98 protein-coding genes and 3 tRNA genes (1 of these 101 running past the window's edge) are annotated in these 115,343 nt (G+C 69.3%); 42 read left to right on the forward strand and 59 right to left on the reverse strand.

The features are described 5' to 3' along the window. From ACO0LV_RS07200 to ACO0LV_RS07240, 9 genes are all read right to left on the reverse strand, one after another. Nucleotides 1-703: the 5' portion of a 2,3-bisphosphoglycerate-dependent phosphoglycerate mutase gene (locus tag ACO0LV_RS07200; RefSeq protein ID WP_424787200.1), read on the reverse strand. The gene continues 224 nt to the left of window position 1, outside the view; the window shows 703 of its 927 coding nt (coding positions 1-703); it begins with the start codon at nt 701-703; the stop codon falls past the left edge of the window. Between the two features lie 51 nt (nt 704-754). Then, nucleotides 755-2,437: an FAD-binding oxidoreductase gene (locus ACO0LV_RS07205; protein WP_424787201.1), complete on the reverse strand. Its 1,683-nt coding sequence runs from the start codon at nt 2,435-2,437 to the stop codon at nt 755-757. Continuing rightward, entirely contained in the window at nt 2,434-3,444 is a 1,011-nt protein-coding gene (locus ACO0LV_RS07210; RefSeq protein ID WP_424787202.1) for a lysophospholipid acyltransferase family protein, read from the reverse strand. Before ACO0LV_RS07210 ends, ACO0LV_RS07205 begins: the two co-directional genes overlap by 4 nt. Further along, nucleotides 3,441-4,241 (reverse strand): SDR family NAD(P)-dependent oxidoreductase, encoded by an 801-nt coding sequence (locus ACO0LV_RS07215; RefSeq protein ID WP_424787203.1) that lies wholly within the window; start codon nt 4,239-4,241, stop codon nt 3,441-3,443. The genes ACO0LV_RS07210 and ACO0LV_RS07215 overlap by 4 nt, the downstream gene beginning before the upstream one ends. Then, nucleotides 4,241-6,532: an HAD-IB family hydrolase gene (locus ACO0LV_RS07220; RefSeq protein WP_424787204.1), complete on the reverse strand. Its 2,292-nt coding sequence runs from the start codon at nt 6,530-6,532 to the stop codon at nt 4,241-4,243. The genes ACO0LV_RS07215 and ACO0LV_RS07220 overlap by 1 nt, the downstream gene beginning before the upstream one ends. 5 nt (nt 6,533-6,537) lie before the next feature. Continuing rightward, on the reverse strand, nt 6,538-7,401 hold the full coding sequence (locus ACO0LV_RS07225; protein ID WP_424787205.1) for a hypothetical protein: 864 nt from the start codon (nt 7,399-7,401) through the stop codon (nt 6,538-6,540). Beyond that, nucleotides 7,398-8,192 (reverse strand): ferritin-like domain-containing protein, encoded by a 795-nt coding sequence (locus ACO0LV_RS07230; RefSeq protein WP_424787206.1) that lies wholly within the window; start codon nt 8,190-8,192, stop codon nt 7,398-7,400. The genes ACO0LV_RS07225 and ACO0LV_RS07230 overlap by 4 nt, the downstream gene beginning before the upstream one ends. A gap of 13 nt (nt 8,193-8,205) precedes the next feature. Continuing rightward, nucleotides 8,206-8,481: an HPr family phosphocarrier protein gene (locus tag ACO0LV_RS07235; protein ID WP_424787207.1), complete on the reverse strand. Its 276-nt coding sequence runs from the start codon at nt 8,479-8,481 to the stop codon at nt 8,206-8,208. Between the two features lie 137 nt (nt 8,482-8,618). Next, nucleotides 8,619-10,274 carry a threonine/serine ThrE exporter family protein gene (locus ACO0LV_RS07240; protein WP_424787208.1) on the reverse strand — a complete coding sequence of 552 codons (1,656 nt, stop codon included), beginning with the start codon at nt 10,272-10,274 and terminating at the stop codon, nt 8,619-8,621. Nucleotides 10,275-10,532: 258 nt separating this feature from the next. Here ACO0LV_RS07240 and ACO0LV_RS07245 point away from each other — a divergent pair, with 258 nt between their 5' ends. Beyond that, nucleotides 10,533-11,003: a hypothetical protein gene (locus tag ACO0LV_RS07245; RefSeq protein ID WP_424787209.1), complete on the forward strand. Its 471-nt coding sequence runs from the start codon at nt 10,533-10,535 to the stop codon at nt 11,001-11,003. Between the two features lie 52 nt (nt 11,004-11,055). Here ACO0LV_RS07245 and ACO0LV_RS07250 read toward each other — a convergent pair whose 3' ends face one another. Continuing rightward, the gene (locus ACO0LV_RS07250; protein WP_424787312.1) at nt 11,056-12,261 is read right to left on the reverse strand and encodes a cobalamin-independent methionine synthase II family protein; all 1,206 of its coding nucleotides are present in this window, start codon (nt 12,259-12,261) and stop codon (nt 11,056-11,058) included. 223 nt (nt 12,262-12,484) lie between these two features. On the opposite strand from ACO0LV_RS07250, the gene ACO0LV_RS07255 reads away from it, so the two are divergent. Then, nucleotides 12,485-13,282 carry an IclR family transcriptional regulator gene (locus tag ACO0LV_RS07255; RefSeq protein ID WP_424787210.1) on the forward strand — a complete coding sequence of 266 codons (798 nt, stop codon included), beginning with the start codon at nt 12,485-12,487 and terminating at the stop codon, nt 13,280-13,282. Between the two features lie 207 nt (nt 13,283-13,489). Here the strand turns inward: ACO0LV_RS07255 and ACO0LV_RS07260 are convergent, their stop codons facing one another. The 8 genes from ACO0LV_RS07260 to ACO0LV_RS07295 form a co-directional block, all read right to left on the reverse strand. Then, nucleotides 13,490-15,640: a malate synthase G gene (locus ACO0LV_RS07260; RefSeq protein WP_424787211.1), complete on the reverse strand. Its 2,151-nt coding sequence runs from the start codon at nt 15,638-15,640 to the stop codon at nt 13,490-13,492. Then, nucleotides 15,637-17,040, reverse strand: coding sequence for an FAD-binding oxidoreductase (locus ACO0LV_RS07265; protein ID WP_424787212.1), 1,404 nt, complete (start codon nt 17,038-17,040; stop codon nt 15,637-15,639). The genes ACO0LV_RS07260 and ACO0LV_RS07265 overlap by 4 nt, the downstream gene beginning before the upstream one ends. Before the next feature lie 410 nt (nt 17,041-17,450). Then, nucleotides 17,451-19,745 carry a dipeptide ABC transporter ATP-binding protein gene (locus ACO0LV_RS07270; RefSeq protein ID WP_424787213.1) on the reverse strand — a complete coding sequence of 765 codons (2,295 nt, stop codon included), beginning with the start codon at nt 19,743-19,745 and terminating at the stop codon, nt 17,451-17,453. Nucleotides 19,746-19,769: 24 nt separating this feature from the next. Further along, a complete protein-coding gene (locus tag ACO0LV_RS07275; RefSeq protein ID WP_424787214.1) occupies nt 19,770-20,936 on the reverse strand; it encodes an ABC transporter permease in 1,167 nt (388 codons plus the stop codon). A gap of 18 nt (nt 20,937-20,954) precedes the next feature. Next, nucleotides 20,955-21,947: an ABC transporter permease gene (locus ACO0LV_RS07280; protein ID WP_424787215.1), complete on the reverse strand. Its 993-nt coding sequence runs from the start codon at nt 21,945-21,947 to the stop codon at nt 20,955-20,957. 54 nt (nt 21,948-22,001) lie between these two features. Continuing rightward, nucleotides 22,002-24,029: an ABC transporter substrate-binding protein gene (locus tag ACO0LV_RS07285; protein ID WP_424787216.1), complete on the reverse strand. Its 2,028-nt coding sequence runs from the start codon at nt 24,027-24,029 to the stop codon at nt 22,002-22,004. Nucleotides 24,030-24,260: 231 nt separating this feature from the next. Then, nucleotides 24,261-25,328 carry a substrate-binding domain-containing protein gene (locus ACO0LV_RS07290; RefSeq protein ID WP_424787217.1) on the reverse strand — a complete coding sequence of 356 codons (1,068 nt, stop codon included), beginning with the start codon at nt 25,326-25,328 and terminating at the stop codon, nt 24,261-24,263. Between the two features lie 187 nt (nt 25,329-25,515). Continuing rightward, entirely contained in the window at nt 25,516-26,520 is a 1,005-nt protein-coding gene (locus ACO0LV_RS07295; protein ID WP_424787218.1) for a hydroxyacid dehydrogenase, read from the reverse strand. Nucleotides 26,521-26,679: 159 nt separating this feature from the next. On the opposite strand from ACO0LV_RS07295, the gene ACO0LV_RS07300 reads away from it, so the two are divergent. Beyond that, nucleotides 26,680-28,617 carry a heparinase II/III domain-containing protein gene (locus tag ACO0LV_RS07300; protein WP_424787219.1) on the forward strand — a complete coding sequence of 646 codons (1,938 nt, stop codon included), beginning with the start codon at nt 26,680-26,682 and terminating at the stop codon, nt 28,615-28,617. A 22-nt stretch (nt 28,618-28,639) separates the two neighbouring features. Here the strand turns inward: ACO0LV_RS07300 and ACO0LV_RS07305 are convergent, their stop codons facing one another. From ACO0LV_RS07305 to ACO0LV_RS07315, 3 genes are all read right to left on the reverse strand, one after another. Next, entirely contained in the window at nt 28,640-29,356 is a 717-nt protein-coding gene (locus tag ACO0LV_RS07305; protein WP_424787220.1) for an endonuclease III domain-containing protein, read from the reverse strand. Between the two features lie 9 nt (nt 29,357-29,365). After that, nucleotides 29,366-30,025, reverse strand: a complete 660-nt coding sequence (locus ACO0LV_RS07310; protein WP_424787221.1) for a response regulator transcription factor — start codon at nt 30,023-30,025, stop codon at nt 29,366-29,368. A gap of 132 nt (nt 30,026-30,157) precedes the next feature. Then, nucleotides 30,158-31,540 (reverse strand): sensor histidine kinase, encoded by a 1,383-nt coding sequence (locus tag ACO0LV_RS07315; protein WP_424787222.1) that lies wholly within the window; start codon nt 31,538-31,540, stop codon nt 30,158-30,160. A gap of 178 nt (nt 31,541-31,718) precedes the next feature. Here ACO0LV_RS07315 and ACO0LV_RS07320 point away from each other — a divergent pair, with 178 nt between their 5' ends. Beyond that, nucleotides 31,719-32,408, forward strand: coding sequence for a DUF4352 domain-containing protein (locus ACO0LV_RS07320; RefSeq protein ID WP_424787223.1), 690 nt, complete (start codon nt 31,719-31,721; stop codon nt 32,406-32,408). A gap of 120 nt (nt 32,409-32,528) precedes the next feature. Here ACO0LV_RS07320 and ACO0LV_RS07325 read toward each other — a convergent pair whose 3' ends face one another. From ACO0LV_RS07325 to ACO0LV_RS07335, 3 genes are all read right to left on the reverse strand, one after another. Beyond that, the gene (locus tag ACO0LV_RS07325; RefSeq protein WP_424787224.1) at nt 32,529-33,914 is read right to left on the reverse strand and encodes an MFS transporter; all 1,386 of its coding nucleotides are present in this window, start codon (nt 33,912-33,914) and stop codon (nt 32,529-32,531) included. 18 nt (nt 33,915-33,932) lie between these two features. Continuing rightward, a complete protein-coding gene (locus tag ACO0LV_RS07330) occupies nt 33,933-34,409 on the reverse strand; it encodes a nucleoside deaminase (RefSeq protein ID WP_424787225.1) in 477 nt (158 codons plus the stop codon). A gap of 97 nt (nt 34,410-34,506) precedes the next feature. Next, complete coding sequence (locus ACO0LV_RS07335; protein WP_424787226.1) at nt 34,507-35,760, reverse strand: trans-sulfuration enzyme family protein; 1,254 nt, start codon at nt 35,758-35,760, stop codon at nt 34,507-34,509. A 122-nt stretch (nt 35,761-35,882) separates the two neighbouring features. Here ACO0LV_RS07335 and ACO0LV_RS07340 point away from each other — a divergent pair, with 122 nt between their 5' ends. The 3 genes from ACO0LV_RS07340 to ACO0LV_RS07350 are packed head-to-tail and all read left to right on the forward strand — an operon-like array spanning nt 35,883 to nt 37,912. Further along, nucleotides 35,883-36,587 (forward strand): MSMEG_4193 family putative phosphomutase, encoded by a 705-nt coding sequence (locus ACO0LV_RS07340; protein ID WP_424787227.1) that lies wholly within the window; start codon nt 35,883-35,885, stop codon nt 36,585-36,587. Between the two features lie 9 nt (nt 36,588-36,596). Further along, nucleotides 36,597-37,148, forward strand: coding sequence for a DUF3090 domain-containing protein (locus tag ACO0LV_RS07345; protein WP_424787228.1), 552 nt, complete (start codon nt 36,597-36,599; stop codon nt 37,146-37,148). Beyond that, nucleotides 37,145-37,912, forward strand: a complete 768-nt coding sequence (locus tag ACO0LV_RS07350) for an SCO1664 family protein (RefSeq protein ID WP_424787229.1) — start codon at nt 37,145-37,147, stop codon at nt 37,910-37,912. Before ACO0LV_RS07345 ends, ACO0LV_RS07350 begins: the two co-directional genes overlap by 4 nt. 122 nt (nt 37,913-38,034) lie before the next feature. Here the strand turns inward: ACO0LV_RS07350 and ACO0LV_RS07355 are convergent, their stop codons facing one another. Together ACO0LV_RS07355 and ACO0LV_RS07360 are read right to left on the reverse strand one after the other, a co-directional pair. Further along, entirely contained in the window at nt 38,035-38,556 is a 522-nt protein-coding gene (locus ACO0LV_RS07355) for a CarD family transcriptional regulator (protein WP_424787230.1), read from the reverse strand. 483 nt (nt 38,557-39,039) lie between these two features. After that, a complete protein-coding gene (locus ACO0LV_RS07360; RefSeq protein ID WP_424787231.1) occupies nt 39,040-39,828 on the reverse strand; it encodes an LLM class flavin-dependent oxidoreductase in 789 nt (262 codons plus the stop codon). Nucleotides 39,829-40,057: 229 nt separating this feature from the next. Here ACO0LV_RS07360 and ACO0LV_RS07365 point away from each other — a divergent pair, with 229 nt between their 5' ends. Beyond that, on the forward strand, nt 40,058-40,951 hold the full coding sequence (locus ACO0LV_RS07365) for an ATP-binding protein (RefSeq protein WP_424787232.1): 894 nt from the start codon (nt 40,058-40,060) through the stop codon (nt 40,949-40,951). Between the two features lie 54 nt (nt 40,952-41,005). Here the strand turns inward: ACO0LV_RS07365 and ACO0LV_RS07370 are convergent, their stop codons facing one another. Then, nucleotides 41,006-41,590, reverse strand: coding sequence for a hypothetical protein (locus ACO0LV_RS07370; protein ID WP_424787233.1), 585 nt, complete (start codon nt 41,588-41,590; stop codon nt 41,006-41,008). A gap of 35 nt (nt 41,591-41,625) precedes the next feature. After that, a complete protein-coding gene (locus ACO0LV_RS07375; protein ID WP_424787234.1) occupies nt 41,626-42,231 on the reverse strand; it encodes a hypothetical protein in 606 nt (201 codons plus the stop codon). A 509-nt stretch (nt 42,232-42,740) separates the two neighbouring features. Here ACO0LV_RS07375 and ACO0LV_RS07380 point away from each other — a divergent pair. Beyond that, nucleotides 42,741-45,257 (forward strand): response regulator transcription factor, encoded by a 2,517-nt coding sequence (locus tag ACO0LV_RS07380; RefSeq protein WP_424787235.1) that lies wholly within the window; start codon nt 42,741-42,743, stop codon nt 45,255-45,257. An 86-nt stretch (nt 45,258-45,343) separates the two neighbouring features. Here ACO0LV_RS07380 and ACO0LV_RS07385 read toward each other — a convergent pair whose 3' ends face one another. Beyond that, nucleotides 45,344-45,976: a TetR/AcrR family transcriptional regulator gene (locus ACO0LV_RS07385; protein ID WP_424787236.1), complete on the reverse strand. Its 633-nt coding sequence runs from the start codon at nt 45,974-45,976 to the stop codon at nt 45,344-45,346. Nucleotides 45,977-46,057: 81 nt separating this feature from the next. Here ACO0LV_RS07385 and wrbA point away from each other — a divergent pair, with 81 nt between their 5' ends. Next, complete coding sequence (wrbA, locus tag ACO0LV_RS07390; RefSeq protein ID WP_424787237.1) at nt 46,058-46,672, forward strand: NAD(P)H:quinone oxidoreductase; 615 nt, start codon at nt 46,058-46,060, stop codon at nt 46,670-46,672. Then, on the forward strand, nt 46,669-48,144 hold the full coding sequence (locus ACO0LV_RS07395) for an MFS transporter (RefSeq protein WP_424787238.1): 1,476 nt from the start codon (nt 46,669-46,671) through the stop codon (nt 48,142-48,144). Before wrbA ends, ACO0LV_RS07395 begins: the two co-directional genes overlap by 4 nt. 215 nt (nt 48,145-48,359) lie before the next feature. On the opposite strand, the gene ACO0LV_RS07400 is transcribed toward ACO0LV_RS07395, so the two are convergent. Beyond that, nucleotides 48,360-48,443: transfer RNA gene (locus ACO0LV_RS07400), tRNA-Leu, on the reverse strand. Between the two features lie 279 nt (nt 48,444-48,722). On the opposite strand from ACO0LV_RS07400, the gene ACO0LV_RS07405 reads away from it, so the two are divergent. Genes ACO0LV_RS07405 through pknB form a run of 7 tightly spaced genes read left to right on the forward strand, consistent with a single transcriptional unit; the run spans nt 48,723 to nt 57,715 of the window. Next, entirely contained in the window at nt 48,723-49,424 is a 702-nt protein-coding gene (locus tag ACO0LV_RS07405) for an FhaA domain-containing protein (protein WP_424787239.1), read from the forward strand. A 10-nt stretch (nt 49,425-49,434) separates the two neighbouring features. Next, nucleotides 49,435-49,914: an FHA domain-containing protein FhaB/FipA gene (locus ACO0LV_RS07410; RefSeq protein WP_424787240.1), complete on the forward strand. Its 480-nt coding sequence runs from the start codon at nt 49,435-49,437 to the stop codon at nt 49,912-49,914. A 7-nt stretch (nt 49,915-49,921) separates the two neighbouring features. After that, a complete protein-coding gene (locus ACO0LV_RS07415) occupies nt 49,922-51,277 on the forward strand; it encodes a PP2C family protein-serine/threonine phosphatase (protein ID WP_424787241.1) in 1,356 nt (451 codons plus the stop codon). After that, entirely contained in the window at nt 51,277-52,773 is a 1,497-nt protein-coding gene (locus tag ACO0LV_RS07420; RefSeq protein WP_424787242.1) for an FtsW/RodA/SpoVE family cell cycle protein, read from the forward strand. Before ACO0LV_RS07415 ends, ACO0LV_RS07420 begins: the two co-directional genes overlap by 1 nt. Continuing rightward, nucleotides 52,770-54,221 (forward strand): peptidoglycan D,D-transpeptidase FtsI family protein, encoded by a 1,452-nt coding sequence (locus ACO0LV_RS07425; RefSeq protein ID WP_424787243.1) that lies wholly within the window; start codon nt 52,770-52,772, stop codon nt 54,219-54,221. Before ACO0LV_RS07420 ends, ACO0LV_RS07425 begins: the two co-directional genes overlap by 4 nt. After that, entirely contained in the window at nt 54,218-55,687 is a 1,470-nt protein-coding gene (locus ACO0LV_RS07430) for a serine/threonine-protein kinase (RefSeq protein ID WP_424787244.1), read from the forward strand. Before ACO0LV_RS07425 ends, ACO0LV_RS07430 begins: the two co-directional genes overlap by 4 nt. 3 nt (nt 55,688-55,690) lie before the next feature. Further along, complete coding sequence (pknB, locus tag ACO0LV_RS07435) at nt 55,691-57,715, forward strand: Stk1 family PASTA domain-containing Ser/Thr kinase (RefSeq protein WP_424787245.1); 2,025 nt, start codon at nt 55,691-55,693, stop codon at nt 57,713-57,715. Between the two features lie 76 nt (nt 57,716-57,791). Here the strand turns inward: pknB and ACO0LV_RS07440 are convergent, their stop codons facing one another. After that, the gene (locus ACO0LV_RS07440) at nt 57,792-58,445 is read right to left on the reverse strand and encodes a glutamine amidotransferase-related protein (protein WP_424787246.1); all 654 of its coding nucleotides are present in this window, start codon (nt 58,443-58,445) and stop codon (nt 57,792-57,794) included. Between the two features lie 64 nt (nt 58,446-58,509). Then, nucleotides 58,510-59,295, reverse strand: coding sequence for a DUF881 domain-containing protein (locus ACO0LV_RS07445; protein ID WP_424787247.1), 786 nt, complete (start codon nt 59,293-59,295; stop codon nt 58,510-58,512). Between the two features lie 67 nt (nt 59,296-59,362). Between ACO0LV_RS07445 and ACO0LV_RS07450 the strand changes: the two genes are divergently transcribed. After that, nucleotides 59,363-59,608: a cell division protein CrgA gene (locus tag ACO0LV_RS07450; protein ID WP_424787248.1), complete on the forward strand. Its 246-nt coding sequence runs from the start codon at nt 59,363-59,365 to the stop codon at nt 59,606-59,608. Between the two features lie 178 nt (nt 59,609-59,786). Here the strand turns inward: ACO0LV_RS07450 and ACO0LV_RS07455 are convergent, their stop codons facing one another. Both ACO0LV_RS07455 and ACO0LV_RS07460 read right to left on the reverse strand, forming a co-directional pair. Next, nucleotides 59,787-60,428: a rhomboid family intramembrane serine protease gene (locus tag ACO0LV_RS07455; protein ID WP_424787249.1), complete on the reverse strand. Its 642-nt coding sequence runs from the start codon at nt 60,426-60,428 to the stop codon at nt 59,787-59,789. 312 nt (nt 60,429-60,740) lie between these two features. After that, on the reverse strand, nt 60,741-61,265 hold the full coding sequence (locus tag ACO0LV_RS07460) for a peptidylprolyl isomerase (RefSeq protein ID WP_424787250.1): 525 nt from the start codon (nt 61,263-61,265) through the stop codon (nt 60,741-60,743). 143 nt (nt 61,266-61,408) lie between these two features. Here ACO0LV_RS07460 and ACO0LV_RS07465 point away from each other — a divergent pair, with 143 nt between their 5' ends. Then, entirely contained in the window at nt 61,409-62,092 is a 684-nt protein-coding gene (locus tag ACO0LV_RS07465; RefSeq protein WP_424787251.1) for a hypothetical protein, read from the forward strand. Between the two features lie 123 nt (nt 62,093-62,215). Further along, nucleotides 62,216-64,051 carry an arginine--tRNA ligase gene (argS, locus tag ACO0LV_RS07470; protein WP_424787252.1) on the forward strand — a complete coding sequence of 612 codons (1,836 nt, stop codon included), beginning with the start codon at nt 62,216-62,218 and terminating at the stop codon, nt 64,049-64,051. A 39-nt stretch (nt 64,052-64,090) separates the two neighbouring features. Here argS and ACO0LV_RS07475 read toward each other — a convergent pair whose 3' ends face one another. After that, nucleotides 64,091-64,369 carry a DUF2277 domain-containing protein gene (locus ACO0LV_RS07475; RefSeq protein WP_424787253.1) on the reverse strand — a complete coding sequence of 93 codons (279 nt, stop codon included), beginning with the start codon at nt 64,367-64,369 and terminating at the stop codon, nt 64,091-64,093. Between the two features lie 116 nt (nt 64,370-64,485). Here ACO0LV_RS07475 and ACO0LV_RS07480 point away from each other — a divergent pair, with 116 nt between their 5' ends. Then, nucleotides 64,486-65,466 (forward strand): aldo/keto reductase, encoded by a 981-nt coding sequence (locus tag ACO0LV_RS07480; RefSeq protein WP_424787254.1) that lies wholly within the window; start codon nt 64,486-64,488, stop codon nt 65,464-65,466. Nucleotides 65,467-65,520: 54 nt separating this feature from the next. Here the strand turns inward: ACO0LV_RS07480 and ACO0LV_RS07485 are convergent, their stop codons facing one another. Continuing rightward, nucleotides 65,521-66,741, reverse strand: a complete 1,221-nt coding sequence (locus ACO0LV_RS07485) for an RNA polymerase sigma factor (RefSeq protein ID WP_424787255.1) — start codon at nt 66,739-66,741, stop codon at nt 65,521-65,523. Between the two features lie 7 nt (nt 66,742-66,748). Continuing rightward, the gene (locus ACO0LV_RS07490; protein ID WP_424787256.1) at nt 66,749-66,880 is read right to left on the reverse strand and encodes a hypothetical protein; all 132 of its coding nucleotides are present in this window, start codon (nt 66,878-66,880) and stop codon (nt 66,749-66,751) included. A 198-nt stretch (nt 66,881-67,078) separates the two neighbouring features. Between ACO0LV_RS07490 and ACO0LV_RS07495 the strand changes: the two genes are divergently transcribed. The 3 genes from ACO0LV_RS07495 (at nt 67,079) to ACO0LV_RS07505 (ending at nt 69,479) form a co-directional block, all read left to right on the forward strand. Beyond that, nucleotides 67,079-68,044, forward strand: coding sequence for a phosphotransferase enzyme family protein (locus ACO0LV_RS07495; protein ID WP_424787257.1), 966 nt, complete (start codon nt 67,079-67,081; stop codon nt 68,042-68,044). A 21-nt stretch (nt 68,045-68,065) separates the two neighbouring features. Further along, a complete protein-coding gene (locus ACO0LV_RS07500) occupies nt 68,066-68,437 on the forward strand; it encodes a TraR/DksA family transcriptional regulator (protein WP_424787258.1) in 372 nt (123 codons plus the stop codon). A gap of 268 nt (nt 68,438-68,705) precedes the next feature. Then, nucleotides 68,706-69,479, forward strand: a complete 774-nt coding sequence (locus ACO0LV_RS07505; protein WP_424787259.1) for an SDR family NAD(P)-dependent oxidoreductase — start codon at nt 68,706-68,708, stop codon at nt 69,477-69,479. A gap of 221 nt (nt 69,480-69,700) precedes the next feature. Here the strand turns inward: ACO0LV_RS07505 and ACO0LV_RS07510 are convergent. The 10 genes from ACO0LV_RS07510 to dnaA form a co-directional block, all read right to left on the reverse strand. Next, nucleotides 69,701-69,776, reverse strand: a tRNA-Ala gene (locus ACO0LV_RS07510). 18 nt (nt 69,777-69,794) lie between these two features. Beyond that, entirely contained in the window at nt 69,795-69,926 is a 132-nt protein-coding gene (locus tag ACO0LV_RS07515) for a DLW-39 family protein (protein ID WP_424787260.1), read from the reverse strand. Between the two features lie 25 nt (nt 69,927-69,951). Continuing rightward, a tRNA-Ile gene (locus ACO0LV_RS07520) sits at nt 69,952-70,028 on the reverse strand. Nucleotides 70,029-70,179: 151 nt separating this feature from the next. Further along, nucleotides 70,180-70,737, reverse strand: coding sequence for a DUF3566 domain-containing protein (locus ACO0LV_RS07525; protein WP_424787261.1), 558 nt, complete (start codon nt 70,735-70,737; stop codon nt 70,180-70,182). Further along, nucleotides 70,737-73,337: a DNA gyrase subunit A gene (gene gyrA, locus ACO0LV_RS07530; RefSeq protein ID WP_424787313.1), complete on the reverse strand. Its 2,601-nt coding sequence runs from the start codon at nt 73,335-73,337 to the stop codon at nt 70,737-70,739. The genes ACO0LV_RS07525 and gyrA overlap by 1 nt, the downstream gene beginning before the upstream one ends. A gap of 108 nt (nt 73,338-73,445) precedes the next feature. Next, on the reverse strand, nt 73,446-75,482 hold the full coding sequence (gene gyrB, locus ACO0LV_RS07535; RefSeq protein WP_424787314.1) for a DNA topoisomerase (ATP-hydrolyzing) subunit B: 2,037 nt from the start codon (nt 75,480-75,482) through the stop codon (nt 73,446-73,448). Between the two features lie 270 nt (nt 75,483-75,752). After that, nucleotides 75,753-76,340, reverse strand: coding sequence for a DUF721 domain-containing protein (locus ACO0LV_RS07540; protein ID WP_424787262.1), 588 nt, complete (start codon nt 76,338-76,340; stop codon nt 75,753-75,755). Then, nucleotides 76,330-77,517: a DNA replication/repair protein RecF gene (gene recF, locus ACO0LV_RS07545; RefSeq protein WP_424787263.1), complete on the reverse strand. Its 1,188-nt coding sequence runs from the start codon at nt 77,515-77,517 to the stop codon at nt 76,330-76,332. Before recF ends, ACO0LV_RS07540 begins: the two co-directional genes overlap by 11 nt. A gap of 78 nt (nt 77,518-77,595) precedes the next feature. Next, nucleotides 77,596-78,723 (reverse strand): DNA polymerase III subunit beta, encoded by a 1,128-nt coding sequence (gene dnaN / locus ACO0LV_RS07550; RefSeq protein WP_424787264.1) that lies wholly within the window; start codon nt 78,721-78,723, stop codon nt 77,596-77,598. 630 nt (nt 78,724-79,353) lie between these two features. Next, nucleotides 79,354-80,802 (reverse strand): chromosomal replication initiator protein DnaA, encoded by a 1,449-nt coding sequence (gene dnaA, locus ACO0LV_RS07555; RefSeq protein WP_424787265.1) that lies wholly within the window; start codon nt 80,800-80,802, stop codon nt 79,354-79,356. Nucleotides 80,803-81,293: 491 nt separating this feature from the next. Here dnaA and rpmH point away from each other — a divergent pair, with 491 nt between their 5' ends. From rpmH to ACO0LV_RS07595, 8 genes are all read left to right on the forward strand, one after another. Beyond that, nucleotides 81,294-81,431: a 50S ribosomal protein L34 gene (gene rpmH / locus ACO0LV_RS07560; protein WP_424787266.1), complete on the forward strand. Its 138-nt coding sequence runs from the start codon at nt 81,294-81,296 to the stop codon at nt 81,429-81,431. A gap of 27 nt (nt 81,432-81,458) precedes the next feature. Continuing rightward, the gene (gene rnpA / locus ACO0LV_RS07565; protein WP_424787267.1) at nt 81,459-81,806 is read left to right on the forward strand and encodes a ribonuclease P protein component; all 348 of its coding nucleotides are present in this window, start codon (nt 81,459-81,461) and stop codon (nt 81,804-81,806) included. Then, nucleotides 81,803-82,126, forward strand: a complete 324-nt coding sequence (gene yidD, locus ACO0LV_RS07570) for a membrane protein insertion efficiency factor YidD (protein WP_424787268.1) — start codon at nt 81,803-81,805, stop codon at nt 82,124-82,126. Before rnpA ends, yidD begins: the two co-directional genes overlap by 4 nt. A gap of 17 nt (nt 82,127-82,143) precedes the next feature. Continuing rightward, nucleotides 82,144-83,406 carry a membrane protein insertase YidC gene (gene yidC, locus ACO0LV_RS07575; RefSeq protein WP_424787269.1) on the forward strand — a complete coding sequence of 421 codons (1,263 nt, stop codon included), beginning with the start codon at nt 82,144-82,146 and terminating at the stop codon, nt 83,404-83,406. A gap of 20 nt (nt 83,407-83,426) precedes the next feature. After that, on the forward strand, nt 83,427-83,972 hold the full coding sequence (locus tag ACO0LV_RS07580) for a protein jag (RefSeq protein ID WP_424787270.1): 546 nt from the start codon (nt 83,427-83,429) through the stop codon (nt 83,970-83,972). Nucleotides 83,973-84,018: 46 nt separating this feature from the next. Beyond that, complete coding sequence (gene rsmG / locus ACO0LV_RS07585) at nt 84,019-84,654, forward strand: 16S rRNA (guanine(527)-N(7))-methyltransferase RsmG (protein WP_424787271.1); 636 nt, start codon at nt 84,019-84,021, stop codon at nt 84,652-84,654. Between the two features lie 1,611 nt (nt 84,655-86,265). Next, a complete protein-coding gene (locus ACO0LV_RS07590) occupies nt 86,266-87,366 on the forward strand; it encodes a ParA family protein (RefSeq protein WP_424787272.1) in 1,101 nt (366 codons plus the stop codon). Further along, on the forward strand, nt 87,363-88,607 hold the full coding sequence (locus ACO0LV_RS07595; protein ID WP_424787273.1) for a ParB/RepB/Spo0J family partition protein: 1,245 nt from the start codon (nt 87,363-87,365) through the stop codon (nt 88,605-88,607). The genes ACO0LV_RS07590 and ACO0LV_RS07595 overlap by 4 nt, the downstream gene beginning before the upstream one ends. Before the next feature lie 70 nt (nt 88,608-88,677). Here ACO0LV_RS07595 and ACO0LV_RS07600 read toward each other — a convergent pair whose 3' ends face one another. The 7 genes from ACO0LV_RS07600 to ACO0LV_RS07630 form a co-directional block, all read right to left on the reverse strand. Continuing rightward, on the reverse strand, nt 88,678-89,646 hold the full coding sequence (locus ACO0LV_RS07600; protein WP_424787274.1) for a D-alanine--D-alanine ligase family protein: 969 nt from the start codon (nt 89,644-89,646) through the stop codon (nt 88,678-88,680). 26 nt (nt 89,647-89,672) lie between these two features. Continuing rightward, nucleotides 89,673-91,031 (reverse strand): PLP-dependent aminotransferase family protein, encoded by a 1,359-nt coding sequence (locus tag ACO0LV_RS07605; protein ID WP_424787275.1) that lies wholly within the window; start codon nt 91,029-91,031, stop codon nt 89,673-89,675. A 23-nt stretch (nt 91,032-91,054) separates the two neighbouring features. Next, entirely contained in the window at nt 91,055-91,381 is a 327-nt protein-coding gene (gene trxA / locus ACO0LV_RS07610; protein WP_424787276.1) for a thioredoxin, read from the reverse strand. 162 nt (nt 91,382-91,543) lie between these two features. After that, entirely contained in the window at nt 91,544-92,545 is a 1,002-nt protein-coding gene (gene trxB, locus ACO0LV_RS07615) for a thioredoxin-disulfide reductase (protein ID WP_424787277.1), read from the reverse strand. Between the two features lie 68 nt (nt 92,546-92,613). Beyond that, a complete protein-coding gene (murJ, locus tag ACO0LV_RS07620; RefSeq protein ID WP_424787278.1) occupies nt 92,614-96,864 on the reverse strand; it encodes a murein biosynthesis integral membrane protein MurJ in 4,251 nt (1,416 codons plus the stop codon). Next, on the reverse strand, nt 96,861-99,326 hold the full coding sequence (locus tag ACO0LV_RS07625) for a DUF6049 family protein (RefSeq protein WP_424787279.1): 2,466 nt from the start codon (nt 99,324-99,326) through the stop codon (nt 96,861-96,863). The genes murJ and ACO0LV_RS07625 overlap by 4 nt, the downstream gene beginning before the upstream one ends. Before the next feature lie 28 nt (nt 99,327-99,354). Further along, nucleotides 99,355-99,879, reverse strand: coding sequence for an NUDIX hydrolase (locus tag ACO0LV_RS07630; RefSeq protein WP_424787280.1), 525 nt, complete (start codon nt 99,877-99,879; stop codon nt 99,355-99,357). 205 nt (nt 99,880-100,084) lie between these two features. On the opposite strand from ACO0LV_RS07630, the gene ACO0LV_RS07635 reads away from it, so the two are divergent. Further along, the gene (locus ACO0LV_RS07635) at nt 100,085-101,545 is read left to right on the forward strand and encodes a CCA tRNA nucleotidyltransferase (protein WP_424787281.1); all 1,461 of its coding nucleotides are present in this window, start codon (nt 100,085-100,087) and stop codon (nt 101,543-101,545) included. A 123-nt stretch (nt 101,546-101,668) separates the two neighbouring features. Here ACO0LV_RS07635 and ACO0LV_RS07640 read toward each other — a convergent pair whose 3' ends face one another. Next, nucleotides 101,669-103,225, reverse strand: a complete 1,557-nt coding sequence (locus ACO0LV_RS07640; RefSeq protein WP_424787282.1) for an MFS transporter — start codon at nt 103,223-103,225, stop codon at nt 101,669-101,671. 123 nt (nt 103,226-103,348) lie between these two features. Here ACO0LV_RS07640 and ACO0LV_RS07645 point away from each other — a divergent pair, with 123 nt between their 5' ends. Beyond that, nucleotides 103,349-103,921 carry a TetR/AcrR family transcriptional regulator gene (locus tag ACO0LV_RS07645; protein WP_424787283.1) on the forward strand — a complete coding sequence of 191 codons (573 nt, stop codon included), beginning with the start codon at nt 103,349-103,351 and terminating at the stop codon, nt 103,919-103,921. Here the strand turns inward: ACO0LV_RS07645 and ACO0LV_RS07650 are convergent. Continuing rightward, entirely contained in the window at nt 103,918-105,231 is a 1,314-nt protein-coding gene (locus tag ACO0LV_RS07650) for an MFS transporter (RefSeq protein WP_424787284.1), read from the reverse strand. The genes ACO0LV_RS07645 and ACO0LV_RS07650 overlap by 4 nt on opposite strands. Nucleotides 105,232-105,316: 85 nt before the next feature. On the opposite strand from ACO0LV_RS07650, the gene ACO0LV_RS07655 reads away from it, so the two are divergent. Continuing rightward, entirely contained in the window at nt 105,317-106,981 is a 1,665-nt protein-coding gene (locus ACO0LV_RS07655; RefSeq protein WP_424787285.1) for a DUF885 domain-containing protein, read from the forward strand. A gap of 48 nt (nt 106,982-107,029) precedes the next feature. On the opposite strand, the gene ACO0LV_RS07660 is transcribed toward ACO0LV_RS07655, so the two are convergent. Continuing rightward, on the reverse strand, nt 107,030-107,725 hold the full coding sequence (locus tag ACO0LV_RS07660) for a winged helix-turn-helix transcriptional regulator (RefSeq protein WP_424787286.1): 696 nt from the start codon (nt 107,723-107,725) through the stop codon (nt 107,030-107,032). A gap of 92 nt (nt 107,726-107,817) precedes the next feature. On the opposite strand from ACO0LV_RS07660, the gene ACO0LV_RS07665 reads away from it, so the two are divergent. Beyond that, nucleotides 107,818-108,621 carry an alpha/beta fold hydrolase gene (locus tag ACO0LV_RS07665; protein ID WP_424787287.1) on the forward strand — a complete coding sequence of 268 codons (804 nt, stop codon included), beginning with the start codon at nt 107,818-107,820 and terminating at the stop codon, nt 108,619-108,621. Nucleotides 108,622-108,727: 106 nt separating this feature from the next. Here the strand turns inward: ACO0LV_RS07665 and ACO0LV_RS07670 are convergent, their stop codons facing one another. Together ACO0LV_RS07670 and ACO0LV_RS07675 are read right to left on the reverse strand one after the other, a co-directional pair. Continuing rightward, nucleotides 108,728-109,279, reverse strand: coding sequence for an rRNA adenine N-6-methyltransferase family protein (locus tag ACO0LV_RS07670; protein ID WP_424787288.1), 552 nt, complete (start codon nt 109,277-109,279; stop codon nt 108,728-108,730). Between the two features lie 106 nt (nt 109,280-109,385). After that, complete coding sequence (locus tag ACO0LV_RS07675) at nt 109,386-110,465, reverse strand: inositol-3-phosphate synthase (RefSeq protein ID WP_424787289.1); 1,080 nt, start codon at nt 110,463-110,465, stop codon at nt 109,386-109,388. Nucleotides 110,466-110,695: 230 nt separating this feature from the next. On the opposite strand from ACO0LV_RS07675, the gene ACO0LV_RS07680 reads away from it, so the two are divergent. The 5 genes from ACO0LV_RS07680 (at nt 110,696) to rplI (ending at nt 115,223) form a co-directional block, all read left to right on the forward strand. Further along, the gene (locus ACO0LV_RS07680) at nt 110,696-113,356 is read left to right on the forward strand and encodes a transglycosylase domain-containing protein (RefSeq protein ID WP_424787290.1); all 2,661 of its coding nucleotides are present in this window, start codon (nt 110,696-110,698) and stop codon (nt 113,354-113,356) included. Nucleotides 113,357-113,607: 251 nt separating this feature from the next. After that, the gene (rpsF, locus tag ACO0LV_RS07685; RefSeq protein WP_424787291.1) at nt 113,608-113,916 is read left to right on the forward strand and encodes a 30S ribosomal protein S6; all 309 of its coding nucleotides are present in this window, start codon (nt 113,608-113,610) and stop codon (nt 113,914-113,916) included. Nucleotides 113,917-113,926: 10 nt separating this feature from the next. Further along, nucleotides 113,927-114,439, forward strand: coding sequence for a single-stranded DNA-binding protein (locus ACO0LV_RS07690; RefSeq protein ID WP_424787292.1), 513 nt, complete (start codon nt 113,927-113,929; stop codon nt 114,437-114,439). Nucleotides 114,440-114,499: 60 nt separating this feature from the next. Then, complete coding sequence (rpsR, locus tag ACO0LV_RS07695; protein WP_424787293.1) at nt 114,500-114,748, forward strand: 30S ribosomal protein S18; 249 nt, start codon at nt 114,500-114,502, stop codon at nt 114,746-114,748. Between the two features lie 19 nt (nt 114,749-114,767). After that, nucleotides 114,768-115,223: a 50S ribosomal protein L9 gene (gene rplI / locus ACO0LV_RS07700; protein ID WP_424787294.1), complete on the forward strand. Its 456-nt coding sequence runs from the start codon at nt 114,768-114,770 to the stop codon at nt 115,221-115,223. Nucleotides 115,224-115,343: the final 120 nt, after the last annotated feature.

The following is a 115,343-nucleotide window of genomic DNA, read 5'->3' on the forward strand; positions in this document are numbered from 1 at the left end:
AGCGCAGCGGTCGCGCATTGGGCAGGTTCAGCGCGGACAGTTCCTCATCGTCCAGATCGCCGATCACCGCGCAGAGCGCACGCAGGGAGTTTCCGTGCCCGACGACCAGCACGTCCTCTCCATCGATCAGACGCGGCGTCAGCATTTGGTACCACCAAGGCCGAATGCGCTCAACCACGTCCTGCAGCGACTCGGTGGCGGTGAGTGCCTCCGGCGGCAACCGGTCGAACGGGGAGAGCGTGCGCCACAGCGCCAGGGTGCGCTCGGGGAGGGGCGGTGGCCGTCCGGCATAGGAGCGGCGCCAGAGGCGGAAGCGTTCCGCACCGTGCTCGATGCGCACCTGCGCCTTGCTCAGGCCGGACAGTGCCCCGTAGTTGCGTTCGTTCAGGTGCCAGTCCCGCTCGATCGTGCCGGGGAAGCCGATCTCCTCGCAGATCAGCTCGGCGGTACGCCACCCGCGCACCAGTTCGGAGGTGATGAGCGCGTCCGGGCGAAAGCCCACGCGGCGCAACCGGGAACCGGCCAGGCTGCAGTCGCGGATCCCCGAGGGGGTCAGGCCCACATCCAACACACCGGTGAACAGCGACCGTGCGTTGGCCACCGACTCCCCGTGCCGGACCAGCATCAGCGTCCCCACCATCCCCCCAGCCTCCCACGGCCCGGCCGGCCCGGCCTGGTCCCCGGGCCGGACGCCGGGGGTCAACGCCCGGGTGCCAGGCTACGCACGCCGGGCTGCAGGCTCAGGGACCGGGGGTCACCACTCGCGTTCCGGCGGGATCAGGGTGCCGGGGTTGAGGTTACGGCTGGGGTCGTTGGCGCGCAGCAGGCCGACCAGCATGTCGGTGCCGGCCTCCCCGATGTCCTGCTCCAGCCACGGCTGGTGGTCGATACCCACGCCGTGGTGGTGGGACAAGGTGCCGTGGTAGTCCACGAAGGACTGCTGGATCGCCGACTTGACCAGGTCGTACTGGATGAGCGGGTCCAGGCCCTCCTTCGGCCGGAACGCGAACGTGAAGTACAGGCATGCCCCGGAGTGGTAGGAGTGCGACAGGTGGCACATGACGTACCCCTTCACACCCAGCTCCTCGTACGCGGTGTAGGCGTTGCGCATCGTGTTGACGTACAACTCCCCCAGCTTCGACCACGGTGCCGCCGTGTCGGAGACGTCCCCGAGGGCGCCCCGGTCCAGCAGGAAGTCCCGCAGGTACGGGGTGTCGAACTTCTTGGCGTCATACATCGCGCCCGGGCCCTTGCCCAGTTTGATCGCACCGTGCTTGCCGACGATCTTCCCGACGATGCCCTTGGTGTAGCGCATGTGAGCGGTGGTGCCCTCATACCCGATGTAACTGATGCAGACCTTGTCCAGGTCCCAGCCGCGCCGGCGCAGCACCTCGAACAGCCCCTCGCCGATCTTGGACGACAGTGAGGTCGAGGCCTTGCGGGTCTGCAACGAGAACGCCGTCTCCGGGGCATCGGAGACCCGGGTGATCGTGGGTTCGGCGTCAGAGTTCGCGATCTCCTCCATGGCGGCCAGGCCGGCGGAGAAGTTCGGGAACAGGTAGGCGATCACGTCCCGGTTCTCCGGGAGCCGGTGCACGTGCACCCAGGCCTCGGTGATCACACCCAGGCGCCCCTCCGAGCCCAGGATCATCTCCCGCACGCTCGGTCCGGTGGATGTCGAGGGGAGGGGACGCACCACCACCACCTTGCCCGGCTGGACCATCCGCAGCCCGCGGGTGATGTCGGCGATGTCACCGTACTTGTCCGACTGCATCCCCGAGGAGCGGGTGGCGATCCACCCACCCAGGGTGGAGTGCCGGAAGGAGTCCGGCTGGTGGCCCATGGTCCAGCCGGTCCGGCCGAGTTGTTCCTCCAGGTCCGGACCGAGCGCGCCGGCCTGGACCCGTGCGAGTCCGGCCTGCTCGTCGATCTCCAGCACCCGGTTCAGCCTGCCCAGGTCCAGGGAGATGATCGGGCGGCCCTCCTGGGCCTGCGGGGTCAGGCTGCCGGAGATGTTCGAACCGCCGCCGAACGGGATGAGCACGGCGTCCGCGGTCACGGCGAGGTCGACGACCGCTTGCACCTCGGCCTCGTTCGCCGGATAGACGACGACGTCGGGCACGCGGGGCAGGATCCCGGCCCGGATCATCACCAGGTCGCGCAGGCCCTTGCCGTAGGTGTGCAGCACCCTGTCGTAGTCGGTGGTGTTGACATGGTGATCTCCGAGGATCTCGTGCAGGGCCTGACCCACGTCCTCCGGCAACCGGCTGGCGGGGACGTCCAGGTCCTCGAACTTGGGCACCTCCGCAGCAGGTTCGGACAGATCCAAACCGATCTTGTCCTTGACGAACGGGGCGAAACCGGGCTTGTCCGTGTGGTTGAAGGCGATCCCTTCCACGCCCCAGCCCCACCACTTCTGGTGCTGCACTTCGTTCATCGGTGTCCTCCTGCTTCTTCTCCGCCGTCGTCGGGGCCGCCAGTGGCCGCCTCGGAAGTCGTGTGATCCTTGGTTCGGTTCTTCCGGCGCCAACGACGCCAGCGGCCGCCGGAGGCGTCCTTGGTGCCGCCCCCGTCGGTCCCGGGCGCCTCAGCCGGGTCATCCCCGCGTGCCTCCCCCGTCTTGCCGGACCGGGCCGCGTCGTCGTCGGCCGTGCCGCCCGGGTCCCCCGCGCCCGCGGTGGGTTCGTCGCCGCCCCGGGCTGCGTCGTCGTCGGCCTGGTCCTCGCCATGACCGCTGCTGGCGCTGGGAGCGCTCTCGGGCACCACCACGTACGGGGTCTGGTTGGTGAGCATGTGCCGCACCTGGGTGGTGAGGCGTTCGTTCAGGTCCGGCAGGTTCTCCCCCCGGCGGGCCTCGATCGGTTTGCCGATGATCACCTTCACCGGCAGCCGGCCCGGCTTGGGCCAGCTGGCACCCGGGGGCATCGCGTCGTGGGCACCGACCAGGGCCAGCGGCACCAGCGGCACCCGCAGCGCCCGCGCCAGCGCCGCCGCGCCGGGGGTGAACGGGGCCATCTCACCGGTGCGGGAGCGGGTGCCCTCGGGGAAGATCGCCAGCGGGATGTTCTCGCGCAACAGCGTCACCGACAGGCCGGCCTCACGCTTCTTGCCGCGGCCGCGTTCCACGGGATAGGAGTTGAAGAAGAACGAGGTGAGGGTACGGCGCCAGGCCTGCCGGTAGAAGTAGTCGGCCGCCACTGCGGTGGCCAGGTGACGGGTGACGCGCCACGGCAGGGCGGTGATGACGAGCGGGGCGTCCAGGTGGGAGGAGTGGTTGGCCACTACCACGAACGGGGGCCGTAGGCCCTCCAGGTTGCCCTCACCGGTCACGGTGACCCGGGTGGTGGAGAACACGATCGGGCGCAGGATGAGGCGCTGTGCCACATACCGGGCCCATCGGTGCCAGGCCCAGTGGTAGCGGTCGGTGCGGCGCGCAGTCCTCATCCACGACCGCGTTTCGACATGAGTTTGCCGGCGACGGCGCGCACCAGCGGGCGGGGCAGGCGGCGCAGGAAGAAGCAGATCAGCCAGAACCGCTTGGAGGGGATGGACTCGACCTTGCCCTTGTCCACGTCGGCCAGGCAGTCGTTGACCAGCCGGGTCGAATCCAGCCACAACGCGTTCGGGATCGATCCGGTGCCGATGCCGGCCCGGTCGTGGAACTCGGTGCGTACCCACCCGGGCACCAGCGTGGTCACCTGCACGCCCGTGTCCTTCAGTTCCAGCGCGAGGGCCTCGGAATAGGTGTTCACCCAGGCCTTGATCGCCGAGTAGCCCCCCAGCGGGATCAACCCGGCCACCGACCCGACGTTGACGATCACGCCCGAGGCGCGCCGCCGCATCGCCCGCCCGGCCCGGCCCCCGAGCACCAGCACCGAGTTGACCATGAGTTCCACGGCGGAGGTGTGCTCGCCGATCTCCGCGGTGGTCAGCGGGGTGTGGATGCCGTGCCCGGCGTTGGAGATGAGCACCTGCACGGGGTTCTCATCGTCCTCCAGCCGCTCGGCCACCGCTTCCATGCCGGCCTCGGTGGCCAGGTCGGCGGTGATGGTGTCCACCGCCACGCCGTAGTCGCGGTGCAGTTCCTGCGCGGTGGCGGTCAGTCGCTCGGCGTTGCGGGCCACCAGGATCAGGTCGCAGCCGCGCCCGGCCAGGGCACGGGCGAAGGACAGCCCGATTCCGGAGGTTCCCCCGGTCACCAGCGCGATCCCACCGATCGGTGAGGTCTGGATGTCCACCATTACCGGCCTCCAGCCCGGATCGAGCGCAACACCGGGGAGAACCGTCCCTCCGCCGTCGTCGTCCAGGCCCGTACGGGCCAGCGTTTGGTGCGCGCGTACCGGTACAGGGCCGCGTCGGGGTTCACCGCGCTGGGGTTGCCCACCACGTCCAGCCAGGGCCGGTCGGCGTAGGTGTCGCCGTAGGCGTAGGACTCCTCCAGGTTCAGGTTCTGCTCGCGGGCGTAACGCAGCAGCCAGGTGGCGCGGGCCTCATCCACCAGCGGGGAGGTGAGCAGGTGCCCGGTCCAACGTCCGGCCGGGTCGGTCTCCATCTTCCCGGCCACGATCTCATCGAACATGTCCGCCAGCGGCTCCACGAACACGTCGATCTGCCCGGTCACCAGCACGGTGCGGTGCCCGGCGGCACGGTGTTCGGCGATGCGCTCCACGGCCTCGGCGTGCAGCCGCGAGCGCAACGAGGTGGCCACGCGTTCGGCGATCACCTTACGCAGTTTCTCCTCGTGCACGCCGGCGTAGCGGCGCATGAAGGAACGGATGAAGTCACCGCGATCGCGCCGTTCGGCCTGCAGGTAGGACGGGGAGGTGGCCACCATCCCGCCCAGGTGCTGCAGCGACTTGCGCGCCCCCTTGGCGGCCAGTTCCACCCAGATGTAGTGCTCCAGCAGGTTCGCCGCGGCCACGGTGCCGTGCAGGTCGAACACGGCCAGCACATCGGTGCGCTCGGGCAGGGTGGCACCCGTGGCCGACCGGGCAGGCCCGCGCTTGTCCCGGGAACGCATCAGACCCGGGACGGTGGGGATGTGCACTTCCTGCAGGTAGTGCGCCCAGTCGATCTCGGTGACGTCGAAGCCGTGCTCGGCGCGGCGTTCCGGCGGCAACGCCTCGTGCAGCGCACGGGTGTTGGCGTCGTCGAAGATCACCTCGGTCTGGGTGTAGGGCTGGTACAGGTCGGTGAACTTGCGCAGTGTGCCGAGGTCCCGCTTGGCCTTGTACAGGGTGGAGATCCACTTGCGGGTGGTGTCGTTGCCGGGCAGCCGGCCCACCGCGTTGTCCGCGGTGCGCACCGCCCACTCCCGGCGCCGCAGCCCGCGCTCCACCACCGGGGCGTTGGGGAAGGACCAGTTCGGCACATGCACCACCGAACCCTCCTCGTCCAGCAGCGGGTTGGCCCGGAAGTACTCCCGGATCAGGCGCAGGATCTGCCCGAAGCGCACCGGGTTGCGGATCCCGGAGGAAACCTGGAAGTACTGCGGCTCCCCTTCCGGGGGCGGCTCGGCGGCAGCGGCCAGGGTGGCGTTGACGACGTGGTCCACCGGGATGACGTCCAGGATGGCGTCGGCCAGGGCCGGGAACTCCGGAAGCAGGCCCCGCCCGTAGGCCGCGATGAGGGGATCGGCCACCTTGAACCCGTCGATCCAGCCCGGGTAGGGGTGCTTCAGGGAGGACTCGATGATCGTGGGCCGCACCACCGACAACCGGCGCGCTCCCCACAGGTCCTCGGCCGCACGCTCCCCCAGCGCCTTGGTGAGGGTGTACACATCGGGCCAGCCCAGCGACTGCGCGCGCGTGCGGGCCGCGCGCACCAGTTGGTCGTTGACCCACTCCAGCCGGGCTGCCTCGGCGGCCTCGGCCACCGCCTGCGCGCCGGCGCGGCGGTGCTCGCTCCGGGCCTGCTTGGTCAGCGAGCCGAGCACAGCCGGGGCCCGCGAGGCCGACTCGGCCTTCTCCCGGAAGGCCAGGGCCATCCGCGTCTCGGTGGCCCGGTCGATGTTGTGCTCCAGGCTCCGTTCTTCGGCCACGCCCTTGCGCAGACCGGCCACGTAGCAGGTGGAGACGTGCACCACGTGCGGGTTCGAGCCGGAGGCGGTCAGGGCGGTGTACAGAGCCTCCGGACCGCCGACGTTGGCGGCGAAGGCCTCATCGATGGGCAGATCGAAGGAGACCGAGGACGCCGAGTGGATCACTACGTCCAGATCTCCGGGTAACTCCGGCACCGAATCCAGGTCACCCTCCAGCACGGTGACCCGGCGCTGTGCCTCGGCGTCGGCCTGCTCGGCCCCGATCTCCTCACGCCACGGCTTGAACACCGCCTTGCGGAGCAGCTTGTTGACGCGCATCCGCCCGGTGAGGGTGCCCCGTGGGCGCACCAGCACGGTGATGCGGGTGGAGGGATAGGCGCTGAGCAGTTTCTCCAGGACCGCCTGACCGACGAAGCCGGTGGCACCGGTCAGCAGCACATGGGCACCCTCGAGGGGCCGGGCGGCAGCACGTGAAGGTTCAGAGACGGACACCTCGGCTACTGTACGCGCAGTTGCCAGCGGTTGGTTCCATGTACAACGAATCTGGCGAACTCTGTGCGCAACACCGCGCGCCGGGGTCCGCCGGGCAGCGCGGACAGGGCGGTATCGGCCTGTGCCAGGAGCGGACGTGCCTCCGGGTGGCCGAGCACGTACCGCAGGATCGCCCCGATCCTGCGGGGTTCGGCGTACCGCGAACCCGGCCAGCGCCAGCCGCGCAGGGCCCGGTGCAGCGACCGGCGGGCGGGGGCGTTCGTGCCGGCCCGCCGGTGGATCTGTTCGGTGTAGAAGGCCACGTGCCGCTCGGTGCTGTGCAGCACCGAGCGGGTGAGGTCATCCAACGCCGGCACCAGTTCGGCCAGCCGGATCGTCATCACCCGCAGCGCGAAGGTGTCCGCCAGCCCGGTGGCCAACTGGCCGGCGATCACCCGTGGTCCCTGGAGGTTCGTCCCGATCGCGGCCAGAGTCGGGAAGAGCCGTTCGTGTGCCTGCTCGGCGAGCCGCGCCCGCAGGCCGGGCCCAGGTGCCTCCGGCGGCGGGTGGTCGGCGAGGACCCGGCCCAGCAGGTCGGCGAGCCAGTACTTCTCATACGCCCAGGTGGTCAGGAACGCGGTCACCTCGGCGTCGGCGTGGGTGGGGGTGATCAGCAGGTCCCGCAACCAGTCCAGGGCCGCCTGCTCGACGTCCCGGATGAGTTCCAGTGCCTGCAGCACGCCCGCGGGCAGGTCGGCCTGCGCGAGCGCGGCCTGCCCACCGGCGGCCAGGGTGATCGGGCGCGGGTTGTTGATGAAGTCGGCCATATCGAAGTCACCGGCGGGACCGACGACGACGAAAGCCCGGCTCGCATGGGGCCGAGGGCTCATCCGGTGATCCCCCGGGCGTCCATCGCATCACCCACGATGGTCAGACCCTCCATGCCGGGCAGTTTCGCGATGTGGGTGTCGATCGCGTCGATCTCCCTGCGTCCTTCGGGGCCGGAGAACAGGTGCGACATCACGTGCTGCACCTCGCCATCGTCCATGATCGAGGAGCCCACCGGCTCCCAGGCCTTGCGCAGGGCGAGCCGGGCGAAGGTGCGGGCACGCTCGGAGCCGGTCAGGCGGGTGCGCGCCTGCGTGGCGTAGAACGCGACGTGACGCGCCTCCTGGGCGGCGATCCGCTTGAGCAGCACCGCCAGGCCCGGGTGGGGTTCCATCGCCGCGAGACGTTTGTAGGCGGCGCCGGCGGACCACTCGTTGACCGCGCCCCAGATCATGTGCACCGCGATGAAGTCCCGGCCGAGCACATTGCCCAGCATCGACTGCTTCACCGGCACCAGGCGCTCGCGCCAGCCGAGTTTGATGCGCTTGGCCTTGAGGTAGTCATACGTGACGCTCACCCCGTGGAGCCCGAGCACGTGCGCGAGCGCCTCCCCGTGCCAGAACTCCTCGCGGTTCCACATGGTCATGAATGCACCCACGTCGGCCGATCGCCGGGAGGGGGTGACCAGTTGGTCCCGCAGGTAGCAGACGGTGTGGTACTCCACCTCGCACATGTACCGCAGGGTTCGCAGCGACTCCGCGCCGAGCGGCTCGTCGACGAAGGAGTCGAAGTCCAGATCCTGCCACCGCACTCGATCGGATGAGCGAGTGAACCTGTCGACATCGAAGACCACCGTCGTCCCCTCGCTACTCGGCGGTCGCCTCGAGGTCCCTGCTGAGCAGGGCGGCCAGGTCGTCCAGGACCTTGTCCGCGCGCGGCCCGTCGGCGTAGAGCGTGACGGTGTCGCCACCCTTGACCCCCAGTGTCATCACACCCAGGATCGAGGACGCGTCCTGGGGGGCCGCTCCACTCTTGGTGATCCGCACCGGGATCCCGGAATCCTCAGCCGCACGGGTGAAGATCGCCGCGGGTCGCGCATGCAACCCCACGGCGGACTTGACCGTGACGGTGCGCTCGGCCATGAGCTCGCCTTTCACTGATCACGGATGGAGATCTCATCCTAACGGGCTGGTCCCACCGCGCGGGGGGTTCGGCGGGGGCAGGTGATGAGCATCACCTGCGGCCGTGCGGCCCCGGACGCGGGGTCCCACCCGCAGGTTCAGTTGCGAGCGCCGCGGGCACGCACGCCGACCATCTCGTTGAACCGGTCGATCCGGCGCCGCAGCGGTGTCGCCAGGTAGCCACCGAGGGTCACTCCGGCGGCCAGCGCCAACCCGATCATGAACGCCCCGATCAGTTCGGAACTGCCCGCCAGCACGTGGTCACCCTCCACCAGCGCGAACATGCCCCGGTAGATCGCCAGCCCGGGCAGCAGTGGTGTCAGACCCGCGATGGACAGCACGAGGGAGGGTGTGCGGGTGCGCTCCCCCACCGCCACGGCGGCCAGCCCCACGACCATCGCGGCGACGAAAGCCGAGGCCTCGAAGCCCATGCCCAGGTCGATCGCGCCCCAGCGCACCGCGGTCGAGCCGGCGCCGATGGCCAGCATCAACATCACCGTGCGCAAGCGCCCGTAGGAGGCCACCCCCCACGCGGCTGCGGCCACCCCGCCGCACGCGGCCTGCACCCACACCGACGTCTGCGAGGCCATCGACTCGTTGAGTACCAGGGGGATCCCGATCGCCCGCGCGAGGTTGAGCATCACACCGATGCCGGCCACGAGCCCGATGGTGTTGAGCACCACCTCGAAACTCCGGGCCGCTGCGGTGAGCGGATATCCCTGGATCGCATCGCCGGCCGCACCCACGAGGGAGAGCCCGGCCAACAGCACCACCATGCCGGCACCGACCACCACCGAGGGCGGGAGCAGGTGCGCCGGCCAGCCCAGCATGTCCCGGCCCACCATCAACAGCATCGCCACCAGCGTGGCCATTCCCGCGCCGATCACCTGCTGGAACAGGTAGGGCAGGTTCCGGCGTCGGAAGAACCGCAGCACCCGGTCGATCGCGGCCGAGGTCAGCCCGGCCACGAGTGCCACCAGGATCCCGCCGCCGAGCAGGCCCGCGATCGAGGCGCCCATCACACCCAGCGCCACGGTGACGATCCAGCGCCGGTAGGAGTGCGGGGAGGTGACGATCTGGTCGAATCGGGACTGGGCATCGAGCAGCGTGAGTTTGCCGGTGGCGACGTCGTCGATCATCCGGTGCAGGTCGGTCAGGCGCGAGTAGTCGGCGGTGCGCACCGAGATGATCCGCACCTTGGTGAGCGGGTCGTCGCTGCGGTCGATGGTGGCGGTGATGGAGATGAAGGTGATGTCGATATGGCAGTTGGTCACGCCGAACCCGGCGGCCATCCGCAGCAGATCCACGGTGGTGTCGGCAACCGCTGCTCCGGTGCCGATCAGCGCCTCGCCCATCCGCACCACCAGGTCCAGCACGTCCCGCTCCACCGGCAACGGGAGGCTGGAGGTACGGCGGGGGGCACTGAACTGCTCGGTGGGCGGGGAGGTCGCGGCCATGGCTGCCCGGGCCCGGTGCCGCAGCGGACGGCGCAGCGGAGCCGGTGCGGACGGGGACTCTCCGGCCGATGGCAGGAACGTGGGTGGCCGGCTGGTGGCCGGTGGGGTGGGCATCACCGGGGTGTTGGCCGAGGGCGTGAAGGAGGGCGGAGGCGGCGACGTCGTCTCGGAGGGTGCGGCCCCGGCCGGTTCCGCACCGGAACCGGGCGTGACGGCACGGCGACCGACCGGCACGCCGGGGAGGCGGCGCCCCGGGCCGCGCCGGTTGCCCTGGTCTGCCGAGCCGGAATCGTTCACGCTTAGCACCGTAGAACACCCCGGGCCCGGTTGCCGAGGGGGATTTCGTTCCGTGCCTGGTGATGGCCACCACACGTCGGGCCGGCACCGGCATTGCAGGACGCTTCGGGGCGCCCTGCCGGCGCCCCACGCCTCTCACGCAGGCCTCCCCCACCGCCCTCCACGCTGCCTGCGCCGCCCCGAGGACGGGTTCGACCGCCGCGACCATCCGGCCTCCTCGCTTGACCGCACCGTCCCGGTAGACGAGCCTGTGCGTCCATGGACGACGGCGAACTCCGGCGCGCACGAGGCGCCCACCTACGCAGGGTGCTGGCCTGGGCGGGGGCTGCCGTCGTCGTCGTCGGCGGTTGTGCACAGCCGCCCGAGCCGCTACCCGCGCAGATCGAGTGCACCCACCAGTTCCGGCCCGACGCCGACCGTGACGCCGGCGCCACCCAGGACACACTGGTCATCGAGCAGGGCGAGAGCGCCGAAGCCGAGTTCGATGCGATGGCCCTGCAGGTCACCTACACAGTGGGGCAGCCGGACGGGAACGGGGTGCGCGTGGTGGTCACCGGCGATGCCGGAGAACCGCTCAACGAGTACCTGTACCAGGCCGGTACCGCCGCGCAGACGCTGCACACCGAGTTCGCCGGTGGGCACGGTTTCACCGGCCTGCTCACGACCTACGACGACGACGCCCGGCTCCAGTTCTGGTGCTCGGCGAACCGGGCGGCGGAAACCGCCTAGCGGTGGCGCGTGGTTGCCACCGTAGTGATCCCGACTGACCGGCGCGGCCGCCTCAGCGCCACAGGCGACGGGTGGCCAGCTCGGCGCCCTTGGCCAGGGTGTCGAGCTTGGCCCAGGCGATCTGGGCGTGCACCCGCCCACCGAGCCCGCAGTCGGTGGAGGCGATCACGTTCTCCCGGCCGACCCGGGTGGCGAACCGTTCGATGCGCTGGGCGACCAGTTCGGGATGCTCCACCACGTTCGTGGCGTGGGAGACCACACCGGGCAGGATCAGTTTGCCCTCGGGCAGTTTCACCTCGTCCCACACGGTGTACTCGTGCTCGTGCCGCACGTTGCCGGCCTCGAAGGTGTAGGCGCCGGCGTTGACGCCCAGCACGGTGTCGATGATGTCGCGCATCGGCAGGTCGGTGGTGTGCGGGCCGTGCCAGGATCCCCAGCACAGGTGGTAGCGGATCCTGTCGGTGGGCAGCCCGCGCAGGGCATGGTTGAGTGCCTCCACCCGAACCCGGGTGAACGCCAGGTAGTCCTCCAGTGCGGGCTCGGGCTCGATCTGGTCGAAGTTCTCCGCGATGGAGGGGTCATCGATCTGCAGGATCAGGCCGGCGTCGATGATCGCCTGGTATTCCGGCCGCAGCACCTCGGCCCACGCCTCCAGGAGCTCGTCGTCGCTTCCGTAGTACTCGTTCGCGATCCGTGAGGCCGAACCCGGAGCCAGGGAGGTGATGAAGGCATCGGACACCCCGGCAGCGTCCGCGGCCGCCTTCAGGTGCGCGGCGTCGGCGGCGATCGCTTCTGCCCCGGTGTAGGACAGCGGGCCGGTGACCTTGGGGAATGCCGGCGCCTCCCCCACCATCACCCCGGAGGTGGGGTCGGTGTAGGCCTCCCGGAAGGCCTGTTGATCCCGCCGGAAGGCGAAGCCGGTGAGTTTGGTGCTGCCCGGTTCGGAGATGTGCCGCTCGGTGACCCACTTGGCGGACTCATCCAGTTCCAGACCCGCGGTGCGCTGGAAGATGTAGGACCACCACGCCCCGAAGTCCATCGGCGAGGTCATCGCCTTGCCGTACTCGCCGTCGCCCACCACCGTGATGCCGGTGTCGACCTGGCGCTGCACCAGGTCACGGACCTGCTCGCCCAGGAAGTCGTCGAAACCCGCCACCTCCTCGCCGCCGACCCGGGCGGCGTTGGCCTCGATGAGTTCGGGGGTGCGCGGCAGGGAGCCGGCGTGACTGGTCTGGATCTTCTCGGCGCTGTTCAGCATGGTGGCATCGTGGCACAGCCGGCCACCGGGCTCATCCCGGGTCGGCAGGCCGGGCACGCCCCCTTGGTATGTAGGCCGGGCTCATCCCGGGTCCGTAGGCCGGGCACGCGTCACGTCCACGGGCCCGGCACGCCCCCTTGGTACGTTCGGTGCCCGGGCACCGACACGTTCGGCGCCCCGCGGTAACGAAGGTCCGGGCGGACGGGAGCAGGAGGTGGCGCACATGGCGGCACACGACGACGCCGGTGACGTGCACACACCGGCGCACCGGACCGCCGGTGGGGTGCAGTCGGTGAGCCGGGCGCTGGAGCTGCTGGACCTGATGGCCGGTGCCGGTACGGACATGTCGCTGTCCGAACTGGCCGAGGGCACCGGGATGGCCGCAGCGACCACGCACCGGCTGATGCGCACCCTGCTCGCCCATGGCTACGTCCGGCAACTCCCCTCGCGCCGCTACGGGCTCGGTCCGGCGCTGATCCGCCTCGGTGAGCAGGCCGGCCTGCACCTCGGCGCCGCGGCGCGTCCACACCTGGACGACCTGGCGGCGCAGGCCGGGGAGACGGTGAACCTGGCGATGCTGGACCAGGACATGGTGGTCTACGTGGCCCAGGCCGCCTCGCGGCACTCGATGCGGATGTTCACCGAGGTGGGCCGGCGGGTGCACGCCCACTCCACCGGGGTCGGCAAGGCCGTGTTGGCCGAACTGCCCGACGCCGCGGTGCTGCGGATCCTCGAGCGTGCCGGCATGCCCCCGGCCACCGAGCACACCATCACCGGGCCCGAGGAGTTCCTGACCGAACTGGGCACCATCCGTAGCCGTGGCTATGCCATCGACGACGGTGAGCAGGAGGTAGGGGTGCGGTGCGTGGCCATGGCTGTGCCCGAGGCGCCCACCCCCACCGCGGTCTCGGTCTCGGGCCCGGCCGCCCGGCTCGACCTGGCCGGCCTGGAGGCACTGCTGCCCGCACTGCGCCGCACCGCGGGCGTGCTGGCCGGGTTGTACGCCACCGAGGGCCCCTGACCGCCACCCGCACCCGAGGCCGACGGCCACCGCCACGCCACCCTGAGCCCGGCACCGCGGCCGCTGACCGCCACCCCGCATCGGGCGCCGCAGACCACCAACGCCACGCCACCCGAGGCCGAGGGCGAGGGTTACTGCCGAGGGCGAGCGGCCCAACACTCGTCCTCGGCGCGCAGGGTCGTCCTCGGCGGCTGTGGGGTGGGGCCGTTAGCGGGCTGCGGCCTTGGCCTCGCGGCGGCGCCGGTGCAGGATCGGTTCGGTGTAACCACTGGGCTGGGTGGCGCCGGCGAAGATCAGTTCCTCCGCGCTCGCGAAGGCCACCCCGTCGAAGTCCGGGGCCATCGGCCGGTAGTGCGGATCGCCGTCGTTCTGGGCATCGACCACCTGCGCCATCCGCCGCAGGCTGTCCCGCACCTGCTCGGGGCTGACCACGCCGTGGCCCAGCCAGTTGGCCAGCAGCTGGCTGGAGATGCGCAGGGTGGCGCGGTCCTCCATCAGGGCCACGTCGTGGATGTCGGGCACCTTGGACACGCCCACGCCCTGGTCCACCCAGCGCACCACGTAACCCAGCAGCGACTGCACGTTCAGGTCCACCTCCTCGGCGCGCTCGTCCTCAGACCACTGCCGATCACCCAGCGGGATGGTGAGCAGGTCCGTCAGCGTGGCGGGCTCCCGGCCGGCCAGGTCGCGCTGCCGGGCGGCCACATCCACCCGGTGGTAGTGCAGTGCGTGCAGGGTGGCGGCGGTGGGTGAGGGCACCCACGCGGTGCTCGCCCCGGCCTCGGGGTGACCGATCTTCTGGTCGAGCATGTCCGCCATCAGATCCGGCATCGCCCACATGCCCTTGCCGATCTGACCGTGTCCGGGCAGGCCCACCTGCAGGCCCACGTCGACGTTGTGGTCCTCGTAGGCGAGGATCCAGGGCTGGGTCTTCATGTCCGCCTTGCGCACCATCGGCCCGGCGGCGGAGGACGTGTGGATCTCATCGCCGGAGCGGTCCAGGAACCCGGTGTTGATGAACACCAGCCGGTCGCTGGCCTCGGCGATGCAAGCCCTGAGGTTGACCGTGGTGCGGCGCTCCTCATCCATCAGCCCCAGTTTCAGCGTCCGTTCGGGCAGGCCCAGCAACTGCTCCACCCGGGCGAACAGATCCACGGCCAGGGCCACCTCCTGGGGGCCGTGCATCTTGGGTTTGACGATGTAGACCGACCCGTGCCGTCCGTTGCGCCACGGATTGTCCGGATCGAGGCTGGGGAGGGCGGCCAGGGTGGTGAACACCGCGTCCATGATCCCCTCACCGATCTCGGCGCCCGATGCGTCGAGCACCGCGTCGGTGGTCATCAGGTGCCCCACGTTCCGCACGAACAGCACCGCCCGTCCGCTGAGCACCAGGTCCGAGCCATCCGGGGCGGTGTACTGGCGGTCCTCCGCCAGGGTGCGCATCATGCTGCGCCCGCCCTTGTCGAAGGTCGCGGACAGGTCCCCGCGGTTGATCCCCCACCAGTTGCGGTAGGCGGCGACCTTGTCCGTCGCGTCGACGGTGGCCACCGAGTCCTCGAAGTCGATGATGGAGGTCAGGGCCGATTCGATCTGCACGTCGGCGATGCCGGCGGGGTCGGCCCTGCCCACCTCGGTACCCGGGTCGAAGAGGATGTCGATGTGCAGGCCGTGATGGCGCAGCAGCACCGACCAGGGCTGGTCGGGCGGGCCGCCGTACCCGGCGAAGGCACCCGGATCGGCCAAGGAGGTCACGCCGTCGTCGGTGGTGACCTGCAGGTGCCCCTCGGCAACGCGGTACGCCCGGGCCCGGGCGTGCGAGCCGCGGGCGAGCGGCACGAACTCATCGAGCAGGCTGCGCACCAGTTCCACGACCTTGGTGCCCCGCGCTGTGTCGTACCCGGCGGTGGGGATCAGGCCGGGCAACGCGTCGGTGCCGTAGAAGGCGTCATAGAGGGACCCCCACCTGGCATTGGCCGCGTTCAGGGCGTAACGGGCGTTGGTCACCGGGACCACCAACTGCGGGCCGGCGAGGTCAGCGATCTCCGGATCGACGTCGGTGGTGCTCACGCGCACCGGTCCGGGTTCGGGCACCAGGTAGCCGATCTCGGTGAGGAAACGCTGGTAGGCCCCGGAATCGACGGGGGCGGGGTGCTCGCGGTGCCAGGCGTCGATCGCGCTCTGCATCCGGGTGCGCTCGGCGAGCAGGTCGGCGTTCCGCGGACCCAGGTCACGCACGATGGCGGCGAAGCCGGACCAGAAGTCCTCGGGGGCGATCCCGGTTCCGTCCAGGATCTCGGTGGTGAAGGCGTCCAGTTCGGGGTGCACCTGCAGGCCGGCGCGCTGAATCCGGTCGGTCATCGGGGAGTCTCCTTGGTGGTGGGGGTCGGTGGGGTCGCGTCGGCAGCGAGGATGACGCCGGGGTTGAGGATCTGGTCCGGGTCCAGCGCGGCCTTGATCCGCGCCGAGACCTCCAGCACGTCGGCGCCGACCTGGGCGGCCAGCCAGGGCTGCTTGAGGCGTCCCACGCCGTGCTCACCGGTGATGGTGCCACCCAGGTCGATGGCCAGGTCCATGATCTCGCCGTAGGCGGTCTCGGCACGGGCGCGCTGGGCGGGGTCGGTGGGGTCGACGACGACCAACGGGTGGGTGTTGCCGTCGCCGGCGTGGGCGATGAAGGCGATCGGCACGTCCCGGTCCCGAGCGATCTGCTGCACGCCCTCGATCAACTCACCCAGCCTGGGCAGGGCAACACCTACGTCCTCCAGGAGCAGGTGGCCCAGGCGCTCCACCGCGGGGATGGCGAGGCGCCGGGCGTGCACGAAGTTCTCCGCCATCTCTCCGACGGCCTCGTGCGCGTCGGTGGCCCCGTGCTCGGTGAGGGCGGTCAGCAGCGCGGTCACCTCGGGTCCGTCCGGGTGCTGGTCGTCGGTGCCGGCGATCACCAGCGCGGCCGCGGAACGGTCCAGCCCGAGGCCGAGTTCGTCCTCGACGCAGTTGACCGCCAGTTGGTCCATGTACTCCAGCATCGAGGGGCGGATGCTTCGCGCGGCGGCATGCACGGCGGCGGCCGCCGCGCCGGAGTCGTCGAACCAGCCGACGACGATGCGCGCCCGGGGAGGTTGCGGCAGCAGGCGCAGGGTCGCCTCGGTGATGATGCCCAGCGTGCCCTCGGACCCCACGAACAGGCCGACCAGGTCCAGGCCCGCCACGTCCTTGATCCGGGGGCCACCGACCGTGATGGCACGACCATCGGCCAGCACCACTTCCAGGCCGAGCACGTAATCCCCGGTGACGCCGTACTTCACGCAGCACAGGCCACCGGCGTTGGTGGCGATGTTGCCCCCGATGGAGCAGAAGGTGAACGATGCCGGGTCCGGGGGGTACCACAGGCCGTGCTCGGCGGCCGCGCCCTTGAGGTCGGCGTTGATCACGCCGGGCTGGACCACGGCGGTAGCGGTGCCGGGGTCGATCCGGACGGCGCGCATCCGTTCGGTGGAGACGACCAGGCCCCCGTCGAGTGCTGTGGCCCCTCCGGACAGTCCACTGCCCAACCCTCGCGGCACGATCGGGACCCGGTGCTTCCCGGCCCAGCGCACCGCCGTCTGAACGTGTTCGGTGGACTCGGCGAGGACGACGGCGATTGCCGTGCCGGCTGCCGGGTCCAGCGCGCGGTCGCGGCGGTGGGCCTGCAGAACCTCCGGATCGGTCTGCACGATCGACTCCGGCAGGTCGCGGCGCAGCTCGGTGAGCGCATCCATCACATGCGATTCCACAATACGGAACACAAATATCGCATAGTTGAATCTATGCTCGAGGATCGCTGCACGTCAAGGGCGTTCGGGGCGGGCCATACCCCGGTGCGGAGTTCATCGAAGGCATGTTCCACCGTGACATCGCAGGCCTGTGTGCACCACCCCGGGGCGCACCCGCTCCGCGCCCGCGGTCCAGGCGGCCCCGCGGCGGGTGCTGGGGCCGAGGCGGGACCGGCCGGTGCGCCGGGGCCGAGACGAGGTGGGCTGGCCGAGGCGACTCCGGCCGCCGGGCAGGGCCGGGACGATGTGGACCGGACCGAGGCGCTGCAGGACGGGTGGCGCCCGGGCCGCCGCCCCGGGGAGAACTGAGAGGTGCTCCCGGTGCCGACGACAGGGTGCCGGCGCTGGGGAGCGGCTCAGACCTGGTCGGCCTCGCGGGTGGTGGGGGTAGCGACGCCGCTCAGGGCCAGCTTCTCGGCGTAGTGGCAGGCGACCCGACCATCACCCAGGGTGCGCAGCGCCGGACGGTCGGTGGGACACAACTCGGTCTGCACGTGGGGGCAGCGGGTGTGGAACAGGCAGCCGTCCGGTTGGTTGGCCGGGTCGGGCAGATCGTCGGTCCCGGCGCGCTTGAGCCGTGCCTCCCGGCGGGAGGGGTCCGGGATCGGCACCGAGTGCAGCAGCGTCTCGGTGTAGGGGTGCCGGGGCCGGCGATAGAGTTCGCCGGTCTCCGCCTCCTCGGCGATCTTGCCCAGGTACATCACCGCCACCCGGTCGCTGACGTGCTCGACCACGGACAGGTCGTGGGAGATGAACAGGTAGGTGAGCCCGAACTCTTCCTGCACGTCCACGAGCAGGTTGAGGATCTGGGCCCGGATGGACACATCCAGCGCCGAGACGGGTTCATCGGCGATGACCAGGCGTGGGTTGGTGATCAGCGCCCGGGCGATGTTCAGCCGCTGGCGCTCCCCGCCGGAGAAGGCGTGCGGGTAGCGGGGCATGTACTCGGGCCGGATACCCACCCGGCGCAACATCTCCGCCACCCGGTCCTGGCGTTCGCTGCCCGAGGCCATCTTGTTCACGAGCAGCGGTTCGCCGACGATCTGCTCCACGGTCATCCGCGGGTTCAGGGAGGAGAACGGGTCCTGGAAGATCACCCGCACCTGGGTGCGGTACTTGCCCAGGGCACGACCGCTCAGCGTGGCCAGGTCCACCTGGTCACCACCGGCCTCGCGGTACAGGATCTGCCCGGAGGTGGCATCGATCAGCCGAGCGATCGCCCGGCCCATCGTCGTCTTGCCACAGCCGGACTCCCCGACCAGGCCCATCGTCTGGCCCGGCGCGATGCTCAGGTCCACCCCGTCCACGGCTCGCACGTTGCCGGTGGGGCGGCGGAACATCCCCCCGCCGATCGGGTAGTGCTTGGTCAGGCCCTTGACCTGCAACAACGGCTCGACCGAGGTGGCCGGCTCCTCCTCCGGCCGGCGCGGCTCGACGACGGCGACCGGTCCCACCGTGGGGCGGTCACCCTGGGCCGGGGGACCGGACTCGACCGGCTCGGACGCACCTGCCGGCTCGGACTCCTCTGCTCCGGGGGCCTCGGGCACCGAGCCGGGGGCATCGGGGTGGCTGTAGAGATAGCAGAAGGTGCGGTGGTCCTGGTCGAAGTCGGTGGCCGGTGGCATCTCCTGGTCGCAGATCCCGGGCATGGCGAAATCGCACCGGCTACGGAACGGGCAACCACTGGGCCTGTTCTGCGGGTGCGGCACCATCCCGCGCACGGTGCGCAGACGCTGGCGCTCCCCGCCGTCGCGCACATCGGGGATCGAGCGCAGCAGGGCCTGGGTGTAGGGGTGCTTGGGTTCGGAGAAGATCTGCTCCACCGTGCCGCGCTCGGCCACCTTGCCCAGGTACATCACGGTGACCTCATCGGCGATCTCGGCCACCACACCGAGGTCGTGGGTGATGAAGAGCATCCCCATCCCGTTCTCGGCCTGCAGGTCCTTGAGCAGATCCAGGATCCTGGCCTGGGTGGTCACATCCAAGGCGGTCGTGGGCTCATCGGCGATCAGCAGTCTCGGGTCACAGGACAGCGCGATCGCGATCATCACCCGCTGACACATACCCCCGGAGAGCTGGAAGGGGAAGACGTCCATGCGCCGCTCCGGGTGCGGGATCCCCACCCGGCGCAGCAACTCCACACCCACCTCCCGCGCTGCTTCCTTGCTGATCTCCCGGTGCAGGCGGATCGTCTCGATCAGTTGCGCGCCCACGGTGTACATCGGGGACAGCGACGACATCGGCTCCTGGAAGACCATCCCGATCTGTCCCCCGCGGACCTGCCGGATCTCCTCCCCGTCGGTGTCCAACGCGGCCAGGTCCACCGGTTCGCCCCCGTCGGGGCTCCACAGCACCTTGCCGTCGACGACCTCCCCGGGTGGCTCGATCAACTGCAGCACCGAACGGGCGGTCATCGACTTACCGCACCCCGACTCCCCCACCACACACATCGTGGTACCCGGGCGCACCGCGAAGTCGACCCCGTCCACCGCCTTGACCACACCGTCGGGGGTGGTGAAGTGCGTACGCAGACCCTCGATGCTCAACAGGGCCCGATCAGCGGCCACCGCCTCACCCCGGGCCTCGGGGTCCATCGTGGTGGCCCCACCGTGGTCCGTGCCCATGGTCACCTCACCGGTTCGTCGCTTCATAGGATCAGCAGATCTTCCCAAAGGTCAGTTCTTGTAGGGGTCGGCCGCATCGCGCAGCCCGTCCCCGAAGAAGTTCATTGCCAGCACGGTGATCACCACCGGGATACCGGGCAGCAGGATCCACGGCGCGGTGGAGACCGCCCGGATGTTCTGCGCCTCCTGCAGCAACACACCCCAGCTCACCGTGGGCGGTTGCAGGCCGAGGCCGATGAACGACAACGCCGTCTCGGCCAGGATGATCGTCGGGATGGACAGTGACAGGTTGGCGATGATGTGGGAGGTGAAGGAGGGCAGCATGTGCCGGAACATCACCCGGGACTGACTGGCCCCGTCAGCCACGGCGGCGGTGACGTACTCATCACTGCGCACGGCGAAGAACTTGCCCCGCACCTCCCGGGCCATCCCCACCCAGCCGACCAGGGAGATCACCACCGTCAGGGCCAGATACCGTTGCACCGGTGACCACGACGACGGCACGGCGGCGAACAGGGCCATCCACAGCGGGATCGTGGGGATGGACATGATCAGTTCGATGGCTCGCTGGATGAGGTTGTCCACCCGGCCCCCGACGTACCCGGAGATGCCGCCGATGATCACCCCCAGGAACAACGACAGCAGCACCCCGATCAGACCGATCGACATCGAGATGGTGGTTCCGTGGATGATCCGGGACATGATGTCGCGGCCGTTGGCGTCGGCCCCGAGGAGATACATCGGTGGACCGTTGATGTCCACCGGCCCGATCAGGCTGCGGTCCCAGGGGATGAAGCCGAACAGGTTGTACTCCTGCCCGCGCACGAAGAACCCGATCGGGATGACCTCCTCCTCATCCAGGGTGAAGGTCAGCGCCAGGGTGTCCGGATCCTGCTCGAAGGTGTAACCGTTCACATGGGGGCGGAAGGAGCCCTCGTGGAAGAGGTTGATCTGCTGGGGCGGTGCGTAGGGGTATTCGGAGTTGTGCGCGGTCTGGGAATAAGGGGCCAGGAACGGGGCGAAGATCGCGATGCCGTAGATCAGCACCGTGATCACCCCGCACACCAGGGCGACCTTGTGCCGTTTGAAGCCCCACCACACCAACTTGGACTGCGAGGCCAGCGCCAGGTCGTGCCCACCCTCACGCTGGGCTTCGGGTTCCTCGGTCTCCGGGGTCTCCAACTCGGTGCCGGTGCGTGGCATGAACGGTTCGGTCATGGTGAGCCCTCCCTCCTGTCAGTACCTGAGCCGCACACGCGGATCGAGCCACGCCAGCGCCAGGTCGGAGATCAATGTCCCGATCACCACCAGCACAGCGCTGATCAGCAACACCGACCCGGCCAGGTACATGTCCTGGGCCATCAGGGCCCGCAGCAGCAGTGGACCGGTGGTGTTGAGGTTCAGCACCTGGGAGGTGATCGCGTCGGCGGCGATCAGGCCGGGCAGGATCCACCCGATGGTGGAGAAGAACGGGTTCAGTGCCACCCGCACCGGGTACTTGATCAGCATCTTCGTGCGCGGCACCCCCCGTGCCCGGGCTGCGACCACATAGGGCTTGCGGAGTTCGTCGAGCAGGTTCGCGCGCAGGATCCGGATGTTCGCGGCGGTGCCCGCGGTCCCCCAGATCACCAGCGGGATCCACAAGTGCGCCAACAGATCACCCAACCGCGCCAGCGACCACGGAGCGTCCCGGAACTCCGGGGAGAACAACCCGCCAACACTCTGGCCGAAAAAGGTCAGGCTCAACCACATCAACACCAGCGCGATCAGGAAGTTCGGCACCGCCAGGCCCAGGTAGCCCAGGAACGTGAAGACGTAGTCCCCGGCGGAGTACTGCCGGATCGCCGAGTACACCCCGATCGGGAAGGACACCGCCCAGATGAACAGCAACGTCAGCACCGAGAGCATGATCGTCAGCGGCAACCGCTCGGCGAGCAGGGAACTGACCGTGCGCCCGTAGTCGAAGGAGTCCCCGAAGTCGCCGCGGAAGATGATGTTGGAGAACCACGTCCAGTACTGCACGTACCAGGGCTGGTCCAGCCCGTAGCGCTGGGTGAGCCGCTCCAGTTGGGCCGCCCCCAGGCTCCCGTCCCCCTGGGCGGCCAACTGGGCCTGCAGGGTGGTCAGGTAGTCCCCCGGGGGCAACTGGATGATGACGAAGGTGATCACGGAGATGATCCAGACCGTGGGGATCAGGATCAACACGCGCCGCATGATGTACTGCAGCATTCAGCACACCACCTCACCTGGTGACAAGGAGTTGGGCATGAACCGGACCCCGGCTCAGTCCTCGGAGAAGAACCAGGCGGGGATGTCCGTCGGTCCCGGCGTCAGGTACAGCCAACTGTCCGGGAAGGACTCGACGACGTTGCGCAGGTGGTTCTTCTTGATGCCGTAGCCATCGGTGGGGAGCACGATTCCGATGGCGTAGAACTGCTCCTTGGCGATCTCCAGGATCCTCCGGAACATCGCCTTCTGCTCCTCCGGATCCGCCTCCAGCGGGATCTGCCAGTTCAGTTCCATCTGCTCCAGCGTCTCCGCGGGCGGCTCCTCGGCGTCCTCGCCCTCGCCCAGGCTGGCGTAGTAGGCGGACCACTTCACTGCGTAGAGCGATTCGTCGCTGGTGGGGAACCACCAACGAGTTTCGTTCATCTCCACCCGGAAGCCACCGTCCCCGGCCCACACGCCGGCGTCGAACTGGTTCGCACTGGGATTCTTACGGTCGTAGAACAGGGTCCGTTCGATCGTGTTCACCCGTGCTTCCACACCGACCTCGCCCCAGTACTGGGTCACCATGTTGGCGGCGTTGGGCCACTCGGGAAACAGCGGGGTCAGGTCGATGTCGAACCGCAACCGGTCACCGCTGGGAAGCAACCGGTACCCGGAGCCGTCCTTCTCGGTAAGGCCGGCGGCATCCAGGTGCTGATTGGCCAGATCCACGTCGTACTCGGTGTACTGCTTGGCGAACTCCTCGTCGTAGAACTCCGACTCGGCATGGGGCGCGGCCTGCCAGGGTTCTCCCTGGCGCTGGAACACCGTGTCGATGATCTCCTGGCGGTCGATGGCGTGGGAGAGCCCGATCCGGAAGTCCTTGTTCTGGAAGATCTCCCGCAACTCCGGATCCTCGTGGTTCAGGTTCAGCGCTATAATCATCCGGTTCATCGACGTGGTCTCGACCGTGACGAAATCGAAGTCACCGCTCTCCCGGGCATCGGCGAGGACCGGCCGGTTCGCGTCCTGGTTGAAGTGTCGGGCGTGGAAGTCCAACTCCCCGTTGACCGCTTTGAGGAGCATCACCTCCTCCTCCTGGATGATCTCGAACTCGAGGTTGTCGATGAAGGGGAGTTGGGCGCCGTCGCTGTCGGTCTTCCAGTAGTACGGGTTGCGCTCGGCGGTGGCGACGTTGCCCGAGTTCAGCGGGCTGGTCATCTTCCAGGCGTACAGCACCGGCTTGTCGATGTTGTTCCACCACTGGATGCGGTCCTCCCAGTACGCCGTCCAGTCGGCGGACCCGGCCTCATCGGCCAGTTCCTCGGCCTCGGGGTTCAGGTGCGGGAGGAAGTCCTGCAGGTAGTGCTTGGGATAGAACAGGAAGTTGGTGGCCCACCAGGTGGCGTTCTGCGCCGCCTGCTGGAGGAAGTCGCCCTTTGTCTGCGGGTAGGTCAGGCGCACGGTGTAGTCGTCGATCCGCTCGACCTGCGCGGGCTCGTTGTCCACGGCAAGGAAGCCCGGGGGGTTGGCGTTCAGTTCCTCGTTGAAGAACACGTCCTCGATCGCGAACATCACGTCGTCGGCGGTCACCGGCTCACCATCGGACCAGCGCATGCCCTCGCGCATGTGCATGGTGAACTCCGTAGCGTCGTCATTGATGTCGACGGACTTGAAGGTGCCCGGGAGGCCCACCTCGGCGAGCGAGTGGTCGGCGCGCATCATCGGTTCATAGGCGATGATGCGCTCCAACCAGGGGTCATCGCCCTGGCCCAGCGCAGCACCCTGGTAGGTGCCGCCGTAGACGCCGAACTCCTGGGTCTCCACGACCAGTCGGTCGGACTCGATCGGCAGGCGCTCCTCCAGCGGGGGCAGTTCCCCGGCCTCGACCTGCTCGGTCAGCAGCGGGGACTCCTTCGGCCGGTCCGGGTCCGGGGCGGCCTCGGCGCCATCGCCCTCGCCGTCGGCATCCGGGTCGGCGGTGCCTCCGCCGCCGCAGGCGGCCAGGGACACGGTCGCCAGTGCACCGCCGCCGGCGTAGAGCATGGTGCGACGGGAGAGCAGACTCGGGTCGGGTGTGGCTGAACTGGTTCTCACGTTCATTCCTGGGTCCTCCTTGACTCCGTATCCCGGCACCTGCGCGCGGGATGAAAAACCTTGTGTGTGGATGCCGTGTGTGCTCTGAGGGTGTGCGTACGGGACCTCCACCTGCCAGTGACTATAGGAAGGCCCGCGCACGGAGCAGAACTAAAGCGACATATTCGATCATGATCTGTGGCGCTTCGGGCACCCAGAACGGACCGCGCCCCGGGTCGACCCGTGCGCACCACCCCGTCAGTACTCGACCACCGCCCCGCAGGACTCGCGCACCGTCAGCCGGGGGAGCAACTGGGAATGCCTGGGCGCCTCCTGCTCGGCCTCGGTGCGCAACCGCCGATCGATCAGCCGCAGGGCCTCCCGGCCCAGTTCCCGACGCGGTGGTGCGATCGCCGTCAACGGAACCGCGCCGTGCCCGGCCACCACGTCGTCGTAGGAGATCACCGCCAGGTCCTCGGGGATTCTCAGGCCGCGCAGTTGGGCGACCTCCACGATCCGGATCGCGTGCCGGTCCGAATGCGCGAGCACGGCCCGGGCGCCCAGGCCGTGCCGGTGCTCGATGAACTTCTCGATCGCTGCGGTCAATTCGTCCGGGTCGTCGTGATCGCTCGGCAGCGTCACCGCCGGCACCGGATCCAGCCCGAGTTGGGCCACCGCCTGGTGGTATCCCTCCCGGATCGCCGGCGCGGTAGGAGTCGCCTCGGTCGCCGCGAGCACCACGCTGCGGTGACCCAGGCGGGCGAAGTGGTCCACCGCGAGCAGACCACCGTGGCGGTGGTCAGTGCGCACGCTGTCCAGTTCCCGTACCGCCCGGCTGGCTCCCACGTCGCGTTCCAGCACCACCACCGGCACCGGGATCGACTCCAGCCAGGCCGCGATGTCGGCAGGCACTTGCTCGTGCAGGGTGGGGGTCAGCACCAGGCCCTTGACGCCCAGGGCCAGCAGCCGCTCCACCTGGGTCCGTTCGGCCTCCGGTCGGTAGTCGGAGATGCCCAGCACGATCCGAACACCCAGTTCGGCGGCCACCGACTCCATCCCCGCGATCACGTCCGGGTAGTAGAACGTCGATGAGGGCACCACCACACCGATCAGGGTGCGCGCCGGGCGTGGTTTGGCGGACTTGCGTTGTGCGGCCACCGCGCCGCCGTGCACGCGCTGGACCAGACCGTCGGCCTCCAGTTGACTGATGTCCCGGCGGATCGTCACCTGGGTCACGCCCAGTTCGGCGGCGGCCTCGCTGGCCCGCACGGTTCCGTAGAGGGTGATCTGCCGGAGCAGGTACTCCTGGCGGGCACGCGCCAGCATCAGCGGGCCCCGGGGGAGCAGCCGACGACGTCGGTGCGCGGTCCCCCGAGGGGACGGCCGGTGCGGGCCCGGCCGCCCAGTGGGGACGGGCCGGCGAAGCGCGGCCGGCCGGGGCGGCGCGCGCTGCCGGTCCGGGCAGGTGCGGGGCGGATCATGGTCCTCGTCTTCTCTGGCGGGATCCTCGGGCTCAAGCGGTCAGCGACGCGGCGTCGGGCAGGTGCTGGCTGCGCAACGGTGCTCCGCTGAGCCATCGCTGAAGCTCGTTGATGGCGTGATCACTCATCCGACGCGCCTCGTTGCCCAGGGAACCGGCGATATGGGGTGTGATGAGCACATTATCCATCGCGCGCAGGGGGTGGTCCGGCGCCAGCGGCTCGGGGTCGGTCACGTCCAGGATCGCGTACAGGCGTCCGGTGCCACACTCCCGCGTCAGTGCCTCCTGGTCGATCACCACGCCGCGGGCGGTGTTGATCACCGTTGCCCCGTCCGGCAGCAGGGCCAGTTCCTGGGCCCCGATCATGCCCCGAGTCTCGGGCAGGGCGGGAGCGTGCAGGCTGAGGATCTCGGAGGTGGCCATCGTCTCGTCCAGGCCGGTCAGCTCCCCGCCGAGCGCAGCGACCTGCTCCGGATCGGCGTAGGGGTCGTAGACCCGCAGCGCACCCAGTTCGAGCATGGACAGCAACTCCATCACGCGGCGGCCGATCCGGGAGAAACCGACGATGCCCACCGCCCGGCCCCGGTTGGTCAGGTTCGAACGGCCCATACCTGCCTGCCAGCCCTGCACCGAGGTGCGGGCGATGAACGGAACCCGCTTGCCGGCCATGATGATCGCGGCCAGGGTGTACTCGGCCACCGGGATCGCGTTGACATCGGCGGCGGTACTGACCACGATCCCGCGTTCGTGCACCTCCTCGGTGATCATGTGTCGCACGCTGCCGGCGGCGTGCAGCACCGCCCGCAGCCGGGGTGCCGCGGCCAGGACCTCCGGGGTCAGCGCCGGCGCCCCCCAGGAGGTGAGGAGCACCTCGGCCTCGGCCAGCCGCGCACGGGCGCCCGCGGAGGTCAGTTCATGCACTACGGCTGGTTCCTCCATCGAGACCAGCGTGTCCAACTTGTCGAGTTGGTCCCGCCCGAACTGCAGGGCGAAGGACTCGGGGTTCATCACCAGCAGGGCTCGGGGGGGCGCGGACAACGTTGCTCCCACAGGCACCTCAGTTCTCGTGACCGGTTTTGTCTAGTTCGATCGCCAATGATCGGCAATTGGTCGTCGCAATCCTAGAGTGGAGAATCCGCAAATCGGCCATGGCGGCCTAGAACCCGGACAGAAACGAACATTTCGGATGGAGGCGGCGTGCAGGACTCCACCACTCCGATGCGCGCATTGTGGGGGGATCGGGCCGAGGCGCCGGCGCTGCGGCACGTGCTGCGCACCCCTGACGAGGCACTGCCGGTGGCCCCGGCCACCGACCGCGGGGTCTGGGACCTCGGGGCCGGCCGGCTGCACCACCCCACCGTGACCGACCTGATCGAGACCGCGCAGCGCGACCGCGAGCAACCCTGGCCGCACACGCTCGCCACGCTGCTGGCCGATTACGTCCGCGCCGACAACCGGGTGGGCTACGAGGAGCAGATCTTCACCCGGCAGGGCCGGTTGTCCCGAGCGGTCATCGCCGCGGCCGCGACCGGCGAGGCGCACTGGCTCGATGATGTGGCCGACGGCCTGATCCAGCTGTGCGAGCAGACCACCTGGTGCTGGCCCGCCCATGAGGAGTCCTTCAGCAAGCGCGGCTGGCTGCTACCCGACCCGGACGCCCCGGTGCTGGACCTGGGCGCCGGTGAGGTCGTCGCCCAGATCGCTTGGACCGACCACCTGCTCGGCGCGTCCCTGGACGAGCACTTCCCCGGCCTGCGCACCAGGCTGCGCCGCGAGGCCCGGCTGCGGGTGCTGGACCCCTACCTGCAGCGGCGGGACTGGTGGTGGATCGGCACCGAGCGCCGGGTGAACAACTGGAACCCGTGGATCTGCGGCAACGTCGCACTGGCCGCCCTCCGGTTGCTCGACGGACCCGAAGAGGCGGACCTGCGCGCCCGGATCGTGGCCCAGACCATCGCCGACGCCGACAACTTCGTGGACTCGCTGCCGGCCGATGGCGCCGTCGATGAGGGCGCCTCGTACTGGTGGGAGGGCGTCGGCCGGCTGCTGGAGATGCTCGACGTGCTGCACCACGCCACCGGAGGCGAGCTCGACGCCGGCGCGATCCCGGCCGTCGGAGCCGCACTGGCCTACCTGCACCGGATGCACCTAGGGAAGGGCTGGTACGTCGGGGTGGCCGACAGCGCGGCCCGCGCCTACCCCGGGGTCCCCTGGAACGTGCCCTACCGCTGGGCGGTGCGCCTCAGCGACGAGCGGGCCCGGGACCATGCCGCCGCCCAGGTCCGCCCCGGGGAGCCGCTGATCACCGTGCACCGGCGCCCGACCAGTTCACTGGGCCGGATCCTGCACACGATCACCGACACCGCCTTCGCCGCCGCCGCCGGGGGTGCTGAACCTGCCCCGGAACCCGCGGTGTGGCTGCCCTCGGTCCAGATGCTGGTGCGTCATGGCCCCGCCCAGCGGGAGCCGCGCCTGAGCCTGGCGATCAAGGGCGGGCACAACGGGGAGAACCACAACCACAACGACATCGGCGCCGTGACGGTGGCCCTGAACGGGGTGCCCGTGGTGGTCGATGCCGGACGGCCCACCTACACCCGGCAGACGTTCGGACCGGACCGGTACCAGTTGTGGCCCATGCAGAGCCAGTGGCACAGCGTGCCGCTGATCCGCGGCAGTGGACAACGGGACGGGGAGCAGTACCGGGCGCGGAGCGTCTCGGTGCTGCCCGACGACGACGCGCCCCGGGGCATGGAACTGGACCTGGCCGCGGCCTACCCGCGCGCGGATGTGCGCACCTGGGTGCGCCGGGCGGAACTGGGCGACGGCGAGGTGCGGGTGAGCGATTCCTGGCACCTGGACGCCCCGGACGGTGAGACCGGACCCACCCGGGTGCACTGGATCCTGGCCGGGTCGGTGCGGCTCGTCGAACCCGGGCGCGCCACGGTGACGCCCGTGCAGGGCGAGGATGCTCTCGAACTCACCTGGGATCCGGACCTGCCCGCCGGCCTGGAGGTGCAGGAACTCGATGACCCGATGCTGACCGAGGTCTGGGGGGACCGACTGACCCGGTTGTTCATCGAAGTGGACACCAGCACCACCGGCTCCACCGGCTCCACGACCATGGTGATCCGCTGACTGGCAGCCGCTGCGCGTGAGTTCAGCGGCCGCGCTTGGCCGCAGCCGGCACGACGTCGACGGGTGCGGGTGTGGTCTTGCGGCGCCCGGCGCGGGCCTTGGCCTCGGACTGCATCTGCTTCTTGGTGGCCGCGAAGGAACAGATCGGGCAAATGGCCAGATCGTGGCGCTGCGCCGGGCAGTACTCCCGGCCGAAGTAGATGATCTGCAGGTGACGGCGGTTCCAGGTGTCCTTGCGGAAGGCGCGCTTGAGGTCGGCCTCCACCTTCTCCACCGTGGTGCCGGTGGACAGCCCCCAGCGGCGGGCCAGGCGGAAGATGTGGGTGTCGACCGGGAAGGCCGGGATGTCGAACCCCTGGGCCATCACCACACTCGCGGTCTTGTGCCCCACCCCGGCCAGGGACTCCAGGAACTCCCAGTCCGGGACCACCTCGCCCCCGGCGTCCATGATCTGCCCGGCCGCGGTCCAGAGGTTGCGCGCCTTGGTGGGTGCCAGGCCGATCTCACGGATCAGTTCCCGGATCCGTTCCGCACCAAGGGCATGCATCTGCTCCGGTGTCGAAGCCTCCGCGAACAGAACCGGGGTGACCTCATTGACCTTCTTGTCGGTGGTCTGGGCGGACAGGGCCACCGCCACCAGCAGGGTGTAGGCGTCGGTGTGGTCCAACGCCGGCACCGGTTCCGGGTAGAGGTCCTCGAGGATCTCGCTGATCCGCTCCACTTTCTCCGCTCGTCGCACCCGACCAACCTACCCGTGCGAGCGCCCACTGGCGGCGCGGTCGATCACCAACGCCACCTGCACCCGGTTGGCTGCGTCGAGCTTGGTCATCGCGTTCGTCAGGTGCGTCTTGACGGTGGCCTCACTGAGGTAGTTCTGGCGAGCGATCTGGGCGTTGGTCAGACCGGCGGCAACCGCAGTGGTAATCGTCTGCTCCCGGTCCGTGAGCCGTTCCACCCGCTCCCTGGCCTCCCGGCGCTTCTGACCGGAGGTGTCGGCCTGGACGTGGGTCATCACCGTACGAGCCGCTCGCGGGGACAACGCTCCGTCGCCGGCGGCCACCGAGCGGATCGCGGTGATGATCTCGGCCGGGTCGGCATCCTTGGCCAGGAAGCCGTGGGCCCCGGCGTGCACGGCCTCCAGGATCACGTCCTCGCTGTCGAAGGAGGTCAGGGCGATCACCCCCGGCGGGTCCGGCAGGGCCATCACCGACCGGGTCGCTTCCACTCCGCTGACGCGATGCATCCGCAGGTCCATCACGACAACGTCGGGATGATGCTTGTGCACCGCGGGTATGACCTCATCGCCGTCGCCGACATCGGCGACCACGGAAAGATCGGCCTGCTCGATGATGGTGCGCAGTAGCTGACGCACCATCGCGTCATCGTCCACCACGAGTACCCGGATCATTCAGCCGAGTCTAGAACCGACCTCCGACACCGCCCAGCGGCAACGACGCGGCAGCCGCCCCCGGCAACACTCGGCGCGCCGGCACTCTCTTTCGCCCGCCCCGGCTGCCTGCGCACACGTCGGGTGGGGGCGCTACCCCGAGGTGGTCGCCACCCAGGGCAACTCGGCGTGCAGGAGGTACGTGTCGCCGTCGACTCCTGCCTGAAAGGTTCCCCCGAGCATGTGCACCCGTTCGGCAATCCCGCGCAGCCCGGATCCGCTTGAGCCCGGCGCCGGCCCCGGCTCACTGCCGGGAGGCCCGACGACGGCGTCTGCCGATCCGAACCGCCCCGGGGCGCCGCTCCATGACCCGGACCCGCCGGTCCCCTGTGGGAGCAGGCGGTTGGTCACCGTGACCTGCACGCCCCGCCCGGGAGCGGCACGCAGGTCCAGGCGCACCGGTGCGGTCGGGGCGTGCTTGACCGCGTTCGTCAGGCCCTCCTGCACGATCCGGTAGACCGCTCGGGTCAGCGCCGGCGGGGCCGATTCCGCTCCGGAGACCATGATCATCGGGGTGATGTCCGCTCCGGCGCTGCGGGCATCGTCCACCAGCCCGGGCAGGTCATCGAGCGTGGGGGCATCTGCGCCGAGGCGGTCCGAGGCCGCGGAGTCGCGCAACGTGCTGATCAACGAGCGCATCTCCTCCAGCGCTCTGTGCGCGGCCGACCGCATCGAACGGGCCGCCCCGGGCACGTCGGTGCCGGGATCGGCGGCGGTGACTTCCAGCGCCGAGGCGTGCAGGGATACCAGGGACAGGTGATGCGCCACGGTGTCGTGCATCTCCCGGGCGATCAGGTCGCGCTCCTCCTGACGGGACAGTTCCGTGCGCAACTGATGCGCGGCGCGCTCGTGCGCCCGCTCGGCCTGCCGGGCGGCACGGGCGCTCGCGCGATAGCGGCGTGCCATCCCGATCGCTACCGTCAACCCCACGCCCAGCACCACCAGGGCGACATAGCCCACCGGGTTCATCTGCACCGTCTCCCCGGAAACATCATCGACGAAGACGAACATCGCGTCGACACCCCGGGCGTGGTCCCGCCAGGCCCCGATGCTGAGGGCAGCGACGACTGCTGCGGTGGCGATGGCCACGTTCCGCCAGCGCTGGGTGATGTAGACCCACACCAGCGCACACATCGCCCCGATGGGTCCCACGGGAAACACGGCGAACAGCGCCGCACTCACCAGGCACACCACGAACGCGTGCTGGATGCGCCAGGCCAGCGCAACCGCTGCGCCGCCCCCCACGAGTACCCACACCAGCCACCACAGCACCGCCGAGTCCAGGTCCGGCATCCCACCGGTGGCGAAGGTGGCATCCAACAGGGTTCCGATGAACGCGAGAGTCACCGCGATCGCGGTTCCGGCCCAGCCCACTATCCGCCGGCTCGTGGTGACCGGCTCAGGAGGCGGTCCCGTCGCCACTGGCGCCGGCGGGGCACGCTCGGGCAGCGGGCGATCCGGGCCGGGGCTGGTCATGTCACGCATCGTAGGCATCACCACCCACAACGGACGTCATCCGGTTGGCCATGATCACCACCGCCCGGCTACGACTTTCGGCCGGCCGGGTGCACCGGATCGGACGAAGCGCTGACGGGGTCCGGGCGGAAAGGCTCGATGACGTACTGCAGGTTCGCCATCGAGGAACAGGAGCATCATGAGTCAGCATCCACAGGGTCCGCCGCCGGGAACACCTACCGGTCCACCGCACGGTGCCGCGGCACCGCACGCCCCTTACCCCGGCCCGGCACAGCCGGAGCCCCCCGCACCTCGCAAGCGGAACTGGTTCGCCCGGCACAAGATCCTCACCGGGTTTCTCGCTGTCCTCGCGTTCGTCGCGGTCATTGGCATCGCCACCTCCGGGGATGGGGACGAGGGCACCAGCGCCGCACCCGGTCAGTCCGCGGAGACGAACGCGGATGCCGCGCAGCAGGACGATGAGCCGGCCGAGGCGCCCGGGATCGGTGAGAACGTATCCGATGGGGACTTCGAGTTCGTGGTCACCGAGGTCGAGACCGGCGTGGGCCGGATCGGGTCGGAGTTCCTGAACGAGCAGCCCCAGGGTCAGTTCGTGCTGGTCTACCTCGAGGTAACCAACACCGGCAGTGCCGCCGAGACCTTCTGGACGTCCGAGCAGGGCCTGGTCGACACCGAGGGACGCACCCACTCCGCCGACGATTCGGCCGCCCTTCTCCTCGACGACGGCGAGTTCCTGCTGACCGAGATCAACCCGGGCAACACCGCCCGGACCGCCCTGGTTTTCGATATCCCAGCAGACGCCGAACCGGCCGCGGTGGAACTCCACGGCTCGATGTTCTCGCGGGGGGTGACGGTGAACCTGCAGTAGCCGCCACACGGGAGAACCGGGGGGCGTGGCCCCGGGCACCGATCCGGTGTCCGGGGCCACGGGCCGTGCGGCCCGGGTTCGATGACAACGGTCCACGGGATCTGTCCGGAGGTCGTCGTCTCACGCGTCAGGGGTGCGGCGGCCGCGCCGCCGGGCCCACACCAGCACCGGAATCAACATCAGGGATAACACCCCGCCGGCCAGGGACAGCGTGGCGAAGTCTGTCGCCGCGACCACCACACCGGACATGGCACCACCACCGGCGCCGGCCAGAGCGATCAGGACGTCGATAGTGCCCTGGGTACGCGGGCGGTTCTGTGGAACGGTGGCATCGACCACCAGAGCCGTTCCGGCGATCACCCCGAAGTTCCAGCCCAGGCCGAGCAGAGCGAGAGCCAGGATGAGCCAGAACAGGGAGTCCGCGGGCGCCAGCGCGGCGGTGAGCCCGGCCAGCAGCAGCGTGATTCCCGAAGCGATCGCCATCGGGGTGCGACCGACCTTGTCCACCAGCACCCCGGTGATCAGGGACGGCAGATACATGGCACCGACATGGATGCCGATCACCAGCCCCACCGCAGCCAGGTCGTGGTGGTGGGCCCGCATGTGCACCGGCGTCATCGTCATGATCGCCACCATCGCGATCTGGCTGAGCACCATCACGGTGGCACCCACGTACGCCCCCACACCCGCCCTGGGCGCCGGTTCGGCCGTGTCCGGACCCGTAGGACCGGGCGCTCGTCCGGGTGCTTCCGTCGTCAGGGGGCCTTCCGCCGTCCCGGCACCCTCCGCCGCCCGGGGGGGTTCCGCCGTCCCGGCACCCTCCGCCGCCCGAGCGTCGCGGCGACGCGCCAGCAGGTACGGGTCCGGCCGCAGGAACACCATCAAGGTTGCCCCGGCCGCCAGGTAGGCCACGCCGGCGAGCAGGAACGGACCGGCCAGCGGCGGAATCCCCAGGGTCGTGGCCAGGACACCCAACGGTTCCACCAGGTTCGGCCCGGCCACCGCACCCAGGGTGGTGGCCACCATCGCGATACTGATCGCCGCGCCCCGCCGCGCCGGGAGGGCCAGGTCCGTCCCGGCGTACCGGGCCTGCAGGTTGGTCGCGGTGCCGGCGCCGTAGACGAACAAGGACACGAACAGCAAGGGCACGTTGCCGGTGACCGCCGCCAGGACCACACCGAGCGAACCGATGCCCCCGGCGCCGAACCCGATCCCGAGACCCACCCGCCTTCCCCACCGGTGGGTGAACCGCCCCACCAGGTAGGCCGCGAGCGCCGACCCGAGGGTGAACAGACCCACGGGGAGCCCTTCCAGCCCGTCGCGGCTGAGCATCTCCTGGGCCAGCAGCGCGCCCACGGTGATACCGGCGGCCAGACCCGCCCCGCCCAGGACCTGGCTGACCACCACCACGGTCAGGGTGCGCTTCTGGACCCGGACCCGGGTCGACTCGTCAAGGTCCGCAGCCGGGGCCGGGCCCCCCGGCCGCTCGCCACGGTTCGTGGTCACGCCGCGCCGCCTGCTCGCTCAGTCCTGGTGGTAACGGCGCTGCAGATCACGAACCTCCTCGGCGAACTCCTCGACCGGGCCCTCCGCACGTATTCCGGGGGCCACCTGAGCGATAGGCAACGGTGCCACCGGCGCGGGTGCCGCCCCGAGTTCACCCCACCAGCCCCGCAACTGATCGGAGGAGGTGGCGTAGACGATCCGGCCCAGACCTGCCCAGGCGTGCGCGGCCGCACACATCGGGCAGTGCTCGCCGGAGGTGTACACGGTCGCCGCCGATCGCTGCTTGGGTCCCAGATGCGCCACGGCCCACCGGGCGATCGAGAACTCCGGGTGCCGGGTGCGATCACCCTCGGCGTCCCGGTTGTGGTCCTCGAACAACACGGTGCCCTGCGATCCCACCAGCAGCGAGCCGAAGGGCGAGTTCCCGCCGTCCAAGGCCGCGCGTGCCAGTTCCACGCATCGGCGCAGGTGCGCGCGATCCACGTCAGTGACCATGGCGCCATCCTGACCGATGCCGCCCCGATTACGGCGGAAGCCACGTCGAGCCGCCGGATGCGAGCCACGTCTCAGGCACCACACCGCCTCGACGCACTCACGTCGAGGCGTGGTGCGTCGAGGGTGTGGTCCGCACCGGGGCCGACGGCGATGCCTGGGCGCAGGGGCGGTGCCTCGGCGCCGGGTCGCCCAGGGCCTGCTGCAGGTCCGCGATGAGATCGACCGGGTCCTCCAACCCGACGGAGATCCGCAGCACGTCCGGATGGGGACGCGCCTCCGGTGCCACCGGGCGGTGGGTCAGAGCGGCCGGGTGCTGGATGAGGGAGTCCACGCCACCAAGGGAGACCGCGTGCCCGATCAGCCGGCACCGCCCGGCCACCCGCACCGCTGCCTCGAAGCCGCCGTGCACCTGCACCGCCAACATCGCCCCGGGCCCCGACATCTGCGTGCCGACCAGTCCCTTCGGATCCTGACCGGGCAGCCCGGGGTAATACACCCGGGCGACGGCGGGATGCTCAGCCACGACTCTGGCCACCTGGCGGGCACCCTCCTGCTGGGCCCGGACCCGCACCGGAAGCGTCTGCAGACCGCGGTGCAGCTGATACCCGGCCAGCGGGTGCAACAGGCCACCGGTCAGGGCCCGCACCGCCCGGAGCCGGCGGGCCCAGTGGGCATCGGTGGCGATCACACCGCCCACGATGTCGCCGTGGCCACCGAGGTATTTGGTGGCCGAGTGCAGCACCAGTCGCGCCCCCTGCGCGACCGGAGTCTGCAAGACCGGGCTGGCGAACGTGTTGTCGACCAGTACCGGCACCTCCCCGGCCTGGGCAACCACGGCGGCGATGTCCAGCAGTTCCAGGGTGGGGTTGGCCGGAGTCTCGATGATCACCAGGCCGGTGTCGGGCCGCAGCGCAGCCGCAATGCCGTCCCCCCGCGCCCAGGTCACCTCCGTACCCAACAGTCCGGTGGCCAGCACGTGGTCACTTCCCCCGTAGAGCGGACGTACCCCGACCACGTGCGGGGTGCCGGCCTGCACGGCGGCCAACAGGGCTGCGGACAAAGCCGCCATGCCGGAGGCGTAGGCGACGGACTCCTCGGCACGTTCCATCGTGGCCAGGGCGTCCTCGAACCGGCCCACGGTGGGATTCCAGAGCCGGGAGTAGACCATCGAGCCGCCCGGCTGTGGACGCCCGCCACCGGCGAGCACCTCATAGGACTCCCCACCCGATTCCACATCGGTGATCTGGTAGGTGCTGGACAGGTCGATCGGCGGAACGTGCGCCTGGCCGAGGTTCTCCCGGCCGGCGTGCACAGCGTTGGTGTCGGGTCCAAGGGTGTTCGGGCGCGACATGGTTTCCTCCTTGCAGACGGCGTCGTCCGTCAGGTCCGTAGGGTGAACGGGTCCTCCCAGCGTGTCACACGGGGGTCGGGAACAACCCTCTTCGGAGAGCCGGGCCCTTAGGATCGGGACACATGTCCACGGTGATCCTGGTCCGGCACGGTCGTAGCACCGCGAACGCCGACGGTGTGTTGGCCGGCCGCACGCCCGGTATCGAACTCGATGAGACCGGGCGGGAACAGGCCGAGCGCACCGGACGGCGCCTCGGCGCCGTGCCCTTGGTGGGCGTCGTCTCAAGCCCGCTGGAGCGCTGCCGACAGACCGCGAACGCGATCCTGGCGCACCAAACCGGCTCCCCGACGGCACCGACCGAGACCGCTCTGACCGAGTGTGACTACGGCGATTGGCAGGGCCGCAAGATCGCCGACCTGGCAAAGGAGGACCTGTGGACGGTGGTCCAACGACACCCTGCGGCCGCGGTGTTCCCCGGCGGTGAGTCCCTGGCCGCGATGCAGGCACGGGCGGTTGCGGCGGTGCGACGTCATCACGCAGCGTTCCAGGCCACGCACGGATCCGCGGCGGTATGGGCGGTGGTCAGTCATGGCGACCTCATCAAGTCGATCCTGGCCGACGCCCTCGGTCTGCACCTCGACCTGTTCCAACGCATCCACGTCCATCCGGCATCGGTGTCGATCGTGCGGTACACGACCACAAGCCCCGAGGTGCTCGCCATGAACACCGACGCGGGAGACCTATCGTGGCTGCGCGAGCAGGCAAGCGAAGCCCGGGTCGGTGGCGGAGCGGGGCCCGGGCACGCACATGCCTCCGGCGACTCCTAACATGGAGAGGTGTCCCGCATCGTCCATAGCTTCGACTGGCCCGATCGGTTCGTCGTCGGCACGCTCGGTCAGCCCGGCTCACGTACCTTCTACCTGCAGGCCCGCACCAAGGCCGAGATCGTCAGCGTCGCCTTGGAGAAGGAGCAGTCGGCCGCGCTCGCCGAGCAGATCGACAAGCTCCTCGATCAACTGATGTCCCACCCGGACAACCCCTTCAGCGTTCCGGAGTCACCACCGGAACGACTTCTCGACGACGACCCGCTGGATCAGCCCGTGGAGGAGCAGTTCCGGGTGGGTGCGCTGACGCTGGGCTGGGACGCCTCGACCTCCCAGATCGTCATCGAGGCCCTCGCGGCCCCCGAGGTCGATCCTGAGACGCTCGAGCCGCTCGCCCCGGAACCGGAGGAGTCCCTTGTGGTCCGGATCCCGGTCGGCGCCGCGCGGGCATTCGCCGAACGCACCCGGGCCGTGGTGGGCGCAGGCCGGCCACTGTGTCCGCTCTGCCGCGAGCCGGTGGATCCGCACGGCCATGTCTGCGATCTGACCGACGGTTTCCCGTGATTCCCGCCGACCTTCGAGACGGCGAACTCGTCCTGGAGGGTCGGATCATCCAGGCTTCCAACGCCACCTTCCTCGGCCGGATCGGCACGGTGAAGGTTGTCTACAAGCCGGTGGCCGGCGAACGTCCCCTCTGGGACTTCCCCGGCTCCACCCTGGCCCGCCGGGAGGTAGCGGCCTATCTCGTCTCGGAGTCCTTCGGCTGGGACCTGGTTCCACGGACCTGGCTGCGCGATGGCCCCTTCGGCCCGGGGATGGTTCAGGTGTGGCAACAGCCCGATCCGGCCCAGCAGGCTGTCGACCTGGTCCCCACCGACGACGTTCCCGCCGAAGGCTGGTGTCACGTCTTCGACGGCCTGGACGCACAGGACCGTCCGGTCTCACTGATCCACGAGGACTCGCCGGTGCTGCGGCGGATGGCCGTGTTCGACGTCGTGGTGAACAACGCCGACCGCAAGGGCGGGCACGTGCTGGAGATGACCGATGGGCACCGCTATGGCGTGGACCACGGGCTCACCTTCCACAGTGACAACAAGTTGCGCACGGTCCTGTGGGGGTGGCTGGGCCATGATCTGCACGCCGAGGAGCTGGCGGGCCTGGAGCGCCTCCAGGGCGCTCTGGACACCGACTTGGGCGACCCCCTCGGCGAACTGATCTCCGGTTCCGAGATCGCGGCACTGGTCGGGCGGTGCGACCACCTGCTGCGCCACGCGCGGTTCCCCGCTCCCGCGGGTGAGATGCCCACAATCCCCTGGCCCCCGTTCTGAAGACCACCGACGGCCGCAGGCGGAGCGATCTCAGCCATGGTCCTGCCGCCCTGCCATCCGGGCAGCCGAACACGGGCGGCCACGAAAGATGGTCTCGCGGCCGGCCCGTGAGGTGCCCCCGCTCAGCTGGCGGCGGCCAGCGCGGGCATCGGCGGGATCGTGCCCTGCAGGATGGCCGCATCGATCGTGGCCTCGGTCTCGGCCTCGTCCATCGACAGCACGATGGAGATCTCCGCCACCAGCGGGATCAGGGCGTCGCGCAGGAGGTTCTTCTCACCGAACGACAGACCCTTGCCGTCGAGGCGACGACTGAGGTCGCGGACCAGTCCGGCGATCGTGCGGATGTCGCCGCTACGGAACCGGTCGGTGTTGGCCTTGATGCGCCGGGACCAGTTTGAGGGCTCTTCCTCGCTCGGAGCCGCCAGCACGTCGAAGATCTCCCGCAGATCCTCGATGCCGAGCACCGGACGAAGGCCGGTCTCCTCAGCCCGCTCCTCGGGAACCTCGACGACGAGGTCAGTTCCGGACACCTGCAACTTCAGGTAGCGGATGCGCGTGCCCCGTAGGGTGCGCGTGGTGGTCTTCGTGATGGTCGCCGGTCCGTGGTGGGGGTGGACGATGACCTGACCCTTGGTGAAATTCAATGCGTGACCCTTCGACGAACGAGCGCCACACTCGACCGCTTGGGTCGGCTCTTGAGGCCCACCGGCGGTCGTCTCGAGACCCACCATCGGTGGGTGATGACACAGCGGAACTTACACCCCTATGGAGGAACGTACGCGACCGCTGCGAGCCAGCCTTTCTATTCTCTCATGAAATGTATCGATTTTCCTGACGACTTGATCACTATTTGGCGGCGCGGACCGGATTAGTTCCCGATCGCGGGGTGCCAGATGGTAATGCCGGTGGGTGAGAGGCGGTTCATCCGGAAGTACCGGACGCCGCGGGAGCAAGTGCCGAACCTGCACGTCACCGCCGTGGCGGCGGCGACGTCGACGCCGCGAATTCGCGTCGGGAGGATCGTCGTGGCCGATTCCACCGGGCCTAGGAAGAATCCGGGCCCGAACGGTCCGGAAATGCCGCCATGATTCATGGCCGGCCATTTCGGCCGCCAGGCAACTGCGTTCCTATCGGGGCAGCGCCGTATTGATCGTTCGGCGCATCTCGTCCACCCAGCCCACCTCGGTGGGCCAGGCCGATACCACCAGCCAGGTCACGCCGGCATCGGCGTACTCCTGTGCCGGCACGCCTTCGGCCCAGGGGGCGACCACGTCCCACTCGCCGTCCTGCTCCGCCGCATGTGGCACCTGGTCGAGGTAGGCGACCAGTTCCCGGGGTGTGGGCAACGACTCGGCCATCGGCGCGATGCCGTCCCAGCGGCGCGCGCGGCGCAGGGGCCGAACATTCGGCAGCCCACCTGCAACCCAGATCGGCGGGCGCTGCTGGATGGGCCTGGGCAGGAAGTTCGCCCTGACCCGGTAATGCTCTCCGTCGAAGTCGGTCGGGCCCCGCCACAACTGGTCGATGAGGTCCAGCCCCTCGTCGAGCATCGCAGCCCGCACCTTGCCGTCGGCCTCATCACCCAGATCGGCGAAGTCCAGGTCCGGCGGCTCCCCCAGTCCGACGCCCAGCACCGCACGACCGTTGCTGAGGTGGTCCAGGGTGGTGATCTGCTTGGCCACCACCCACGGGCGCCGCCTCGACAATGGGGTGACCAACGGTCCGAGCACCACCCGCTCGGTGGCCTGGGCCAGAGCGCCGAGCAGCACCCACGGGTCGTGCACCTCCATGCCCTGGGTCCACTGCACGTGGTCCCACAGGAACACCCCGTCCCATCCGGCGTCCTCGGCCTCCCGGCCCAGGGCCATCACAGTGGCCACGTCGGTGAACGGGGGGATGCTCAACGCGTACTTCATACTCCCCCAACCTACGCGAGGCCTCACGGTAAGTTCTGGCTCTGGAGCCCGACCTCATCGCCGCACTGCGCCGCGCGGTCGCGGCAGCGCCGCAGGACGTGACACTACGGGTGCACCTGGCCGAACAGTTGCTACAGACCGGCGACGGCGCCGGTGCGGTAGCCGAGGCCGCCGCGGCCCTGGGGGTCGATCCCTCCAATGAAGAGGCTCGGGCCATCATGGCCCGGCGTTGCAGCCCGGCCCGCCGGGTTCCGGGGCGGGCACGGAAGCGCCGGAACCCGGCGCGGCACCGGCAGGCGGGGAACCGGATGAATTCGACTGGGTCGCGGCCCAGTCCCAGTTCGACCACGCCCCCGACGATCCCCTCTTCCCAGACTCCGAGGGCCCGCACACCAGCAGTGCCGAAGGGCCGCACGTCGGGAACGACCGGTACTCGATCGACACACCGGCCATCACGCTGGCCGATGTCGGGGGGATGAAGACGGTCAAAGACCGACTCAACGCGGCATTCTTCGCGCCGCTGCGCAATCCCGAGTTGCGCCAACGCTTCGCCAAGACCCTGCGTGGCGGGCTATTGCTCTACGGTCCTCCGGGATGCGGAAAGACCTTCATCGCCCGGGCGTTGGCGGGTGAATTGGGGGCGAAGTTCCTCTCCAACGGCATCACCGACGTCCTCGACCCGCACTTCGGCCAATCCGAACGCAATCTGCACGACGCGTTCGAACTCGCCCGCCGGGAGGCACCGTGCGTGCTGTTCTTCGACGAGGTGGACGCACTCGGTGGCCGCCGCAGCCACACCTCCACCTCCATGATGCGCACCGCGGTGAACCAGTTGCTGAGCGAGTTGGACGGGGTCGGCACCGACAATGACGGCGTGTTCGTCCTGGCTGCCACGAACCAACCCTGGGAGGTTGATCCGGCGTTACGCCGTCCGGGCAGGTTCGACCGCACCGTGCTCGTGCTCCCTCCCGATCGCGAGGCACGAGCGGCCATCTTCGCCTTCCACCTGCGCACGCGTCCGACCGGGACCATCGATATCAACGCCCTCGCCCGCGCCTCCCCGGTGAACCTGGCTAAGCGGGGTAGGCCGGTGCGAGCGCCGATCCACCCGAGCATTCTTTGAGACGTCCACGGAGTTTCCCCCTGACCAGGCTCGTCGCCGGCGTCCTCCCTTTCGCTAGTCGCAGGTCACCTGGAGTTCCGCGTTGCCGACGGCGGCATAGGAGCCGTCGTCGGTGCGGACCATCTCGGGACTGGCGGTGATGCGTGACCCCTCGACGTGGAGTCCGGCCAGGTCCCCCAGGACGTCAGCGTGCTCATACTCTCGCTCGGCCTCGCCAAAGGGGTCGTCCGTCCCGATGTACACGTTCAACTGGTTGTTGTCGCCGGAGTCCACGAAGGCCGGTGCCCCGGTGTCGTCAGTGCCCGGCCCGCTGACGATGATGTGATCCCCGGTCAGGCAGGTCTCCGGTGTGAAGGTGACCTCGTAGCCGTCGACAGACACCACACCTTCGGCAGCTGTCGTCGAACTCGCACCATTCCCCTCCTCGGTGCCGTCGGCGTCATCCTCTGCGGTGGCGACGGTGTCACCGCCCCCCTCCCCGGTGCCGTCGGCATCGGCCTCCTCGGCGGAGACGTGCACGGAGTCGCCGGCCCCGCTCTGTGTGTCGTCACTCGCTGCGCCGTGGTCGTCGCCCGAGCCGCATCCCGCGAGCAGCAGCGCGCTGGTGAGCGCGAACGCGGCGGCAGTACTCTTCTTCATGTCTCTCCTGGTCGGTGAAGTGGTGTGAGGAACTGTCAGGGGCAGGTCGCGGCGGCGACGAAGTCGCCTTCCAGTGGTTCTTCGGCGAACATGACCCCGGCCAGCGTGCCGATCGCCGTTGCTTCATCGCCGACAGCACGCACCAGTGGGGACTCGCCGGCGCCCTCCAGCCAGTCAGGTTCTTCACCTTCGTCACGCCCGTGCTGCGCCATCGAGTTGCTGTACTGCGCCATGGCCTCGTCGTCACCGGAGTCGATCAGGTGCGCGAACTGAACGTGCTCGTTCTCGAAGTTGAAGCCGAGATCGGCGCCGATCTCACGACTGAGGTAGAGACGGTGGCCGCTGCCGGTGCTCTCCTCACTCGCACTGACGATGAACTGGCCGCGACCTGGCTCGTCGTTGACGGTACAAGAGAGAGTCGTGAACTCGAAGCGCTCCCCTCCGATCTCGATGTAGGCGGTGCCCGGGGCTGCCGGAGCGACGCCTTCGTGCAGCCCATCGGCATAGAGCTCGTCCAGATAGTCGGTGGACGGCGCCGGTGCGGCGGCGTCCTCATCCTGTTCCTCTGCCTCCTCCGTGGACGACGCGGGAGCGGCGTCCTGCGGTTCTCCGGCCGCCTCCGTCTCCACCGGATCCAGCACCTCACCGTCATCCCGTGCAGTGCTCGAGGCGCATCCGGCGAGCAGTCCGAAGGCCGCTAGCACGGCGGCCGCCCTGGTCATGGTGGTTCCCAGCCTCACAGCGCGACTCCCTCTCGGTTACCCAGACGACGCCCGATCGCGAGCAAGCACGCGCCGAGGCCAAGAGCGAGAATGCTCACGGCTCCAGTCCACGCACTGACCATCGCGACCGCCTTGTCGGCAGCGTGCGCGGGGACCATCCCGACGGTAAGGAGCACCAGCAGCGTACTGCCCGCGACAAGTGCGGGCAGCGGGAACTGAGCAGAGCGACGTCTCGACATATTCAACTTTCCTGAACGGCATTGGCGTAGCGGGGGGCAACGCTAGGCTCGACGTCGCACCAAAGCGATAGTGAAAAGTTGACTATGCCGAGGGTCCGCGGTTTCCGCGCCCTCTCGAAGCCCGGAGAGGACACGACGCGCGTGACCGGAGCGCCACATCAAGACGGCGTACGTCGCCTCCTGGAAGCTGTGGCCGCCGGTCGGGCCTTGATCCTCACCGGACCCGGTGGTGGCGGCAAGTCGTACACGCTGCAGTTGACGCAGGACGCACTGTTGGCTGCCAGCAAGAGTGCGCCCCTCATCGCCGGCCACGTCTCGGGCTCGTCGGTGCCACTGGGCGTCTTCGCGGGCGTCAAAAACCTCTCCGCGACGGTGCTGGAGTCCCCGGCGGCTGTTGTCGATGTCTTTGCGCGCCGCCGCTCGGAGACCGTCTTGTTGGTCGACGATGTGGACCACCTCGACGATGCGTCTCTCTACGTCGTGACTCAACTGATCTCCACGACACGGCTGCCGGCGGTCCTCATCACCCGTGACCTGAACACCGCACCGCAGTGCATCCAGGACCTCTATGACGGCGGGCACCTCATCGAGACGGTGCGCTCCCCGTTGGCCGAGGCCGAGGCCCGGGCTCTCGTCTCCGACCTCGTCGGCGGCGAGCTCACACCCCGCGCCCTGTCGGAGATCCTCGCGGCGGGCGACGGGAACCCGCTACACCTGCGGGAGATCGTCCGCGGATCGCTGGCCGATGGTCGTCTCACCCAGACCCCCCATGGCTGGGAGCTCATCGGGGCGCCTGCGCTCACGTCGCGGCTGACCAGCCTCACCGCCGAGCGTTTCGAACGACTGTCCGCGACCAATGTGGAGGCCGCGACCTTCATCGCCATGGCCGGGGAGTGCCCGTACGACGCGATCAGTGACGACGACCGCAGTGCGTTGGCTCGTGCGGACGTCATCGAACTCACCGACTGCGGTTGGTTGAGACTGTCGCACCCGCTCGATGCGCAGCATCTCCTGTCGACCTGCCCGTCTGCGCTGCGGCACGAGATCACGCACCGTGCAATAGACGTGCTGCGGGGCCCCTCCGCGGCATCACGCCCGCACGCGAAGCGCCAGGCAGACGTTCTGTCCCTCGAGCACGGTTGCGACTTCGAGATCTCATCCATGATCGCGCTGGGTGAGTACGCGCTCGGATCCCTCGATGCGCAACTCGCACTGCGTGCTGCCACCGCTGTTCTCGAGCGCGATCCGGACGCACTGCACGCCCGACGTACCGCTGGTCTTGCCGCCTCACTGCTCGGCCACACCGAGACCGCCGATGTGCACTTCAGGATGGCGACGTCGCTCGCTCGAACAGATGACGAACGGACGTCGGTGGCGCTCGCCCGCGCACAACACCTCGGCGTGCGTCAGTACGATGCGACGGCAGCACGAGAGGTCGTCCGAGAGGCCCTGGAGGTTGTCACCGACCCGACGAGCAGCGCCCATCTGCAGGCCGCGATCCAGCGCTGGGCAGCCGTCGCCGGGCAGTCACACGAGGCGATCGCGGCGCCAGAGGAAGCCGGCAGTCTCGAGGGGGTGGTCAGCCTGATCACCGCCGGGGTCGCCGGTGTGATCACCGGACCCTTGCACCACACCACCGCATTGCTGCCCAGAATGCGGGAGGTCCCCGCCGAACTCCTGGCCCTGGTTCCCGGTGGCGGTTCCCTCGTCGAACTCACCGAAAGCATGATGTTGTCCTACAGCGGCGACGTTCTTGCCACCAGGCGCCGGTTGAGCCAGGCGATCACTGCGGCCGGAGTGGAGGAGCCAGAGTCCGTAGGCGTCTGGGAGTACGCGCTGGGGTTCCTGGAGTTCCTCTCCGCAGATGCCGAGCAGGCCTACCTCCTTGGTCGTGCCGCCGTCGCTCACCTCTCGTGGCGCGACAGCACCGGCCTCATGCCTGCCGCACAGGCCCTCACTGCCGCAGCCGCGATCGCGGCCGGGCGGGACATCGAGGCACGCATGGCACTCGACGCGGTCCCTGAGGCTGCCGCACAGGACCCCAAGGTCGTCATGCTGCGAACCTGGGCCGACGCCTGGCAGGCGAGCGCTGAGCGCCGCGCCGACCAGGGCGCTGACATGCTGCTCGAGACGGCTCGATGGCTCATGACGGTCCAGCACACGTACTTCGCCGGCATGATCGCCCACTGCGTCGCGAGGATGGGCCGGCGAACTGCCGAGACCGCTGCTCTGCTCCGGTCCGCGTCCGAACTCGCAGGTGGTGGCCTCCTGAGGCTGTTCGCGAGCCACGCTCACGCCGTCGCCAACCATGATGTCCCCGCGCTTGAGGACGTCGCCTCAGACGCAACCGAGTTGGGTCTCCGCACGACCGCCGCTGATACGCGGCTCTGGTTGTCACACATCACCGATCGTCGGATCATCTCCGAAGCGGGGGCGCGCCGGCACCTTCTCGCCGCAGACGAGATGCGTGTGCGAATGCCGACCATGGCGTTGTGGAACGCGGCTCCGGTTCGCTCCACACTGCTGACCGAGAGGGAGCACGACGTCGTACGACTCGCCGCCGACCGGTACACCACGAAGGAGATCGCGGAGATCAACAACGTCTCGGTCAACACCGTGACGAACCAGCTGGCGTCCGCGTTCCGCAAGTTGGCGGTGGGCAGTCGAGCCGAGTTGCGCGACCTCCTGCACGCCGGGCGGCGATGAACCCAGGCCCACCGACGACAAACGGCGGAACCCGGGGACTCCGCCGTTCCGTTCTGTGCGCGAGGGGGAACTGAACCGTGAGACCATCACGCCGGCTTCTGTCCGCCCTGCCCCTCGAGTTCGCGCGCCACTGAGGAGAAGACCCAGTGGCGCCACTCGGTCAGCGTCCAGCCGGACTCGAGCACGAAGAGCAGGTAGCACTCCACCGACTCGGTCGCATAGATCACTGTTGCGAGTCGGCCGCGGTCGACGAGCGCGCCGCCCGGTCGGCCACAGATCTGGTCGGCCAGCAGCCGGCTGAACTCGGCTCGCTGTCGCCGCATCGTCCGCATCAACTCCATGACCTCGGGGTCGGCCTCCGCCGCGAGCATGGCCCGGTAGATGGGGGCCACCCGGGCCGTGCGGACGTGCATCTCGTCCAACGCCGCGCGCCAGGCCTCGGTCGCCGACTCGCACCGGGACAGTGCACGGAACCAGGCACGGTCGACTAGCGGCACCGGTTCGCCGTCGCCCGCGAGCGCGACATCATGTGCGGCCGCGATGAGGCCGACCTTCGAGCCGTGGGCGGAGTAGATGGTCTGCACCGCCACGCCAGCCTCCTGGGCGATCTCACCGAGTGTCGTCGCCACGTAGCCCTGGCGGATGAACAGCTCCGTTGCAATACGCACCACCTGCGCCCGCGCCTCATCGTTGCGCGGCCTGCCTCGTCGATGCGTCACACCACACCTCCCTCGTTGTCCCGATCGGGTCCCAGTGTATATTCTGGAATTACATTCCACTATTTCGTTGGAGAAACTACTATGACTCGCATCACGATCGCCTACTACTCCTCGACCGGATCGGTTCACGCCCTGGCGGACGCCATGGCCGAAGGCGCCCGGCAGGCCGGCGGAGACGTACGCCTGCGTCGCGTGGCCGAACTCGTTCCGCAGGACGTCATCGATCGCCACCCGGAATGGCGCGACCACCTCGACGCAACCGCCCACATCCCTACCGCCACCGTCGCGGACCTGGCGTGGGCCGATGGCTTCGCGCTCGGCACACCCGCGCGGTTCGGCCAGCCGGCCGCGCAGGTCAAGCAGTTCCTCGACTCGACCAGCGCGGCCTGGCAGCAAGGTGCCCTCGCCGACAAGCCGGCGACCGGGTTCACGAGTGCCTACGAGCGACACGGCGGGCAGGAATCGACCCTCCTGGCGCTGTACCACACGTACTGTCACTGGGGCTCGATCGTCGTCCCGACGGCGTACATCGACGCGGACCTGGCCCACCGGGCCGGGGGCAACCCTTACGGCGTCAGCAACATCGCGGCCGACGGGCCGCCCGATCCGGACGTGCTCGAACTGGCCCGCTTCCAGGGCCGACGCCTCACGGCCATTGCCGGCCTGATCGCCGCTCGACAGGCAGCCGCAGCATGAGCATCACCGACGGCCGCCCCGGGAAGGAGCGACGGCTGGCTGGCCGCCGGAGGGTGGCACTGGCGACCCTGACCGGCGCGAACCTCCTGGTCTTCGCGTCCGTGACCATCATGAACGTGGCCCTGCCCGACGTGCGTGCCGACCTGGGGCTGTCGGCGAGCGCCACCCAGGGAATCGTCACGCTCTACTCACTCACCTTTGGGACGCTGATCCTCCTGGCCGGTCGCCTTGCCGACGTCGTGGGGCTGCGACGGTGCCTCACTGCGGGCCTCACCGGCTTTGCCGCTGCATCTCTGGCGGGAGGACTCGCCGACGACGCCGCCGTCCTGCTCACCATGCGTGCACTCCAGGGCGCGGCCGGCGCCTTCGTCGCTGCCACCGCCGTGTCCCTGATGTCGGTCACGTTCCCCCGAGGCCGCAGCCGCCAGATCGCGTTCGGGACCCTCGGGGTCGTCATGGGGATCGGGACGGCTGGATCGTTCCTGCTGGGCGGTGCGCTGGTCGACCTGCTCTCATGGCGCTGGTGCCTCCTCGTCAACGTCCCGCTGGCCCTCGTCCTCGCCGCCGGGGTCACGTCCACGGCTCCACCCGGCCCCCGTCCGGAGCGCGCCCGCAGGGTGGACGTCGTCGGCGCGGCGCTCATCACCGCGTCCCTCGGCGCCCTCGTCCTGGGGCTGGACCGAACGGCGGCGTGGGCCTGGACGTACCCCGGCACGGTGGGTCTCCTCGTCGCCGGCGCCCTGGGTGTCGCGACCTTCGCCGCCACCCTCAGGAGCAAACAGCATCCGCTGGTGCCGCTGTGGCTGCTGCGAGACCGGAGCCGGGCCATCGCCTACGCCTCAGCCGCCGTCGGGGGGTTGGGCATGTTTGCTGGCATGTTCATCCTCACCGCATTCCTCCAGGAGGCCAAGGAGCTCTCGCCCGTCTGGATCGGGCTCGCCTTCGTCCCGTTCGGGATCGGAGCGGTGACCGCGACCTCGACACTCCCGGCACTGCGGTCACGCGTCTCCCCCGCCAGGGTCCTCGCTCTGGGACTCACGCTCACCGCGGTTGCGATCGTCACGTTCGTCGCCCTCCGACCCGAGTCCGGCTACCTCACCGGCGTCGTGCCGGCGATGTTGCTGCTCGGCTCGGGCGGCACCGTCGTCATGATCACGGCCGGGGACGTAGCCACAGCAGGGGCAGGCGGGGACAGCGGTGTCGCTGGAGCCATGGTCAACTCGGCGCAACAGGTCGGCGCAGCCCTCGGCACCGCCCTGCTCACCGCAGTGATGACCGCGGCCACGCGCGAGCAGCTCACCTCAGGCTCACAGCCACTGGATGCCGTAGTAGCAGGCTACGCACGCGCCGGCCTCGTCGGAACGGCCATCCTCGCCGCGGCAATGGTGGGCGTAGTTCTGCTAGGGAGGACTGCCGATGAGGCCTGGCGGGTTGATCCCACGCAGCAGGCCACGAGACGCCCCGTCGACTGACGCCAGGGTGCGTCGACGGCGCCGGTCACCATCGACGAATTGGCGGCGCGTGCCGGGGCGGCGACCGCGTCGGCGGCGCGCCCTACGAGCACCGGGACCTGATCTCGCCCGAGATGGCAACCAGCGCAGCGACAGCACCCCACGTGCACCCTTGGTCGTCCAGGCCAACTCCGGAAACGCGAGCCCCGGATCGACGACCCGGGGCCTGCCACCTGTGCGCGAGGGGGGAGTTGAACCCCCACGTCCTCTCGGACACACGGACCTGAACCGTGCGCGTCTGCCTATTCCGCCACTCGCGCTTGAGTGCTGAACATCCCCACCGTGGTGGGCGATGTTCAGCCCGGTTAGGTTAGCACGCAGGCCCGGTTCGAACCGCATCCCAGGCGCCCGCGTGATACACGCCACTGCCGCCCCGGGCAGCGGGATCACCCTGCCCGCGGGCCGTTTCGGGCGCGGCATCGCCCCACCGGGGGCCCGAGACGTTTACGATCAGACAGACTAGGTGTATCCGATGACGTCGCGCGCCCCCGTCCGTGAGGGGCACCCGCCGCGTCCGAGCGCAGGGAGGAGGTGCCGCTATGGGTGTTCTGGACCGTTTCGAGAAGGGCGTGGAACGCGCTGTGAACAGCGTCTTCTCCAAGGCCTTCCGATCCGACCTCAAGCCGGTGGAGATCGCCAGCGCCATCCGACGGGACATGGACGACCGCACCGCCGCCCTCTCCCGGGGCCGCACCGTGGTGCCCAACACCTTCACCGTCGAACTGTCCGAGAAGGACTTCGGGCAGGTCCAGGACTGGGGCGAGGAGGCGATGGCCCAGGAGATGGTCGAGTCCGCAACCGAGCACGCCCGGAGCCAGAACTACGTGTTCGTGGGCCCGGTGGATGTCACCTTCGCCCCGGCCGCGGACCTCGAAGCCGGCCGGTTCCGGGTGCATTCCTCCTCCCGCCGCGGCGCCGTCGCCCCGGCCACCACCCCGAACGCCGCCAGCCGCCACCCGATCCTGGACCTCGACGGCCAGCGCTACCTGCTCACCGGACCGGTCACCGTGATCGGGCGGGGCAGCGAGGCCGACATCATCGTCGACGACGCCGGCGTCTCGCGCCGCCACCTGGAGATCCGGATCACCTCCGACGGCGTGATCGCGAGCGACCTGGGTTCGACCAACGGTAGTTACGTCGAGGGGCACCGGGTGGATGCGGCCACCCTGGTGGACGGCAACACCCTGACGATCGGCCGCACCCGGATCCTGTTCTGGTCCGGCACCGACTCCGACCAGTGAGCCCGGCTGGATGAGCGAACTCGTCGTCACGGTGCTGCGCCTGGGCTTCCTCGTGCTGCTCTGGTTGCTGGTGCTCTCCGCTATCGGAGTGCTGCGTCGCGACATCTTCGGCACGCGCGTGTTGGCCCGGGACTCGGTGCACCCCCGGGGTGGCCCGAGTCCGGCTCGGCCGGCGGCACCGGGGCGGCGCGGGCGCGGCACGCCCACGCGGTTGCGGGTCACCGGCGGGCCCCTGAACGGCACCACCCTGACCCTGGGGGAGTCGGCGGTGCTGATCGGACGCTCACCAGGGTGCACCCTGGTGCTCGACGACGACTACTCCTCCAACCGGCACGCCCGGATCTTCCCCTCCGAGGGCCGCTGGTACGTGGAGGACCTGGGGTCGACCAACGGCACCTACCTGGGCGCCCAGCCCATCGCCGAACCGGTACCGGTGGGGATCGGGCAGCCGATCCGGATCGGGCAGACCGTCATCGAGTTGCACCGGTAGGCGCGCAATGACGGTCTCGCTTCGCTACGTGGCCCGCTCGGATGTGGGCCTGGTCCGCGACGTCAATCAGGACTCCGGCTATGCCGGCCCGGACCTGTTGGTCCTCGCCGATGGGATGGGTGGGGCCGCGGGCGGTGACATCGCCTCCTCGGTGGCGGTCGCCCATCTGGCCCCCCTGGACGGGGAGTCCCACCGCAGCGAGGACCTGCTGGACCGGTTGCGCACCGCCCTGGGCAACGCGCACCGGGACCTGGTCGCCTACTCTGCCGAGCAGGCCGACCTACAGGGCCTGGGCACCACGGTGATCGCGTTGCTGCGCTCCGGGACCCGTCTGGGGATGGTGCACATCGGGGACTCACGCGCCTACCTGTTGCGTGATGAGCACCTGACCCAGGTCACCACCGACCACACCTACGTGCAGCACCTGATCGACACCGGCGAGCTGACCGAGGCCGAGGCCGAGGCGCACCCCCAGCGTTCGGCGCTGCTGCGGGTGCTGGGCGATGGTGAGGCCGCGCCGGTGGTGGATGAGTCGATCCGGGAGGCCCGCGCCGGGGACCGTTGGCTGCTGTGCTCCGATGGGCTGTCCGGGATGGTCTCGGCCGAGACCATCGAGCGCGTCCTGATCGAGACCGAGGACCTGGACGGCTGCGCCGACGAACTGGTGGACCTGGCCCTGCGCGCCGGCGGCTCGGACAACATCACCGTCGTGATCGCCGATGTGGTCGACACCGAGGACCTGCCCGACACCTCCCCCCAGGTGGTCGGGGCCGCGGCCACCGACCGGTCCCGGCCCAGCCGGGGCGGTGGTGGTGCTTCCAGCCGCGCCGCCGCGCTGACCCGGCCGGTCAGATCCGCCGACGACGACGCCCCCGCCCGACCCGTACGCCGCCGTCGGCGCGGTCTCACCTGGGCGATCACCGCCGTCGTCGTCCTCGGGCTGCTGGCCGGGCTCGGCACCCTGGGGTACCGCTGGACCCAGACCCAGTACTACGTGGGACCGAACAACCACCACGTGGCCATCTACCAGGGCATTCCCCAGCGCATCGGGCCGCTGCAGTTGTCCTCGGTGCATGAGAACACCGACATCGCCCTGGCCGATCTGCCCGGTTTCGTGCGCAACCGGGTGGAGCGGACCATGGCCACCAACTCACTGCCCGCGGCCGAGGCGATCGTGGCCGACCTGCGTACCCAGGCCAGACCGGCCGATTCCGATGAGGACGACGAGGACGAAGAGGACGGCGCAGATCCCGGCAACGGGGAGATCGGCCCCGGTGACGAGGGCGGTTCCGACGACACCACCGATGACCCCGAGGACGATGAGGACGCCGCTCCCGAGGAACTCGAAGCGAGCGGTCCCTGATGGCTACCGTCACACCCCAGCCGATCAGCACCGGCCGCTGGTCCGAGGCCGGGCTGTTGCTGCTGGCCGTCGCCCTGGGCGTGAGCGGCTACCTGCTGGTCGGTGTGAACATCGAGGGCGCGGTGCCCTCGGAGCTGCTCCCGATGGCGGGCACCCTGGCCGGTATCGCGTTGGTCGCCCACCTGGTGCTGCGCTGGCGGGCCCCCTACGCCGACCCGGTGCTGCTGCCCCTGGCCCTGGGCCTGAACGGGGTGGGCCTGGCGATGATCTACCGGATCGACTACGCCACCGGGGACGCCGCCGGCCCGCGTCAACTCATCTGGACCGCGCTGGGGGCCGCGTTGGCGGTCACCATCGTCATCGCCCTGCGCGACCACCGGCAACTGCGCCGGTTCACCTACACCTCGCTGGTGGTCAGCCTGCTGCTCCTGCTGCTGCCGATGATCCCGGGGCTGGGCCAGGAGATCAACGGGGCCCAGCTGTGGATCCGCATCGCCGGCTTCTCCTTCCAGCCCGCCGAGATCGCCAAGATCACCCTGGCGATCTTCTTCGCCGGCCACCTGGTGGCCCACCGGGACGTACTGACCCTCGCCGGCCCGAAGATCCTGGGCCTGCAACTGCCCCGGGTGGGGGACATGGGACCGATCCTGCTGGCCTGGGTGGCCAGCGTGGCGGTACTGGTGTTCCAGCGGGACCTGGGCACCTCGTTGCTGTTCTTCGGGCTGTTCGTGGCGATGCTGTACGTGGCCACCGACCGGTTCAGCTGGATCGTGATCGGCCTGGGCATGTTCGCGGTCGGGGTTCTCGTGGCGGTCAATACCTTCGGGCACGTGGCGGCCCGGTTCGATGTGTGGCTGAACGCCCTGGACCCGGCGGTGTACAACCGGCATCCGGGTGGCTCGGGGCAGGTGGTGCAGGGCCTGTTCGGGCTCGCCTCGGGCGGGCTGATGGGCACCGGCTGGGGAGAGGGCTATCCGGATCTGGTGCCCTACTCCAACTCCGACTTCATCATCGCCAGCCTCGGTGAGGAGCTGGGCCTGACCGGATTGCTGGCGATCCTGCTGTGCTACCTGGTCCTGGTGCAGCGGGCGTTGCGCACCTCGATCGGGGTGCGCGACGGGTTCGGCAAGCTGCTCGCCTCCGGTCTCGGGTTCGCGATCGCCTTCCAGTGCTTCGTGGTGGTGGGCGGGGTGACCCGGCTGATCCCGCTGACCGGCCTGACCATGCCGTTCCTGGCCGCCGGGGGGTCGGCGATGATCGCCAACTGGATCGTGCTGGGCCTGCTGCTGCGTATCTCCGACGGCGCACGCCGCCCGGCCGCGGTGGACCGTGAGGTCTCCGACGAGACGGTGCTGTCGATGATGCCGGTGGCCGGCACCGGTGCCGGGGACGTCGACAGTTCAGCAGGAGCGCCCCGCGGGGGGCGCGCGCGAGCACCTGGCGACGGGGCCGACGACGGCGATGATCACCCCACCGAGGTGGTGCAGCGACCATGAACACCCCGCTGCGACGCCTCTCGGTGGTGGTCCTGGTGATGTTCCTGGCCCTGATGGGCGGGGCCACCTGGGTGCAGTACGGCCAGGCCGGTGATCTCAACGACGACCCGCGCAACGTGCGCACCGTGTACCGGGACTACGGGCGCGACCGCGGCCCGATCGTGGTGGCCGGCAACGAGGTGGCCCACTCCACCCCGGTGGACACCCCCTTCGGGTTCCAACGCGTCTACTCCGACGGCCCGCTGTACGCCCACGCCACCGGCTACTTCTCGATGTTCCAGATGACCGGGATCGAGCGGGCCTCCTCCTCGGTGCTGTCGGGTACCGACGATTCCCTGCTCTGGTCGCGGATCCGGGCCCTGTTCACCGGCAGCCAGCAGCAGGGCGGCTCGGTCGAACTCACCCTGGATCCGGCCGCGCAGGAGGCCGCGCGCGACGCCCTGGGCGACCAGCGGGGCGCGGTGGTGGCCCTGGACCCGCGCACCGGGGCGATCCTGGCGATGGTCTCCACCCCCAGTTTCGACCCGAACGAGTTGGCCGTGCACTCCTCGACGCAGGTGAACGAGACCTACAACGAACTGGTCGCCGATGAGGCGAACCCGCTGATCAACCGCGCCATCGGCGGTGGCCTGTACGCCCCTGGGTCGGTGTTCAAGTTGATCGACGCCGCGATGCTGCTGGAGTCGGGGGAGTACGAACCGGACAGCCAGGTACCGGCCCCGGCGGAACTGGAGTTGCCGCAGACCTCCCACGTGATCCGCAACCCGGGCGGTGGCCCGTGCACCGCCGAGGACACCGTCACCCTGACCTACGCCCTGCAGCAGAGTTGCAACACCCCGTTCTCGGCGCTGGCGATGGAGTTCGGGGAGGACGCGCTGGCCGAGCAGGCCGAGGCATTCGGGTTCGGCCAGGACCTGGACATCCCCTTGGACGTGACACCCTCACGGTTCCCCAGCGGGATGGACCAGGCCCAGCTCGCGATGAGCGCGATCGGCCAGTTCGACGTGCGGGTCAGTCCCCTGCAGATGGCGATGGTCTCCGCGGCGATCGCGAACGACGGCGTGCTGATGGCCCCGCACCTGATCGGCACCGAACGCGGCCCGAACCTGCAGGTGACCTCCAGGACCGAACCGGAGGAACTCTCCCGGCCCATCTCGGCCTCCACCGCCGCCGACCTACGGCAGATGATGCTCGCCGTCGTCGAGTCCGGCACCGGTACCCCGGCGCAGATCCCGAACGTGGCGGTGGCCGGTAAGACCGGCACCGCCGAGTCCGGCACGGACGCGCCCCAGCACGCCTGGTTCACCGCATTCGCCCCGGCGCAGGATCCGCAGGTGGCGGTGGCCGTGGTGATCGAGCACGGTGGCGCGGACGGTGATGAGGCCTACGGCGGGCGCTCGGCCGGCCCGATCGCCCGCGCCGTGATCCAGGCGGTGGTGGAGCAATGATCCCGGCCAAGGGGCTGCGCCTGGGCGAGCGGTACGACCTGCGCGAGCGGATCGCCATCGGGGGCATGGGGGAGGTGTGGATCGCCTGGGACGACCACCTGCACCGCAACGTGGCGGCGAAGGTCCTGCGCGCCGAGTTCGTCGGGGAGTCCCTGTTCCTGGACCGGTTGCGCGCCGAGGCCCGCAACGCCGCAGGTCTGAGCCACCAGAACATCGCCGCGATGTACGACTACGGCGAGGCCGACGGTTCGGGCTACCTGATCATGGAGTACGTACCCGGTGAGCCGTTGTCGGAGTTGCTGGCCCGGGAGGGCACACTCACCCCGGACCAGGTGCTGCCGATCCTGGCCCAGACCGCCCGGGGTCTGCACGCCGCCCACCGCGCCGGCGTGGTGCACCGTGATATCAAACCGGCTAACCTGCTGCTCACGCCGGACGGTTACGTCAAACTCACCGACTTCGGGATCTCCCTGGGATCCGACCAGGCTCCGATGACCGCCGCCGGGATGGTGATGGGCACCGCGCAGTACCTGCCCCCCGAGCAGGCGATGGGTCGTCCGGCCACCGCTGCCGGGGACATCTACGGCCTCGGTGTGGTCGCCTACGAGGTGCTGGTGGGTAGGCGGCCCTTCACTGGCAAGACCCAGGTGGACATCGCCTTCGCGCACGTGAACAAGCCGGTGCCGGCGATGCCGGAGAACATCGATGCCCGGGTCCGCGCGGTGGTGGAGCAGATGCTGGCCAAGGATCCCGAGCAGCGGCCCCGCAGTGCCGCCTCGCTGGCGCGGTCCCTGGAGGAACTGGCCCGCTTGCTGCACGTGGACGTCGAACCTCCCGATACCCCCTCCCTGGGGGAGGCGATCCGGACCGCCGGCGCGGCCGGAGCCTCCGACACGACGCCCGGGAGGGCCGGAACCGCTGTTCCGTCCGACTCCGCCCCCGCCGCGGCCACGAGGTCACCGGAACGGGTCTCGGCCCGACGGCCCCGGCATCTGGGCAGCCCGGCGCACGCGGAGTTCGGCCCCGAGGACCTGCATCCCGACGGCCCCAGCGAGCAGCACGACCACGGCCCCTCGCCCCGCTGGCTCCCGCTGGATGCCGGCGAGCCAGACGCTGACCCGGTCGCCGCCGCGCCGGCCGGGCCGCCGCCGGCCACCTCCCCGACCCCGAAGGCCGCGCGCGCCCCGCAGCCCCGTTCGGCCCGGCTGGCGAAGACCCGCCGGGCGCTGCGCCGGGCCGCCGAACGCGGTGAGCCCACCACGCCCCCGCGGCGTCGCCGTCCGGGATCGGCTGGTCACGCCCAGCCACTGATGCTGGCGCTGGGCCTGTCGATCGCCACGGTAACCGTCACGGCCCTGGGCCTGCCGCTGGGTAGGCTGGGCGGGTCGAGCGCGGTAGCGGTTGTGGCTGCGCCGCTCGTGAGTGCCCTTGTGATAGCCACCAGAGTCCCCAGAGCGAAGGAATAGTCAGTGGTAGACGACGTACCGCGCGTGCTCGCCGGCCGCTATGAGGTGGGTGAGCTCATCGGGCGTGGCGGCATGGCCGAGGTGCATATCGGGCGTGACAACCGCCTCGGGCGCACTGTGGCGGTCAAGATCCTGCGTGCGGACCTGGCCCGCGACCCCTCCTTCCAGGCCCGGTTCCGCCGCGAGGCACAGTCCGCGGCGTCGCTGAACCACCCGGCGATCGTGTCGGTGTACGACACCGGCGAGCAAGCCGTGCGCAGCGGCGACGACGCCGAGGTGCAGGTGCCGTTCATCGTGATGGAGTACGTCGAGGGTCACACCGTGCGGGACCTGCTGCGGGACGGCTCGGCGTTGCCGATCGAGGAGGCGATCGAGATCACCATGGGGGTACTGACCGCCCTGGAGTACTCCCACCACGCCTCCATCGTGCACCGGGACATCAAGCCGGCGAACGTGATGCTCACCCCAACCGGGGCGGTGAAGGTGATGGACTTCGGGATCGCCCGCGCGATGGCCGATTCCTCCTCGAGCATGACCCAGACCCAGGCGGTGATCGGTACCGCCCAGTACCTCTCCCCCGAACAGGCCCGTGGCGAGGTGGTCGATACCCGCTCGGACCTGTACTCCACCGGGTGCCTGTTGTACGAACTGCTCACCGGCAAACCACCGTTCGAGGGCGACTCGGCGGTCGCGGTGGCCTACCAGCACGTCAGCGAAGCCCCCCAGCCACCCTCGGTCGTGGCCCCGGACGTACCGGAGGCACTGGACCGGATCGTGATCAAGGCCCTGGCCAAGGATCGGGATACCCGCTACTCCACCGCCGCGGAGTTCCGGTCCGACCTGGAGGCCGCCGCCCGCGACGAGGCGGTCACCGCCCCGGCGATCGGGGCGATGGCTGCCCCGGCCGCAGTGCCGACCCAGGTGCTCACCGGCCCAGGTGCCGCGGGAGCCGGCGCCGTCCAGGAGGAAGCAGGTCCCCTGGACCAGATGGATGGTGCCGAGGAGGACGAACCCCGCTCCAACAAGGCGCTGGTCTGGATCCTGGTGATCGTGGCACTCCTGGCCGCTGCCGGGATCGGGTACCTGATCTGGGATCGGGCCAACCAGGAGGAACCAGCGCCACCGGCCGCCGTCGTCCCGGACCTGGAAGGGATGGATGAGCAGGAGGTGCGGGCCGCGCTGGCCGAGGTCGAGCCGCCACTGCAGCCGAACTTCGAGTACGAGTCCCACGATGAGATCCCCGAAGGGATCACGATCTCCTGGAGCCCCGACACCGGCGAGGAGATGCCCGAGGGCGAGACGGTCGTCGAGGTGCTGATGTCCTCCGGCCCGGACAGCGGGGAGATCCCGGACGTCTCCGGGCTGACCCAGTCCAGGGCCCGCGACATGTTGGAGGGGGAAGGTTTCGAGAACATCCGCACCGAGACCCGCAACGAACCGCGGGTGGCCGAGGACATCGCGATCGGGACCGACCCGCCCTCCGGGGACACCGTGGGCCTCGACACCGAGATCACCCTGATCCTGGGTACCGGCAACGTGGACCTGGAGGACATGACCGGCGAGTCCATCGAGGCATTCCGGGAACACATCGAGGAACTGAACCTCAGTTACCGGGAGCACGAGCAGGAGGACGACGGCCCGCCCGGGATCATCCTCAGCCAGGACCGCTCGGGCACCGTCCCGCAGAACACCACCGTGGTGGTCTACGTCTCGGTGGAGGCGCCACCGGACCCGACCGTGGCGGTCCCGGATCTGGACGGGATGACCGAGGAGGAGGCGGAGGAGGCGCTCGACGAGGCCGGCTTGGAAGCGGAGTTCGAAAGCCAACCGCACGACGACATCCCCGAGGGGAGCGTCATCTCCTGGGATCCGGACACCGGAACCCAGATCGGGCGTGGTGAGACGGTGGTCGTGCAGATCTCCTCCGGACCGGAGGACGGCAACGGCAACGACGGCAACGGCAACGAGGGCAACGGCAACGAGGGCAACGGCGAGGGCGGCGGCGAGGGCAACGGCGAGGGCGGCTGACTCGGACCCTCAACCGAGCAGATGAACGACCCGGCCGGTCCGTACCCCGCTGGCCGCGGACTCCCGAGCAGCCGGGCTAGGCCGTCGCCGGCTCCGGCGCATCCAGGACCAGCGGTGCCAGGCCATGACTACGCCCCACCGCGCCCTCGTCGCCGGTGATCGCGAGCCAGTTCGCCAGCAACCGGTGCCCGCCCTCGGTCAGAACCGACTCGGGGTGGAACTGCACCCCGTGCAGCGGCAGCTCCCGGTGCGCCAGGCCCATGATGATGCCGTTCTCGGTGGTGGCGGTGACCGTCAGCTCCTCCGGGACCGTGCCGGTGAGCACGGCCAGGGAGTGGTAGCGGGTGGCGGTGAAGGGGCTGGCCAGGCCGGCGTACACGTCGGTGCCTGCGTGCACCACCGAGGAGGTCTTGCCGTGCATCAGTTCCGGAGAGTGGGCCACCGTTCCGCCATAGAGCTCGGCCAGTGCCTGGTGGCCCAGGCACACCCCGAGCATCGGCACACCGGCCTGGGCACACGCCTCGATCACCGCCAGCGAGGCACCCGCACCGGCCGGGGCACCGGGGCCCGGAGAGACCAGCACGCCGTCGTAGCCGCGCACCGTGCGTGGATCAGTGAACTCGGGAACGTCGTTGCGCAACACGGTGGTCTGCGCACCGAGTTCCTGCATGTACCCCACGATCGTGTAGACGAAGGAGTCATAGTTGTCTACCACCAGGATCCGGCTCATCCGAGATCTCCCACAGTTTGTTCGTTGATCGCCCACCGCTGCGCGGACATCTGACCCGACTTGCTCACTCCGGCTCCGGAACCGGGAACAACGGCTTCGAGTCCTCGGGGACATAGGGCTCATGACCGGGCACCTGGGCGTACTCCAGGGTCAGGTTCCCCTCGAAGCCGGGGATCTCCACGGTCTCTTCCAGTTCCAGCGACCAACCCAGCCGGATCGCGTCGACATACTCCAGGTAGACCTGCACCGAGTGCTGGGCCAGCACCGAGTCGCGCAGTTCCTCGCCGTCGCCGATTGCGGTGATCACGTATGGCGGGGAGTAGGTGTTACCGTCCAGCAGCATCACATTGCCCACGCACCGGATCGAGGTGGTGGCCGTGACCCGGTGGCCCTGGACCGCGATCGCCTCGGCACCACCGGCTCGCAAACCGTTCAGAACCCCCTCGATGTCCTGCTGGTGCACCACCAGATCATCGGGTGCGAAGCCCTCGGGCACCTCGTTGTAGGGCGCGTCCCACAGTTCCACCTGGACGCCCGGGCCCTGCAGATCGATCCGGCCGGCGGCCATCTCCACCTCGGGGCGGCGGGTGGCGTCGGGGTTGCTGGCCTCCTGCAGGCTGATCAGTTCCTCGACCTCGCTGCGCAGATCGCTGACCTCCTCGGCCACCTCCTGCATGCGGATGCTCTCATCGCGGACCAGGTCGCGCAGATCCTGGGGCTGGCGGCCGGCGGCCTGGGCGAACAGGCCTGCGTTGGTGGCGAACAGCATGCCGGCCAGCACCCCGACGGCCCCCAGGGCCAACGAGGCGCGCACCGAGCGCAGTCGCGCCTTGCGCCTGTTCTTCGCCATGGGATCAGTCTAGGTGGCCCAGCCTTTAGGATTGCCCTAGACCCGACCACCGACAGGAGCCGTGGGCATGCCCGAGTCCAAACCCCGGAAGAAGCCGGCCTACACCCCGCCACCACCACCGGCAGGGCCGAAGAAGAGTGCGTCCTGGTGGGCCCCGACGATGGTGGCCCTGATGGTGATCGGCCTGATCTGGGTGGTGGTCACCTACCTGAGCGACTCCAGGTTCCCCGTCCCCGGCATCGGCTCGTGGAACCTGGCCGCGGGTTTCGCGGTGATGATGGTCGGATTCCTGATGACCATGCGGTGGCGCTGAGGGCGGGCTCGCTCGCTGCCCCGGTCGCGCGCGGCCCCTACGCTCCTGAGCCGGCGTAACGCTCGTGCACCGGCGGCGCACATCCCCAGGTGTGCACACACCTGGGGATAATCACACTCGTGTTATTCACAGGTGTGCACACAGGTGTGGATAAATAACATCCATGTGACTTCGCAGGTCAGAGCCACAGGCCCGCGAGAGCGTAGGCGAGCACGGTGATCCCGATGAGCGCCGCCGCAATCGCGGCGGCACCGAGGACCGCACCGGTGGTGCGCCACTTCTTCGGCAGGTACAGGTACAGCACGGTGATCAGCCCGCCCACGATCATCCCGCCCATGTGCGCCTGCCAGGAGATGTTCGGAATGGTGAAGGAGATCACCACGTTGATCCCGATCACCAGCAGGATCTGGCGGTAGTCACCACCAACCCGGCGCAGCAACAGGGCAGCGGCGGCGAACAGGCCGAACACCGCCCCGGAGGCGCCGACGGTTCCCACCCGCCAGAGGTCGTAGGGGGTCAGCACCAGTACCGCCACGCTGCCCCCGAACGCGGCGAGCAGATACAGCGCCAGGAACCGCCAGGTCCCCAGGAACCTCTCCAGGAACGGCCCGGTGATCCATAGCGCGTACATGTTCACCGCCAGGTGCAGCACCCCGGCGTGCAGGAACGCGGTGGTCAGCATCCGCCACGGCTCGACCGAACCCGCCAGCGGGGAGAAGATCAGCTCCCGGCGGGCGGCCCCGCCGTCGGCGAAGTCCAGCAGGAACAGCGCGACGCACAGCCCGATCATGGTCAGCGTCACGTACGGGCGGGTGCGCATCCGCCCCCCGAGCCGGGTCCGTTCGGCCGGCGCGGATCGCTCGGCGGCCGCGGCACAGTCCACGCAGTGCACGCCCACCGGAGCGGGCCGCTGGCACTCGGGGCAGGCCGGGCGCCCGCACCGCTGGCAGGTGACGTAACTGACGCGGTCGGGGTGGCGCGGGCAGACCGGGGCTACCCCGGGTTCACCCGAAGACCCCGAGCCGGGCCCATCGAACCCCCCACGGCCACCGCCCGAACCCGGAACGCCCGGGGAACCCGGGGAACCCGGGCCTGACCCTGGCGGTGGCGCGGGTGGATAAGCGGTCATACGTCAGTCGATGATCTCGATGCTGTTGAGCACCACGTCCTGGACCGGGCGGTCGTTGCGGGGGTCGGTGGAGACCTTCCCGATGGCGTCCACCACGACGCGGGAGCCGGCATCGGTCACGCGACCGAAGATCGAGTGCTTGCCCTGCAGCCACGGGGTGGGCACGGTGGTGATGAAGAACTGCGAGCCGTTGGTGCCCCTGCCCATCTGGACTCCGGCATTGGCCATCGCCAGCACGTAGGGCTCGTTGAAACTGAGTTCGGGGTGGATCTCGTCATCGAACTGGTAACCGGGACCGCCGGTGCCATCACCCAGGGGGTCGCCTGCCTGAATCATGAAATCAGGAATCACCCGGTGAAAGATGGTGTCGTTGTACAACGGCTCGTTGCTCTCCGCGCCGGTGGCGGGGTGGCGCCAGGTGCGCTCACCGGTAGCCAGTCCGGTGAAGTTCTTGACGGTCTTGGGGGCGTGGTTCGGCAGCAGTTCGACGGTGATGTCGCCGGCCGTGGTGTGCAGAATGGCTTCCATGCCCTTATCTTCGCATTGATCGCCGAAGAGAGAATTCAGGCTCGTGTGCACAACTCCGCCGCGAGTGCCACACTAGGACCAGTAGCACAGGTACGACACGACCAGAAACTCGCGCGCCGCGCGGGAAAGGAACTGGGGAGCACATGTCGCGAAAGACGAAGAAGCTCGAGAAGGAACTTCGCAGCCGGTCCGAGGATGCCGGAAAGGCCGCGCGCGAGTTCGCTGATCAGGGCAAGGACTGGGCCACACCGAAGGTCGAGGCTGCGATCGACTGGGCCGGTCCACGGGTGGAGAAGGCCTGGAAGGCCGGCGTCACCGCCACCGCCCCCAAGCTCGCCAGTGCAGCCGGCCGGACCCAGGGCGCGGTGGACGTGGCGCACGACAAACTCGTCGACGACGTCCTGCCCAAGGTGATCGCTGCCCTGGAGGACGCGGCAGCCGCGGCCAAGGCCGGGGCCGACGGCGCGCAGTCCCGGGTGCACAAGGCCGTGGGGAAGGCCGAGAAGGCGCTGAAGGAACAGGAGAAGGCCGCCAAGGGCGGGTCCAAGTGGGGCAAGACGCTGGGCTGGGTTCTGGTGGGTAGCGCCGTGGCCGGTGCCGGGGTGCTCATCTGGCGCCGCACCCAGCCGGTCGACGACCCGTGGGCCGAGGAGTACTGGGACGACGCCGTCGCGCCGGTCGCCGAGAAGCCGAACGTGGCCGCCGCAGCCGCCGAGAAGACCGAGGACCTGCGTGACACTGCGGCCGATGCTGCCAAGGAGGCCTCCCAGAAGGTCGAGGACGTCACCAAGGACATCAAGGACAGCGCGGACGAGAAGAAGGACTGACGACGGCGTAAGCCGGGCCGTCCCGGGCCCCGCCGCCACCCCCTGGGTGGTGGCGGGGCCTTCTTGTGTGCCGGTGATCACCCGCATCGATCCGGTAGCGGCCCGTGATGGAACAATGGGGCGGTGCCCATCTCACAGACTGCTCCCAGCACCGCCAGCCCCGCCGGAGTTCCGGCCCTGACCACCCGCCTGACCGATGCACTCGGCGCCGCGATCACGGCCGCCTACCCCGATCAGGCCGGCGCCGACCCGGTGGTCCGGCCCAGCGACCACGCCGACCTGCAGGCCAATGCCGCGCTCGCGCTGGCGAAGAAGGTGGGCGCCCGGCCTCGGGATGTGGCCGCCGCGGTGGTCGAGGCGCTGTCGGCGCCGGAACTGATCGAGCAGGTGGAGATCTCCGGCCCGGGTTTCCTGAACCTGCGCCTTTCCGATGAGGCGCTGTGGGAGCAGGTGCGCGCCCGAGCGGGCGACGACCGGCTCGGCGTACCGGCAACCGAGACCGGCCGGCGCACCGTGATCGACTACTCCGCACCCAACATCGCCAAGGAGATGCAGGTCCACCACCTGCGGTCCACCATCATCGGTGACGCCCTTGCCCGGGTGCTGGGCTTCCTGGGCTCCGATGTGGTGCCGCAGAATCACCTCGGCGACTGGGGCACCCAGTTCGGGATGCTGATCCAGTACATCGATGAACACCCCGAGGCCAACTGGCGGCTCAGCGACCTGGACCCCGGCCAGGACGGTCCGCAGGCCTCCCCGGTATCGGCCCTGGAGCAGTTGTACAAGAAGGCCCGGGCCGTCTTCGACGCCGACCCCGACTTCGCCGACCGCTCCCGCGCAAGGGTGGTCGCCCTGCAGGGCGGGGACCCGGGCACCGTGACGGTGTGGGAGGAGATCGTCAAGGAGTCCCAGCACTCCTTCGACGCGATCTACGAGCGCCTCGGGGTACGCCTGACCCCGGCCGATTCGGCCGGCGAATCCTCTTACAACGGTGTGCTCGGCGACGTGGCCCAGGAACTGGCCGACGCCGGGATCGCCGAGATATCCGACGGCGCCCTGGTGGTGCAGTCCGAGGAGGTCACCGGCGCCGACGACAGGCCCGCGGTGCTCATGGTGCGCAAGTCCGACGGTGGGTACGGCTACGACACCACCGACCTGGCCACGATCCGGCACCGGATCCGTAACCTGGGAGCCGACCGGATCCTGTACGTGGTCGGCGCCGAGCAGGGCCTGCACTTCCGGCTCATCTTCGAGGCCGCGCGCCGCGCCGGCTGGCTCACCCAGGATGTGGTGGCCGAGCATGTCCCGTTCGGTTCGGTGCTGGGTCCCGACGGCAAACGGTTCCGTACCCGGGAGGGCAAGACGGTGCGCCTGGTGGACCTGCTCGATGACGCCTCCGCAGCCGCCCTCAAGGTGGTGCGCGAGGGCGCCGAGGCCAAGGGAGAGCAGGTCGATGAGGCCGCGCTGGCCACCATCGCCGAGCAGGCCGGCATCGGTGCGGTGAAGTACGCCGACCTGTCCAACTCCCGGGTGAAGGACTACGTGTTCGACGCCGAACGGATGACGGCGTTCAACGGCAACACCGGGGTCTACCTGCAGTACGCCCACACTCGCCTGGCCTCCATCCTGCGGCGGGCCGCCGGGCGCGATCTGGCGGTGCCCGACGCCGCGCAGGTGGCGCTGGACGGCGCGCTGGAACCAGCGGAACGGGCACTGGTGCTGCGCCTGGACACCTTCGGCCAGGCCCTCACCGAGGTCGCCGCCGATCTGGAGCCGCACCGGCTGGCCGGGTATCTGTATGACCTGGCCCGGGTGTTCACCGACTTCTACGAGGCCTGCCCGGTGCTGGCCTCGGAGGGTGCGGTGCGCCAGCGCCGCCTGGTACTGGTGGACCTGACCCGCCGCACCCTCGCCACCGGGCTGGACCTGCTGGGCATCAGCGCCCCGGACCGGATGTAGCCTCGGGCGCGGGTCGGGCGTCCGGCTGACCTCGGTGGGTCAGGAGGCGGCGACGCCGAACCGCTTCACGCTGCGCGCCCTGGCCTTGGCGGCCTCCACCTCGCGGTTCTTCGGCGGGGCGGAGGTGACCAGGTCAGCGAGCAGGTGCTCGGTGACGTGGGCGATCTCGTCCACGGCACGCTCGAACACCTCGGCGTTGGTCTGGGAGGGCTTGGTCATCCCGGCGACCTTGCGCACGTACTGCAGTGCGGCGGCGCGGACCTCGTCGTCGGTGGCGTGCGGCTCGAAGTTGTGCAGGGGCCGGATGTTGCGGCACATGCCCCCATGGTGCCACCGCCCGGCGCCCGAGCGGAAGGGCGAACTTGGGGAGCTCCTGCCCTACCGGGGTGTGCGGTGTTTCGCCGTGGTGGGCCCGAGCCGCTACGGTCATAGGTATGCAGACGGCCACCTTGGGACGTACCGGACACGACGTGAGCATGATCGGGCTCGGCGCCTGGCAGATCGGCGATGCCTGGGGCACGGTGGCCGACGACGACGCCCGCCAGGTGGTCCGGGCGGCCACCGATGCAGGTGTCACCTTCATCGACACCGCCGACGTGTACGGCTCCGGACGTAGCGAGCGCTTCATCGGGGAGTACCTCGCCGGGGACCATCCTCCGGTGTTCGTGGCCACCAAGGTGGGACGCCGGGTGGATCAACTCCCGGAGAACTACACCGAGGAGAACTTCCGCGCCTGGTTGAACGACTCCCGCTCGAACCTGGGCGTGGACCGGATCGACCTGGTCCAACTGCACTGCCCGCCCACCGCGGTGCTGGAGGATGACGACGTCTTCTCGGCCCTGGACGGGTTGGTCGAGGAAGGGCTGATCGCGTCCTACGGCGTGTCGGTGGAGACCACCGAGCAGGCACTGATCGCGATCGCCCGGCCGAATGTGGCGACGGTGCAGATCATCCTGAACTGCCTGCGCCTCAAGCCCCTGGAACGGGTGCTGCCCACCGCGCGCACGCGCGGGGTCGGGATCATCGCCCGGGTGCCGCTGGCATCCGGGTTGCTCTCGGGCCGCTTCGACGCCCGGACCACCTTCGCCGCCGACGACCACCGCAACTTCAACCGCCGCGGAGAAGCCTTCGACATCGGTGAGACCTTCGCCGGGGTGCCCTACGACGTCGGCCTCTCCGCAGTGGCCCACCTACGCGAACTGGTGCCGGAGGGCATGACCCTGTCCCAGTTCGCCCTGCGCTGGGTGATGGACCAGCCCGGGGTCTCCACCGTGATCCCGGGGGCCAGCACCCCCGACCAGGCCCGGGCGAACGCGGCGGTTGCGCAGATGCCCTCACTCACCGACGAGCACTTCGCCGGGGTGCGGCGCATCTACGACGACCTGGTCCGCCCGCACGTGCACCATCGCTGGTGACGCCGGGACCGCCGGCAGGACGCCAGCGCACGCGGCGGTGAGAGCGCTGCCGGCTCAGCGCCCGAGCGCATCACGGCGGCGGCGCAGTGCCGCCCGTTCCGCACCGTTGCGGGTCCGCACGATCGCGGCGTCGTAGTAATCCCGCGCCTTCGCCGGCCGGCCGAGCATGGCCAGGACGTACCCGCAGACGGCGTAGTAGGGGGAGTAGCCATCCAGGTCGAGTTCCTGGAGGGCGCGCCAGGCAGCCGCCGGGTCGCCGGCCTCCGCGACCGCTACCGCCCGGTTCAGCCTCACGACGTGGGAGGGCCGAACCTGCAGCAGCGCGTCGTAGAGCAGGACCAGCTGGGCCCAGTCGGTGTCGGCGATGCTGGTGGCGCCGGCGTGTACCGCGTTGATCGCCGCCTGCAGGCGGTAGGGCCCCGCCGGCGCGTGCTGGGGAATCGCCCGCAGCAGTTCCAGCGCCTCCAACACCATCTGCTGGTCCCACCGGGCCCGGTCCTGGTCAGCCAGCAGCACCGCCTCTCCCTCGGGACCGATCCGCGCCGTGCGCCGGGACTGCAGCAACAACAACAGCGCGAGCAGTCCCACCGGTTCGTGCCCGCCAGGGGTCAGGTCCACCACCATGCGGGTCAGGCGCAGCGCCTGCGCACACAACTCGTCACGCCCCAGCCCGGGGCCCTCGGTGGCGACATAACCCTCGTTGTAGATCAGGTAGAGCACGTCCAGCACCACCACCCAGCGCTGCTCCAGGTCGGCTGCCTGCGGCACCTCATACGGGATCCCGGCGTCACGGATCTTGGCCTTGGCCCGGACCAGGCGCCGAGCCATCGCCGATTCGCTGACCAGGAACGCCCGGGCTATCTCCGCGGTTCGCATGCCGCCCAGTAGGCGCAGTGTGAGCGCAACCTGGGCGGGCCGGGACAGCGCGGGGTGGCAGCAGGTGAAGATCAGCCGGAGCAGGTCATCACCGATCACGCCGGGCGATGCTGCCGGCTCGGGTTCCTGCAGCAGGGCGGCCTCGAGGTGTTTGCGCTCGCGGTTGGCCTCCCGACGCATCTGGTCCACCGCCTTGCGCCGGGCGGTGGTGATGATCCAGCCCGCCGGGCTGGGCGGGACACCGTCACGGGGCCACCGCCGGCACGCGACGGTGAACGCCTCGGCCACCGCGTCCTCGGCGAGGGTGAGATCGCCGAGGACGCGGGTCAGAACCGAGACCGCGCGAGCGTGCTCCTCGCGAAAGGTCTGCTCGACGGCGTGGGTTCCGGGCACGGACATCGCGACCTCAGAGGTCGGAGATGGCCGCGATCGGTCGAACCTCGGTGGGCAGGGCCATCACCTCATCGAGGACTCCCTGCTCGGGCGGGGGGCCGTCCGGTTGCATCAGGCTGATCAGGTAGGGCTTGTACTCCGTCATCGGATCCTCCGTGTAGGTCGCAGACCCCGGCCGGGTTACCGGTGTCTCACCACTGACACGAACGGCCCGGGCCGATCACGACGCTGGTGCCGGCACTCGTTGCCGCCTTCTCCGATCATCACCGGGACCGCCGGAGATGACAACCGGCTGCACGGCAGTGTTAGGTCGTGCTGAACACGCGCGACGAGAGGATTGCCGATGTGCACCGTTGAACCCACCGTGCTGGCCCGCACCTTCGGCCTGGTCGAGGTGCACGCCGATTCCCTGTCGCCATGGGCATGCGTGCACCGCGCCCGCACTGCCGATGGCCGCGACGTCGTCGTCAAGCGCACCGCCCCCTCAGCCCGGCGGGCCGAGGCGATGGCCCGCTGGACCCGTGCCTTGGTGCACGAGGGGGTGCCGGTGGTGACCCCGGTCGAACTCGCGCTGGCCAACCCGGCGCAGGTACAGGACGACTGGTGCGTGGTGTATCCGTTCCTAACGGGCCGCGCCTATGCCGCGCAGGATCTGGGCGATGTGCGCGCCGCCGGCTCCCTGCTCGGACGGATCCACGCCACGCCCCTCGACACCTCGGTCCTCCAGGCGCTCCGACCCTACGCCTGGCCCGGGACCACGCGGGCGGAGGTGGAGACGGACCTGGCCACCCTGGGCACACGGCTGCCGGCGATGCTCGGGCCGCGGGCCGGCGAGCACGCGCTGGGCGCCGTCACCGCACTCGCTGACCGGTGGTGGCAGGAGTCCTTCCCGATGTTGCGCAGCGCGGACACTACGCTCCCGCGGGCGGGTGTGAGCAGCGACTTCAAGGCGGCGAACCTGATCTATGCCCCGCCGGTGCTGGTGGATCCGGACAATGGCGGGCTCGAACCCCGGCTGTTCGATCTGGCGATGGCGGTGGTGTTGTTCCACCACGAGTCCCCGAGTGCCCCCGGCCGCCTGTTCACCGAGACCGAGTGGCAGGCCTTCTACGCCGGCTACGCCGAGCACGTCACGCTGACCCCTGCGGAGCGAGACCTGTGGCCGGCCGCGCTGGACCACATGTTCTGGGAAGAGGGCACCTGGGTGCTGGAGGACAACGACGACGACGCCTGGGCGGATCCGCGCCAGGGCGCCTACCTGCGGGATCTGGCCACGATCAACCCGGCCAGATTCTCGTTGCCGCATTGACCTGGGATCGTGAATCTTCTGATGGACGATGCCGCCCTGCCAGACGACCGCGCCGGCTTCGGTGATCTCCTGGCCGCCGACCGGGAGCAGACGGTACGCCGGATCGCGGCGCTGACCCGGGATTTCACCTCGATCGTCGACAGTGCCCGGCTCAGTGCCACCGACGACGAGCACGACCCCGAGGGATCCACGATCGCGTTCGAGCGGTCCCAGACCACGGCGTTGCTCGACTCCGCCAACCGTCACCTGGCCGGGGTGGATGCCGCGTTGGCGAAACTGGCCGAGGGCACCTATGGACGCTGCGAGAACTGCGATGAACCCATCGCCAGGGAACGACTGCAGGCTCGCCCGGCGGTGCGCACGTGCATCACCTGCGCCTCCCGCCGCCGTTAGTCTCGAACACGTTCGCCAACCCGGCCGCAGTCCTTCCGCTCATGCGCGGCCCGCTCGTGCGGAGAGCACCTCCCGCGGCACAGTGACGGCCCGGCTGAGACGTAGGTGGCTTCCACCGATGCGAAGGTGCCACCACCTGCGCGAGCCTGACGAGACGGCAAGACCGGCGACCACCGGAGGAACTGAGCGTGTGCCCACCATCCCGAGGAGTTCACCATGTTGGCCGCGGTGAATGGTCTCCGGGCAACAAGTAGACGGAAGGTTCACCATGATCACGCAAAGATCACGAGGCGCCATCATCACCGGTGCGGGAAGCGCCCAGGGGATCGGGTTCGCGGCAGCCCGCCTTCTCGGCGCCGGCGGATGTCGCGTGGTGATCACATCAACAACGGATCGCATCTTCGAACGCGTCGCAGAGTTGCGCGCCGCCGGAATTCGAGCGGAAGGGGTGGTCGCCGACCTCACTGATCAGGCCGGTGTGGACGCCGTTGTCGCGTGCGCATGGGACTCGTTCGGGGGCGTGGACATCCTCGTCAACAACGCCGGGATGACTTCCGTGTCCGACTCGTACGCTTCCGGCTCGATCGACGGACTGTCTCGCGACCACTGGCATGCTTCACTCGATCGAAACCTGACCACGTCGTTCCTGATGACCCGGGCGGTGGCGGGCCTGATGCAGGCCGCCGGCTACGGCCGCATCGTCAACGTGTCATCGGTATCGGGGCCCGTCGCTGCCTACGCCGGCGACGTTGCCTACCACGCAGCGAAGGCCGGCGTCGTCGGACTGACGCGCGCGACGGCGATCGACGCGGCCGCGGCGGGCATCACGGTGAACGCGGTCGCCCCGGGGTGGATCGACACTGCATCCGCCTCCGATTACGAGCGGGAGATGGGCGCGGCCACCCCCGTCGGCAGGTCCGGCACCGCAGACGAGGTAGCGTACGCAATCGCGTTCCTCGCCGGTGAAGGCGCGTCATACATCACAGGTCAACTCCTCACGGTTGACGGAGCGAACTCCGTCAGCGAAGAGCGCGGGCGCTGAAGCCCCCTGGTTGCGCCCCGTAAGTGGGAATAGCGGGCGCATGTTCCGGTGTATTCCGCCCCTGCGCGGTATCTGTGTATCGGCACCGTAACACCGTCATACGTCACGGCTCTGTGACAATGCCGGATGATCCGGCCTTGCCATGGCTGCACACTAGGCGTTACCCGGCCGGTTCTCGCCACCCGCCCCGCGCACTACAATCGTTGCAATCATGCGGTAAATGGTGGAGCCAGCGGGACTCGAACCCGCAACCCCCTGCTTGCAAAGCAGGTGCGCTACCAATTGCGCCATGGCCCCGTGTGCAGTGGTGGAGCGTCAGTTGTTCCGCGTCGGCACCGGATCGGTGACCTCGTGCCACATCTCCCGGCCGGAGCGCTGCTCCTCGAGCCGACGCCAGACGAGGACGCCGCCGATGGCCGTCACGAGGAACAGAAGCGTCTTCCTCATCGTCCTCACCTTCCGTTCGGTTCGATGGTGGGCCTAGCTGGACTCGAACCAGCGACCTCTTCCTTATCAGGGAAGCGCTCTAACCGTCTGAGCTATAGGCCCGTGGCAACGTCCACGAACTACAGGTGTGGACGCCGACCGAGACTACCCCAGGGGCACCTGCCGGACCAAAACGGAACCGGTGCGAGCCTGATCACACTGTCCGCCCGAGGGCGGATGTGTGGGGCGGTAGGTGTCGCGGTGACGGCCAGGATCAGTCGTCGGTGAGGGTGAGGTGCAGGCCCCCGACCATGGCGGCGACGATGTTGTAGATGAACGCGCCCAGGGTGGCCAACGCGGTGAGCAGGGCGATGTCCACGATGGCGATCACGGTGGCCACCGACATCACCCGAGAGAACTCCAGGTACTCCAACAGGGGCCCGAACTGGGCCATCGCCTCGGCCTCCTCGAGCAGCCCCCGCAGCTGGGCGAAGACCTCCATCTGGTTCAGCACCCACCAGATCACGGCGGTGGCGATGACGATCCCGATGCCGATCGCGATCGACATCAGGAAGGCCAGCTTCATCACCGACCACGGGTCCACCCGGGACACCGCCAGGCGCACCCGGCGTGGTCCGCCTCCCCGGCCGGCGGGCCGGGCGGTACGAGCACCGGGATCGCGTGGCCGAGAACCCTGGGGCCGGCTGCTGGAACCAGCCGACGCCGTCGAGTTCGGCCGGCTGCTGGAGCCGCCCTGCACCTTCGCCGTCGCGGTGTGCGGGAAGGCGGTGGTGCGAACCGGACCGGTCGTGGTCCCGCTACTGTCGCTCATCAGTGTCCTTCTTCCGCGTTCTCACCGGCCGAGGTCGCGTCCCCGTCCGCGGTGCTACCCGAAGACGGTACGCCATCAGCGCCGCTCTGTGCAGCGTCGGTTTGCGCCGCGCCGGATTCTGAATCGGCGGGCCCGGGCCCCGCGTCCGCGTCGTCGGCGTCCTCCGGTACGACCTCCCCGGCCACCTCGGCAGCCAGTTCGAGGTTCAGGGCCATGCCGATGATCCGGTCGCCGGCGTCGGGCTTGGCGAAGGTGACACCCTGGGTGGTGCGGCCGGTGCGGGAGACCTCACCCACGGCCGAACGCACGATCTTGCCGCGCTCCATGATCAGCAGCACCTCGTCGTCGGCCGCGGTGATCAGCGCCCCGACCAGGTCACCACGGGCCTCGACCAGGTTGGCGACCTTGATGCCCAGGCCCCCACGGCCCTGCACCCGGTACTCGCGCAGCGCCGTGCGCTTGGCGAATCCGCCCTCGGTGACCACGAACAGGTCATCGTCCTCATCGCGCACCACCACCATGGACAGCAACGAGTCGTCCTCGCGGAACTTCATCCCGGTCACCCCGGACGTGGCCCGCCCGGTCGGGCGCAGTGCCGCATCGGTCGCGGCGAACCGCAGCGACTGACCCTTGCGGGAGACCAGCATCAGGTCCTCATCGGCGTCGACCAGGCGCGCCGAGACCACCTCATCGGGCCCGTCGCCGTTGTCGCGCAGATTGATCGCGATGACGCCGCCGGTGCGGGAGGAGTCGTAATCACCCAGGCGGGTCTTCTTCACCAGACCACGCTTGGTGGCCAGCACCAGGTAGTCGGCCTGGTCGTAGTCGGTGATGTCGAGCACCTGGGCGATGGTCTCATCGGGCTGCAGCGCCAGCATGTTCGCCACGTGTTGGCCCTTGGCGTCGCGGCCACCCTCGGGCACCTCATAGCCCTTGACCCGGTACACCCGCCCCAGCGTGGTGAAGAACAGCAACCAGTGGTGGGTGGTGGTGACGAAGAAGTGCTCCACCACATCATCACCACGCAACTGCGCCCCGCGCACACCCTTCCCACCCCGGTGCTGGGTGCGGTAGGCATCGGTGCGGGTCCGCTTGGCGTACCCGCCGCGGGTGATCGTCACGACCACCTCTTCCTCCGGGATGAGGTCCTCGATGGACAGATCGCCGTCGAAGGGCAGGATGTGGGAGCGGCGTTCGTCGCCGTACTTGTCCACCACTTCGGCGAGCTCATCGCCCACGATGCTGCGCTGGCGCTGCGGTGAGGCCAGGATGTCCTGGTAGTCGGCGATCTCGCGCTCCAGGGCGGCGTGCTCATCCAGGATCTTCTGACGCTCCAGGGCCGCCAGGCGGCGCAACTGCATCTCCAGGATGGCGTTGGACTGCACCTCATCGATGTCGAGCATCTCCATCAGCCCGGTGCGTGCGGCGTCCACCGTGCGCGAGGCACGGATCAGCGCGATCACCTCATCGAGTGCGTCCAGCGCCTTGATCAACCCGCGCAGGATGTGGATGCGCTCCTCCGCGCGCCGCAGCAGCCACCGGGTACGCCGCACGATCACGTCGAGCTGGTGGTCCACCCAGTGCCGCACGAACGCGTCCAGGCTCAGGGTGCGCGGCACATCGTCGACGAGGGCGAGCATGTTCGCCCCGAACGTGGTCTGCAACTGGGTGTGCTTGTAGAGGTTGTTCAGCACCACCTTGGCTACAGCGTCCCGCTTGAGCACGATCACCAGGCGCTGCCCGGCGCGCCCGGAGGTCTCATCGCGGATGTCGGCCACGCCCTGGATCCGGCCGTCGCGGATCAGGTCGGCGATCTTGGCGGCCAGCGTGTCGGGGTTGACCTGGTAGGGCAACTCGCTGACCACCAGGCAGGTGCGCCCCTGGAGCTCCTCCACCTCGACCACCGCGCGCATGATGATCGAGCCGCGACCGGTGCGGTAGGCGTCCTCGATGCCGCGCAGACCCAGGATCTGCGCGCCGGTGGGAAAGTCCGGGCCCTTGATCCGCGCCAACAGAGCATCCAGGAGTTCCTCGGCGCTGGCCTCGGGATTCTCCAGCAGCCACTGCACCCCGGAGGCGACCTCGCGCAGGTTGTGCGGGGGAATGTTGGTGGCCATCCCCACCGCGATCCCGGCCGACCCGTTCACCAGCAGGTTCGGGAACCGGGCCGGCAATACCAGCGGTTCCTGGGTGCGGCCGTCGTAGTTGTCCCCGAAGTCCACCGTGCCCTTGTCGATGTCGCGCACCATCTCCATGGCCAGCGGGGCCATCCGGCACTCGGTGTACCGGGGTGCGGCAGCTCCGTCGTCACCGGGGGAGCCGAAGTTCCCCTGCCCGGCCACCAGCGGGTAGCGCATCGACCAGGGCTGCACCAAGCGCACCAGGGCGTCGTAGATCGCCGAGTCACCGTGGGGGTGGAACTGGCCCATCACGTCCCCGACCACCCGCGAGCACTTGGAGTAGCCCGAGTCGGGGCGGTAGCCGCCGTCGTACATGGCGTACAGCACCCGGCGGTGCACCGGCTTGAGGCCGTCCCGCACGCTGGGTAGCGCCCGGCCCACGATCACGCTCATCGCGTAGTCGAGGTAGGAGCGCTGCATCTCCAGTTGCAGGTCCACCTGGTCGATGCGGTCAGTGGTCGGGATGTGTTCGCTCACTCGGGTCCTTAACTCGGCAGGTCAGAAGAAGGCAGGGGCTGCGCGCGCCGCTCAGATGTCCAGGAAGCGCACGTCGCGGGCGTTGCGCTGGATGAACGAGCGGCGCGACTCCACGTCCTCACCCATCAGGATGGAGAAGATCTCATCGGCCGCCGCGGCCTCCCCGATGGTCACCTGCCGCAGGGTGCGGCTGTCGGGGTTCATCGTGGTCTCCCACAGTTCCCGGTAGTTCATCTCACCAAGGCCCTTGTACCGCTGGATGCCGGCGTCCTTGGGCAGGCGCCAGTTCTTCGCTTGGCCCTCAACCAGCAGGACGTCGCGTTCCTTGTCGGAGTAGACGTACTGGTGCTCGGCGTTGGTCCACTTCAGCCGGTACAGCGGTGGCTGTGCCAGGTACACGTACCCGTGCTCCAGCAGCGGCCGCATGTACCGGAACAACAAGGTCAGCAGCAGGGTGGCGATGTGCTGGCCGTCCACATCGGCGTCGGCCATCAGCACGATCTTGTGATAGCGCAGCTTGGCCAGGTCGAAGTCCTCACCGATGCCGGTACCGAACGCGGTGATCAGCGCCTGCACCTCCTGGTTCGCCAGGGCCTTGTCGATGCGGGCCTTCTCCACGTTCAGGATCTTGCCGCGGATCGGCAGGATCGCCTGGGTCTCGGGGTTACGTCCCTGCACCGCCGAGCCACCGGCGGAGTCACCCTCGACGATGAAGATCTCCGAGATCGAGGCATCGCGGCTGGAACAGTCCTTGAGCTTGCCCGGCAGGCCCCCGCCCTCGAGCAGGCCCTTGCGCCGGGTGGCCTCGCGGGCCTTGCGGGCGGCCATCCGGGCGGCGGCGGCCTGAATCGCCTTGCGGATCACGTCCCGGGACTCGTTCGGATGGGACTCCAGCCAGTTGCCCAGTTCGTCGAAAACCACCTTCTGGGTGAAGGTGCGGGCCTCGGTGTTGCCGAGCTTGGTCTTGGTCTGCCCCTCGAACTGTGGCTCTCCGAGCTTGATCGAGATGACCGCGGTCAGTCCCTCACGGATGTCCTCGCCGGTGAGGTTCTCGTCCTTCTCCTTGAGCAGGTTCTTCTCCCGTGCGTACCGGTTCACCAGTGTGGTCAGGGCCGACCGGAACCCTTCCTCGTGGGTCCCGCCCTCGGAGGTGTTGATCATGTTGGCGTAGGTGTGCACGCTCTCGGAGTACGCACCGGTCCACTGCATCGCGATGTCCAGGGAGATCACCCGGTCGGGATCCTCGGACTCGAAGGAGATCACCTCGGGGTGGATCATGTCGGCGCGCTTGGCGCTGGTGAGGTGCTTGACGTAGTCCACCAGGCCACCGTCGTACTTGTAGGCCACCGAACGGGTGCGTTCCTCCCCCTCGGCCGGCTGGTGCGCACCGCCGGCGACCTCATCCTCGACGTCCGTCTCCCGGTCATCGCGCAGCGTCAGCCCCAGGCCCTTGTTCAGGAAGGCCGTCTGCTGGAACCGGGACCTCAGTGTCTCGAAGTCGAACTCGGTGGTCTCGAAGATCTCCCCGTCCGCCCAGAACGTCACGGTGGTGCCGTGCTCGTCGGTGGCCTCACCCTTGGCCAGGTCGCCCTCGGGCACACCCTGGTGGTAGCGCTGCCGCCAGACGTACCCCTGGCGGCGCACCTCCACCTCCAGCCGGGCGGACAGGGCGTTGACCACTGAGACACCCACGCCGTGCAAACCACCGGAGACCGCGTACCCGCCGCCGCCGAACTTGCCTCCGGCGTGCAGGACGGTCAGCACCACCTCCACAGCCGGCCGTCCCTCCCCCGACATGACGTCCACTGGGATGCCGCGGCCGTTGTCGCGCACCCGGATCCCGCCGTCGGCCAGGATGGTGATGTCGATCTGGTCGCAGTACCCCGCCATCGCCTCGTCGACGGAGTTGTCCACCACCTCATAGACCAGGTGGTGCAACCCGCGCTCGCCGGTGGAACCGACGTACATCCCGGGGCGCTTGCGGACCGCTTCCAGGCCCTCCAGAACGGTGATGTTGGCTGCGCCGTAATCGGAGCCTGCCGGGTTGGAGGTGTCCTGCGGGGGAACAACGTTCTCGGGTTCCGGCACGCTCGTCTGATCAGCCACTCGTCCTGGCGCTCCTCGTCACATCTGGCGTCCGCACCATACGACTGCACGTCGTAGGTCAGCCACGGCATCGCGCCGTGAATGAGGGCATTTCCACCCCTGGGACAGGTCGCTCGATTCTATCGCGGATCGGCGTCGAACTCGACTATCCACAGACGTTATCCACAGGGAGTTGCCGGGATGTGGTGGTCTTCACCCCCCGGGCGCACGACCGAGCCCGGAAAGCGCGCTCCACACGCCCGGGAGGCGGGTTCAGCCGTAGGTGTCCCGCGGCCCACGACCGCGCACGTTCCGCGGTCCCTTGCGCCACGTAGGGCCTCCGGGACCGAGCACCTGGATGGAGGTCACGACGCCTTCCCCGACCTCCTCGGCGAGGCGGCGCTCGAGTTGGGGCAGCAGCAACCGGATCTGGGTGGCCCAGGCGGTGGAGTCGGCGCGCACCACCAGATCGCCGTCGATGAAGGTCTCCGGGGTGCACCGCTGCGCGATCTGTTCACCGACCACGTCCGGCCACCGTCCGATCACCCCACCGATGGAGAGCGGTTGGCTCCATCCCAGCGTGCGGCTCAGGTCTGCGGTGGTCTCACCCAGGAGCTGCGGGTCGCGTGCCGCACCCGGGGAACCCGCAGCGGCGTTGCGGCCCGCGTCCAGGGGACGACGACGGCGTCCCGGGCTGCCCGGTCGCAGTCCCTTGGCACGGGCTGCCTCGCGCGCCTGCGCCAGCGCAATCCGCGGAGCGTCGTCCACGTCCGGGGCGGGGCCGGCACCGGTGGCTGCCTGGTCCGCGACGCGTCGATCCTGGGCGGGCCGGCCCTCGGCGTCTGGATCCTCAGCGGACACGGGTCAGTGTCCCATCGGCCACGTCCACCCGGGCACCGGCCAGTTCCTCGGGTATGTCGCCGGCCACGGCAGCGGTGATCAGCACCTGCTGGGCCCCGGCCACCATTCCGGCCAACCGGGTACGCCGGCCGGTATCGAGTTCGGCGAACACGTCGTCGAGGATGAGTACCGGCTCGCCATCCGCCTCGAAGGTGTCCTCGGTGCGCAGCAGTTCGTAGCAGGCCAGGCGCAGCGCCAGAGCCAGGGACCAGGACTCGCCGTGGCTGGCGTAGCCCTTGGCGGGCAGACCGCCGATGGCCAGCGTCAGGTCGTCCCGGTGCGGGCCCACCAGGCTCACGCCCCGCTCGATCTCCCGCGTGCGCAACCGGGACATCGCCTCCACCAGCCGCGCCTGGACCAGCGTCGTGTCGGTGAGTTCGGCCTCAGCATCGCCGTCATCGGTGGCGGGCTGCGCCTGGTCGGGACTGTGCTCGACCATACTGGAGCGGTACCCGATCACAGCCGGGCCGGCCCCACCGGAGACGTTGTCATAGGCACTGGCCACGTGCTCGCGCAGGTCACGGATGGCACGCACCCTGGCCGACACCAGCGCCGCACCACCGGCGGCGGCCTTCTCGTCCCACACATCCAGGGTGCGCAGGTCCCCGCCCCCTCCGGAGCGACGCGCCGCACCGGCGGACTTCAGCAGTGCGTTGCGCTGGCGAATCACCCGGTCGTAATCGCTGCGCACAACGGCGATTTTGGGATCACGCTGGATCAGAAGGTCATCGAGAAAGCGGCGCCGTCCGTCCGGATCGCCCTTCACCAGGGCCAGGTCCTCCGGGGCGAACAGCACGGTCCGTAGGTGGCCGAGCAACTCGCGCACCCGCTGCACGGGCGAGCGGTTGATCCGACCGCGGTTGGCCTTGCCCGACACGATCTCCAGTTCCAGCACCCGTGGCCTGGTGTCGCGGACGATCTTGGCCGCCACGACGGCTCGCTCGGCGCCGGCACGCACCAGGGCCTGGTCCCCGGCCACCCGGTGGGAGGAGAACGTGGCCAGGTACCCCAGGGACTCGATCACGTTGGTCTTGCCCTGCCCGTTGCTCCCGACCAGCGCCGTGATGCCCTCCTCCAGGGACAGCACCACCTGGGAGTAGGAGCGGAAGTCGGTCAGGGCCAGATCGGAGACGTACATTACCCAGCCACTGTAGATCGCCGCCGCCGGTGCCTCACTCCGGGCCCGCGGTCGCGGTCGGGACCTGCACGCCCGGAATCAGCCTGCGAAGCGGATCGGCACCAGCAGATAGCGGAACTCCTCTGCGTGGTCCTCGCCGTGCTGCTCGTCCTGACCAGTCATCAGGACCGGCTTGGTGGGATGGTTCAACGACAACCGCACGTACTCGGTCCCCAGCGCGCCCAACCCGTCCAGCAGGTACTGCGGGTTGAACGCGGTGGTGATGTCCTCACCCTCCAGCACCGACTCGAGCGCCTCGGAGGCTTGCGCGTCGTCGCCCTGCCCGGCCTCGAGCACCACCTGGCCCTCGGAGAAGGACAGCCGGATCGGGGTATTCCGCTCGGCGACGAGGGCCACGCGCTTGGTCGCCTCGATCAGCTCGGCGGTGTTGGTGACCGTGGTGGTGCTGGTGGACTCCGGGAACAGCCTGCGCACCGGCGGGTACTCCCCGTCCACCAGCAGGCTTGTGGTGCGCCGGCCGCCGGCCTCGAATCCCACGATGTCGGAACCCTCGCCCAGGGAGACGTCGACCGAGCCGCCGCCGGCCATGTTCCGTGCCACGTCGGACAGGGTCCGGGCCCGCACCAGGGCGACCTGCTCGGCCGAGGGGCTGGAGGGGGACCAGGTCAGCTGCCGCATCGCCAGCCGGTACCGGTCGGTGGCCAGCAGCGTGAGTTTCTCGCCCTCGATCTCCATCCGCACCCCGGTGAGTAGTGGCAGCGTCTCATCACGACCCGCGGCGATGGTGACCTGGTTGATCGCCTGGGCGAACGCGGCGCCATCGATGCTTCCGAGTCGTTCGGGCATCTGTGGCAGTTCCGGGTACTCGCCGGTGGGCATCGTCAGCAACGTGAACCGGGCCGATCCGCAGCGCAGTTCCACCTTGGACTCATCCACCTGCACGTCGATCGGCTTGTTCGGAAGCGACCGGGAGATCTCCGCGAGGAGACGGCCCAGCACCAGCACAGATCCGGGTTCACTCACCTCGGCGGGCACCTCGGCCCGGGCCGAGACCTCGTAATCGAAGGTGGACAGCCGCAGCGAGCCCTGGGCATCGGCCTCGAGCATCACCCCGGCCAGCACCGGGACCGGGGGCCGGGTGGGCAAGGTTCGTGCGGTCCAGGTGACGGCTTCGGCCAGGACATCTCGCTCGACCCTGAACTTCACGATGTCGGCCCTCCTGAGCGGGAATTGGGTTCGGGCCGGGTGGGGCCCCTGTCGTTCACGGCTCGCAGGACCAGCGCCTCGACGAGCGTGCGTCCTGTGATCATAGTGAGGATTCGGGGCCGTGGTGGGCACCGCTGTGCGGCGGGGTGGAACCGGCTGTGGAATGTTGCACCTCATTCAGCGGTTGTTCGGTCCTTGTTCACCGTGTTCGCGAGGCCGGAGCCAACGAGGTCTTGGCACGAGACCCTGATGTTGGTTGTTCACAGCCGGATGATGGAGAGAAGGATCATCATCGTCTTCGGTCCTGGGGATCATGGGGATAACCGCCATCGCCGCAGGTCAGCATGGGTGGCGGGCTGTGTAGCCAGCGCGTGGGGAAATGCACAGGGCCACGGGCCGGGTGTGGAGGGAGGCGCCGGTGCACAGCGCTCACCCACGACAACGGGGGGTCGGTCCACCGATCCGGAGCGTCTGTCCACGTCTATCCACACCCCTATCCACAACTGTGCATTCGAGTCACGCGGAGGCTGCCGTGGGACCGGTGATCGCGGCGGATGCGGTCGGCCCCGCGAGGAGACAGCCGTGTGGGAACGCAGCAACCGTGTGGTGCGCTGAGCACCGGACGGGGAGTTAGTTGCGGTGCTGCTGCTTGATCCGGTTGGTCAGTTCCGTGACCTGGTTGAAGGTGGAGCGCCGTTCGGCCATCTGTTGACGGATCTTCTTGTTGGCGTGCATCACGGTGGTGTGGTCACGTCCTCCGAACAACTGACCGATCTTGGGCAGGGAGAGTTCGGTGAGTTCGCGACACAGGTACATCGCGATCTGGCGGGCGTTCACCAGTACCCGGGACCGGTCCGCGCTGCACAGTGCCTCGATGGTGACCCCGAAGTAGGTGGCGGTCTGGGCCATGATCGCCGAGGGGGTGATCTCGGCTCCGTCGTCGTCGGTGATCAGGTCCTTCAGAACCATCTCGGCCAGGGACATGTCCACCGTCTGGCGGTTGAGGTTGGCGAAGGCGGTCACCCGGATCAGGGCGCCCTCGAGCTCACGGATGTTGGAGGAGATCTTCGAGGCGATGTACTCCAGCACGTCACTGGAGGCCTGCAGCGACTCACTGCCCGCCTTCTTGCGCAGGATGGCGATGCGGGTCTCCAGGTCGGGCGGCTGGACGTCGGTGAGCAGACCCCACTCGAACCGGGACCGCAGCCTGCCCTCGAACCCGGTGAGTTGCTTCGGCGGCAGGTCGGAGGTGATCACCACCTGCTTGTTCGCGTTGTGCAGGGTGTTGAAGGTGTGGAAGAACTCCTCCATCGTCTGTTCCTTGCCCTGCAGGAACTGGATGTCGTCGATGAGCAGCACCTCGACCTCGCGGTACCGGCGCTGGAAAGCCTCGGCCTTATCATCGCGGATGGAGTTGATGAAGTCGTTGGTGAACTCCTCGGAGTTGACGTACCGAACTCGGATGCCCGGGTACAGGTTCTTGGCGTAGTGCCCGATCGCGTGCAACAGGTGGGTCTTGCCCAGCCCCGAGTCACCGTAGATGAACAGCGGGTTGTACGCCTTGGCCGGGGCTTCGGCCACGGCGGTCGCGGCGGCGTGGGCGAACCGGTTGGACGAGCCGATCACGAACGTTTCGAAGGTGTAGTTCGGGTTCAGCCGCGCATGCGGGTCCACCCCGGTGGAGTAGGTGTCGTTGGAGTAGGTGTCGTTGGTGGCCGGGGGCGCCGGCGCGGGCCGCACCGGGCTGGCCACGGTGGGCGTCTCGGGTTCAGCGGTGGCGACCTCTGCCGGCGCGACCTCCTCCAGGGAAGGGTCCACGGTGACGGCCATCTTGACGTTCTGGGACAGTGCCGCGGACAGAGAGTTGGTGATCGAGTCGCGGGCCCGGGTTTCGATGAAGTCCTTGGCGAAGTCGCTCGGCACGGCCAGCAGCACGGTGTCGTCGATGATTCCGAGCGGTTTGGTCAGTCGGATGAACGCCAACTGGGCGCCGCTGAGCTCACCACGGTCGGTGAGGATCTCGATCGCGCGGTCCCATCCGGCTCCGAGGGCACCGGGATCCAGTGATGGTTCAGACACGGCTCCCCCAGGGACACGGATAGACACGGACGATCCACAAGCCTATCCACAGGCTGTGCATGGTGCCCCGCCATAGGGGTGACCATCGGACCAGGACTGTGGACAGTACGTTGTGGCAGCCTAACCCCTCCGCGGGTGCGGGGGCCGCGCTATCGGTATCGGCTGTGAGACCGGCTTCGGTCCGCACCGACCTGGCCCCGGAGGGGGATCGTGTCCGCGGCGCCGAGGCGGTGGAGCGGGCCTGGAGTACGGTGGCAGCAGCACAGGAGGCCGGAGGCCTGCGATAGCCGGTGATGCTGGTCACGAGGTTTGACCGCTGGTTCGGCACTCACGTATCGTGAGCCAGTCTGTGCGGCCCAGTGCCGTGTCCTTCAGGGGGTTCGCGTCCACAACGTCGATGCCACCGAGGACGCCGCCGAGTGCCGTGAGAATCTTGACGCACTCCCACTTCCCCCGGCGGTGCGAATCGTCGAACGTCTTGGAGTACACCCGTGAGCAAGCGCACCTTCCAGCCGAACAACCGGCGCCGAGCCCGCAAGCACGGCTTCCGGCACCGTATGCGCACCCGTGCCGGCCGCGCGATCCTGGCCTCCCGCCGTCGTAAGGGACGCCAGGAGATCTCCGCCTGAGTCGCGGTGTTGCCGGCATCGCACCGGATGCGGCGCAGCGCTGAGTTCGCCGACACCATCGGTGGTGGCGGCCGCAGCGCCGGTCGCTATCTGGTGGTGCACGCCCTGCTCGACGACGACCCCACCCCGGCCGGACCGGCCCGGGTGGGTTTCGTGGTTTCCAAGGCGGTAGGTGGGGCGGTGCAACGCAACAGGGTGCGCCGTCGGCTGCGAGCGATCATGGCTGAGATCCTGCGGGACGTGCCCGCGGGCGCCGGCCTGGTGATGCGCGCCCGGCCGCCGGCAGCGTCGGCCACGTTCGGGCAGTTGCGGGCCGATGCCAACGCCCAGGTGAGCCGGGCCGTGCGGCGAGGTTCCAGGACGGTGGCGGCATGACCGTCGGTAGGCCCGGTCTGGCCCCGCGAGTGCTGATCGGACTGGTGCGGGCCTACCAGGCGGTTGTCTCTCCCTGGTTCGCACCGCGGTGCCGGTACTACCCCTCGTGTTCCAACTATGCCGTCGACGCGTTGCGCAAGCAGGGCCTGATCCGGGGGTTCGGGCTGGCGGTGTGGCGGGTGCTGCGGTGCAACCCTTGGTCGCTGGGCGGGGTGGACCACGTACCGGAGCACCCTCGATCAGCACGTACCCTCATAGACAGCCTTCCGGGCCATTCGAAGCGGACGCACCATGACGGCGCGGACCGCGACCTGACGTAGCGAAAGAGCGCTTCTCCATGAGTTTCTTCGACAACCTGCTGTGGCCGATCAAATGGGTCGTGGCCTGGATCATGGTCGGCGCGCACGACTTCCTGACCTGGCTCGGGCTCGATTCAGCCGGCGGGTTGACGTGGGCGCTGTCGATCGTGGCGCTGGTGATCGCGATCCGGATCCTGCTGATCCCGCTCTTCGTGAAGCAGATCAAGGCCTCGCGAGGAATGCAGATCCTGCAGCCGGACATGCAGAAGATCCAGAAGAAGTACAAGGGTAAGACCGACCCGGCCTCACGCCAGGCGATGCAGCAGGAAATGATGGCGCTGTACCGCGAGCACGGCACCACCCCGTTCGCGTCGTGCCTGCCGATCCTGGCGCAGATGCCGATCTTCTTCGCCCTGTTCCGGGTGCTGTGGTCGATGCCGGTGCTGGCCGAGGGCAACTACCCCCGCGGCGATGGCACCAGCATCGGGGGACTCACCCAGGAACTGGCGGTCGAGTTCGAGGCGGCGGACTTCTTCGGCGCCACGCTTTCCTCGACCTTCCTGCACTCCGAAGGCCTCGAGCCGAAGATCGTCTCGGTCATCCTCATCATCATGATGTCGTTGACGATGCTGTTCACGCAGCGTCAGTTGACCATGAAGAACATGCCGGCGTCGGCACAGGACAATCCGATGGCGCGTCAGCAGCGGATGCTGATGTACATCCTGCCGGTGGTGTTCGCCGTGACCGGGGTCAACTTCCCGATCGGTGTGCTGATCTACTGGACCACCACCAACGTGTGGTCCCTGGGCCAGCAGTGGTACGTGATCCGGAACAACCCGACGCCGGGCTCGGAGGCCTACCGCAAGTGGGAGGAGCGCAAGGCCCGCAAGGCGGAGAAGAAGGGCCAGCCCCTGGAGGACAGCGAGGAGGAGCCGGAGCCCGAGAAGCCGCGCGGCCAACGACAGCAGCCAGTGGGTAAGGCCCGGGCGAAGAAGCTCGGGGTGCGCCCCGGGGAGGTGCTCGCGGGTGAGGAGGATCCCGACGACGCGGTCTCCCCTGCCGGGAAGGACGTGGCCGGGAAGGGCGCTGCCGGGAAGGACGCCCAAGCCCCGGAGGCCGATGCCAAGGATTCCGCGCCGTCCAATCAGGATGGTTCGTCAACCGACCAGGATTCGGACCAGCCCGGCAGTGCCCACCATGCCTCTGCCGCCGCCGCGAGCGGCCGGAAGAATCACCCGGGTGGCAAGCCCGGAAATAGCAAGAAGCGCAAGAAGCGCAAGCAGAAGAAGTCCCGTCGCTGAGCCAAAGGACCCGTCACTCCATGACTGAACAGACCGCTGCGCGCCTTGAACCGGCTGACGCCGTCGGCGCCGACACCGCCGATCGCACCACCTCCCGCCTGGAGGAGGAGGGTGAGATCGCCGCGGACTACCTGGAGGAGTTCCTCGACATCGTCGACCTCGACGGTGACATCGAGTTGGATATCGACCACGGCCGAGCCGCCGTCGAGATCGTGGCGGAGTCCGACTCCCAGGCGCGGCTGTCCCGACTGGTGGGCTCCGATGGTGAGGTGCTGGACGCTCTGCAGGAACTGACGCGCCTGGCGGTGCAGACCAGCACCGGTGAGCGCAGCCGGCTGATGCTCGACATCGCCGGGCACCGGGCAGGTCGGCGCCGGGAGTTGACGGAGTTGGCCGAACAGGCGATCGCGCAGGTCAGGAGCACCGGTGAGGAGGTCTCGTTGCCGTCGATGAATCCGTTCGAGCGCAAGGTGGTCCACGACGCGGTCGCGGCGGCCGAGTTGGTGAGCGACTCCGAAGGTGTGGAACCCCACCGGCGAGTGGTGATCAGGGCCGAGTCCTCGTGAAGCCGCTGCGTCGTCCGGTCCGGCGACCGCTGGACGGGAGGTGGTGATGTCCTGGGAGGTCACCAACCCGGAGCGCAGCCGCGAGATTCTGGGACTGGGCTACGCCGGTGCGGTCCGGTTCGGTGAGCTGCTCGCCGAGCACGGGGAGGAACGCGGCCTGATCGGACCCCGGGAACTCGAGCGACTGTGGCCTCGTCACGTTCTGAACAGCGCCGCCGTAGCCCCGTTCCTACCGCAGTCGGGCAGCGTGGCCGATGTTGGTTCCGGCGCGGGCCTGCCGGGGATGGTTCTCGCGTTGATCCGCCCGGATCTGGAGTTCCATCTGATCGAGCCGATGGAGCGGCGGGTCGCGTGGCTGACGGGAGTGGTCGACGAGTTGGACCTGGACAACGTGACGCTGCACCAGGTGCGCGCTGAAGAACTGCACGGCCGGGTCTCGTTCGAGGCTGTCACCGCCCGGGCGGTGGCGGTAATGAAGAAGTTGGTGCCGATCACGATGCCGCTGGTGGCCCCCGGTGGGTCCCTGATCGCCCAGAAGGGCGGGCGGGCCGCGGCCGAGGTCGCCGATGCGCGCAAGGTCTTGCGGTCACACGGCGGCGGGCAGACGCAGGTGCACGAGGTGGACTTGCTCGGCGATGGTGAGGTCACCCGAATCGTGCAGGTGCGTGCGGAGAAGGCCTGAGGCTCACGGGCCCGATGTGGTCTGTGCGTGGAGCATCGCCACGAAGCGTCGGTTCATCAGCGTAGTACGTACGTACGAATCGCTTCCGGATGGCGGAGGTTCTGTGGGGAACCTGGTGTGGACTCGGCACCGCAGAGGAGCTTGCTCGTGATCTGGTACGCGCCGCACGCGCCGCAAACGGCTGAACTGGTTGGAACAGCCGCAATGCGGAGCCGACGTTCCTCCTGCTAGGTATGCCCGAAGTGCCTGCTGCGGCCGCGGTCGCGGCTCAAGAATCGGCTTGACCCGAGGAAAGTTCAGCCGTCCTTTGGCCGGACTGGCAGGAATCGACGGTGATGCCTGATCTGCACACGTGGATCGGGGCCCGGCATAGGAACTCGGAGCGAGAGGATCCGGTGTTACCGAAGTAGGCGGGAACGCCGTCAGCGATCACAGGAGGGCCACGTCGTCCGGGGGCAGAAGGATGCCCGGAACTCGATCAGGCTGTGCGCATGAACTGTCCCGGAGGGATCGTTGGACGAAGCACCTCCGCCGACCGCGCGAGTTCGGCCTCGTGGACATGGGCTGCTTCAGGATTGATCGCGCCGCGGCCAGTAGGTGTGCACTCAGCGGCTTTCGTAGGTAGCTTCCGGGTTCTTTGCCGCGCGCTGCTGACGGCGTGGTGCGTTCGAGTATCGGTGGCGTCCATGCACCGGGCGACGCAGGAGGTCCGTGGACCGGTGTGTCGGAACGTGCGCGGTGGGCGAGCGACGAAGGGCCGCTCGCCGTCGATCCGGGGAGCCTCCATCCTGCGATGGAGCGTGGACACGTCGCGACGTTTGGCGTGTCGTTGGTGCCCGACTGGGCGCGCTTCGCTGCCGGGTGCCGGAGCCATGGGGACGCGGGTGTCACGGATGTTTCACGTGGAACCGGTTAGACCTGGGTGGGGCGTGATGTGCAACCGGAACCAGGTGCGCCGGACCTGACTCTGCTCGGTCAGTGGATGTGGAGCACCTCGCGGTGACGTCGACATTTCACGTGGAACAGCAGCGCCGGATCGCGCCGCGCCGGGCTTCACGTGGAAAGGGCGCATCTGGAGGCCGCAGGGTGGCGCGGTGCTTCACACGGATCTGAGCGGGTCCGGCTGTGGCACGGTGGGGTCACGGAGAACCGCGTGGGTCCGCCTGCGATGCGATGTTTCACGTGGAACCCGGGTGGGTCCGCCTGTGACGCAGGTTTCACGTGAAACCTCCACACGGCGCCGCACACTGCGGTTACGCTGCAGCAGCCGCGAAGCCGGCCTCTGCACCGGGGTTGCCGACCAGCTCGACGTTCCACGTGAAACGTCGGTGTTCCACACATGAATCAAGGTCGGTTCGAGGATGGCGGGCCATTGATCTACGGGACGGACCGAAGGATGGAAGGGATCTCGGAGCGCACCCAGACGAATCCAGGCCCCTGGAGGGTTACGGACGCCGACCCGCGGGGCTGAGCGGCGCTCCGTGAGGCCGTCGCGTTGCCGGAGGCGGTTCCGGCGTGCGCTGTTTCACGTGAAACCAGTGCGCCGATGGCCAGGATCGTCGGTTGCTCCGTCTACCCTGGGAGAACCGCCCCGACCACGTGAGGAAGGCGATGTCGCAGGACCATGGCCACGCTCTTGACCGGCAGACCGAGACGCCGCAGCCCGCAGTTGCGCGGAACGGTGACGATGAGGTGATCGGCCGCGACGAGGCGCATCGCCGAGCGATCTTGGACGCAATCCCCCTGATGGACGAGTCGACACCGCTGGCCGCTGAACTCGCCAACAACGCTCGGCGGCGCGCGGCGTTGGCGGGGCAGACGTTCCCTGTTCCACGTGAAACCAGGATCTTCACCGTCGCCAACCAGAAGGGTGGGGTGGGCAAGACCACGACGACGGTCAACCTCGCCGCAGCGCTGGCCAAGGGGGGCTTGGAGGTCCTCGTGATCGACAACGACCCCCAGGGCAACGCCTCGACCGCCCTCGGCGTCGAGCATCACAGCGGCACCCCCTCGACGTATGACGTCTTGATCAACGATGTGCCGATGATCGACGTGGTCCAGGTCTCCCCTGATATTCCGGGCCTTCTCTGCGTCCCGGCCACGATCGACCTCTCCGGTGCCGAGATCGAACTGGTCTCGCTCGTGGCTCGAGAGAACCGACTACGTAACGCGCTCGACGCCTACCTCGCCGAGCGGCAGCGTCGCGGTGAGCGACGCCTCGACTACGTCCTCGTTGATTGCCCCCCTAGCCTCGGACTGCTCACGGTGAACGCCTTCGTCACCGCACGCGAAGTACTCATTCCGATTCAATGTGAGTACTACGCGTTGGAGGGCCTGAGCCAACTGCTCAACAACATCAACCTGATTCGGGGCCACCTCAACCCCGATCTGCACGTCTCGACCATCCTGCTCACCATGTTCGACGGGCGCACGAATCTGGCTCACCAGGTTGCCGAGGAGGTTCGGGAGCACTTCCCCGAGCAGACGCTGCGTACAGCGATTCCGCGGTCTGTGCGGATCTCGGAGGCGCCGAGTTACGGACAAACCGTCATCACCTACGATCAGAACTCCTCCGGCGCGCTGGCCTATCGAGAGGCCGCCCGTGAGGTCGCGCGACGGGGTGCCGCCGGAGCGGCGATCAGTAGTGCACCATCCCAGACTGCCGCGGCCGGCGAGGTCGCGCCCGTCTCGTCCGAAGGAGTCAAGTCATGAGTGAGCGTCGGCGAGCGCTGGGCCGCGGGCTCGGCGCCCTGATCCCGTCCGCCCCTTCCGCCGGGGGAGCCCAGCGGCCCGTGGATGTGTTCTTCCCGGAACAGCCCGGAACCGACCGGTACGCCGAGGACCACGAGCCGGCATCGACAGCGCTGCCAGATCGCGATGGCCGCAATGATGTACCGCACCAGGGTTCCGACGAGGCATCGCCGGTCGCCGGGAACGGGGGCCTGGGCCGGCCGGTTGCCACTGCTCTCAAAGCACCGAGCGCACAGGATGACGCGTCTGATCGCGCTGTGACCAGCAACGACACAAACGGTACAGATGATGGCGCTACAAATGTACAAGACGAATCAGGGCTGGTCGAGGTTCCCGGTGCGCGGTTCGCCGAAGTCCCCGTGGAGTCCGTCGAGCCCAATGCGCGGCAACCTCGCCAGGTCTTCGACGAGGACGATCTGGACGAGCTCGCTGCCTCGATCCGCGAGGTCGGTGTGCTCCAGCCGGTCGTGGTGCGCCCGAACGGAACAGGCGCAGACGGACAGGCTCGATATGAACTGATCATGGGTGAGCGGCGGTGGCGGGCCAGCCGGTTGGCCGGTGCGGAGACCGTGCCGGCGATCATCCGGGACACAGACTCCGAGGACATGCTTCGGGATGCGTTGCTGGAGAACCTGCACCGCGCCCAACTCAACCCGCTGGAGGAAGCTGCCGCTTACCAGCAACTCCTGGACGACTTCGACTGCACCCACGAGGAGTTGGCGAGCCGTATTGCCCGGTCCCGGCCGCAGATCTCCAACACACTGAGGTTGCTCAAACTCCCACCGCTGGTCCAGCGGCGAGTGGCGGCCGGGGTGCTCTCGGCGGGACACGCTCGTGCGCTCCTCGGCCTCAGCGATGGTGCGGCCATGGAGCGGATGGCCCAGCGAATCGTGGCCGAGGGCTTGAGCGTGCGGGCCACCGAGGAACTCGTCACCCTTGGTGAGGAGCCGATGCGACCGGAGATGCGTCGTCGGCCACGGGCGGGCGCGCACAGCGCCGCCCTGGACGACCTCAGCACCCGTCTGTCCGATCAGTTCGACACCAAGGTCAAGGTCGCACTTGGACAACGTAAAGGGCGAATCAATATTGAGTTCGCCTCCGTACAAGATTTGAACCGGATCCTGGAGATGCTGTCTCCGGCCGATCCGGGTCTGTTCCGGGTGGAGGAGCCGCAACCCGAGGGAACCGGCACCCAGGGCTGACCCGGGCCCCGCCAGGGCCGAGACCGTGCGGATGGCGGCGCAGCGACGCCGGCGCGCGCCCGGAACCGACTCAGGAACGCTGGGAGCGCGCGGCCTCGGTCGCGATCGAGGCATACAGTTCCGCCGGGGGGTGGGCCGAGGCGTCGGCAGCCTGGGGAAGCAGGGAGGTCTCGGTCATTCCCGGAGCCACATTGACCTCCAGGAACCAGGGGGTGCCGGCCGAATCGACGATCATGTCGGTGCGGGAGATGTGGGCCAGGCCCAGTTGCTCGTGCGCCAGCAAGGCGAGATCGCCCGCCGCGCGCGTCGTCTCCGGGCTGAGCCGCGCCGGAACGAAGTACTCCGTACGACCTGCGTTGTACCGGGCGTCGTAGTCGTAGGCACCGTCGGTAGCGATCTCCACCACCGGCAGGACCTGCGGCCCCGTACCGAGATCCACCACCGAGACCGCCACCTCGGTGCCGCTGATCGCACGCTCGATCAGCGCAACATCCCCGTAGGAGAAGCACGCGACCATAGCCTGCGGCAACTGATCGGCCTCGGTGACCAGGCTGACCCCGAGTGCAGACCCGCCCTGGGCCGGCTTGACCACCAACGGAAGGCCGAGCCGGTCCAGCACGGCGCCGAGCACCGTGTGCGCCCCGGCCTCGCGGAACAGGCTCTGGGGCAGGGTCGCGAACTCCGGGGTCGCCGCACCGGCCCGGGCCATCAGGGTCTTGGCCACCGGCTTGTTCCAGGCGATCCGGGATCCGGCCGGATCCGTCCCGACGTAACGCACCCCGACCAGTTCCAGCAGGTCCCGGATCGACCCGTCCTCTCCGGTGGAACCGTGCAGCAATGGCCAGACCACATCCGGTCGGGTGCTGCGCAGGGAGGCCAGCAGGCCCGGATCCACATCCGAGACATTGGCCGTCAGGCCGGCGCTGCGCAGCGCCTCGGCCACCCGCCGCCCGGACCGGATGGAGATGTCACGCTCATGGGACAGCCCGCCGGCCAGGATGAGTACGTCCAGTGGTGTGGTCGTCGTTGACTGGGTCATAGTGCCTCTCTCTGCGGGGGTGCCGCTCAGGCCTGGTCCGGGGCCGGGAAATGCTGGCCGGGGACATCACGGTGCTGCGGAACGCCGGTGCCGAACATGTCGACCAGTTCGGTCTCGGAACTGATCACCCCGGCGAGCCGGCGAACGCCCTCGGTGATGCGTTCCGGCGTCGGGTAGCAGTAGGAAAGGCGCAGGTGTGCCCCGCCCTGCCCGTCGGCGTAGAAGGCGGTACCGGGCACGTAGGCCACCCGTGCGGTCACCGCGCGCGGGAGCATCGCCTGGGCGTCGAGCCCCGTGGGGAGGGTGACCCAGGTGTAGAAGCCCCCTGCGGGAACCGTCCACCGCGCCCCGGGCAGGTACTCGGCCAGGGCGGCCAGGGTGGCGTCGCGCCGTTCCCGGTAGATCTGCTGATAGGCCTTGATCTGGCCGCGCCAGTCGGACGTGGCAAGGTAGTTGGCGATGGACAACTGGCTCATCATCGACGGGCACAGGATCGCCGACTCGCTGGCCAGCACCAGCCGCTCCCGCACCGCGTGCGGCGCGAGTGCCCAGCCCACGCGGTACCCGGGGGCGAAGGTCTTGGAGAACGAACCCAGGTAGATCACACTCTCGGGGTCCAGGGTCTGCAGGGCGGGCTCGGGCTCGGCGTCGAACCCGAGCAGACCGTAGGGATTGTCCTCCAGCACCAGGACGTCGTAGCGGCGAGCGATCTGCAGGATCTGGGGGCGTCGGGCAGCCGACAGACTCACCCCGGCCGGGTTGTGGAAGTTCGGGACGGTGTAGAGCATCTTGACCCGCCGGCCCACCCGCCGCAGTCCGGCCAGGGTCTCCTCCAGAGCCTCGGGAATCAGCCCGTCGTCGTCCATCGGCACGTGTACCACGTCAGCCTGATAGGCCCGGAACACACCGAGGGCACCCACGTAGCTGGGGGCCTCTGCGACCACCACGTCACCGGGATCGATGAACACCCGCGTGACCAGATCGAGCGCGTGCTGGGAGCCGGTGGTGACCACCACGTCGTCCGGATGGGCGCTGATGCCCTCCAGGGCCATCACGTCCAGGATCTGCTCCCGCAGGCCCTCCTCACCCTGCCCCGAACCGTACTGCAGCGCCACCGCGCCCCGTTCGGCGAGCAGTCGCTCGGTGCCGCGCGCGATCTCCTCCAGGGGAAGTGAGGCCAGGTTCGGCATCCCCCCGGCCAGCGAGACCACCTCGGGCCGGTTGGCTACGGCGAACAGGGCACGGATCTCCGAGGCCCGCATACCGTGCGTACGTTGGGCGTAACTGGACAGCCACGGGTCGAGCCGGGTCCCCCCACCTGCGGCACCGGCCGGTTCGGCCGCCGGGGTGACGCCCGGAGGGTCGGCCTGTCCCGACTCGCTCATCTGCTCTCCGATCGGTGCGAACGTCAGTGCAGGAACTCCTGCAACTCCGAGAGGAAGGCCTGTTTGGGGCGTGAGCCCACGATCGACTTCTTCAACTCGCCATTCTCGTACACGTTGATGGTCGGGATCGACACTACGCCGTAGGCGGCGGCAACGGCCTGGTTGGCCTCGACATCCACCTTGGTCACCTTGAGCCGGCCCTCCAGCTCCGTGGCGACCTCCTCGAGAATCGGTGCGAACTGGACGCACGGACCGCACCACGCTGCCCAGAAGTCGACGACCACCGGCCCCTGGGCCTGCAGGACCTCCTCCTTGAAGGTGTCGTCGGTGACGTGGGTGATAGTGCTCATCGATACTCCTGGTGGGGCTTGTGCGGTCGGCACCGGCGCTGGTCGCCGGCGGGGGGGGGTGGTGGACGCTAGGGGCGTCGCCGGGCGTTGCGAACGCCGCTTCCGGCGTGCAGCCGCTGGTCGTTGCGGGCGGCGCCGGGTTGCGCGTGGAGGTGCGTAACCTCAGGTCGCGGCGACGGCGACCGGGTCGGCCTCGGGAGTCTGCGTGGCGGTCCGGTCCGGGGTGCCGGCCGCCTCGAGGTCGGCCAGGTAGCGTTCGGCGTCCAGGGCGGCGGCGCATCCGGTACCGGCTGCGGTGATGGCCTGGCGGTAGTGGTGGTCCACCACGTCGCCGCAGGCGAAGACTCCGGGCAGGTTGGTCCGGGTGGAGGGGTGCTCCACGTCGATATATCCCTCGGAGTTCAGTTCGACCTGTCCGCTGACCAGTTCGGTGCGAGGCAGATGCCCGATCGCCACGAAGATGCCGGTGGCTCCCACCTCACGGGTCTCACCGGTGACGGTGTCGCGCAGGGTTGCGCCGGTGACCTTGTCGGTGCCGTGGATGGCGGCGACCTCGCTGTTCCACGCGAAGGTGATCTTGTCCGAGGCCATTGCCCGGTCGGCCATGATCTTGGAGGCACGCAACTCGTCCCGGCGGTGCACAACGGTCACGGTCTTGCCGAACCGGGTCAGGAACAGCGCCTCCTCCATCGCCGAGTCCCCGCCGCCGATCACGAGGATGTCCTGGTCCCTGAAGAAGAAGCCGTCGCAGGTGGCGCACCAGGACACACCGCGGCCGGACAGTTCCTTCTCCGCCGGAAGGCCCAGCTCCTTGTAGGCCGAGCCGGTCGCCAGGATCACGGCGTGGGCCGAGATGGTCTCATCGTCGGTGGTGACGGTCTTGACGGGACCGGTCAGGTCCACGTCCGTGACGTCCTCCCAGCGGATGTCGGCGCCGAACCGCTCGGCCTGGGCCTGCATCTTCTCCATCAGCTCGGGACCGAGCACGCCGTCGGGGAATCCGGGGTAGTTCTCCACGTCGGTGGTGTTCATCAGCGCGCCACCGGCGGTCAGGGCCCCGGCGAACACGATGGGTGCCAGTCCCGCCCGCGCGGCATAGACCGCCGCCGTGTAGCCTGCGGGGCCGGATCCGATGATGACGACCTGGTGGATGTTCTGTGACATGTTCTTCCTTCACTGGCGATCTGGGTCTGCCTGCTGCAACGCCCGATATGCGCCGGATTGTTCCCGCGTCAGCGCACGCTGACTTCGGCCAACTCGATCCGGTTGCGCCCGTCGGAGTCCGCTACGGGCAGTTCGGGGAACCACAGCACCACAACGTCGGTCTCGGTGGGTTCGGATAGTTCATAGGTGACCTCGGGACCCATCGCGCCCTCGGCCAGCACCGGACCCTCGTCAGGGTTGTCGGTGTCGCCGGCCCGGATCTGCACGATTCCACCCTCACCCTGGACGTCCAGGGTGACCCTGCTGACGACGGCGGTCTCCTCCAACTCGATGACGAATCCGAGCCCGGGCTTCATCCCGTAGTTGGGATCGTTGTAGCGCAACGACCGCCAGATCGTGTCGGGATTGCCGTCCGCGGCCAGGTAGGCCAGGTCCGGGTTGTCATCCAGCGACCGGACGTCCGCCACCGCGGGGTCGGGGCCCTCGGGGGTCTCCTCTTCCTCCGGTTCGGTTTCCTCCTCGGTCTCCTCCTCGACGGGCTCGGTGGTCTCCTCTTCCTCGGCGGGCGTGGCGACCGGCGCCGGGCGGGCGGCATCATCGGGATCGAAGGAGGTCCTGGCCTCACGTAAGGTGCCCAGCGCGAGGGTGCCCGCGACGACGACGGCGGCGATCATGGTCAGGATCACCACCGGGGTGGGGTTGAACCGCTCCGTCTCGTCCTGCGATTCCCAGAGATCGTCGTCGTCGAAGTCCTCGGGTGATTCCATCCCGGCGGGGGCGGTGGGGTGCGCCACGGGGTAGATGGCGGCCTCATCCTGCTCCTGCACTCCACTGCTGCCCTGCCCGCTCAGTCGCGCGGTGGCACCAGCGGCGCCGGCGGAGTCGCCCCAGGATTCTTCGGAACGTGCGGCCCAGGCTTCTTCCCGGTCCGTCTCGGCGTCGGAACCGGAGGCCCAGGTGCCGGTGAGTTCCCGGGCCGAGTCGGCGAACCGACGGGACATCTCCGCGGTCTTGTCGGCGAAGGACCGCAGGGCCTTACCGGTGGCCGCCGATGCCGCGCCGATCGCCGAACCCGCCGATGCCGCGCCGGCGCCGATTCCGGCGGTTGCTGCCGAGAGCGCCCCCTTGGCGCCGGAAGCGCCCGTGCCGGCACCACCGGCCGCGGCGCCGGCAGCGCTCACACCGGTTCCGCCGGCGCTCGCCGCTGCGCCCCTGGTGCCGCCCGCCGCCCCCGGTGTTCCGGCTGCCGGCGAGCCCGGTGGGTACACACCCGGGGGCAGATCAGCGGTGGGAGGAAGATCGGTCAACGGCTCATCGGGCCGTGGCAGCGCCGTTGCGCCGGTCCAGGTGCTCGTCGACGCTTCCGCAAAAGGTTCGAGGGCCGTGGGGTCGGCGGTGTCTCCCGCCGGCGCGCCGCCGGGGTGCGCGGCCTGCAGTTGCGGTTCGAACGCGGCCCGTTCGTGGCGCGCCACGTAGGTGTCGAGCACATGGGCCGGTGGCGCCTCCTCCGGGGCGATCAGGGCCTCGAACTCGGGCAGGTCGCCGACCGGGGGCGGCGGCTGCGGCGCCCATCGGGACGTGTCGAACGTCCTGGGTTCGGCAGGCCCGCCATCGCCCGCGGCCGAGGTGGGGTCGGGCCGATCGGCGCCGGGGCCCGTGCCGTCGTCGTGCTGTCCCGCACCGGCGGCCGCGGCCGCCGATCCGGCCATGCCGGCCACGCCGACGCCCGAGAGGCCGGTCCCACCAGCCTGGTCAGCGGCACCTGCTGCCCCGGTGTCGTGCGGATCGGTCGCAGGGCCGGGTAGATGCACACGGCCCTCACCCGGCTCCGTCCAGGGCGCCAAGTCGCGCACGAGCTCCCCAGGTGTGAAGGGACCGTCCCGGTGCGGTCCGAAGGTCACCGCGCACAAGGTGTCCAGATCGTCCGGGATGCCCTGCAGCAATTCGGCCGGGGGCACGGGTTGGTCGTTGTACCGCTGGGCCAGCGGTACCGTGCCCGCCAGGTCCGCCGCGCCGGGCCAGTGTCCGGTCAGGGCGGTGTAGAGCAACGCCACCAGGTCCACGGTGTCGGTTCGGGCAGCCTCACGCGCGGACTCGGCCGAGACCCCCGCTGCGGCCGCATCGATCGCCAGGCCGGTGACGAGCACCTGCCCCGAGGGTGTCCGATACAGCGACTCTGGCCCGAGCCGCAGGTGTCGCACGCCGCGTCGGCGGGCCACCTCCAGGGCGGCGGCCGCCTCCCCGATCAGGGTGCGCGCCTGGTCCGGGTCCACCCGGCCGGCGCCGACCAGTTCGGCCAGGCTACGTCCCTGGAGTATCTCGGTGACGATGAAGCCGGTGCCCTCATGGGTCCCCACACGCAGGATCCGCAGCAGCCGGTCGTCAGCAACCAGCGCCGCCCGGCGCGCTCCATCCAGGGCTGCCTCACGGTGCGTGCCCGCAACGGTGGAGATGTACACCTGCTTGTCCAGGATCGTGTCGGCGCCCAGCCAGCCCTCGGCGCCCTCCTGCGGTGAGATCAACCGGTACCGCCCGGCCAGGACATCACCAGCCTTCAGGGAGGCAGCCGCGGGCACAGTCATCTGCGTTGCCCTCCCGTTGTCGACTCCGGTGATCCTGCCCCATATCGTACGCATCCCCGAGGACCCCGGGATGCGCGCCATCAGCGGCGCCACCCGGGTGGTCAACGGCGCGGCCAGGGTCCCGATCCGGACCATGAGGTCATCCAGTTCGCTGACCCGCAACCGGCGCAGCGCGATGAAGTACAGCAGCGCCATCAGGGTCCCGAGGACGAGGACCCGTAGCAGCGCCCCGGCGAAGTTGGTCTGCACCCCCCACAGGTGCACCAGCCCCCAGCCCACCCCGGTGGGAATGATCAGCGCCAGGGTCAGCCGTACGTAGGTGCGCAGGATCCGCGCCCCGTCCAGGGTGCGCAGCTTGCGGCGCAACGCCAGGTAGGAGACCAGCGCACCGAACATCAGCGAGACGGAGTTGGCCACGGCCGATCCCACCACCCACCAGTGAACGGGCAGCAGCAGATAGGCGAGGACGCAGCCCACGATCTGGATCAGGGCCATCGGGATCTGGAAGAAGAACAGTGCCTTGGTGTCCTCGTAGGCGAAGTAGACCCGCTGGGTCATGGTCCAGATTGCGATCGCCGGCAACCCGATCACCATGGCCACCAGGACCGCCCCGACGGCCTGGTAGGCCTCGAAGGTTGCCACGTCGAACTGGACCACCTGGATCACCGGGATCGCCAGGACCGCCAGCGCGCCGGCGGCGAACACGGTGAACACTCCGAGCGTGCGCAGCCCCATCGACAGGTCCTCGCGCACCTGTGTGGCGTCCCCAGCGGCGGCGTTGGCGGACAGGCGCGTGAAGATCGCGGTGACCAGGGAAACCGTGATCAACGACTGCGGCAGCATGAAGACCAGGAACGCGGCGTCGTGGGCGGCGTTACCGGCGGCGTAGGTACCGGCTTGCTCCGCGGCGGTGGAGGCTGCGGCGGCCAGGTTGGAGATGGCCAGGAATCCGACCTGTCCGGCCAGCAGCGCCAGGAATGCCCACCAGGCCACCCGTCCGGCGCTGCCGAGGCCGGAACCGCGGATGCCCCAGCGGAACCGGAACTTGAAGCCCGAACGCGTCAGTGGGATCACCAGAATCGCCGCCTGGGCCACCACGCCCAGGGTGGCCGAACCGGCCAACAGGGCGATCCGTCCGGCGGTGAAGGCCGACGCCGGGTCGGGGTCGGCCGGGTCGAAGGAGCCGAAGACCACCAGGTAGATGATCAGCCCGATGATGGCGAACAAGTTGTTCACCGCCGGTGCCCACATGTACGGGCCGAACACCGACCGGGCGTTCAGCACCTGCCCCAGCAGGGTGTACATGCCGTAGAAGAACAGTTGCGGTAGACACCACATCGCGAACGCGACCGCCACCGAGGCCCACGGACCGGAGCGGAACTCCGCGGCGTACAGGGTCACCAGAACGGGTGCGGCCAGGGTGAGGAGCACCGTCACCGCGGCCAGCACGGTGCCGGCCAGGGTGAGCAACCGGTTGACGTAGTCCTGCCCACCATCGTGCTGGCGCATCGCCCGCACGATCTGAGGCACCAGGACTGCGTTCAGCACACCGCCTGCGATGAGCATGTAGATGATGTTCGGGATCTTGTTCGCCACCGCGAAGGAGTCCGCGGCGCCACCGAGGGTGTAGATCGCGGCGATCAGCAGCGCCGAACGCACCAGCCCCAGCACCCGGGAGGTCAGGGTGCCGGCGAACATCACCGCGGCTGATCCGGCCAGCCCGCCTCGTCTGCTCATCGCCACTTCTCTTCGCTACTGGCCCCTCCGGGCACGGATGATGATGTGCTCCCGGCGCCGGAAACCCCGTGGGCACCGAGGTTCTGAGCACCCGAGTCCATCTTCCTGGGAACAGATGCTGCCGGGCCGGCCGGAGATGTCCCGGACGCCGCAGCCGGGTCGAACCGGCGCTTACCGGAGCGGATGGTGCGCACCAACCCGATCAGGAACGCCACGGCGAGCAGCACCGCCACCACGGCGGTGCCGATGTCCTCCCAGTCCGCGCGCACCCGGACCACGAAGGAGGCGCCCTGCCCCACGACCTCGCCCTCGGGTTCGGTGAGCAACTGCACATCCAGTTCCACGTTGCCGTTGGCCACCGCCTGGATCGGCACCCTGACGGTGGTGATCGTCTCCGGGTCCAGCACCGCCGAAATGGGTTCGGAGGCCCGCAGCCGAGGATCCTGGGGCTGCAGCGCCACCGTGACCTGTGCGGGCACCGGTAGGTCGTTGGCCACCGCGACCGGCAGTTCTCCGCTGTGGTTGATCAGCAGCACCGAACTGCCCGGTTCCACCCGGACCGCCCCGGTCAGTTCGGCACCGAGGTCCGCGACCCGTTCCAGCAACTCATCCCGCGCCCCGGCCTCGTTCGCCCATGACGCGCTCAGGGAGGTCAGCAGCCCCGGTTGCACCTGGTCGAGCAACCCCTGCCGATCGGGCAGGGTGGCGGCGAGGTTCGCCATGTCGTCGTGCATCTGTTCCAGGTCCAGCACCTCTTCCGGTGCCAGCCGGTGCGGGTCGGCCAAGGTGGCCGTGGCGGCCGTGCGCGGCTCGCTCCCGCTCCCGGGAGTGCGTCCGAGCAACTCGCGCAGGTTGGCCAGGTCCATCCAGGGCGCGTCGGCCAGTTCCCGGAGGTGACCGTCAAGGTCCGCTTCGGACACGTCCCGGGGGAGGGTGGCGAGGAAACCGGGCCCGTCCTCGCCGGACTCGCGCATCGCCGCAGCGGTGTCGGCCAGGAGCAGCTGGCGGGCGGTGAGGGAGTCCAGTTCGGCGCCGGAGGCGTCGTGGCCGGTCAGCAGGGCCGAGATGCGTTCATCAGGAACGACGGCGCGCACCTCCCCGGCGGTGGTGCTCACCTGCGTGGGACTGCCGGGCAGGCCTGCCGGGCCGTCGGGGGCCAGGGTGTACTCGGGGGTCACCACGACCTGGGCGTCCTCCCCGGCCAGGGCGGCCAGGGTGGTGCCATCGATCCGGCCGCCCGGCCAGTGCACGTCCGTCAGTGGCGCGATCCGGGCCTGGTTCAGCAAGGCTGCACCGCGCTGCTGCCCCAGGCGCCACAGGGTGAGGTCGCCGGCGTGGGCCAGTGCCGGCAGGTCGGTGTCGGCGTAGTCCAGCCCCACCACGTCGCGCCTGGCGGTGTGTTCGATCAAGTGGGTGGCCAACTCGTTCGGGTCGGCGCCGGGACCACCCGCGCCGGCGCCGGGGGTCACGTCGGTGGTGTCCTCGCCGGCGGCGGCGCCGTCGTCGTTCTGGTCGCCATTGGCGGCATCGTCCTGACCTTCGCCGTCGGTGCCGCCCCCGCCCGGGTTGTCGTCGTCCGTGCCCTCGGGAGCCTCCGGCGCATCCTGGTCGGTGGGGTTGGAGGGGGGGGCGTTGTCACCGGACCCGGGGTCGGTGTCGCTCCCGTCGGCCGGCGTGGCCTGGTCCGGATCGGGGACGCCGGCCTCCTCCGCGCCCAGTTCCAAGGGGGTGGCCGGCACCGGGGGTGCCGATTCCAGCAGTGCCGGATCCAGTGCCCAGGACATCTCCGCCCCCGAGGTCGCGCGGAGCACCGGCAACAGCCGTGTCGCTGCCACGTCGCCGACCGGGCGGCCCTCGCTGGCTGCCTGGTGCCACTCTGCGCCGGTGGGCGTCAGCGGGGTGAGCACGCTCAGTTCCGCCGGGGACCGCAACGGTGACTCACTCGGGAACCACAGCAGCAGGCTGCGGGCCGATCCGGTGGTGGGCGCCGCCTCCAGGATGCCGGTCACGTCCACCTCGATCCCGCGCGGGCCCCAGGCCGAGGTTTCTGCGAAGGTCGGTGACGAGGGCATCGTGATCGTGAACGCGGTGGTCGAGTGTGGCTCGAGGTCCTCCTCCAGTTCCGCGGTGAACGGGGTCGCCGTGGCGATCAGGGCGGAGGTGGTGCCATCCTGCCAGGCGTCGACGGCTGCCCGGGTGGTGAGGACATGGCGCTGCATGATCAGCCTCACCGAGGGATCGGTCACCGTCTCGGAGGAGTCGTTGTGCACCGTGGCCCGGACCGTCAGTTCACCCTCTGGTCGCAACACCGCCGGGGACATCGAGGTCAGTTCCACCCGCAGGGGTTCGGTTCCCTCCTGCGGGTTCGCGGCAGCGGGCGGTGCGGTGAGTGCCAGGCCGAGCCACAACACCAGCACCAGCACACACCCGGCCGTGGAACGGGCGCGGGACGGGATGTTCATCCGGCTCCGGCCGGTGCGCCGTGGGTGTTCACGACCGCCCGGCCAGCACGTCCCGCGCGGTGGCCACGATCCTGCGCTCGTTGGGGTAGGCAAGGCGTGAGCCTACTTCGTCCAGGAGCACCCAGGCGACGTCCTCGGCCTCCTGGTCCGGGTCGTTCTCGATCGTGAGTTCCCCGCTCACGGCGCACAGCAGGTAGTGGTGGACCACCTTGTGCACCCGCCGGTCGGTTCCGGCGAACCAGTAGTCGATGGTGTCCAGGTGCCGCAGGACCTGACCGTAGATCCCGGTCTCCTCAGCGATCTCCCGGACTGCGGCCTCGGCGGCGGTCTCCCGGCCTTCCAGGTGGCCCTTGGGCAGGCACCACTCCAGCCGTCCGGCCCGGTTGCGGCGCGCGATGATCGCGGTGACCGCGAGCCCGTCGATCACGTCGACCACCACCCCACCGGCCGAGGTCTCGTCGACCACCGGCAACCGGTGCCGGACCGGCGCACGGCGCCGCACCGGGCCCGGTTTCGGGACCCGTCGCCCGGGGGTGGGAACGGCGGCTGACATATCAATACTCTAACGAGAGTGCCCGCGCCCGGGGCGCTGCCGGGGTCTGCGGCCACGTCGCGGTGCCTGGCGTGGCCCCGCTCTGCACTGTTCCCAGTGTCCGGAACGGCGCGGTGGTGAGCCAGAACATACCCCGGACCGAGCGCGAACGGGCCGCGGCGTGGCACCCTTGGTGCTCGTGTCACCGAACCCGCAGGATTCCTCCATGGCAACCCCCCAGGCTCCGGCACAGTTGTTGCACACGGCGTTGAGCACGATCACCGAGATGGCTCCGGAGGCGATCGAACTGGGCCGCGCCTTCGCCGGCGCCGGGCACGAACTCGCTCTGGTCGGTGGGCCGGTCCGGGACGCCTTCCTGGGCAAGGCCTCCTCGGACCTGGACTTCGCCACCTCCGCCCGCCCGGAACAGACCGAGGAGATCCTGCGCGCCTGGGGCACCGGGCTGTGGGACATGGGACGGGACTTCGGTACCCTCGGCGCGCGCCGGGGGGACACCGTGGTGGAGGTGACCACCTATCGAACTGAGAGTTATGACCCCGGGTCGCGCAAGCCCGCGGTGGCCTACGGCGACTCCCTCGACGGGGATCTGTCCCGGCGTGACTTCACCGTCAACGCGATGGCGCTGCGGTTGCCGGATCTGGTGTTCGTCGACCCCTTCGACGGCCTGAGTGCCATGGCCGACCGCGAATTGCGCACCCCGGTGCGCCCGGAGCAGTCCTTCGACGACGACCCGCTGCGGATGATGCGCGCGGCCCGGTTCGCCGCCCAGCTCTCCTTCGACGTCGAGCCGGACGTGCTGGCAGCGATCTCGGCGATGGCGGACCGCCTCAGCATCGTCTCGATCGAGCGGATCCAGGCCGAACTCGTGAAGTTGCTGATGGCCCCGGCGCCCCGGCGCGGGCTGGAACTGATGGCCTACACCGGCATCGCCGACGTGGTGCTCCCGGAACTGCCGGCCCTGCAGATGACCATCGATGAGCATCACCGGCACAAGGACGTCTACGAGCACTCCCTGACGGTGCTGGACCAAGCGATCGATCTGGAGACCGGGCCGGATGGGCCCGTACCCGGTCCGGACCTGGTGCTACGCCTGGCCGCGTTGCTGCACGACATCGGCAAACCCGCGACCCGCCGGATGGAACCGGGCGGCGGGGTGAGCTTCCACCATCACGAGATCGTCGGCGCGAAGATGACCACCAAGCGCCTGCGTGCGCTGCGCTTCGACAAGGCCACGATCTCGGCGGTGGCGAAGCTGGTAGCGCTGCACCTGCGTTTCCACGGGTACGGGGAGGCGAAATGGTCCGACTCGGCGGTGCGGCGCTACGTCACGGACGCCGGCGACCAACTCGAACGGTTGCACCGCCTGACCCGGGCCGACTGCACCACCCGGAACAAGCGCAAGGCCGCACGGCTGGCCGCGGCGTATGACGATCTGGAGGAACGGATCGCACAGTTGGCCGAGGAGGAGGAACTCAAGGCGATCCGCCCGGACCTGGACGGCCGGGAGATCATGGCACTCCTCGGGATCGCACCGGGCCCCGCAGTGGGCAGGGCCTACCAGTACCTGCTGGGGCTGCGGATGGAGCACGGTCCGCTCGGACCGGAGCGCGCCGAGTCCGAACTGCGTGCCTGGTGGGCCGAGCAGGGCGAGGCCGAGGGCGGCTAGCACCCGCGGCCCGTCCCCGCTGGGCGCGCACCGGCGACCGTGTGCTCCATAGACGAGGTGGCCGCGCGCCGCCGCCCAGGAGGGACCGCGAGAAGCTTCGCGGGCTGTACCGGTCCACCCGGGTCACGCATCCTTGCCGGTCACGCCGGCCGGTGCCGACGGAGATGGGACGCCGCGCAGCCCCAGTCCGGTGGCCAGGGCCGCCAGCGCGAGCACACCGGCGCTGATCGCAGCGACCGTCGTCAGGCCGGCCCCGAAAGCGTCGAAGGCCACCCGGACGAGGTGGTCGGCCTCGGCAGCCGGCAGGCGCTCGGCGATCGCGGCCGCCTCGCTGACCGTATCCGCCGGGTGGGCCTGCCCGACGGCGGAGTCCCCCAGCCGGGAGCGGAAGATGACGGTGGCGATGGTTCCGAAGATCGCGATCCCGAATGCCTCACCCAGCACCATGCCGGTCTCGGATACGCTCGCCGCGCCACCGGCCCGCTCGAGCGGCGCAGTCGCCAGGATCAGGCTGTTGGCCATCGTGCCCACGATCCCCACCCCGAAGGTGAGCACCGTGTAACCGCTGATGAAGGCCACCACCGAATCGGTGTGGTCGATCGCTGCGATGGCACTCATCCCGGCGGCGGCGATCGACAGGCCACCCGGGACGAGCCAGGACGGGCGTAGATGCCGGGCCATCCCGTTGGCGAACGCGGCCCCGGCGAAGGAGCCGGCCAGCGTCGGCAGCACGGCGAGTGCGGCGCGGAAAGGGCTCAACCCCAGCACCGTCTGCAGGTAGGTGAAGGCCAGTAGACCCAGGCCCACCATCACCAGGGCGGCCAGCGCGTTTGCCAGCACGGATGAGGTGAAGGCCGTGTTCCGGAACAGGGTGACATCCAGGAGCGGATCCTCGGAGCGCCGTTGCCGCCGCACGAAGAGCGTCAGCAGCACGAACCCCAGGACCAGCGTCACGCCCGTGGTGACGTCGAGACGCTCATCGGCGAAGCGTTTCGCAGCCAGGACCACCGCGACGATGCCGAACAGGGACAGGCCGGCACCCGGAAGGTCGAACCCGGCAGCCTCCGGATTGCGTGACTCCGGCACCAGCAACGGTGCGAGCACCAGCAGCAGGGCCATGACGGGCAGGTTGACCAGGAAGACCGAGCCCCACCAGAAATGCTCCAACAGGAAGCCCCCCAGCACGGGCCCGGCAACCGCGCCCCCCGTGAAGGCGACCGTCCAGGCCGCTACCGCAGTGCTGCGCTGGGTGGGGTCGGTGAACATCGCTCGCACGAGAGCCAGCGTGGAGGGCGCCAGTGTCGCCGCACCTACACCCAGCAGGGCCCGTGCGGCGATGAACGTCTCCGGTGTGGGGGCGTAGGCGAGCCCGAGTGATGCGAGCCCGAAGGCGGCCGCACCGATCAGGAGCAGCCGGCGCCGTCCGATCCGGTCGGCCAGGCCGCCCATCGTCACCAGCAAGCCGGCCAGCACGAAACTGTAGATGTCCATCATCCACAGCCATTGCCCGGCCGTGGGCTCGAGGTGGGCTGTCACCGCTGGGCTTGCGACGAACAGGATCGAGATGTCCATCGACACCAGAAGCGCCGGAACGAGGAGGACGGCCAAGCCGAGCCAGGTGCGCCTCGGGGCGGGTCCAGGGGAGACCGTGCGGCGGGACTCGAGTGTACGTACGTGCATATAACCGAGTGTACGGACGTACAGATGCGTGTCAAGACGTACGTACAAGAACATTCGCGGTAGCCTCGTACCTGCCGGCCGGCCGATCCGACCAGCCCGAAGCGACGTGAAGACCGGAGGACGATGAGTCAACGCGAAGCGCTCCTTCAGGGCGCGAAGAAGTGTCTGGTGGACAAGGGCTACAGCCGGACCACGGCCCGGGACATCACGGCTGCGTCGGGCGCCCACCTGGCCTCGATCGGGTACCACTTCGGTTCCAAGGACCGGTTGATGAACCTGGCCGCGATGGAGATGTCCAGCGAGTGGGGCGACCGGCTCGAGCACACGGTCCGCTCGATCGGAGGCGCTAGCGCCGGGGAGCGGCTGGCAATGCTGGTCTCCGAACTGGTCAGGGCCCTCCCGGGCGCCCAGGACCTGCACTCGGCCGCCCTGGCCGCGATCGCTCAGGCCCCCTTCGACCAGGAACTGCGGGAGGAACTCACCTCAACCTATGGCCACACCCGCCGGACGCTCGCGTCGGTGGTCCTGGGCACGTCGCAGGTCGAGGAGGGGTCGGCCGCCGAGCAGGGCTTGGGCACGCTGGTGTACGCGCTCGTGATCGGCCTGGGCGTGCAGGCCCTGACCGACCCCGACTCCCTGCCGGCTCCGGAGGTTGCCGCCGACGCGGTGCGGGCGCTGGCCGCCGCGGGCCACTAGCGCTCGATGGCGGGCTGCGGCGCGGTAGGCACGCGCCGGTAGGCCAGCACCAGCAACAGATAGACCGCGCCCAGTGCGGCGAAGGTTGCCCGGGAGTACCCGGTGTCCGGCAGCACCGCGGCAGCGAGGGCCGCGGCCCCCACGAACGCGGCGTTGTAGAGGACGTCGTAGAGGGCGAAGGCCCGCCCGCGCACATTGTCGTGGGTATCGCGGTGCACGATCGTATCGACCGCGATCTTGGCCCCCTGCACGCTGAATCCCAGGAGCAGCGCCGCTGCGGCGATCACCCACTGCACCGGGGCGGTGGCCAGTACCACCTGACTGAGCGCCCCGATGCCCAGGCACACCAGCACCCACCGGGCGGGGCTGACCAATCGGCGCGCCGCCGGAGTGAGAATGATCGCCAGACCATTGCCGGCGAAGGAGATGCCGACCAGCAGCCCGAACATCGCCAGCCCTGCCGAGGCGTTCGCCGGATCCACCAGCAGGTTCCGGGAGATCAGGATCAGGGCGATGAAGTTCAGCCCGTACAGGAAACGGTGCCCGGCCATCACGCCCAGCCCCGCACCCGGGGTGCCCCGGGCGATCAGGTACCGCGCGCCGTCGACCATCTCGGTGAGGGTGGCGCCCACATCCCGCCCGACCTGCGCCCACGTGGTGGACCTCATCCGGGACCGTTCCGGCCCCAACCGGTCCCGGCCCAGCCGAAGCGCGAGCAGGGCGGCGGCGACGAAGAACAGCGCCGCACCGGTCAGGGCAGCGGCGTCCAACGCTGGGCCCTGCCGCATCACCAGACCGAGAGCGAAGCCCACGGCGGCGCCGACGACGGCGGAGACCGCGCCCAGGGTCGGGGTCAGGGAGTTGGCGATCAGGAGTTGTTCCCGGGGAACCACCCGCGGCAGCCCGGCCGAGAGTGCAGCGAGCAGGAACCTGTTCACCCCCAGGGTCACCAGCGCGAGCACATAGACAGCCGGCCCCACCCCGAGGGTCGCCATCAGGATCGCGAGCGCTCCCGCGAGCAGCACCCGAACCGCGTTTCCCACCAACAGCACCTGACGGCGACGCCACCGGTCCAGCAACGGGCCCACGAACGGCCCGACCACCGTGAACGGCAGCAGCAGCACCGTGAACGCTGCCGCAACCGCTCCCGCCGTGGCCAGGTTCTCGGGGTTGAAGAAGAACAAGGTGGCGAGCCCGGCCTGGAACAACCCATCGCCGCACTGGGAGACCAGCCGGACGGTGAAGAGTTTGCGGAAGTCGGCGTATCGCAGCAGCGTGCGCAGATCCTGCACCACCTGGAGGCCAGCCACGGGGCCCCACGATAGTGCCCACCCACGGCCCTGGCCGCCGACCCCGCAGCACGCGGAGGCGGCCCGGATACGCCACCATGGGCAGATGGACTCACTCACCCCGCGGCAACTGGCAGACCGCTACGTGCACCGCCTCGCTGAATTGAACCCGATCGTCAACACCGGCCTGGGCCTGTTCCCGCACGACGACGCTCTCCCGGACTTCTCCCCGGCCGGCCACCACGAGCGCACGACCCTGGCCAGTGAGACCCTCGCTGAACTGGACCGGATGGATTCCACCGGCTGGGACGACCTGGAACGGCGCTGCGCCACGCTCCTGCGGGAGCGTCTGGGTGTGATCATCGAGTCCCACGACGCCGGGGAGCACCTGCGGGAGATCCGGAACATCTTCGGTCCGCCGCAAGCGGTACGGCAGGTATTCTCCCTGATGCCCACCGGCACCGATGAGGACTGGGCGGTGATCGCCCGCCGGATGGCCAGGGTTCCCCGGGCCTACACCTCCTGGCAGGCGAGCCTGGATGAGGGCCGATCCCGCGGTCTGCTGGCCGCACCCCGCCAGGCGCTGGCCCTGGCGGACCTGATCGACCAGTGGGTGCAGACCGGGTGGTTCGCGGACTTCGTCTCCGCCGGTCCCGAGCACCTGCGTGCGGATCTGGATGATGCCGCCCGGGCCGCCGGCGAGGCCGCCGCCCACCTGGCTCAGTACCTGCGCACCACGTACGCGCCGGCAGCCGAGGGCACGCCCGACGCCGTCGGCGAGGAGCGCTACCGGCTGAACGCGCGCCGTGTGATGGGCGCCGACGTCGACCCGGCCGAGGCCTACGCCTGGGGCTGGGCGGAGTACCAGCAGATCGACGCCCAGATGCGCGAGCTGGCCGAGAGGATCCTGCCCGGCTCCACCCCGGTGGAGTGCATGCGGCACCTCGATGAACACGGCACGGTGATCCACGGCGAGGACGAGGTCCGCCGGCGCTTGCAGCAGATGATGGACGAGGCGATCACCGAACTCGACGGCAGGCACTTCGATATCGCCGAGCCGATCAGGCGCGTGGAGGCGATGATCGCTCCGGCCGGTTCCGCCGCGGCTCCCTACTACACCCGCCCGTCCCAGGATTTCGCCCGCCCGGGGCGTACCTGGCTACCGACGCTCGGCCGGGAGTCCTTCCCGATGTATGACCTGGTCAGCACCTGGTACCACGAGGGCGTACCGGGTCACCATCTGCAGTTGGCACAGTGGGCCTATATGGCGCCTCAGTTGTCCACATTCCAGACCTCGGTGGGCTCCTCGTCCGGCGTCACCGAGGGATGGGCGTTGTACTCCGAACGGTTGATGGACGAGTTGGGCTATCTCGATGACGAGGCGCGGATGGGGTATCTGGACGGCCAGATGATGCGAGCGATCCGGGTGGTCATCGACCTGGGGATGCACCTGGAACTGACGATCCCGGCCGACTCCCCGATCGCCCCGGGACAGACCTGGACGCCCGAACTCGCCGAACGATTCTTCGCCGCACACTCCGGACGCTCGAGGGACTTCATCTCCTCGGAGGTCGTGCGGTACCTGGGCTGGCCCGGTCAGGCGATCAGTTACAAACTCGGCGAACGGGCCTGGCTGGCCGGGCGGGAAGCCGCTCGGGCCGCCCACGCCGAGCGCGGCGAGGAGTTCGATCTGAAGTCCTGGCACATGAAGGCGCTGTCCCTGGGCGCCCTCGGCCTGGACGATCTGGAGGCCGAGCTCGCCCGGCTATGAGCCTCAGGCGGGGCGGACGCAGGACCCTGCCTCCAGCCGGAGTGCGGGTCAGGACGCTGCCACCGGAGCGGTGGCAGCGTCCAGGACACCCTCGAAGGCCGCCACCAGCCGCTCGACGGCCGCGGTGTCACCGGCGACCGCCACGGATTCGAGAGCGACGTTCTGATAGAGCACACCGGTCCAGGTTGAGGAATCCCCGGTCACAGTGGCCTGCGGGTTCGGGGCCGGGCCGCGTTCGATGGACAGTTCCTGCGCCCATCGGAGTCGATAGGCGTACGGCTCGGCGTTGCCGTCGACGCGAGTGTCGTTGAGGTGCAGGGCCAGGTCCAGGGGCGGATCCATGCGCATCCGAGGCGCCATCGTCAGCATCGACTGGACGGTGGCATCGGGTGTCAGCCCGCACCCGGCGACATCCCGTACCGGTGATTTCAGCGCCCACCACGCCAGGGACTCGAAGACGGGGCGTAGTTCGGCCGCCCAGTCGGTGATGGCGTAGGCGGCGACGCCCGCGGGGGCCGGAAGGGTGACCCGCTGCACCAGGCCGGAGCGTTCGAGTTCACGCAGCCTGGCGGTCAGGACTGCGGGTGTAATGCCCCGCAGGGTGGCTTGCAGTTCGGAGAAGCGCTTGGGGCCGAGCATGAGTTCGCGCAGTGCCGGGTAAGTCCACCGGTCGCCGATCAACTCCATGGCATGGGAGGTGGCACAGGCGTCGCCGTGGGCGGCATAGGTGCGCTTGATCGGCATGTCGTTCCTTCCGGGCTATCGACAACGACGTGTGACCTATGTTAAACATAGCGCGACGTCCGGACGAACAGCCCCGCAGCAGGGAGACTCCCATGACCAGTGCCATCGAGCAGTCCGGTCCAAGCAGCCACGGCGTGGTGGACTCCGCCGACGGAACTCCGATCGCATGGAGCCGTACCGGCGCCGGTCCCGATCTGGTCATGGTCCACTGCGTGGGCGTGTCACGGATGACGACCCCGCAACCGACCTTGCCGGACGCCCTGGCCGCACACTTCACCGTGTGGACCTATGACCGGCGCGGCACGGGTGAGAGCGGCAACAGCCGGCGGTACGACGTCCAGCGCGAGGTGGAGGACCTGACCGCCGTGATCGACCTGGCCGGCGGTCCGGCCACCGTCTACGGATTCTCCTCCGGCGCCACGCTCGCCCTCATTGCCGCCGAAGCCGGTGCGCCGATCGAGCGGCTCGCCCTGCTGGAGCCACCGCTGCTCGACGAACCTGATCCCGACCATCACTTCAGGTCCGAGGGCGAGCGCCGTCTCGCTCAGGGACCCGAGGTGCTGCACCAGTGGTTTCAGACCGAGGTCGTCGGCGTTCCCGAGGAGGTCCTGGCCGAACTGGGGCCGCCGTCGGAGGCGAACCTGAAGGACGCGCCGTCGCTGCTGCACGAGCTGACCTTCCTGCCCGGGACGCCGGCACGGCGGTTCGCGTCCGTGGCCCAGCCCACGTTGATCGTGGCCTCGAGCGCCACCGCACCCGAGATGTATGAGTACGCCAACGGGTTGGAGGAGGCGATGCCGCACGCGCAGGTGGAGATACTGCCGGGTGAGTGGCATGGCGTGGACGACACCACCCTGACCCGCTCGATCAGCCGGTTCGCCGGCGCTGCGAGGTAGATTCGCGCCCGCATCGCCCCCGGCACCGCAAAGAGCACCCGGCGGCACCGCAGGGCACGCGACGGCACCACACCGCAGCGGACCGCACCCTCGACGACGGCCACCGTCAACGGCGGATCTGCAACACTGCCGCGTCCACCGACGGCGGCACCACGAACGCTGCCCCGGGAAGATGTCGACCCACCCCGACCTTCCACTGCCGACCGCGTCCTTGCCTGGCGTGACACCTCGAGCGCGCCGGCACCGGCGGTCGCCGGCTCAGCCCGCGGGCCGCACCGCGCTGCAGGACCAGGTCCGCCGAACGCAGACCGCGAGCGGCGAGCAGCGTGCGCACAAGGTGGGTTGTCAGGGCGAACGGGGGATTCGCCACGACCCGGAAGGGACGGCCGGGCACGTAGAACTCGCGCAGGTCGGCTTGGACCACCCGAGCCCGGCCCGCGACCCGGGCACGCAGTTCCTCCACCCGCTCCGGGTGCAGTTCGATCGCGACCACCTCGGCGCCGGAGGCGATCAGCGGTAGCGTCAGCGCACCGTTGCCGGCGCCCAGGTCGAACACCAGGTCCCCGGCGCCGACCCCGGACTCGGCCACGATCCGCTGGGCCCAGTCAGGACGTAGCGGATGCCATCCCCACGCGCCGCGGCGCCCGTTCCCGGACACGACGCACCATCAAGAACATATTCATGGGCATCACGGTAGGAACGAAGCGTGCCGCAGCGCCACGTATTTTCCCGCCCGGGGCCGTGTGCGCCGCGTCGACCGCGGCTCAGCGCTCGGCGTCGCCGGCGATGAACGCCTCCACCATCGCCCGGCCGGCCTCGTCGTCGTACTGCTGCGGCGGGGACTTCATGAAGTACGCCGACGCCGAGGTGATCGGCCCCCCGATACCTCGGTCCAGGGCGATCTTGACCGCCCGGATCGCATCGATGATGATGCCCGCCGAGTTCGGGGAGTCCCACACCTCGAGTTTGTATTCCAGGTTCACCGGCACCTCACCGAAGGCGCGCCCCTCCAGGCGCACGTAGGCCCACTTGCGGTCATCGAGCCACTGCACGTAGTCCGATGGGCCGATGTGCACGTTCCGCTCACCGAGATCGTGACCCACGTTGGAGGTCACTGCCTGCGTCTTGGAGGTCTTCTTCGACTCCAGCCGGTCCCGCTCCAGCATGTTCTTGAAGTCCATGTTGCCGCCGATGTTGAGCTGGTAGGTGCGGTCCAGCACCACCCCGCGGTCCTCGAGGAGTTTGGCCAGCACCCGGTGCGTGATCGTGGCGCCGACCTGGGACTTGATGTCATCACCGACGATCGGCAGGCCGGCGCCGGCGAACTTGCTCGCCCAGTGCGGGTCGGAGGCGATGAACACCGGCAACGCGTTCACGAACGCCACCCCGGCCTCCAGCGCCGCCCGGGCGTAGTAGCGGGCCGCGTCCTCCGACCCCACCGGCAGGTAGCACACCAGCACATCGGCGCGTGCCTGCCGTAAGGCGGCCACCACGTCCACCGGTTCGGCGTCGGACTCCACGATCGTCTCGCGGTAGTACCGGCCAAGCCCGTCCAGGGTGTCCCCGCGTTGCACCGGCACGTTCAGCGGCGGCACATCGCAGAGCGAGATGGTGTTGTTCTCACTGGTGCCGATCGCCTCGGCCAGATCCATCCCGACCTTCTTGGCGTCGACGTCGAAGGCGGCCACGAACTCCACGTCCCGCACGTGGTAGTCGCCGAACTGGACGTGCATCAGGCCGGGCACGCTCTGGTCCGGATCGGCGTCGGCGTAGAAGTGCACGCCCTGGACCAGTGAGGCGGCACAGTTGCCCACACCGGCGATCGCTACCCGAACTGAACTCACTGTTGCTCCCTATGGTCGTGCCGGGCCCGAGGACCGGCGGTCGGCTCGCCTTGCAGGTTAATGCCAGATGTGGGCCCGGTCACGGTGGGCGGGCAGATCGTGTGAGCTGGCGGTGAAGACCGTCACGCTCCGCTGTCCAGCCAAGTCCGATCAGCGCATACTGGGTGAAGCCCTCGGCAGCGAGGGCTCGCCCGTGCGCGGGCGCAGGAGTTGAGGACGAGGAGTCGCCGGTGCCGCAGGAGCACGGCAGGGACGCAGGGCCCGCACGCCGCAGCGTGCACGAACGCGGCGCACGCCCGGCGACGTACCCGCAGCGCGTCCCGCCGGTGAACCAGCGACTGGCTGGTCAGCGCCCTGAAGGTCAGCAGCCGGCCGGAAAGCCCGCGTGGCGATCCACCGCAGGCTCTGCGGGCGCAGGGACGACGGCGATCGTCGGCGCGGCCGGGGGCGGTACCGCGCGGCGTGGTAGTTCCGTCAAGAGTGGCGCGAGCACCACCACCAAGGCACGGACCAGGGCGGCGACGACGAGCAAGAGTTCGGCTGGCTCCGGGGGCCGGGGCAGCGGCGGATCCGGTGGCGGCCCGGGCGGTGGTCGCGGCGGCGGCGGTTCCGGCAGCGGCAAGTCCGGCAACGGTCGGGGCAGCAGCGGTGGTGACGGAACGGGCGGGTTCTGGAACTATCCCCGCCGCGGAAAAGGGCCGGTGCTGCGCTGGTTGCCGGGCTGGCGGTTCCTGGTGGGTGCCTTCCTGACCCTGGTCGCCCTGGGCGTGGGCGTCTTCGTGGCCGCTTACCTGACCATCGACATCCCCGAACCCGAAGAGTTCGCGATGTCGGAGACCTCCACCGTCTTCTACGCCGACGGAGAGACCCCGATGGGCTCCTTCGCCGAGGTGGACCGCCAGATCATCGATCCTGCCACGCTGCCCGAGCACGTCGGTCAGGCGGTGGTGGCCTCGGAGGATCGACGGTTCTACTCCAACGTGGGCGTGGACCCCATGGGGATCCTGCGCGCGCTGTGGAACAATGTGCGCGGTAACCCCACCCAGGGTGGCTCCACCATTACCCAGCAGTACGTGGAGCGGTACTACGTGGGCCAGACCACCAGTTATGCGGGCAAGTTCCAGGAGGCGATCCTGGCCCTGAAGATCGACCGGGAGCAGTCCAAGGACGAGATTCTGGGCAACTACCTCAACACGATCTATTTCGGCCGGGGTGCCTATGGGATCGAGCGGGCCGCCCAGGAGTACTTCGACAAGCCCGCCGAGGAATTGACCGTGGAGGAGTCCGCCGTGCTGGCCGGCATCATCCCGGCACCCTCGCGCTGGGACCCGGACATCAATCCCGATCAGGCCCAGGAACGGTTCGGCCGCACCCTGCGGTACATGGTGGAGACGGGCTTCATCACCCAGGACGAGGCGGATGCGGCCGAGTTCCCCGAGGTGGCCGAAGCCGTACGCACCAACGTCTACGCCGGCCCGAACGGACACCTGCTGGCCATGGTGCGCGACGAACTGGTCGCGGCCGAGTTCACCGAGGCGGAGATCGACGGCGGCGGGATGCAGATCACCACCACCATCGATCAGACCATGCAGGACGCTGCGGTCGAGTCGGCCCAGGACCTGCCCGAGGACGCCCCGGAGGAGTTGCGGGTGGCCCTGAGTTCGGTGGACAACGAAACCGGTGCGATCCTGGCGTTGTACGGGGGCCGGGACTATCTGGAGGTCCAGCGCAACGCCGCCACCCAGGACACCGCCCAGGGCGGGTCCACGTTCAAGGTCTTCACCCTGTTGGCTGCCCTGGAGAACGACATCACGCTGGAACAGCGCTACCCCAGTTACTCCCCCATGGAGATCGACGGGTATGACGCCCCGGTGCGGAACTTCGACTCACCACGCAACCGCGGCAACATCGACCTGGTCCACGCCACCTACGACTCGGTGAACACCTATTACGTGCAGCTCAACCAGGAGGTGGGACCGGAACAGACGGTGGATATGGCCCACCGCCTCGGGCTTCCCGAAGACACCGCGGGCCTGGAGCCGGTGATCTCGAACGTGCTCGGGAGCGCCTCCCCGCGCAATATCGACATGGCCAGGGCCTTCGCCACCATCGCCTCAGGCGGTGAGCGTCACCAGAACTACATCGTGGCCGAAGCCACCGGCCCGCAGGGCAATGTGATCTACACCGGTGAAGGTTCCGCTGAACAGGTCGTCGACACCCAGGTCACCGCAGATGCCACCTACGCGATGAGCCAGGTGGTCGAGCGCGGTACCGGTTCCACCGCCAACCAGTTGGGCCGTCCCGCCGCAGGCAAGACCGGATCGTCCAACGACTACCGGTCCGCGTGGTTCGTGGGCTTCGTCCCGCAGATCACCACCGCGGTCTCGATGTACCAGGTGGGCGAGGACGGCTCGGAGGAGGCGATGGGCGGCTGGGGCGGCCAGAACGTGATCTCCGGCGGCAGTTTCCCCACCCAGATCTGGACCGACTTCATGACCGTGGCGGTGGCGGACCTGGACGTGGAGCAATTCCCCGAGCGCTCCCAGCCGGTCGCCCCGCCCGCTCCGCAGCCCACCCGGCAGCCCACCCAGGAGGAGACGCAGGAGCCCGAGGAGGAGGAGACCGAGGAGCCCGAGGAGGAGGAGCCTGAGGAGCCCGAGGAGGAGGAGACGGAGGAGCCCACGGACGAGCCCACCGAGGAGCCCACCGAGGAGCCCACCGAGGAACCCACGGAGGAGCCGACCGAGGAGCCCACCGACGACCCCGGCAACGGCAACGGCGGCAACGGCGGCAGTGGCGGCGGCAACGGCGGGGGCGACGGCGACGGCGATGGCGACACCGACGCGGAGGGCCTCTCGGTGCCCCCGTTGTTCGGCCGGGACAACGACTGACGCCGTGGCGAAAGCCCTCTGACGTCGCGGCACCTGCCCTGACCTCGGCGGATGCCGCTCGCGAACTCGAGACACCTGCCGCGTAGTCAGCGTTCAACACTTAGGTGAGGAATGCCACGCCCGCAGGGCCGCCGTCGTCGGCTATCCTCGGGGGTGGCCTCCGTGCGCCCTGCGCACGCCCGGGCCTTCGCATCACCCTCCTGTCACGGAGAGACCGTGACCGCCAAGTCCAGAGGAGGTGGGTTGAAAGCATGCGCAATTACGAAATGATGGTGATCCTCGACCCCGAGGTCGATGAACGCACCGTGGCTCCGTCGTTGGAGAAGTTCCTCAACGTCATCACCAGCGGTGGTGGCACCATCGAGAAGGTGGACATCTGGGGCCGGCGTCGCCTGGCCTTCGAGATCGACCGTCGTTCCGAGGGCATCTACGCCGTCATCGACATGATCGCCACCCCCGAGCTCGCTCAGGAGCTCGACCGCCAGCTCGGCCTGAACGAGTCCGTGCTGCGCACCAAGCTCATCCGCCCGGAGACGCGCAGCAAGCGCGCCGAGGACTAAGGAACGCCGCATGGCTGGAGAAACCGTCATCACCGTGGTCGGCAACCTGACCGCGGACCCTGAACTCCGGTTCACCCCCTCGGGTGCAGCCGTTGCCAACTTCACGGTCGCCTCGACCCCGCGGCAGTTCGACCGCCAGTCGAACGAGTGGAAGGACGGCGAGACGCTGTTCCTGCGCTGCTCGATCTGGCGCGAAGCCGCCGAGAACGTGGCCGAGTCCCTGACCAAGGGGATGCGCGTCATCGCCCAGGGCCGCCTCGTGCAGCGCTCCTTCGAGACCCGTGAGGGCGAGAAGCGCACCGTGGTGGAACTACAGGTCGACGAGGTCGGCCCGTCCATGCGGTACGCCACCGCGAAGGTCACCCGCGCCCAGCGTGGCGGCGGAGGTGGCGGTTACGGCGGCGGAGGCGGCGGTGGCTACGGCGGCGGTGGCGGAGGCCAGCAGAGTTCCGGCGGTGGCAACCAGCCCGACGATCCCTGGGCATCCGGCGGCTCCACCTTCGGTGACGAGCCCCCGTTCTGATACGAACCATTCATTCTCGCCGGGCCCGTGCCCGGCACCCGCACATCAAGGAGTACCCCCATGGCTAAGCAGCCGCCCCGCACCAAACCGGTGGTGAAGAAGAAAGCCAACCCGCTCAAGGCAGCCAAGCTCGAGAACGGGATCGACTACAAGGACACTGCGCTGCTGCGCAAGTTCATCTCCGACCGCGGCAAGATCCGGGCCCGCCGGGTCACCGGTGTCACCACCCAGGAGCAGCGCCAGATCGCTCGGGCCGTCAAGAACGCGCGCGAGATGGCCCTGCTGCCGTACTCGAGCTCGGCTCGCTGAGGCTGAGGAGAAGAAGACTATGGCGACCAAACTGATCCTCACCCATGAGGTGACCGGCCTGGGCGCACCAGGCGACGTGATCGAGGTCAAGGACGGGTACGCACGCAACTACCTGCTGCCCCGTGGACTGGCCACCGGCTGGACCAAGGGCGCCGAGCGCCAGATCGAACAGATCCGCCGGGCCCGCACCAAGCGAGAGATCGCGACCGTGGAGGACGCCCGCGCGGTGCGTGACGCACTGCAAGCCAAGACCGTGGTGGTCCCCGTTAACGCCGGCGCCGGCGGGCGCCTCTACGGCGCGGTGACCACCTCCGAGATCGCCGAGGCCATCTCGGCCGCCGGTGGTCCGAGCGTGGACAAGCGCAAGGTGGAGGTCGATCAGCCGATCAAGTCCTTGGGCGAGCACACCGTCCAGGTGCGCCTGCACGCCGATGTGTCCGCGACCGTGGAGGTCCACGTCGTTCCGGCGTCCTGACTCGCGCCAATCAAACGCGGCCAACGCGCAACCACCCGGCCCGGTGCCCCCTTGCGGGTGCCGGGCCGCGTGCTGTGCAGGCTGCGTTGGCGAACGAGCATCCTGCAGCCAGCGCCGTCC

Origin of the sequence: Pseudactinotalea sp. Z1739 (genome assembly GCF_049725055.1) — a bacterium.
Lineage (GTDB): Bacteria > Actinomycetota > Actinomycetes > Actinomycetales > Beutenbergiaceae > CALKWS01.

Bases quoted from the DNA above. Each gene is read 5' to 3' on its own strand.
- ACO0LV_RS07205 (WP_424787201.1), bottom strand. From the start codon at position 2,437: ATGAACGAAGTGCAGCACCAGAAGTGGTGGGGCTGGGGCGTGGAAGGG.
- ACO0LV_RS07210 (WP_424787202.1), bottom strand. From the start codon at position 3,444: ATGAGGACTGCGCGCCGCACCGACCGCTACCACTGGGCCTGGCACCGA.
- ACO0LV_RS07215 (WP_424787203.1), bottom strand. From the start codon at position 4,241: ATGGTGGACATCCAGACCTCACCGATCGGTGGGATCGCGCTGGTGACC.
- ACO0LV_RS07225 (WP_424787205.1), bottom strand. From the start codon at position 7,401: ATGAGCCCTCGGCCCCATGCGAGCCGGGCTTTCGTCGTCGTCGGTCCC.
- ACO0LV_RS07235 (WP_424787207.1), bottom strand. From the start codon at position 8,481: ATGGCCGAGCGCACCGTCACGGTCAAGTCCGCCGTGGGGTTGCATGCG.
- ACO0LV_RS07245 (WP_424787209.1), top strand. From the start codon at position 10,533: ATGGACGACGGCGAACTCCGGCGCGCACGAGGCGCCCACCTACGCAGG.
- ACO0LV_RS07250 (WP_424787312.1), bottom strand. From the start codon at position 12,261: ATGCTGAACAGCGCCGAGAAGATCCAGACCAGTCACGCCGGCTCCCTG.
- ACO0LV_RS07255 (WP_424787210.1), top strand. From the start codon at position 12,485: ATGGCGGCACACGACGACGCCGGTGACGTGCACACACCGGCGCACCGG.
- ACO0LV_RS07260 (WP_424787211.1), bottom strand. From the start codon at position 15,640: ATGACCGACCGGATTCAGCGCGCCGGCCTGCAGGTGCACCCCGAACTG.
- ACO0LV_RS07265 (WP_424787212.1), bottom strand. From the start codon at position 17,040: ATGGATGCGCTCACCGAGCTGCGCCGCGACCTGCCGGAGTCGATCGTG.
- ACO0LV_RS07270 (WP_424787213.1), bottom strand. From the start codon at position 19,745: ATGAAGCGACGAACCGGTGAGGTGACCATGGGCACGGACCACGGTGGG.
- ACO0LV_RS07275 (WP_424787214.1), bottom strand. From the start codon at position 20,936: ATGACCGAACCGTTCATGCCACGCACCGGCACCGAGTTGGAGACCCCG.
- ACO0LV_RS07280 (WP_424787215.1), bottom strand. From the start codon at position 21,947: ATGCTGCAGTACATCATGCGGCGCGTGTTGATCCTGATCCCCACGGTC.
- ACO0LV_RS07285 (WP_424787216.1), bottom strand. From the start codon at position 24,029: ATGAACGTGAGAACCAGTTCAGCCACACCCGACCCGAGTCTGCTCTCC.
- ACO0LV_RS07290 (WP_424787217.1), bottom strand. From the start codon at position 25,328: ATGCTGGCGCGTGCCCGCCAGGAGTACCTGCTCCGGCAGATCACCCTC.
- ACO0LV_RS07310 (WP_424787221.1), bottom strand. From the start codon at position 30,025: ATGATCCGGGTACTCGTGGTGGACGATGACGCGATGGTGCGTCAGCTA.
- ACO0LV_RS07315 (WP_424787222.1), bottom strand. From the start codon at position 31,540: ATGACCAGCCCCGGCCCGGATCGCCCGCTGCCCGAGCGTGCCCCGCCG.
- ACO0LV_RS07320 (WP_424787223.1), top strand. From the start codon at position 31,719: ATGAGTCAGCATCCACAGGGTCCGCCGCCGGGAACACCTACCGGTCCA.
- ACO0LV_RS07330 (WP_424787225.1), bottom strand. From the start codon at position 34,409: ATGGTCACTGACGTGGATCGCGCGCACCTGCGCCGATGCGTGGAACTG.
- ACO0LV_RS07335 (WP_424787226.1), bottom strand. From the start codon at position 35,760: ATGTCGCGCCCGAACACCCTTGGACCCGACACCAACGCTGTGCACGCC.
- ACO0LV_RS07340 (WP_424787227.1), top strand. From the start codon at position 35,883: ATGTCCACGGTGATCCTGGTCCGGCACGGTCGTAGCACCGCGAACGCC.
- ACO0LV_RS07360 (WP_424787231.1), bottom strand. From the start codon at position 39,828: ATGAAGTACGCGTTGAGCATCCCCCCGTTCACCGACGTGGCCACTGTG.
- ACO0LV_RS07370 (WP_424787233.1), bottom strand. From the start codon at position 41,590: ATGAAGAAGAGTACTGCCGCCGCGTTCGCGCTCACCAGCGCGCTGCTG.
- wrbA (WP_424787237.1), top strand. From the start codon at position 46,058: ATGACTCGCATCACGATCGCCTACTACTCCTCGACCGGATCGGTTCAC.
- ACO0LV_RS07395 (WP_424787238.1), top strand. From the start codon at position 46,669: ATGAGCATCACCGACGGCCGCCCCGGGAAGGAGCGACGGCTGGCTGGC.
- ACO0LV_RS07405 (WP_424787239.1), top strand. From the start codon at position 48,723: ATGGGTGTTCTGGACCGTTTCGAGAAGGGCGTGGAACGCGCTGTGAAC.
- ACO0LV_RS07410 (WP_424787240.1), top strand. From the start codon at position 49,435: ATGAGCGAACTCGTCGTCACGGTGCTGCGCCTGGGCTTCCTCGTGCTG.
- ACO0LV_RS07415 (WP_424787241.1), top strand. From the start codon at position 49,922: ATGACGGTCTCGCTTCGCTACGTGGCCCGCTCGGATGTGGGCCTGGTC.
- ACO0LV_RS07420 (WP_424787242.1), top strand. From the start codon at position 51,277: ATGGCTACCGTCACACCCCAGCCGATCAGCACCGGCCGCTGGTCCGAG.
- ACO0LV_RS07425 (WP_424787243.1), top strand. From the start codon at position 52,770: ATGAACACCCCGCTGCGACGCCTCTCGGTGGTGGTCCTGGTGATGTTC.
- ACO0LV_RS07430 (WP_424787244.1), top strand. From the start codon at position 54,218: ATGATCCCGGCCAAGGGGCTGCGCCTGGGCGAGCGGTACGACCTGCGC.
- ACO0LV_RS07440 (WP_424787246.1), bottom strand. From the start codon at position 58,445: ATGAGCCGGATCCTGGTGGTAGACAACTATGACTCCTTCGTCTACACG.
- ACO0LV_RS07445 (WP_424787247.1), bottom strand. From the start codon at position 59,295: ATGGCGAAGAACAGGCGCAAGGCGCGACTGCGCTCGGTGCGCGCCTCG.
- ACO0LV_RS07450 (WP_424787248.1), top strand. From the start codon at position 59,363: ATGCCCGAGTCCAAACCCCGGAAGAAGCCGGCCTACACCCCGCCACCA.
- ACO0LV_RS07455 (WP_424787249.1), bottom strand. From the start codon at position 60,428: ATGCGCACCCGCCCGTACGTGACGCTGACCATGATCGGGCTGTGCGTC.
- ACO0LV_RS07460 (WP_424787250.1), bottom strand. From the start codon at position 61,265: ATGGAAGCCATTCTGCACACCACGGCCGGCGACATCACCGTCGAACTG.
- ACO0LV_RS07465 (WP_424787251.1), top strand. From the start codon at position 61,409: ATGTCGCGAAAGACGAAGAAGCTCGAGAAGGAACTTCGCAGCCGGTCC.
- ACO0LV_RS07475 (WP_424787253.1), bottom strand. From the start codon at position 64,369: ATGTGCCGCAACATCCGGCCCCTGCACAACTTCGAGCCGCACGCCACC.
- ACO0LV_RS07480 (WP_424787254.1), top strand. From the start codon at position 64,486: ATGCAGACGGCCACCTTGGGACGTACCGGACACGACGTGAGCATGATC.
- ACO0LV_RS07485 (WP_424787255.1), bottom strand. From the start codon at position 66,741: ATGTCCGTGCCCGGAACCCACGCCGTCGAGCAGACCTTTCGCGAGGAG.
- ACO0LV_RS07490 (WP_424787256.1), bottom strand. From the start codon at position 66,880: ATGACGGAGTACAAGCCCTACCTGATCAGCCTGATGCAACCGGACGGC.
- ACO0LV_RS07495 (WP_424787257.1), top strand. From the start codon at position 67,079: ATGTGCACCGTTGAACCCACCGTGCTGGCCCGCACCTTCGGCCTGGTC.
- ACO0LV_RS07500 (WP_424787258.1), top strand. From the start codon at position 68,066: ATGGACGATGCCGCCCTGCCAGACGACCGCGCCGGCTTCGGTGATCTC.
- ACO0LV_RS07505 (WP_424787259.1), top strand. From the start codon at position 68,706: ATGATCACGCAAAGATCACGAGGCGCCATCATCACCGGTGCGGGAAGC.
- ACO0LV_RS07515 (WP_424787260.1), bottom strand. From the start codon at position 69,926: ATGAGGAAGACGCTTCTGTTCCTCGTGACGGCCATCGGCGGCGTCCTC.
- ACO0LV_RS07525 (WP_424787261.1), bottom strand. From the start codon at position 70,737: ATGAGCGACAGTAGCGGGACCACGACCGGTCCGGTTCGCACCACCGCC.
- gyrA (WP_424787313.1), bottom strand. From the start codon at position 73,337: ATGCAGCGCTCCTACCTCGACTACGCGATGAGCGTGATCGTGGGCCGG.
- recF (WP_424787263.1), bottom strand. From the start codon at position 77,517: ATGTACGTCTCCGATCTGGCCCTGACCGACTTCCGCTCCTACTCCCAG.
- rnpA (WP_424787267.1), top strand. From the start codon at position 81,459: ATGCGGCGCAGCGCTGAGTTCGCCGACACCATCGGTGGTGGCGGCCGC.
- yidD (WP_424787268.1), top strand. From the start codon at position 81,803: ATGACCGTCGGTAGGCCCGGTCTGGCCCCGCGAGTGCTGATCGGACTG.
- yidC (WP_424787269.1), top strand. From the start codon at position 82,144: ATGAGTTTCTTCGACAACCTGCTGTGGCCGATCAAATGGGTCGTGGCC.
- ACO0LV_RS07580 (WP_424787270.1), top strand. From the start codon at position 83,427: ATGACTGAACAGACCGCTGCGCGCCTTGAACCGGCTGACGCCGTCGGC.
- rsmG (WP_424787271.1), top strand. From the start codon at position 84,019: ATGTCCTGGGAGGTCACCAACCCGGAGCGCAGCCGCGAGATTCTGGGA.
- ACO0LV_RS07590 (WP_424787272.1), top strand. From the start codon at position 86,266: ATGTCGCAGGACCATGGCCACGCTCTTGACCGGCAGACCGAGACGCCG.
- ACO0LV_RS07595 (WP_424787273.1), top strand. From the start codon at position 87,363: ATGAGTGAGCGTCGGCGAGCGCTGGGCCGCGGGCTCGGCGCCCTGATC.
- ACO0LV_RS07600 (WP_424787274.1), bottom strand. From the start codon at position 89,646: ATGACCCAGTCAACGACGACCACACCACTGGACGTACTCATCCTGGCC.
- ACO0LV_RS07605 (WP_424787275.1), bottom strand. From the start codon at position 91,031: ATGAGCGAGTCGGGACAGGCCGACCCTCCGGGCGTCACCCCGGCGGCC.
- trxA (WP_424787276.1), bottom strand. From the start codon at position 91,381: ATGAGCACTATCACCCACGTCACCGACGACACCTTCAAGGAGGAGGTC.
- trxB (WP_424787277.1), bottom strand. From the start codon at position 92,545: ATGTCACAGAACATCCACCAGGTCGTCATCATCGGATCCGGCCCCGCA.
- murJ (WP_424787278.1), bottom strand. From the start codon at position 96,864: ATGAGCAGACGAGGCGGGCTGGCCGGATCAGCCGCGGTGATGTTCGCC.
- ACO0LV_RS07625 (WP_424787279.1), bottom strand. From the start codon at position 99,326: ATGAACATCCCGTCCCGCGCCCGTTCCACGGCCGGGTGTGTGCTGGTG.
- ACO0LV_RS07630 (WP_424787280.1), bottom strand. From the start codon at position 99,879: ATGTCAGCCGCCGTTCCCACCCCCGGGCGACGGGTCCCGAAACCGGGC.
- ACO0LV_RS07635 (WP_424787281.1), top strand. From the start codon at position 100,085: ATGGCAACCCCCCAGGCTCCGGCACAGTTGTTGCACACGGCGTTGAGC.
- ACO0LV_RS07640 (WP_424787282.1), bottom strand. From the start codon at position 103,225: ATGCACGTACGTACACTCGAGTCCCGCCGCACGGTCTCCCCTGGACCC.
- ACO0LV_RS07645 (WP_424787283.1), top strand. From the start codon at position 103,349: ATGAGTCAACGCGAAGCGCTCCTTCAGGGCGCGAAGAAGTGTCTGGTG.
- ACO0LV_RS07655 (WP_424787285.1), top strand. From the start codon at position 105,317: ATGGACTCACTCACCCCGCGGCAACTGGCAGACCGCTACGTGCACCGC.
- ACO0LV_RS07660 (WP_424787286.1), bottom strand. From the start codon at position 107,725: ATGCCGATCAAGCGCACCTATGCCGCCCACGGCGACGCCTGTGCCACC.
- ACO0LV_RS07665 (WP_424787287.1), top strand. From the start codon at position 107,818: ATGACCAGTGCCATCGAGCAGTCCGGTCCAAGCAGCCACGGCGTGGTG.
- rpsF (WP_424787291.1), top strand. From the start codon at position 113,608: ATGCGCAATTACGAAATGATGGTGATCCTCGACCCCGAGGTCGATGAA.
- ACO0LV_RS07690 (WP_424787292.1), top strand. From the start codon at position 113,927: ATGGCTGGAGAAACCGTCATCACCGTGGTCGGCAACCTGACCGCGGAC.
- rpsR (WP_424787293.1), top strand. From the start codon at position 114,500: ATGGCTAAGCAGCCGCCCCGCACCAAACCGGTGGTGAAGAAGAAAGCC.
- rplI (WP_424787294.1), top strand. From the start codon at position 114,768: ATGGCGACCAAACTGATCCTCACCCATGAGGTGACCGGCCTGGGCGCA.